Source organism: Kitasatospora sp. NPDC036934 (assembly GCF_055608425.1).
This window is the reverse complement of record NZ_JBVJQR010000013.1, coordinates 110874-221782: the sequence shown is the minus strand read 5'-3', so window position 1 is coordinate 221782 and position 110909 is coordinate 110874. Positions and strand designations below refer to the sequence as shown.

Below are 110909 nucleotides of genomic sequence, written 5' to 3'. Positions count from 1 at the left end.
TGGCCTCGCTGAAGCCCTTCAGGAACACCGCGCCGAGCAGCGCCACCAGGATGAGGGTCAGCATCACCTGCTTGCCGGACAGGGCGCTGTGCAGGTGCGGGTTCTCGATCAGGTGGGCGGTCGCGTCGGCGGCCGACAGGGTGATGGTGATCATGAAGTCGGTGGCGGCGAAGCCGAGCAGGGTCAGCACGAAGAGCTTGCCCTGCCAGAACGACAGCAGCCGCTCCAGCATGGCGATCGAGCCCTGGCCGTGCGGGCTCTCGACGGCCACCCGCCGGTAGACCGGCAGCGCGCCGCACAGGGTGACCAGCACCAGGACGACCGTGGCGATCGGCGACAGCAGGCCGGCCGCGAGGGCGGCGATACCGGGCTGGTAGCCGAGCGTCGAGAAGTAGTCGAGGCCGGTCAGGCACATGACCCGCCACCAGTGCGCGCCCTTCTCGGCGGGCGCCTCGGCGTGCGGGCCGGGGTGCTGCTTCGCCATGTCCGAGAGGCCTTCGAGCAGCCACGCACGGAACCTGGTGCCCCGCGTGGACGGAGCCGAAGGGGCTGCTCCCGGTGCGGCCGAACCCGACGAGACCACGTACACCCCTGTCCACGACTTCGGCCGACCGCCGCACGGTTCCGGACCCCCAAGGCCGCCGGACGGCGGGCCTGGTCAGGTTAGGGGACCGGGCCGGGGCGGTCCGGCAGCCTCGCGGGCCAACACGCCGGGATGCGCCCGTCCGGCCCTCCGGGCTGGCGCCGGCCGCCCGACGGTGGTCGGCGGCCCCGGCGCGGCGGTGCACCAGCCTCACCCGCAAGGGGTATAGATGTCCGCGCGCATTGACTCACCAGGTTGACGCGCCCATGGGATCGGCGGCGGACGGCAGGGAGACAGCGGTGGCGGAACCGAGTCGGCGGGGGATCCTGCGCCTGGGCCTGATGGCGGCCGCCGTCACCTCCTGCGGCGCCCAGCACCCGGGCGCCGCCCCGCACCCCACGCCGGACCCCCAGGGTGCCCCCGGCACGGCCGCACCCACCGCCGCCCGGCACGCCGGACCGGAGGGCGACCCGCCGAACGAGCAGTCCCTGCCCGGCAACCCGGACTGGGAGATCACCGACCCCGGCCGGGCCGGCGCCGTCGAGGGCTTCGCCGACCGGGTCAGCGTGCTGCCCGGCGAGTCCTTCGGCCTGCACGTCTCCACCCCCGCCGCCTCCTTCACCGTCTCCGCCTACCGGATGGGCTGGTACGGCGGCGCCCGGGCCCGGCTGGTCTGGCGCCGCGAGCACGTCCCCGGCGCCAAGCAGGCCGCCCCGCACGTGGACCAGGTCACCCGCACCGTGCTGACCGGCTGGCAGCGCACCCTCGCCGTGGACACCACCGGCTGGCCCGAGGGCGCCTACCTGCTGCGTCTGGACGCCGAGGACGGCTCCGGCCGCAGCTACGTCCCGCTCACCGTCCGCTCCGCGAGCACCGTCGGGAAGACCGTGGTGATGAGCGCCCCGGCGACCTGGCAGGCCTACAACGAGTGGGGCGGCCACAGCCTCTACAACGGCCCGACCGGCGGCCTGGCCACCCGCTCGCTGCGGGTCGTCTTCGACCGGCCGTACGACTACGACCACGGCGCCGGGCTGTTCCTGGTCTACGAGGCACCGCTGATCGCCCTGGCCGAGCGACTCGGGCTGCCGCTCGCCTACACCACCGGGATCGACGTGGCCCGCGAACCGGGGCTGCTGCGCGGCGCGAGCGCCGTCCTCTCGCTCGGCCACGACGAGTACTGGTCCCCCGAGCAGCGCACCAACGTGGTGGCGGCCCGGGACGCCGGGACGAACCTGGCGATCCTCGGCGCCAACTGCTGCTTCCGACGGATCCGCTTCGAGCCCACCGAGCTCGGACCGGACCGCACGGTGGTCTGCTACAAGGCCGCCTGGGCGCAGGACCCCGGCTACCAGGCGGGCTCCCCGGCGACCACCGACTTCCGGGCCGGCCCCGGCGCCGACCCGGAGAGCTCGATGCTCGGCGTGATCTACGACGGCTACCCGGTGGACGCCCCGTACGTGGTCACCTCGCCGGGGCACTGGGCCTTCGAGGGCACCGGCGTGGTGGCCGGGGCGTCCTTCCCGCACCTGGTCGGCGTCGAGTACGACCGGGTCGACACCGGCTTCCCCACCCCGCGCCCGATCGAGGTGATCGCCCACTCCCCGGTGGTCTGCGAGGGCCGGCGCTCCCACTCCGACACCGCGTACTACACCGTGCCCAGCGGCGCCGGGGTCTTCGCCAGCGGGACGATGCGCTGGGTGGAGGCCCTGGACGCGCGCGGCCCCGGCGGCGGCAAGGCCGACCACGGCATCGACTCCCACGCCGGGGACGTGGTCCGCAAGGTCACCGAGAACGTCCTGCGCGCCTTCGCCGCCGGTCCGGCCGCACGCACCCACCCCGCCCAGGACAACCTGGCCGCCGTCTACGGCACGGCGTAGCGGTCCAGCACGGGTCCATCGCGGTCCCGCACGCCCGCACGCCCGCACGCCCGCACGCCCGCACGCCAGCACGCCCGCACGCCAGCACGCCAGCACGCCAGCACGATCCACCGTGGTCCATCGCGGTCGAACCGGCCTTCCCTGCCCCGTCCGAGCCCTGCCCCGTCCGCCCCGGGGCCGGAAGGAGCCGTTGATCCGGCTACACTCGCACGGTCTAACAGCAGCGCAGGTCGTCACAGGACAACCGACCGGTGTGGCCCTGGTGCCGGCCGGCGAGGGCACGAGGGAAACAGAACATGGTCGAGGCCTCCCCGAAGGTCGTTGTCGTCGTCCCCACGTACAACGAGCGGGAGAACCTTCCGGTCCTCGCCGGGCTCCTCGCGGACCTCGCGGTGCCCGAGCTGCACCTGCTGGTGGTCGACGACAACTCCCCCGACGGCACCGGCGAGATCGCCGACAAGCTCGCCGCCGACTCCGGGGGCACCGTCGGCGTGCTGCACCGCACCGAGAAGGACGGCCTCGGCCGCGCCTACCTGGCCGGCATGGCCCGGGCCCTGGACGAGGGCGCCGACGTGGTGATCCAGATGGACGCCGACCTCTCGCACCCGGCCTCGGCGATACCCGCGATGGTCGCCACCCTGCTGGCCGACCAGGGCACCGCCGTGGTGCTCGGCTCCCGCTACGTGCCCGGCGGGTCGACCGCCGAGGAGTGGCCGTGGCACCGCAAGGCGCTCTCCGCCTGGGCCAACTTCTACGTCAACGCGATCCTCGGCCTGGGTGTCCGGGACGCCACCGCGGGCTTCAAGGCCTGGCGGGCGAGCGCCCTGCGGGCCATCGACCTGCCGACCGTGCAGAGCAACGGCTACTCGTTCCAGGTCGAGATGAACTACCGGGTGATCCAGCGCGGGCTGACCATCCGCGAGGTGCCGATCCGCTTCGAGGAGCGGATCGAGGGCGCCTCCAAGATGAGCATCGGGGTGCAGATGGAGTCCGCCCTCGCCCCCTGGAAGCTGCGTTTCAACCGCGAGTAGCCACGCGAGAGCGGGTCTGGACGAGTAGTCCCTGCGGCAACGGGCTGTGTGAGCCGCGGTCGCGGGGAAAGAAGGGCTTCATGGCCCTACTCCGGGAGTCCCTGCCGACGCTGGTCCGCCGCGCGGCCCGAGACCCGTTCGCCGTCCAGACGCTGCGCGCCACCGTGGCCGCCACCCTGTCGTACGCGGTGGCCACCCGGCTGAGCAGCGAGCCCGCACCGCTGACCGCGCCGCTCACCGCGCTGCTGGTGGTGCAGGTCACCGTCTACTCGACGCTCAAGACCAGCGTCCGCCGGGTCGTCTCGGTGGTGGTCGGGGTGCTGATCGCGATCGGCTTCAGCGCCGTGGTCGGGCTCTCCTGGTGGAGCCTGGGGCTGATCATCCTGGCCTCGCTGGTGATCGGGCGGTTCGTCCGGGTCGAGGAGTTCGTCCAGGAGGTCGCGATCAGCGCGATGCTGATCCTGGGCGTCTCCAAACTGACCTCCCAGGCCTGGGACCGGGTGCTGGAGACCCTGATCGGCGCGGCCGTCGGCCTGCTGTTCAACCTGGTCTTCGCCCCGCCGGTCTGGGTGGACACCGCCGGGGAGTCGATCGAGGACCTCGCCCGGCGGGCCCGTCAGCTGCTGCTCGACATCTCCGAACAGCTGGGCCGGCCGACCCCGGTGGCGCGGGCCGCCGAGCGGCTGCACGAGGCCCGCCAGCTGGACCAGGCGATCGCGGACGTGGACGCGGCGCTGCGCCAGGCCGAGGACAGCCTGCGGTTCAACCCCCGGATCAGCGAGGGGCTGCTCTCCCGGCTGGTGCTGCGCACCGGGTTGGACACCCTGGAGATCTGCGTGGTGGTGATCCGGGTGCTGGCCCGCTCCCTGACCGACCTGGCCAAGCGGCGCGGGCCCGAGGAGCGGCTGTTCCCGCCGGAGGTCGCGGTCGTGCTGGAGGAGCTGCTGGCGCACGTCGGCGGGGCGATGGTCAGCTTCGCGGTGCTGGTCACCACCCAGGTGAGCCGCAACGCCGCAGAGGCCGAGGAGCGGCTGACCGCCGAGCTGGCCGCGGCCTGGACCTGCCGGGAGAACGTCGCCGAGGTACTGCTGCGCAAGGTGCAGCAGCATCCGGAGGCCTGGCAGCTGCACGGCTCGATGCTGGCCGAGGTCGACCGGATCCTGGACGAGCTGGACCTCGAGCACCGCAGCCGGCGGCTGATGGAGGAGCTGGACCGGGCCTCGCTGGCGAGCCGGGAGCGGTTCTCCCCGCTGGCCCGGTTGCGCCGCGCGGTGCGGGAGCGGCGGCGGGACGAACGGGAGCGCCCGGCGGCGGGGGCCGGGCGCTGAGCATCGCCGTCAGGAGGTCAGGGCATCAGCCAGGGCTGCTGCGGCAGCGGGTGGCCGGTCTCCAAGTAGGTCTTGAGGTTGGACAGCACCGCCGACCAGCCCCGTTCGGCGTCCGCCCGCTCGGGCTCGTCGGCGAGGTTCTCGTGGGTGACGGTGAGCCGGGTCAGGTCCTGCCAGTGCCGGAGGTCGAAGGTGACCCTTGAGGGCCCGCCGGGGCGCCGCCCCTCCGGCCCCGCCCAGGTGGTGACCAGCCGGTGCGGGCGGTCGGACACCTCGACGGTGCCGATCACGTCGGCGATCCCGGAGTCGTCGGCGCGCTGGTGCTCCCAGGGCGCGCCGGGCAGCCAGGTGGAGACGTTGCGGTGGCCCCAGTAGAGGCCGGACTCGTCGGCGTTGGTGAGCGCGTGCCAGACCCGCTCCGGGGTGGCGCGCAGGTAGACGATGCCGCGGTGGCTGAAGGCGGTCACCGGCTCAGCCCCTGGCCGCGTCGAGCAGCGGCTGGATCTCGATCTTCCCCATCCGCAGCATGACCGCCATCACCCGGTCGGCCTTGGCCCGGTCCTCGTCGCCTACCAGGTCGAGCAGGACCCGCGGGGTGATCTGCCAGGACAGGCCGTAGCGGTCCTTGAGCCAGCCGCACGGGCCCTCCTGGCCGCCGTCGGCGGTGAGCTTGGCCCATAGTTCGTCGACCTCCCGCTGGTCGTCGCACTCGACCTGGAGCGAGATCGCCTCGGTGAAGTGGAACTCGGGGCCGCCGTTGAGCGCCGTGTAGGGCCGGCCGGCGAGTTCGAACTCGACGGTCATCACCGAGCCGGCCTGGACGGGGGCTCCCTCGCCGTAGTGGGTGACCCTGGTGATCCGGGAGTCGGGGAACAGCGAGGTGTAGAAGGCGGCGGCCGCTTCGGCCTGGTCGTCGAACCAGAGGAAGGTGGTGATCTTCTGCATGCGCCCGACGGTAACGGCGGGCCCGCGTGCGGCGGCCGAGCCACGGCCGGGGGTCACCGGATCGGCGCCCCCGGCCGGACGGCCCCGGCCGGTACGGTCGGTGCGGCTCGCCGCCCCGTACGCGTCGGGTCAGTGCACCCAGCCCGCGTAGCGCTGCACGAAGCGTCGGCCGGTGTGGGCGGTGACCACGACGTCGTAGCGGCCCTGCTGGTCCAGCGGCCAGGAGAGGTCGACCTGCTTGCCGGGCTTGACCCAGACGGTCTGGGCGCTGCCCGCGAAGTCGTTGGGCGCGGCGGTGAAGGCCACGTCCGTCAGGCCGTCGTTGGCCACCTGGAGGGTGAGCTTGAGGCTGCCGTGCAGGTCGGCGGTGACGATCGGCACGCCGATGTCGTTCTGGCCGTCCCGTCCGTCCCGGACGACCGTCCCGGCGAAGCGGCGCACGAAGCCGTCCGGGCCGTGGACGGTGAAGTCGTAGCGGCCGTCGGTGGCGGCGGCGTCCCAGACGTAGGTCGCGGTCGCGCCGGGGGCGACGGTGTACGGGGTGCCCGCGAACGGGAGCAGGATGTTCGGGTAGACGGTGTACGGGAAGGCCACCGAGCCGTCGTTGCTCATGGTGCAGGTGACCTTGCCGGTCCGGCGGTCCACCTCGACGTCGGCCCACGGCTGGTACGGCAGCGGGCGGTGCGGGCGGTCGCCGCGCTCCTGGACCGGCATCGCCTGGGCGCCGGTCGCCGGGAGGGCGACGCCGGGCAGCTTGGTGCCCGCGTCGGCCCGGGCCATCAGGGCGTTGGTGTCGGGCAGTCGGGGGATCGAGGTGTCCGGGGCGGCGAAGTCGAAGCAGCTGGTGAGGTCGCCGCAGACGGCCCGGCGCCAGGCGGAGATGTTGGGCTCGGCCACGCCGGTCACCAGCTCCATCAGACGCAGCACCGAAGTGTGGTCGAAGACCTGGGAGTTGACCCAGCCGCCGCGCGACCAGGGGGACGCCACCCAGAGCGGGACGCGGTTGCCGAGGCCGATGGCCCGGCCCTGGGTGAACTCCTCGGGGGTACCGGGCTCGGGGGTGGGCGGGACCATGTGGTCGAAGTAGCCGTCGTTCTCGTCGTACATGACCAGGAAGACGGTGTGCTGCCAGACCTCCGGGTTGGACATCAGCGACTGCAGCGCCTGGTTGACCCAGTGGGCGCCGTAGGCGGGGCCGGCCTCCGGGTGCTCGGAGAACAGGTAGGGCGCGACCAGCCACGAGATGGTCGGCAGGGTGCCGTCCTTGCAGTGGCGGTCGAAGTCGGTGGGGTCGAACTTGGTCATCGCGTTGAGGTAACGCGGGTCGTCCTTCGGGAAGTTGTGGAACTGCTTGAAGTAGGAGAGCGCGTTGTCGTCGTAGTCGCCGGTGCGGTCGTCCTTGCTGGGGTTGTGGTAGACCCGCCAGCTGACGCCGGCCGCCTGGAGGCGCTCGGCGTAGGTGGTCCAGTCGGCGACCGGGTTGTCGGTGACCGGGGTGTTGTCGATCCAGGGGCCGGTGGTGCCGTCCCGGCCGGGGCCGGAGGTACCGGTCCACAGGTAGAGCCGGTTGGGGTCGGTGGGGCCGGCCAGCGAGGTGAAGTAGGCGTCGCAGAGGGTGAACGCGTCGGCCAGGGCGTACTGGTAGGGGATGTCGTCCCGGGTGAAGTAGCCCATGGTGCGCTCGCCCTTGGCGGCGATCCACTTGTTCATCGCACCGTTGTTGATGGCCTGGTGGCCGGTCGCCCAGTCGTGGGCCAGGCCGCCGGCGTTCTGCGCGTTGTACTTCGAGGTGTCCATCCGGTACGGCAGCATCACCCCGCCGTCGCTGCGGCGGGCGTCGGGCTGCCGGAACACGTCGGTGCCGTCCGGGAACCGGAGCGCCTGCTTGTCGCCGAAGCCGCGCACGCCGTTCAGGGTGCCGAAGTAGTGGTCGAAACTGCGGTTCTCCTGCATCAGGACGACGACGTGCTTGACGTCCTTGATGGTGCCGGTGAGGGCGGTGGCGGCCGCGGCGTCGGGGGCGGCGTCCGCCCGGGTGGCGGACAGACCGGTCAGGGCGGTCGCGCCGACGGCCGCGGAGGCGCCGACGAAGGTGCGGCGGGAGAGCTCGGGCATCACGGACTGGCCTCTCAGAGCTGGAAGGTGGCGACGGCGGCGGCGGTGTCGGAGGGCCACTCGTTGGCGGCGGTGTTCGGCTCCGGCTGGGGCCAGTCCGCGACCAGGGTGTGCGCCTCGACCAGCTTCAGCGCTCCGGCGTAGTGGACGGCGTCGATCCGGTCCTGCGGCTCGGGGCGGTCGCCGCGCCGCTTGCGGGTGGGCGACCAGGTGACGCCCGGGGCCTCGGCCGGGTCGCGGTTCTCCTCGCGGAAGGTGTCGGTCAGTCCGGCGGCCTGCAGCTCAGTGGTGACCGGCCAGGCGAGCGGGCCGACGCCCTGGTGGGCGGAGGCGGTGGCGGCCGTCCAGTCCAGGTGGGAGGGCGAGGAGAGCGCACCGGCCAGCACCACCGGGACGCGCCGGGCGAGGTCCGCGCGCACGGCGGCGGCCAGCGCCTTGGCCTGCTTGACGCGCGGTGAGGCGGTCTCGGCGGCCAGCACCCGGGCGGCGGTGTCGCCGTCCTGGACGGCGTACGGGCCGTAGCCCGCCTCGTCGAGGTGCGCGGCCCAGAACCGGACGCTGCGGCCGCCGGGCAGCTGAACGGTCGCCGCGACCGCGGGCAGCTCGGCGGTGGCCCGGGTCGGCTCGGTGAGCGGGTAGCGGCTGAGGATGCCGACGCTGCCCGGGCTCTGGTGGGCGTACCAGCCGAGGGCGTCGGCCAGGGTCTGGGCCCGCTCGCCGGCCGTCTCCTGCAGGGCGAGCACGTCCAGGCCCTGGGCGAGGACGACGCGCAGCTGCTTCTCCAGCGCGTCGGTGTAGCCGGAGCCCGCCTGGTGCAGGTTCCAGCTGGCGGCCTTGAGCCGGGGCGCGGCGGTCGGGGCCGCCACGGGGACGAGCACGGTGACGGTGTCGGTGGCCCCGGCGCTGTCCTTGACGCCGACCACCACCAGCTCGGGGTTGCGGCCGGGGGTGGCGGGGGCCGTACCGGTGAGCATGCCGTCGGCGGCGACCGAGGCCCAGGCCGCGCCGCCGAGCTTGCGGAAGGCAGCCGAGCCGGCAGGGTTTCCGGCCGGGCGGGACCAGAGGCCGCCGAGCTTGATCTTCACGGCGGCGCCGGGGGCGACCGGGGTGGCGGTGAAGGAGTCGACGGCGGCGTGCGGGGGGACGACCGCGGGCTTGGGCCGGAAGCTGAACGGGGCGGTCTGGGCGAGGACGCCGTAGCCGTCCTTGGCGAGCAGGTAGGCGGTGTACGGGCCGCCGGTCAGCGCGGAGGTGTCGAGCTGGACGTCGCCGGAGCTGCCGGGGGTGTACTTCCACACCAGCGAGGAGCCGGTGCCGGGCCGGCGGCTGCCGTCGTAGATGCCGACCCAGTTCTTGGCGTCGGGGGCGTCGGTGGTCCAGTGGAAGGTGAGCCGGTCGCCTTCGGCGGGGCTGCTGGAGGAGGTCAGGGTCAGGGCACTGCCTGCGGCCACGGTTGTCCTGTCCGCCGCCGCGGGCCCGGTCCGCCGGGGGACGGTGCCGGGGCCGCGCGCGGCTGGTCACGGAGGCTGGGAGGGAGAACGCCCACAGTTGGCTGTACAACTGTGGGCTGGCTCATTCATCCGAAGGCCAGCGACCGGAACGTGAACGGCGCGTGACGGAGCATCGGGCGGTTCGGGAACTCCATGGCGGAACCGCCGCCGGACAGGCGCGGAGGGCCGCGACGGACGATCCGTCGCGGCCCTCGGGGGGTGTATCGGGGGGGGTATGGGATGGCAGCGCTCAGGCCAGGGCGAGGAACAGCTTCTCCAGCTCGGCCTCGGTCATCGGTGCCGCGTCCTCGTCGGCGGCGGCCATGCACTGGCGCATCCCGCTCGCGACGATCTTGAATCCGGCCCGGTCCAGGGCGCGCGACACGGCGGCGAGCTGGGTGACCACGTCCTTGCAGTCCCGGCCCGCCTCGATCATCGCGATCACCCCGGCCAACTGGCCCTGGGCCCGGCGCAGCCGGTTCAGGACCGCGCCGACCGACTCCTCGTCCACCTGCATGTCAGGGCCGCCTTTCACATCGACTGTCGATGGACAAGTGTACCCGGAGGGGTATTCATTCCCCGCTGGCGGAGATCGTCGCGGAAGGCCCGCCGACCAGCGGGGGTCGACCGATCAGCGATGGGTCGACCGGTCGGCGGCGGGCGGGGCTGCAAGCGGAGCGCCGGCCGGTCAGCGGCGGGCCAGTCGGTCAGCGGCGGGCCAGTCGGCGCTCGCCCCCGGCGCCGGTCGCGTACGGCAGCTCGTAGTAGGCGAACACCTCGGGCTCGTCGGTGGCGGGCAGGATGTCGTCGGTGCCGATCGCCGGAGCGTCCTTGACCTTGCTCCGCGGGTACGCGACCCGCAGGTACGCCGGACCGGCCACCGCCCCCTCCAGCGGGACGAAGACCAGCCGGCGCTTGGCGATCACGCCGATCGTGACGGTGGCGAAGAAGGGCTCGTCGGTGGACGTCTCGACGTAGACCGACTCCAGCGTGCCGATCCGCTTGCCCTTGTCGTCGACCACGTCCTGGCCCCGCCACTCGCGGATGTCTGCCATAGCGATCTCCATGGCCTCCGACCTCCCGTGTCAACACCCTGCCACTGGTCCCCCGCCCACTTCCGACCCCCGGAGTTCCCATCCTGCGCCGGGACGGGCGCCGGGGCGCGACGAAAGGGACATACGGGGGTGAGCCGGCCAACCACCGCCAGGGCATTGACGTGGGCTTTAGGCTGTCCGCCGACGTTCGGGAACAGCTCGCCCGGGGAGCGCCCCGGCCGGGACGGCCAGAGGGGCGGCAGCCGTGGGGTACGAGAGCATGTGGGAGTCCGGTCATCCGGAGATCGCGGCCGACCTGCGGCCCGAGGTCCCCCACCCGGCCCGGATGTACGACTACTACCTGGGCGGCAAGGACAACTTCCCGGCCGACCGCGCCGCCGCCGAGAAGGCGCTCGCCGCCAACCCCGAGTTCCGCGCCACGGCCCGGGCCAACCGGGACTTCCTGACCCGGGCGGTGCGGTGCGTCGCCGGGCTGGGCGTCGACCAGTACCTCGACATCGGCACCGGGATCCCCAGCGCCGGCAACACCCACGAGATCGCCCGGGCCGTCGCCCCGGCCGCCCGGGTCGTCTACGTCGACAACGACCCGATCGTGCTCAGCCACGCCCGCGCCCTGATGGCCGGCGCGGGGCCGGGGCGGACCACCGTGCTGCAGGCCGACCTGCGGGACCCCTCGGCGGTGCTGGACGCCGTCCGGGCCGAGGGAGTGCTGGACTTCTCCCGGCCGGTCGGGCTGGTGCTGGCGGCCGTGCTGCACTTCCTGCGCGACGAGGACGAGCCGTACCGGGCAGTGGCCACCCTGCTGGCCGCGCTGCCCTCCGGCAGCCACCTGGTGCTCTCCCACGGCACGGCCGACTTCATCCCGGCCGCCGTGCGCGACCGGGTCACCGGTGTCTACGACAAGGCCACCGCGCCGCTGGTGGGCCGGAGCCGGGAGCGGGTGCGGGCGTTCTTCGACGGGCTGGAGCTGCTCCGGCCCGGGGTGGTCACCGTCCCGCTCTGGCGCCCGGAGGTGGCGCCGGAGCCGGGTGCGGAGCGGGTCAGCATGTACGGGGCGGTCGCGCGCAAGCCCTGACGGCGGCACGGTGGGGGTGCCCCGTGGCGGGCGCTCGCGGCAGGCTCTTTCGGCGTCAGGGGTGGTGCTGGCGGGACCTCGGATTGGGGGGTTTTTACCACCGACCCGGGCCCGCGCCCCCGGCTACTGTCGACGGGACGGCTCCGGAGCGGGGCGGTCAACACGGGGTCAGCACGCCATGAACGCGCATGACATGGGGGGAACCACCATGCTCCACCACCGCCGACACGCCCACCGCCGACACACCTACCGCCACTTCGCCGGGGCCGTCGCGGTCGCCGGGCTCGCCGTCGGGGTGCTCAGCGCCTGCGACCCGGTCGGAACGTCCGTCAGCGACGACGCGACCGTCTCGGACAAGGTCACCGCCGTCAAACTCGACAACTCCTCCGGGGACGTCACCGTCCACGGCAAGCCCGGCGCCGGGGGCGCCTCCGTCCACCGGAAGATCACCTATCACAGCGGAAAGCCCGGCACGACCACCCGGGTCGAGGGCGGGGTCCTGGTGCTCGGCGGCTGCGGGCACAACTGCTCGGTGGACTACACCGTCGAGCTGCCCGCCGGACTGCCGATCAGTGGCAGCACCTCGGCCGGCGGGATCCACCTCACCCAGGTCGGCGAGGTGTCGGTGCACACCGACTCCGGTGACATCTCGGTCGACCAGGCCTCCGGATCGGTCGACGTGCGCACCAACAACGGTGAGATCAAGGGCACTTCGCTCAAGGGCGACAAGATCCAGGCCAAGACGGACAACGGCGAGATCAACCTCACCCCGGGCAAGGCCCAGGACATCAAGGCCACCACCTCCAACGGCGAGATCCACGTCACCGTGCCGACCGGCTCCTATCACGTCAACGCCGGGACGGACATCGGCGAGAAGCACATCGGCGTCCAGAACGACCCCAACGGCAAGTTCAAGCTCGACCTGGGGACGGACATCGGCGACATCACCGTCAAGACCGGCTGATCGGGCCCGCTCCGGCGGACCGGCCGCGCGGTCACCCGGCTGCCCGGCCGGGAGACCGGCGCGCGGCGGCTGGCGGCAACTGCCGCTCCGGGCAAGCACCTTGACGGGCGCACCCGGAGCGGGCGGGCCCGGAGGTCAGAGGCCGGTCTGGATCTCGGCGCGGTGGCGGATGTACTCGTCAGGGTGTGACCGGGCGATGGTGACGGCCGCCTCCACCAGGGCGTGCAGCTCCGCCGGGTAGGCGCGCGGCACCAGCGGCAGGCCCGGCAGGATGCAGCGGCGGACGTCCAGGTCCTCGTTGCCGACGAACTCCCGCAGCGCGGCCTCGTTCCAGCTGTCGCGGACGGTCGCGCCCTCGTCGGCAGTCGCGTTCCGGCCGCCGCCGACCGTGAGCGCCGTCCAGTACCACGCCCGGGCCGCGCCGGCCCGCTCCGGATCGGTGCCGGTCCGCAGGTAGCCCAGCAGGGCCAGCCGGACCCGGCGCTGCCCGAAGGCGACCAGGGCGGGCTCGACGAAGCGGCGGTTGAAGCTCGGATTGGGGTCGTGGACCGCCGCCTCCAACAGCGGCTCGAAGTACTCCTCGGGCAGCTCGGACCGTCCGGCGAGCGCCTTGTGGACCTCCCAGCGGGCCGCGCTCGGATAGTCCGCCCCCGACGCGACCTCGATCCCGAGCACCCGGAGCAGACGTGAAAGCCGCAGCTCGAACGCCTGCGATCCGCCCCCGGTGCGCTCGGGCAACGGCTGGAGTATCCGCACCTCGCCGGCCGTGTCCTTGGTTTCCACGAACATCCTCCTCATTCTGAGTCATCGGCAGACTACTCGCTGATACACCCGTTCGGAGTCGGTTTTCGGCCAGGACCGGATCATGAACGACGTCCGGGGAGGCGTTTTGACGCTCCTTCAGTCGCCGTCGGGTCAGCCCGTGCAGTGCGGAACGGTTCACTTCGGTCGTACGGCGCGGGGTGACCACCCGTCAGGAGGGACGACCGGGTGGGACGAGGCCGGACTGGTAGGCGATCGCGACCAGTTGGGCCCGGTCCCGGGCGTCCAGCTTGGACATCGCCCGGTGCACATGGGTGCGGACGGTGAACGGGCTGACGAACATCCGCTCGGCTATCTCCTCGTTGGTGAGCCCGGTGGCGGCCATCGACATCACCTCGCGCTCACGGGCGGTGAGGACGGCGAGCCGCTCGGCGGGCGCGGCGGCGGCCGGACCGGGCTGGGCGAGGAACTGCTCGATCACGGCCCGGGTGGCGGCCGGCGAGAGCAGGGCGTCGCCGGCCGCCACGGTGCGCACGGCGGCGAGGAGTTCCTTGGGGTCGGCGCCCTTGCCGAGGAAGCCCCCGGCGCCCGCGCGCAGCGCCTGGGCCACGTACTCGTCGATCTCGAAGGTGGTGAGGATGAGCACCCGGGTGCCGGACAACTCCTCGTCCGCGCAGATCTCGGCGGTGGCGCCGAGACCGTCCGCGCCGGGCATCCGGATGTCCATCAGCACGATGTCGGGCTTGGTGGCGCGGGCGAGCTCCACCGCCTCCCGGCCGTCGGCGGCCTCGCCGACCACCTCCATGTCCTCCTCGGCGTCGATCAGCATCCGGAAGGCGCCGCGCAGCAGGGCCTGGTCGTCGGCGAGCAGCACGCGGATGGTCATGCGTGGTCCTTGTCCTTTCGGATGGCGCGATCTTGTCGGGTGGCGTCGGGAGAGGTGGCGTCCGGAGAGGTGGCGGAGTCGGCGGGGCGGACCGGCCGGACGGTGCAGTCGCGCCAGAAGGCATGGGCGCGCCGGTCCCTGGCGACGGGCCCGGCCGGGGCGCCCGACTCGTGGGCGTCCTCGGGGCGGGCGGTGTCCTCAGGGCGGGCGGTGTCCTCAGGGCGGGCGGTGTCCTCCGCCCGTGGCGCGACGTCCTCCCGGGCGCCGGTGCGCAGCGGGAGTTCGGCGGTCACCAGGAAGCCGCCGTCGGGCCGCCGGTCGGCGGTGAGGCGGCCGCCGACCGCGCCGGCCCGTTCGCGCATGCCGATCAGCCCGAAGCCGCCCTCGCCCGCGGCGGGCGGGGGCAGCAGGGCGGTGCGGGGGCGGCCGGGGCTGGTCGGGTGGCCGTTGGCGACGCTGATCGCGACCCGGCTGCCGGTGTAGGAGAGGGTGACCTCGGCGTCGGCGCCGTGGGCGTGCTTGGCGACGTTGGTCAGTGACTCCTGGACGATCCGGAAGGCGGTGAGGTCGACGCCGGGCGACAGCGGGCGGGACTCTCCCTCGACGGTGAGCCGGACCGGCAGGCCGGCCCGTTCGAAGGTGTTGATCAACTCGGGCAGCCGGTCCAGCCCGGGGGCGGGTTCCAGCGGAGCCGGCTCCTCCGCGCGGCGCAGCAGGCCGACCGTGGCCCGAAGCTCCTGGAGCGCGGAGCCGGTGGCGTCGGTGATGTGGCTGAGCACCTCGCGGGCCTGCACCGGGTGGTTGTCCATGAGGTGGACGGCGATGCCGGCCTGGGCGTTGGCCAGGGCGATGTGGTGGGCGACCACGTCGTGGAGGTCGCGGGCGATCCGGATCCGCTCGTCGGCGACCCGCCGGCGGGCCTCCTCCTCGCGGGTGCGCTCGGCGCGTTCGGCGCGTTCCTCGATCGCGGCCAGGTGGGCGCGGCGGTTGCGGATGGAGTCGCCGAGGGCGCCGGGCAGCAGGGCCCAGGCCAGGACGCCGATCCGCTCGCCGATCGGGCCGCCGGGGCCGAAGACCAGCGCGATCCCGGTGAGCAGGACGGCGGTGACGATCGAGGCGCGCAGCGCGGTGGAGCGGTCGGTGCGCACCGCGAGGAAGTAGAGGGCGAGCAGCAGCGGGGTGGCCAGCATGGGGGTGAGCCGGGGGCTGGTCCAGGTGAGCAGCATCGTGCAGAGCAGGGTGACGACGACCACGGCACGGGGGTGCCGACGGTGGAAGAACACGACCACGGCGGCGATCAGGGCGAGGACGCCGGTGGCCGGGTCGACCGGAGCGAAGCGGCCCGTGGTCTGGTCGATCATGGCGCCGAGGGCGGTGACGCCGATCAGGGCCGCGCCGCCGGCGACGTCGAGCAACCGGGGGTGCTCGCGGCGCAGGCGTTGCCAGGTGTCGCTCATCGTCCTGTTCTCCGGGTCGGGGTGCCCTGGCCGCGCCCTCGCCGGGTTCTGCCAGTCGGTGTCGCTCCGCGCCCCCGGTGGGGTGCGGAGCGCCGGGTGGGGCCTCCGCGCGGGCGGCGGCCCCGACAGCAACGGTAACGGTTGGGGCTCGAACCGGTGTCCGAGCCGACCGGCGCCGGGCCGGACCGGACCGCCCGGCTGGGAGGCCCGGTCCGGGTGGTTCCAGCCCGGCCCGAGGGGTGCTCGGACCGGGCCGGTCGGTACCGGGGCCGACTAGCCGTCGGGCGGTACCAGGTGGTGCCGTACCTAGACGGTGACCGACTCCTTGACCGGGGCCGGTTCGGGGGCGGCGGTGTGCAGCTTGCTGCCCTCGACGTCGACGTCGGGTATCAGGCGGTCGAGCCGGCCCGGCAGCCACCAGGCGCGGCGGCCGAGCAGGGCGAGGACGGCCGGGACGATCGTCATCCGGACCACGAAGGCGTCGAAGGCGACGGCGGCGGCGAGGCCCAGACCCATCATCTTGATCATCGGCTCGCTCATCCCGATGAAGCCCGCGAAGACGGCGATCATGATGAAGGCGGCCGCGGTGACCACCCGGGCGTTGTGCCGGAAGCCGGTGACGATGGCCTCGCCCGGCTCCTCGCCGTGGACGTAGGCCTCACGGATCCGGGTGACCAGGAACACCTCGTAGTCCATGGCGAGGCCGAAGACCACGCCGATCATGAAGATCGGCATCATGCTCATCACCGGGCCGGTCTGCTCCACGCCGATCAGGTCGGCCAGCCAGCCCCACTGGAACACCGCGACGACCGCGCCCAGCGCGGCGGCCACCGAGAGCAGGAAGCCGAGCGCCGCCTTGACCGGGACGAGGACGGAGCGGAAGACCACCAGCAACAGCAGGACGGCGAGGCCGACGACCACCGCGAGGTAGGGCACCAGCGCGTCGCTGAGCTTCTGCGAGACGTCGATGTTCATCGCCGTCGTACCGCTGACCAGGACCGTCGCCCCGGTGGAGGCCTTGAGCCCGGCCGCCTGGCCGCGGATGGTGTGGACCAGGTCCTTGGTCGCGGCCTCGGCCGGACCCGTCGCCGGGATGGCGTTGACCAGGGCGGTGTCACCCGCCTTGTTGAACATCGGCGGCGTCACGGTGACCACTCCGGGCACGCCGGAGACGGCCTTGGCGACCTCACCGGCGGCGGCCTTCGGGTCCGCGGTGCCCTTGACGTCCACCAGGACGGTCAGCGGGCCGTTGAAGCCGGGGCCGAAGCCCTCGGACAGCAGGTCGTAGGCCCGGCGCTGGGTGGTGGAGGTGGGCTTGGCCTCGTCGCCGGGCAGGCCGAGCCGCAGGTCGAGCGCGGGGGCGGCGAGCACGCCGAGGCCGACCACGCCGAGCAGCAGCACCCCGAGCGGGCGGCGCACGATGAACCGGGCCCAGCGGGCGCCGCCGTTCTCCTTCGCACCCGCCGGCTGCGGCGTGCCCTGGGCCTTGCGGACCTTGCGGGGCAGGGCCCGGCGGCCGATGAAGCCGAGCAGCGCGGGCACCAGGGTGAGCGCGACCAGCACGGCGATGACGACCGTCCCGGCGGCGGCCATGCCCATCTTGGCGAGGATCGGGATGCCGACCACGGAGAGCCCGGCGAGGGCGATCACCACGGTGAGGCCGGCGAAGACCACCGCGGACCCGGCGGTGCCGATGGCCCGGCCGGCTGCCTCCTGCGGGGTACGGCCCTCGGCGAGCTCGGCCCGGTAGCGGGAGACGATGAACAGGGCGTAGTCGATGCCGACCGCGAGGCCGAGCATCATGGCGAGCGTGCCGGTGGTCGAGGAGAGTCCGAGCGTGCTGCCGAACGCGGTGATCAGCGACATGCCGAGGCCGACGCCGATCACGGCGGTGAGCAGCGGCAGGCCGGCGGCGACCAGTGAGCCGAAGGTGATCACCAGGACGACCGCGGACAGCGCCATGCCGATCGCCTCGCTGCTGCCGCCCGCGTCGGGCTTGGCCATCAGCGCGTTGCCGCCGATCTCGACCTTGAGCCCGGCGTCCCGGCCGTGCTGGGCGGCCTGCTGGAGCGCGTCCGTGGCGCCCTTGGAGACCTCGCCCGCCTTCGCGGAGTAGTTGACCGTCGCGTAGGCCGTCGAGCCGTCCTTGGAGACGGCGCCCGGCATCTTGAACGGGTCCACCGCGCCGGTGACCTGCTCACCGTGGGCGAGCTCGGCGACCGTCTTCTCGACGGCCTGCTGGCTCGGCCCGGCGGTGATCTTCTGGCCGGAGGGCGCGACGAACACCAGACGGGCCGAGGCGCCGTCGGCGTGGCCGCCGGGGAAGCGCTCGTTCATCAGGTCGAAGGCCTTCTGCGCCTCCGTGCCGGGCATCGAGAATCCGTCGTCGGGTGCGGCGGGCGCCTTGGCCGCCAGGACTCCGGCGAGCGCCAGCACGGCGACCCACAGCAGGGTCACCAGCCGGCGCCGGACGAAGGCCCATCGGCCCAGGCGGTAGAGGAACGTGGCCACGGGAGAGCGGACTCCTTCGGATTCGGAAGCAGATGCGGGCGGGGACGGGTGCGGTCACGGATGCCCGGAGGCGGTCCGCTCGCAGCATGGCCAATCCTTGATCACCGCCCCCTCCTCCGTCGTCATCTCTCCGCAGGCCGTTTGCGTACTGCGGACGCAGTACGACCCTCCCCCGTACGGCGGAGCGCGCGGCCTCCCGCGGGAGCAGCCGGGGGCGGCCGGTGGCCTGCGGCGGGAGCACTCGCGGGTCACCCGTGCGGGCGGTGACGGCGGGCCGCGGCCGTCCGGTCGAAGTAGCGTGATGGGCCACTGGCCTGACCGTTTCCATCCGGTCCGGGCCGACCCGTCCCGATCGGTGCTGATGCCAGCCCGCCGCCGGAGGTGCCCCATGGGTGTGCCAGCCGCCCGCATCGTGTTCGACGAGAACGACCGCGCGGCCGTCGCCGACGCCGTGAGCGAGATGCTCACCACCGGCGCCTTGACCCTCGGCCCGTGGACCGAGCGCTTCGAGCAGGCCTTCGCGGCCGAGCACGGCGCCTCCCACGCCGTCGCGGTGAGCAGCGGCACGGCGGCGCTGGAGGTCATCCTGCGCACCGTCGACGTCCGCGGCCGCGACGTGGTCGTCCCCGCCCTCACCTTCTACGCCACGGCCGGCGCGGTGGTCCACGCTGGCGGCCGCCCGGTGATCGCCGACGTCGACCCGGCCACCCTCGCGCTCTCCCCCGAGACCCTCGCGGCGGCCCTCACCCCGGATACCGCAGCCGTCGTACTCGTCCACATCGGCGGACTGGTCACCCCGGAGGTGGACGCGCTGCGAGCGCTCTGCGACCGGCACGGCGTCCCGCTCGTCGAGGACGCGGCGCACGCCCACGGCAGCAGCCTGGGCGGCCGCGCCGCCGGGACGTTCGGTCTGGCCGGGGCCTTCTCCTTCTACCCGACCAAGGTGACCACCAGCGGCGAGGGCGGCATGATCCTCACCGAGTCGCCGGAGCTGCGCGACGAGGCGCACATCTTCCGCGACCAGGGCAAGGGCTCCTTCGGTACCAACCACCACGTCCGGCTCGGCTACTCCTGGCGGATGAGCGAACTGCACGCCGCCGTCGGCGCGGTGCACCTGCGCCGGCTCAAGGAGTTCATCGAGACCCGCCGGGCCGTCGCCCGCCGCTACGACGACGCCCTGGCCGGCGTGGACGGGCTTCGGCCGGTGCTCGAACCGCCCGGCAGCCGCGGCAACTACTACAAGTACGTGGCACTGCTGGCGCCCGGCGTCGACCGCGCGGCCTTCAAGCGGGCGGTGGCCGAGGAGTACGGGGTGCGGCTGTCCGGCGAGGTGTACGACCTGCCGCTGCACCTTCAGCCGGTGCTCGCCCCCTACCGGGGCGGGCCGCTGCCGGTGGCCGAGGACGTCTGCGCCCGGCAGGTCTGCCTACCGGTGCACTCCGACATGACCGAGGACGAGACGGAGCTGGTGATCGAGGCCGTCTCGACCGTGCACCGGCGGATGGCCGGGTAGCGGGAGAGAGCCGGGGAGCCGGCGCGAAAGGAGCAAGACCGTGCGGATAGCCGTCACCGGTGGCTGCGGGTTCATCGGCTCACACGTCGTGGACCACCTGATCGCGGCCGGGCACGAAGTCCTCGCCGTGGACACCACCGACAAGTACCTCAACCCCGACGCCGAGCACGCCCGGATCGACGTCCTCGACCTGCCCGCACTGACCTCCGCTCTGGCCGGCCGCGAAGTGGTCTACCACCTCGCCGCGATGGCCGACGTCGAACAGGTCTCCGCGGACCCCGTCCGGGCGGTGCGGACCAACATCGACGGCACCGAGGCGGTACTGGAGGCCGCCCGGCGCAGCGGGCTCAGCCGCACCGTCCTGGCGAGCACCGTGTGGGTCTACGGCGCCGCCCTCACCGACGATCAACTCGACGGCGGGGAACAGGAGTTGGACGAACACGTACCGATCGAGCTGGAGCACAGCGGGCACCTGTACGTGGCCACCAAGCTCGCCGCCGAGATGCTCGTGCACAGCTACCGCGAGCTGTACGGACAGCACTTCACCATCCTGCGCTACGGCATCCCGTACGGTCCGCGGATGCGCGACGAACTGGTCGTCGCCCGGTTCGTCCAGGCAGCCCTGGCCGGACGGCCGATCACCATCGCCGGCGACGGTCGGCAGAGCCGCAACTTCGTCTACGTCGAGGACCTCGCCGACGCCCACGTCCGTGCCCTCTCCCCCAGCGCCGAGGACCAGACCTTCGCCCTGGAGGGGTCCACCGCCGTCTCGGTGCGCGACATCGCCGACACCGTCGACCGGCTGCTCGGCCCGGTCACCATCGAGCACATCGACGGCCGCAAGGCCGACTACACCGGGCGGCGGATCTCCTCCGCCCAGGCCAAGCGGCTGCTCGGCTGGTCGCCGAGGACCAACTTCGCCGACGGCGTGCACCGCTACGCCGACTGGTACCGGGCCACCGCCGCCGCACCCGCCGCCGGCTGACCGGGCCGCCCGATGCCGCACGCCCTGCTGGTCTCCGGCTCGCTCGGCCAGGGCCACGACGTGATGGCCCAGGCCTGCGCGGACACCCTGCGCGACCGCGGCTGGACCACCGGCACCGTGGACGCCATGGCCCTGCTCGGCCAGCGGTCGGGCGCCGCCGGGGAGGCCGTCTTCCGGCGGCTGCTCGACCTGCCCGGGGTCTACGACGCCTTCCACTTCGCCGCGCTGCGCCCGGGCACCCGGCTCGCGCTGCTCGCCGACGCGGCCGCGCGCAGCCGGCTCGTCCCGGCGCTGGGCGAACTGATCGAGGCGCAACGCCCCGAACTGGTGGTCTCGGTGTTCGCCACCGCCAGCTCGGCGGTCAACCGGCTGCCGCGCCGGGACTTCCGGCACTTCGTGTTCTGCACGGACGTCACCCCGCACCGGCTCTGGGTGCAGGAGGGCACCGACCTGTTCCTGGTCACCTCGGAGGTCGCCGCCTGCGCCGTGCGCCGCTACCGGCCCGACGCCCCGGTGTGCGTCGTCCCCGCGCCGCTGCGGCAGCCGTTCTACCGGCCGCCGGGCCGGGCCGCGGCCCGCGCCGAGTTCGGCGTGCCGGCGCACGGCCGGTGCGTGCTGCTGATGTCCGGCTCCTGGGGGCTCGGGCCGATCGCCCGCACCGCCGCCTCGCTGGCCGCCGCCGGACCGCACGTGCTCGCCGTGGCCGGGCGCAACCAGGAGCTCGAACAGCGGCTGCGGGCGGCCGCCCGCAGCCAGCCGGGACTGCACGCCTTCGGCTACACGGACCGGATCCCGGCCCTGATGGCCGCCGCCGACCTGGTCGTCACCAGCTCCGGCGACACCTGCAGCGAGGCCCGGGCGCTCGGGCGCCGGCTGCTGCTGCTCGACGTCGTCCAGGGCCACGGGCGGGACAACCTCCAGCACGAACTGGAGCTCGGCCACGCCGACGTCGCCACCGCCCGGCCGGCCGAGGTGGTCCGCAACGCCCTGGCGGCGCTGGGCCGGCCGGAGCCCGACCCCTCGCCGGGCGCCACCCCGGAGGCCTGGCAGAAGGGGTTCGGGGCGGCGCTGGAGCGGGTCGGGCTGGGGTGAGGCCCCGGGGCCGACCGCCGCGCGTTCGGTCGGCGCGGACGCGGTGGTGGGCGCGGCCCGTCGTTCGCCCCGACTACCGTGCGGCGCGGGCAAGGTGCGGGACGGCGTGGTCGCGGAGCGGGCCGAGGGCGAGGGTGCGGCGGCGGCAGTGGGCGGCGATCAGCGGGAGGGCGGCCAGGGTGGCGCGCCAGGAGTCGGGCGCGGAGGTGCAGTCGGAGTCGTGCAGCAGGAGGGTGGCACCGGTGGTGAGGCCGGGGCGGGCGGTCGCGTAGACGGAGTCGCCGGTGGCCGCGGCCGTCCAGTCCCGGCCCCAGACGGTCCAGAGCACGCTGCGCAGGCCCAGGCTGCGGGCGGCCAGTGCCGGACCGGCCGTCAGCACGCCGTACGGCGGGCGGTACCAGAGCGGGCGGGCGCCGCACAGGTCGGTCACCGCCTCGGTGGCGCGGCGCAGTTCGCGCAGGTCGCGGGCCGGGGCGGGGTACCACTGCGGCCGGTGGTACCAGCCGTGCACGGCCACCTCGTGGCCGCGCAGCACCAGTTCACGGCCGAGCGCGGGGGCGCGTTCCAGCATCGAACCGAGCAGGAAGAAGGTGGCGCGGGCGCCGAGTTCGTCCAGGGCGTCGAGGACGTACGGGGTGCTGCGCGGGTCGGGGCCGTCGTCGAAGGTGAGGGCGAGGTGGCCCGGGGCGGTGCCGTAGCCGGCGGTGCGGCGGGCCAGGGTGCGGCGCACCGGCGGCAGGCGGACCGCCGCCGGAGCGAGGTGCAGCAACTCGACGGCGGCCGCCGCGAACAGCGACCTGGCTCCGGGACTCACCCGAAGCGGGCGGCCATCCGGCGGAACACGCCGGGAGCGACCCCGTGGATCCGGGCCGGGAAGCCGAGCCAGTGCGGGACGAAGAGGCGGTCCCGTTCGGTGGTGATGGTCGCGACCACGGTGGCCGCGACCCGCTCCGCCGAGACCGGGCGGGGGCGTTCGCGCTGGTACGGGGTGCCGCGTCGGTCGAAGAACGGGGTGTCCACCGCGCCGGGCAGGACGAGGCGGACGCCGACACCGGTGCCGCGCAGCTCGTACCAGAGGCTCTCGGCGAACATCGCCAGCCCGCCCTTAGTGGCCGAGTAGCCGGACTCCTCGCGCACGCCGACCTGGCCGGCCATCGAACCCAGCAGCACGATCCGGCCGCGGCGGCGCTCCAACATGCCCGGCAGCAGCAGGCGGACCAGGCGCAGCGGGGCGGCGAGGTTGACCTCGATCATCCGGTCGAGGGTGTCGGAGGGGGTGTCGGCGAACGGGCCGCGCCAGCCGAGGCCGGCGCTGGCGACCAGGGCGTCCACCCGGCCGGCGGTGGCCAGCGCGGCCTCCGCGAGGCGGGCCGGGCCGTCCGGTTTGCTCAGGTCCTCCGGCAGGGCGTGTCCACCGGTGCGCTCGGCGAGGGCGTCGAGGCGGGCGCGGTCGGTGCCGGAGAGCAGGGTCTGCCAGCCGGCGTCGGCCAGCCGGGTGGCGGTAGCCAGGCCGATGCCCGAGGAGGCGCCGGTGATCAGCGCGACGGGGCGGGCGGTCGGGTCCGACCGGCCGGGCCGGGCCTGGGCTTGCTCCGTGGTGGCTTGCTCCGTGGTGGCTTGCTCCGTGGTGGCTCGCTCAGCCATCGCGCACCTGCCGCTCCCTGGACGTCCTGCCGTCCGTTTTGTCCGGCACGTCACCTTCGCACGGCAGAGCCGTCCGGGCTACCGGGGCGGGACGGCGGACGCCGCCTCCATCCGGATGCGGGGCCGGGAGTTCGGCGGACTCGCCCTCCAGTTCACCGAAGCGGGACAGCAGGAACGTTCCGCCGACCGCGATCGCGAAGCCGGTCAGGGCGCACCAGGCGAAACCCTGGCGCGCGGAGTCCCCCAGCGACACCACCCCCACCAGGGCCGGACCGAAGGTCTCGGCGACCGTTCCGGCGGCGGTCGCGGCCGTCACCGTGCCGCGTTGCAGGGCGAGGGCGTACGCCAGGTAGCCGCCCAGGCCGCCGAGCGCCAGGGCGTAGGCGGCCGGGTCGGTGAGCACGGCGGTGAGGCCGGACGCGTCCAGGATGCGCACCGCGAGGCTGGTGACACCGAAGCCGACGCCGGCGAGCAGGCCCAGGCCGGCGGCAGCGACGGTGCCCTCCCGGCGCACCAGCACCAGGGTGGCCAGCAGCATCACGACGGTGGTCGCCAGCAGCGCCCAGTGGAAGGCCGCCGGGGCGTACTCCCGACCCTCCTCGCCGGAGCCCAGCGCCAGCAGACCGAGGCCGACGACCACCGCGAGGATGCCCGCGAGGTCGCCCGGGCGCAGCCGCGCGCCCAGCAGCCAGACGGCGGCCAGGGCGGTGACGGCCAAGCTGGCGTTGGTGACGGCCTGGACGAGGAACAGCGGCAGGCTGCGCAGGGCCACGATGCTCAGCACGAAGCCCAGGATGTCCAGGACCGTCCCGAGGATGAACTGCCAGGACCGCAGCAGCGCGGCCAGCAGCCCCGCCCGCACCCGGTCCGCGCGCGGCGCCGACCGCGCCCCGCGCGCCTGGAACACCGCCCCGAAGCCGAAGCAGGCGGTGGCGACCAGCGCGGTGGTGAGTCCCAGCAGCATGCGTCTCCCTCGCGGGGCGGCAGCGGTTCACCACTCAGTCTGGGGCCGCGGCGGCGCGGGCGCACGGGTGGGCCGCCGCGGCCGTCAGGCCGGCGCTTGCGGGGTTGCCGTGACGGCCCGCGGGCCGGTCAGTACCACCCCGAGTACCCCCAGTTGTTGTCGTACTGGAAGTAGGCCCGGGACTGGATGTCCTTGTCGTTGACCATCCGGGTGTAGATCGTGCCGTTGCCGTTGTACACGGCACTGAAAGAGGCGCCCTTGTTGTTCTCCACCCGGATCGTGATCTGGGTGCCGCCGTAGTTGCCACCGGTCGCGCGCGCCCAGGCGGCACGGCAGGTCGGGCTGTAGCGCAGTTCCGCGTCACCGTCGGGAGCCGTGTAGTCGACGGTCCGCGCGTCGTTCTGGCAGATGGTGTTGGCCGGATCGAGGCCCGTGCAGCTGTCGGCGTAGCAGGAGGTGGCGGCCGAGGCCGAACCCGAGGCGAACAACAGGCCCGAGGCGACGAGCGCCAGGGTGGAGGCCGCGGACACGGCGTTCCGCAGGGAGAGCTTCATGGTGGTCCCCGAGTGGGTGAAGGGTGTGACGTGCGCCCCGTCGGCGCCGCCCGCTCACACCCTGACACCGTTGGAGTCCGTCCCTCTCCGTCCCTCTCCGTCCCCGATCGTCCCGGGCCGATCCCGGGACGGCGGGAAAGACCGGGAAAGACCGGGGCAGGCGGGGCAGGCGGTGGCCGCTCGGACGGTTCGCCGGCGGGGCGGTCAGCCCGTGCTCAGGGCCGGAGTGCCACACCCGCGTAGGCGGAGGCGTCGGAGGCCGAGACGGCCGGATCGTCGGGGCGGGGCCGCCAGTGCGGGGTGGGGACGACGCCGGGCGACAGGAGGGTCCAGCCGTCGAAGAAGCGGGTGAACTCGGCGCGGGTGCGGGCCTGGGCGGCGGTGCCGGCGGCCTGGTAGATGCCGACGATCCGGCGGATCTCCTCGGGGGCGAAGTCGGGCGTGACGTGGGTCATCACCAGGGCGCTGCCGGGCGCGAGCACGGACTTGAGGTTTTCGACCAGTTCGTGGGCGCCGCGGGCGTCGGGGACGAAGTGGAGCAGCGCGTTGAGGGAGAGCGCGACCGGGCGGCTCAGGTCGATGGTCTCGCGCAGGCCCGGTGCGGCGAGCAGCCCGTCCAGGTCGGTGACGTCGGCCTCGACGTAGGCGGTGCGGCCCTCGGGCGTGCCGGTGAGCAGGGCTTGGGCGTGGGTCAGGACGATGGGGTCGTTGTCGGCGTAGACGACCCGGGCGCCGGGCCGGACGCTCTGGGCGACCTCGTGGAGGTTGGGCGAGGTGGGGATGCCGGTGCCGATGTCCAGGAACTGGTCGATGCCGGCCCGAGCGAGGGTGCGGGTGGAGCGGTGCACGAAGGAGCGGTTGGCGCGGGCGGCCTCGCGCAGCCACGGGGCGACGGCGAGGACGTGGCCGGCGGCCTCGCGGTCGGCGGCGAAGTTGGTGAAGCCGCCGAGGTAGTAGTCGTACATCCGGGCCGAGTGCGGCACGTTCAGCCGCAGGTCGACCCCGTCGTAGAGGTTCATCGCGCTCCCCTCGGCATCGCGGTCACGGTCCGATTGCTGCCCACCGTACCGGGGGGCCAATCACCGCCCCGGTGGCCCGATCCCGCCCCCGGATCGGATGGGATGACAATCTGTATTCGCTTTGCAGCATGGAGTGACCGGCCTGGTGGAATGAGGATGGGCGCGGACAGCCCGACCCTCGAGTGGCCCGGTGAGCAGCCGGCGGCCGCGGAAAGCAGGCTCGATGACGATCGACAGGGGTGCCCCGGCGCGCGGGTACCGCGGAGGGACGGCGGTGGAGCAGGCCGCCGCGGCGGAGCGGGCGGCGGTGGCGGTGATGGAGGCGGGCCTGCGCCTGGACCTCACCTATGCCGCGTTCTGCGAGACCCATGAACCCGCCTGGCACGCCCTCGCGTTGACCAGGATAGGCAGCCAGGCCGACGCGATGCTGGTGGTCGAGGCGGTCAAGGCCGATCTGGCCCGCTGCTGGCCGCAGGTGCTGCGGTTCGAGGAACCGGCAGCGTACGCCTGGCGGTTGGCGAACCGGCACGTCGGAGACTGGGTGTCGGCCGAGGAGCCGGTCGAGGTGGAGGCCGTCACCTTCGCGGCCGTGATCGGGGCGTTCAAGCAGGTCGCCGACGGACTGCTGCACAGCGAGGCGGACGAGGTGCGGCTGTACGCGGCGATCCTCGAACTGCCGGACCGGCAGCGGGACGTGGTGATCCTGCGCTACCTGCTGGGCCTGCACGCCAAGGTGATCGCGGCGTACCTGGGCCGGCCGGTGGCGACGGTGCACTCCAACCTCCGGCACGCCCGGGAGCGGTTGGCGCGCCGGCTCGGGGTGGGCGAACTGCCGGACCAGGGCGGCGAAGCGTGACCGCGGACCGGCGGGCCGGGCCGACGGGCGGGGCGGGCGCGGCGAACGGGCCGGGCGGGGCGGGCGCGGCGAACGGCGGGCGCACGGTGTTCCGCGTGCCCCGGCCCCAGCGCGCCCACGCCGAGCGGATCGCGGCCGTGCGCCAGGCCCGGCTGACCGCCGCCCCGGCCCACCTGCCCTCCGAGCACGAGCAGGCCGCCTTCGAACTCGGCCTGGTGGTCGCCCTGGTGCTGGGCGCGCCGTGCGCCTCCCGGGGGCTGGACCTGCTGGTCAACGCGCGCCGGATCCAGCCGGAGGGTGCGGAGGTGTTCGGCGCCCTGCTGTACGCCACCGGCAAGGAGGAGGGCGCCGAGTTCTGGTGGCGCTTCGCGGCCGGCTCCGGCAGCGGAACGGCCGCCTACTGCCTCCATCTGCACCACCTGAAGCTCGGCGAGACGGACGACGCCGACTACTGGCGCGCCTGGTCCGAACAGCTGTCCGCGACCGAACGGCCGCCCGGGCCAAGGACGTTGCGAATGAGTCGGCCGCTGCTCCCGGAGGACGTGCGGCGCGACATCCTGTCCCGGGTCCACCGGGGGCTGGCGCCCCAACTCCCGCCCGCACTGGTCGCGGTGATCGACCGGCTGCCGTTGCAGGACGGGGACGAGGAGGAGGCGCAGGAGGTGCCGAACCCGTGGGGGCTCACCTCCGGGGCCACCGCGGCCTGTTCCTGGGAGCCGCCGTGGGGGTCCGGCGAGGCCGGCCCGGAGGGCGGGGCGGACCCGTTGGGGTGAGAGCGGCCCGGCGACCCCTCCGTCCCACGTTCAGGTGAGTGCGGCCAACCGGGCGACGACCTCCGGATCGCGGCCGCTGCCGGCGTCGAGCCGCTCGCCGTCCGGGCCCCGGTAGCGGATCCGGTAGTGCTGCGGCGCGATCGCGGTGTCCCGGCCGGGCAGAGCGGCGACCACCGCGCGGTGCACCTCGGCGGGGGTCAGCCGGGGGTCGGTGGTGATCAGGTCGACTGTCAACCGGCCTTCCTCGACGGTGACCCGCCGCGCCTCGGCCCGGTCCAGGGCGGCGTCCAGCAGGGCGCGGACGGCCGTCAGGTCGATCCGGGAACCGTCGACGAGCTGCCAGTCGCCCTCCCGGCCGCCATCCTGGCCGCCGTCCCGGCCGGGCGCCGGCGGGCCGGGCGCCCCGGGGAGCGAGGCGAGCGGGACGGGCCCCTCGGCGGCCGCCGCGAGGAGGGCGAGCAGGGCCTGGGCGAAAGCCTCGGTCTCCTCGGGGTCGAGCACCTGGGGGCAGGCGGTCAGGGCGAAGTCCAGGCTGCCGCTGATCCGCAGGATGGTGAACATCAGCCGGACCGGCAGCGGCGGGGCGGGCAGCGCGGTGAGCTCCGGGTCCCTGCTCGGCACCGGCTGGGCGTCGGCGACGGCGGTGGGAATGGTGAGGCTCAGGTCGTTGACCACCACCTGGCGCGCGAAGCGGGAGCCGCGCACGTGGGCGGCGTCCTCCACCAGCTGCCAGATCTGCTCGGCGTCCAGGACGCTGTGCCAGTAGGCACTCAGCGAGGCGGACTTGGCGCGCCCGATCAGCCGGTCGAGGTCCTCGGCACCGGCGTCCAGCAGGATCAGGGCGTCCTGGGCGAGGGTGCCGACGTGGTCGAGCAGGGCGGCGCGCTGCCGGTTGGCGGAGAGCGCCGCGATGGCCAGCTCGGTGCGGTCGGCCCGGTGGGCGACCAGCGCGGAGAAGGCCGCGAGCAGGACGACGGAGGGACTGGCGCCGGTGCGGCGGCAGACCGCGGCGAGGTCCGCGGCCGCGCCGCGGGCGCGGACCAGCAGGGCCCCGTGCTCGCCCGGCGGGCCGGTGATCCGGGAGTCGGCGAAGACCACCTGGGGGCCGGAGCCCAGCACCTTCGCCCAGTGCCGCAGCGCGCCGCCGGCCCGGCGGCGGCCCTGCGGGCTCTGCTCGGCGGCGGCGACCTGGATCGGGGTCGGGGCGGTGACCGGCGGGAGTTCCTTCCCGGCGGCCAGGGCGTACCAGTCCTGGATCAGCAGCGCGGTGGCGGCGCCGTCGGCGCCGGCGTGGCACACCACGGCGATCAGCCGGAGCACTCGCGGCCCCTCGGTCACCAGGGTGAAGCGGATCCTCGGAACGGCGGTCAGCGCCAGCGGGACGGCGACGTCCTCCTGCCCCAACTGCGCCGCCAGGGTATCGAGTTCATGGTCAGCCAGGCCCTCGGTCTCGACCAGGGTGACGGTGAACCGGCCGTCCCCGTGCACCACCTGGCTCTCCGGGAAGGCGTCCGGGCCGGAGCCGGGCGGGAATGACGTCCGCAACGACTCGTGCCGTTCGACCAGCAGCCGCAGGGCGGTCAGCCCGGCGGCCGTCGAAGTGCCGGGCGGGACGGGCCAGACCGACTCCTTGTTGATCTGCTCGGGGGTGTCGCGCCGGATGCACCGGACCATGTTGTCCTGGCCACGGGTGAGCGGGCCCGAGCCGCCGCTGGTCGCGGCGAAGCGGACGGTGACGCGCCGGCCACCCCGGGGCAGATCCGGCAGCGTCGCGGCCAACCGTGTCGGGTCGAGCGGCGCCTCGTCGTGCGGTACCTCGTCGTGCGGCGCCTCGTCGTGCGGCGCCTCGTCGTGCGGCGCCTCGTCGTGCGGTGCCTCGTGGTGCGGTGCATCGTGGTGCGCAGTCACGTCGTACGTGCCTCTCGGCTCGCCGGAAAAGTCTCAGCGGGGGATACGGCCGGACGCTACCAGCGCTCGCCGGTGATCGTCCAGGCGAACTGATTAGTAGTCAATTTGCTTGCCACACAGTTGAGTTGATGTATTCCGGACAGCCACCGACGGTGGCCACGGCGGCCCGGTACGACTCCGGGACGGGCACGTCGCACAGCCCCACCGGGCCGGCCCCGAGCGGGCCCGGATCAGCCAGCAGCAGCGGGGACCGGCCCGCCACCGACACCCCGAACGCCTGCGCCAGTCGCCCGCCGTACGCCTTCACACACGCCTCCCGGCGGCACCACAGCGCGGCGAACCGCGCCGCCCGCTCGGCGGGTTCGGCGGGCTCCGCGACGAAGCGCGCCTCCTCGAAGGGGAACCAGCGGGCGGCCATCCGCTCGGCCGACCGGGCCTCCCCCAGCCGCTCCACGTCGACGCCGACCGCCCGGCCCTCGGTGAGGGCCAGCACGGCCAGGGAGTCCGCGGTCGACCAGTTCACCCGCAACCCGCCCGCGCCCACCGGCTCCGGCTTGCCGTGCGGCCCCCGCCGCCAGGCCACCTCGGCCGGGCGGACGCCCAGCCGTTCGGCGACCAGCTGTCGGACGGCGCCGCGCACCACCGTGAAGCGGCCGCGGCGCAGCGCGTCCGCCCTTACCGCGCGGGCCTGTTCCTCGGCGCCCAGGGTCCGCCACAGCCGGGCGACCACGTCCGGCGGCTGGTCCGTGGGGATCAGCCGGAGTTCGAGCCCGGTCACGGCTGCACCAACACGCTGAGCACACCGAGCCGGCGGTCCAGCCCGGCCAGCAGCAGTGGCCGCTGCTGCTCCCGCCACTCGGGCAGCCGCTCGGCGAGCTGTGCCCAGAGGCCGGTGAAGGGCTGGGCGGGCGGGCCGCACCCGGCCCCGGTCGCGTCCAGTACGGCCGCCTCGGGGCCCAGTTCCGCCGCCCGGGCCCGGACCACGGGTTCCGGCCGGTCGGTGCCGGGCAGTTGCCGCACCACGAACCCGGCGCCCGGCGCCTCCTCGCAGACCAGCACCACCGCGGCGTGCCGCTGCGGCAGCGCCACCGGTTCGGCCGGCTCGTAGTGCAGCGCGGTCTGCTCGGCCAGCACCACCACGGCCCGGCGGCAGGCTCCGGTGCGGTGGTAGTCGGCCGCCAGCCGCAGTGCGGTGAAGGCCGCGGCGCCGCCCTGGTCGCAGACCGCGAAGGCCAGCGGTTCGCCCGGGACGGAGCGGCTGAGCGCGAGCGAGGACGGTGCGCCGGGGCGCACGTCCGGGGTGTCGAAGGCGAGGATCAGCAGGTCCACCGGCTCGTCCTCGGCCACTGCCGCGCCCAGCAGGCCGGCGGCCAGCTCCTCGTAGGAGTGGCCGACGCCCTCGCGCAGCAGGTCCTCGCGCAGCGGCAGGCCGTACGGGCGGACCAGGTCGGCGACGAAGACCCTCAGGTCGGGGTCGAGCGAGGTCTCCGAGCGGCCGTCGAAGCACCGGGCCAGGGCCCGGGTGATCCGCAGACCGGGAGGAGCGGGGGTACCGGCGACCACCCGGTCAGTCCTCGGCGATGAGGTGCCCGGCGACGTACTCGGCCAGCTTGGTGACCGACCGCAGGTCGTCCTCGGTGATCTGCTCGACGTCGACCTGGATGTCGAGCGCCTCCTCGAGTTCCAGGATGAGTTCGATGGTGCCGGCCGAGGTGAGGCCGAGGTCGTCGAACAGGCAGGCGTCTGCCGGGATCTCGGGCAGTTCGCGCTTGAGCACGCGCGGCAGCAGCTCGCCGATGCCGTGCAGGATGCGCTCGCGGAGTTCGGGGTCAGTGGTCTGGACCACGGGTTCTGACATGGGTGTCCCGTCCCGTCGTACGTGGAGGTGTGCTCTGGTGTTCACTACGGGGGAAGCGCGCTCGGGGGTTCGAGTCGCGGGCTGACGGCTCGTCAGTACTGCATCACCATCGCGGAGAAGGTGGCCCCGACGCCGGCGGCGGCGATCAGGTAGTGGTCGCCGCGGCGGATCATCCCCCGCGTGGTGGCGGTGTGGAGATTGATGAGGCTGTCTGCAGCGAAACTGTGCCCGACCGACAGCACGTTGTCCAGCACCACCTTCTCCAGCGGATAGCCGAGACGGCGCGCTATCATCCGCCAGGATGCCTGGTTGACGTTGTGCGGGAGCACCGCGGCCAGCTGGGAGAGGTCCAGACCGGCTTCGCCGAGTGCGGCCTCGATGGCCTCCACCATGACGTTCGGGTACTCGCGCTGGTAGCGGGCGAGCAGCTCGGCGTCCCCGGCCAACCGGCCGTCGAACTCCGGGCGCTGGCGCACCGCGAAGGAGCGCACCCGGTGCCGCGGCCCGTCCGCGCTGACCAGGCAGGCGGCGGCACCCTCGGCGAAGATGCCGGTCTCCGGCACCACCTGGGCGTCCTTGGTGAAGGTCTTCTCCCCCGCCAGCACCAGCGCCAGCGCTTGCGGATCGGGGTCGCCGGCCAGCAGTCGGCCGGCCAGGTCGATGGCCAACAGGCCCACCGCGCAGGCGTGGTGGGTGACGGTGAAGGCGTTCGCGTGCGCCAGTCCGCGCTCGGCGAGCAACTGGTGCAAGGGGTTGAGCGGGTAGGGCACGGCCACCGGCATGCTGCGGGCGTGGATCACGAAGCGGACGTGCCGCTCGCGTCCGCGCAGCTCCGGCAGGGCGTCGAGGGTTGCGTCGAGCAGGTCGGGCAGCCTCCCGGTCGGATCCAGTCGCAGCTGGTCCAGGCCGTGGAAGCGGCGGAAGAGACGGAGTTGACGTGGGGTCAGGCCGATGCGCTCGCCCACCGCCTCGATGGGAACGGCGGTCGGGGGGAGGTGAACGGCCACTGCCTCCAGTGCGGTCACCCGGGCTAGTATTCCGACGCCCGCCTGGTCGCACAAGTGATCTCGGGCCCTTCTCCTTCGCGCCCGCCCCAGCCGTCACGTTCCCGGCCCCCTCGGCCGGGCGCTCGACCGGCCGTCCCCTCCGGGGCGCCGGGGCCACCGCGCCCCACCATCCTGCACCGTCGACCGGACGGGAGAAACTCCCTTGCCAGATCGTGAACCGCCCAGCTCAGCCGCCCCGTTGATTCCGGCGTTGGCCGCCCTGCTGGCCGAGGTGGCCACCGCGCCGCCCGGCTGGGAGCACCAGCTGACCCCGGACGCCCGACTGGACGGCGACCTGCTGCTGGACGAGTGCGAACTCGCCGAGCTGGCCGCCCGGCTGCCCGAGCGCTTCGGCCCGGCCGCCGACCTGGCCGGCCTGCGCTCCCGGCTGGACCTCGCCGCGCTCGAAGCGCTCACCGTGGCCGACCTCCAGGCCCTGCTCCCCGAGGAGGACGGACGATGAGCCGGTTCCTGCTGGTGATGCCCCCGCTCACCGGGCACGTCAACCCGGCGTCGGGCATCGCCGCCGAACTGACCGCGCGCGGCCACCACGTCGCCTGGACCGGCACGGAGTCGGTACTGCGGCCGCTGCTCGGCCCGGACGCGCAGGTGCTCGGCACCGGCACCCGGGCGTTCCGCGCCCAGGGCGGGCACGGCCTGGCGGCGCTGCGCTCGCTCTGGGAGGGATTCATCGTCCCGTACGCGCGGTTCACCGCGAAGCCGCTGGACACCATCGTGCGGGAGTACCGGCCGGACGTCCTGCTGGTCGACCAGCACACCCCGGCGGGCGCGCTGGTGGCCCACCGGCACGGCCTGCCGTGGGCCGGCTTCGCGCCCGGGGCGATGGAACTGGGCCGCCCCTACCGGGCATTGCCGCAGGTCGAGGCGTGGATGACCGGGCTGCTGCGCGGACTGTGGGAGCGGGCCCGGCTGCCCGCCGAGGAGTACCTGGACCCGCGCTTCTCCCCCGCCCTGGTGCTGGCCACCACCGGACCGGCGCTGACCGGGAGCACCCCGCCGCCACAGCACGCGCTGGTCGGCCCGGTGCTCTCGGCGCGCCCGCACGACCCGGACTTCCCCTGGCAGCGGCTGCTGCCCGGGCGGCGACGGGTGCTGGTCACCATGGGCACGCTGGCGGGCGCGTTGGGCGCGGACTTCCTCGCCCGGGCCGCCCGGGCGCTGGAGCTGTGCGGCCCGCAGGTGCAGCCGGTGTTCGCCGCGCCGCGCGAGCTGCTGCCCGAACTGCCGCCGCACTCCGTGGCGGTGGACCGGGCGCCGGTGCTGGAGCTGCTGGCGCGCGGCGAGTTGGACGCGGTGCTCTGCCACGGCGGGATGAACACCGTGGGCGAGGCCCTGGCGTACGGAGTGCCGCTGGTGACCGCGCCGATCCGGCACGACCAGCCGTTCGTCGCCGCGCAGGTGGCGGCGGCCGGGGCGGGCCTGCGGGTGCCGTTCGCCCGGGTGACGCCCGAGCGACTGGCGGCGGCGCTGACCGCCGTACTCGGGGCAACGGACTACCGGGCCAGGGCGGTTCAGGTCGGCCGTGAATTGCTGGCGGGCGGCGGGGCGGCCGTCGCGGCGGACCGGCTGGCGGCGCTGGCGCCGTGAACCCCCTTTGGGTCAAGCCCTTTAGCAGAAGAGCGGACCACACGTCCATTGGTCTAGGCCATTGTCTCCGGGTGGGGTCCGCCCCTAGGGTGTCGCAGCAACACCGCCTGCACAGGCGCCGAGCCGGCCCGGTCCCCGGGTGCCGTGGCAGCCCATCCCCGTACGGGAGTTCCGGTTGATCGAGACCGCGGGACTGCGCAAGTCCTACCGCAAGAAGACCTCCCGCCGCAGCGGCGAGGACCCCACCGTCGACGCCGTCCGCGGCATCGACCTGTCCGTCGCCGCCGGCGAGATCTACGGCTTCCTCGGCCCCAACGGCGCCGGGAAGACCACCACCCTGCGCATGCTGGCCACCCTGATCCGCCCGGACGGCGGCCGGGCCACCGTCGCCGGGGCCGACCTGGTCAAGGACCCGGCCGGGGTCCGCCGCCGGATCGGCTACGTCGCCCAGGGCGGCGGCACCACCGACAACGTCAGCGCCCGCGAGGAACTGGTGCTCCAGGCCCGGCTGTACGGCTCGGCCAAGGCGCCGGCCGTCCAGGCCGCCGCGGACGCCCTCAAGGCCTTCGACCTGGGCGATTTCGGCGACCGCCCGTGCGCCACCTACTCCGGCGGCCAGCGCCGCCGGGTGGACATCGCCCTCGGGGTGATCCACCAGCCGCAGGTGCTGTTCCTGGACGAGCCCACCGTCGGGCTGGACCCGGCCAGCCGGGCCCACCTCTGGGAGGAGATCCGCCGGCTGCGGACCGAGGGCATGACCGTGGTCGTCACCACCCACTACCTGGACGAGGCCGACGCGCTCTGCGACCGGGTCGCCATCGTCGACCACGGCCAGGTGGTGGCCGAGGGCACGCCCACGGCGCTCAAGCGCGAGATCTCCGGCGACGTGGTGCTGCTCGGACTCGGCCCCGGCGAGGACGTCGCCGGGCGCGCGGCCGAGGTGCTGCGCCCCCAGCCGTACCTGCACCGGCTGGAGACCAACGGCGAGGAGGGGCTGCGGCTGTACCTGGAGGACGGCGCGACCGCCATCCCGCGGCTGCTGCGCACCCTGGAGGCGGCGGGGGTCACACCCGGCACCGTCCAGCTCCAACGGCCCAGCCTGGACGACGTGTTCCTGGCCCGCACCGGCCGCTCGCTGCAGCAGTCCTGACCCGGCCCGACCGCCCTGCCGGCCCGACCCCTTGGGGAAACCGTGAAGCTCGCCCGCGACACCTGGCTGGTCCTCCAGCGCCAGCTGCTGCTCATGATCCGCACCCCGATCTGGATCGCCGTCGGCGTCATCCAGCCGGTGTTCTACCTGCTCCTGTTCGCCCCGCTGCTGAAGAAGGTGCTCGCCCCGCAGGGCGCCAGCAGCTACGCCGACGCCTACCAGGTGTACGTGCCGGGCCTGTTGGCGGTGCTCTGCATCTTCGGCGGGCTGTTCACCGGCTTCAGCCTGCTGGGCGAGCTCAAGGCCGGGATCATCGAGCGCTCCCGGGTCACCCCGGTCAGCCGGCTGGCGCTCCTGCTCGGCCGGGCGCTGCGGGAGATGGTGGCGCTGCTGGTGCAGGCCGTCCTGATCACCCTGATCGCGCTGCCGTTCGGCCTGCGGGTCAGCCCGCTGAACCTGCTGCTCGCCTACCTGCTGTTGGGCCTGCTGGCCCTGATGACCTCGGCGATCTCCTTCGGCATCGCGCTGATGGTGCCCACCGACGCCGCGATGTCGCCGGTGGTGAACACCATCGCCCAGCCGATCGCGCTGCTCTCCGGGGTACTGCTGCCGCTCACCCTGGCACCGCAGTGGCTGCAGCAGCTCGCCAGGTGGAACCCCTTCTACTGGGCGGTGGAGGGCATGCGCGCGCTGTTCTCCGGGCACGCCGGAGACGCCGCGGTCTGGCAGGGGCTGCTGGTGGTCGTGCTGATGACCGCGGTGGCGGTGTACTGGTCGGCGCGGCTGTTCTCCACGCGGGTGCGCTGACGGCGCGGGCCCGTCCGTAGCCGCAGGGGCCCGGCTCGTGACGGCGAGCCGGGCCCCTGACGATGCTCTTCATGCCGTCATGAACGACGCCAACTTGCCGACGCCTTCGATGATCTGAGCCTGGGTCAGTGAACTGATGGAGAGCCGCAGCCGGTGCTCCCCGCCGCCCGCCGGGTAGAACGGCGCCATCGGCGTCCACAGCACCCCGTACTCGCGGGCGCAGCGCTCCATCGCCGCGTCGTCGGCCCGGAACGGCACCGTCAGCACCGCGAAGAAGCCGCCCTCCGGCCGGTTCCAGGAGACGCCCAGCCGGCGCTGCTCGGAGGCCGGGAAGTGCCGCTCCAGCTCCCGGAGCAAGGTGTCCATGCCGGCCGCGTAGTGGGCCGTGGCGCGGGCGTTGGCGGACCGCAGGCTGCAGTCGTGGGCGAGCAGCATGCCGCCGATGACGGCCTGGCTGAGCGCCGGGGTGTTGACCGTCGTCATGCTCTTCAGCTTGGCCAGTTCGTCCGCCAGCAGGCTGCGCCGCCCGCCCGGCCCGGCCACCTCCTGGTCCGCGACGACGTAGCCGACCCGGGCGCCGGGGAAGCAGGTCTTGGCGAAGGAGCCGAGGTAGAGGACCTGGCGGCGGCGGTCCAGTGCCTTCAGGGTGGGCCGCGGGCCCGGGGTCCGGGCGAAGAAGCCGTACGGATTGTCCTCGATGACCAGCAGGCCCTCCTCGGCCGCCGCGTCCAGCAGTCGGCCGCGGGCCTCGACCGGCATGCTGGTGCCGGAGGGGTTGGCGAAGTCCGGGACGACGTACAGGGCGCGCGGACGCCTGCCCCCGGCCCGGACGGAACGGGCGGCGGCGCGGACGGCCTCCGGGTCGGGGCCACCGTCGGGGCCCTCCGGGACGGGCAGGGTGGTCAGGTCGAGCAGCCGGGCGGCGCCGGTGACGCCGACGTAGCAGGGCGAGCTGACCAGCAGCACATCCTCGGGGCCGGCGCACAGCGCGCGCAGGGCGAGCAGCATGCCCTCCTGGGCGCCGACGGTGAGCACCAGGGCCTCGGGCGCCACCGTGAGGCCCTCGTCGTTGGCGAGGGTGCGGGCGACCAGGTCGGCGATGATGCCCTTGGTGGGGCCGTACTGGAACAGCGCGGTGCGCACGGCGTCCCGGTCGAGGCCGCGGTCGGCCAGGTGGTCGAGGAAGGCGTCCAGGTAGGCGGGGACGTCCTCGGGTTCGAAGAAGCCCTCGTAGGGGCGGCCGGGGGCGAAGGAGACGGCCTCCGGGTAGCGGGTGGTGACCTCGTTGAGGAAGGTCATCGCGTCCAGCAGCGGGTCGGCGAGCGAGCCGTGCAGGTCTTCCAGTCGCAGGGTCACCGCAGGGCCTCCCGCAGTCGGGCGGCGGCGTGGGCCTGGGCCTCGGAGGCGGCGTCCAGGGTGCCGGTCATGGCGAAGAAGCCGTGCGGCACGCCCGGGTAGCGGCGCAGCTCCACCGGGACGCCGGCCGCGCGCAGCGCCGTGGCGTACTGCTCGCCCTCGTCGCGCAGCGGGTCGTACTCGGCGGTGAGGACCGTCGCGGGCGGCAGGCCGGAGAGGTCGGCGGCGCGCAGCGGGGAGGCGTACGGGGCGGCGCCGTCGGCCGGGTCGGCCAGGTAGTGGCCCCAGTACCAGGCCACCGAGCGGCGGTTGAACAGCAACGGGTCATCGTGTTCGCGCAGCGACGGGGTGTCGGCGGCGTGGTCGGTGTTGGGGTAGACCAGCAGCTGGTGGCGCAGCGCCGGACCGCCCTCGGCGCGCAGCAGCAGGGTGAGGGCGGCGGCGAGGTTGCCGCCGGCGCTGTCCCCGCCGACCGCGATCCGGTCCGGGTCGATGCCGAACTCCGCTGAACGGTCCACGAGTCGGTGGAGCGCGGCACGGCAGTCGTGCAGGGCGGCGGGGAAGGGGTGTTCGGGGGCCAACCGGTAGCCGACGGAGGCGGTGACGCAGCCGACGGCGTTGGTAAGGCGGCGGCAGATCGCGTCGCTGGTGTCGACCGAGCCGAGGGTCCACCCGCCGCCGAACAGGTAGAGCAGGGCGGGCAACGGGCGGCCGGGCGGGTCGGGCCGGTAGAGCCGCAGGGCGAGTTCGCCACCGGGACCTGGGATGCGGTGCTCCTCGACGGCGGCGACCGGTTCGGGGGCGCCGGCCGCGGCCCGGATGTCGGCGAGGTCGGCGGCGCGGGCCTCGGCGAGGGTGAGGGTGTAGAGCGGCGGGGCGCCGCTGCGCGCGCGATGGGTGCGCACGGCCTCGGCCTGGGGGTGCAGGGGCATGGGTGGTGGTCCGTTCGGCGGCGGTTCGGCGGGCTTCGGCGGCGGTCGGGCGGACAGGCCCTACCGGTCGGCCTCAACGTAGACGGTCTCGTCAGTGCGGAAGGCCGTGTCGAGGTCGGCGACGTCCGAACGGAGGCCCTGGCGGTAGGCGCACTGCCGGATCTGCTCGGGGCCGAACCCGGCCAGGGTGAGCACGTGGCGCAGCTCGTCCAGGTCGTAGATCCACTGGTGGCCGTAGTGGCGGAAGATCTGGTTGACCAGGAACGCCGGGCGGGCGGGCATCGGCGGACCGAAGCCGAGGGTGGTGAGGCGGCGGCGGTGCTTGGCGAGGAAGCCGTCCCCGGTGGCGTAGCCGACCAGGTAGCGGGCGAGGTCGGGGGTGGTCAGGCGCAGCACGCCGCCGGGGCGCAGGATCCGGCGGGCCTCGCGCAGCCAGCCGACCGCGACCGGCAGGGTGACGTGCTCGATCAGGTGCTCGGCGTAGACCCAGTCGACGCTGGCGTCGGCGAAGGGCAGCGGCCGGGCGATGTCGAGCTGGGTGAACCAGCGGTCGCCGTCGACCCGGTAGAGGGTGCCGGGTTCGGTGGCGCCGGCGGGCCCGGTGTCGGTGGCGGGGCTGCGCAGGGTTGCCAGGTCGGTGCCGAGCCCTTCCGGGTGTGCGGTCCGGAAGGCGGCGAACTCGATCCCGGTGATGCCGAGTTCGCGCAGCTGGGCGTGGTCGTGGGGCAGGGCGCCGGGGCGGGCTTCGAGCTTCTCGCAGGTGGCGACCTGGGCGCTGAACGCGTCCAGGCGGGTGTCCAGTCCTTCCGGGTCGTCCCAGTCCCAGCCGGGGAAGCGGTCGTTCGGTGCGGTCATCGGTGCTCCTCTGGAAAGAACGTGGCGCGGGTGCGGAGGGGTTCAGTCGGTCGATCGGGGCCAGCGGGCGAGGGCGTCGCGGCCCAGGTCGGCGAGCCGGGGTCGGCCCAACAGGGCCATGGTGTGGTCGAGTTCCTCGTGCAGCAGCCGGAGCACCCGGTGCACCCCGGCCTCGCCGTCGGCGGCCAGACCCCAGAGGGCGGGCCGGCCGATCAGCACGGCCCGGGCGCCGAGGGCGAGGGCGATCGCGATGTCCGTGCCGGTCCGGACCCCGCCGTCGAACAGCACCGGGAGGTCGGCGGGCACCGCGTCGACCACCTCGGGCAGGGCGGACAGCGCCGGTAGCGCGCCGTCCAGTTGGCGACCACCGTGGTTGGACACCAGGAGGGCGTCCACGCCGTGGTCGACGGCCAGCCGGGCGTCCTCGGCGGTGAGGACGCCCTTGAGGACCAGCGGCAGCCGGGTGCGGGCGCGCAGCCAGGCCAGGTCGGCCCAGGTCAGGGTGGGGTCGAACTGCTCGCGGGCGTGTTCGGCGATGCCCGAACTGCCGTCGGCCGCGCGGTGGCTGGCGGACATCAGGCGGTCGTCCAGGTTGACCGCGCGGACGGTGGGCGGGATGGCGAAGCCGTTGCGCCGGTCGCGCAGCCGGCGGCCGATCCTGGGCGCGTCCACGGTCAGCACCAGGGCCCGGAAGCCGGCCGCCTCGGCGCGTTCGACCAGGTCGGCCAGGGCGGCACGGTGGCGCAGCCAGTAGAGCTGGAGCCAGAGCGGGCCGGTGGCGGCCGCGGCGATCTCCTCCAGGGTGCGGCTGGCGAACATGGCGGCGACCAGCAGGGCGCCGGCCCGGCCGGCGGCGCGCGCGGTGGCGGTCTCGCCCTCCGGGTCGACGAGCCGGTGGTAGGCCATCGGGGCGATGCCGAGCGGGAGTCGCAACGGTGCGCCGAGCAGGGTCAGCGCGGGGTCGCAGGCGGAGACGTCGACCAGGGTGCGCGGGCGCAGTGCATGGTGCCCGAACACCTCCCGGTTCGCCGTCAGGGTGCGTTCCGCGTCGGCGCCGCCTTCGATGAAATCCCATATTTCCGAGGGGAGTCGATCGCGTGCCGCGTTCTCGATCCCGGTCAGCGTGAGTGCTCCCACGGGCATCCTCGTTTCCCGGACGGCCTCGCGCGGGCCGGTCCCGGTTCGGCAGCGTAGGAGCAACGACCACATTGGTATAGACCTTGATTTGACCAAACGTCTGTGCCATGGTCTGGCAACGGAATTGACCGTATTGGTTGAGAACGACGCCCATTGCGTCCATGTCAAATCCCCTCACCCGTTGTGGAGCCGTGTTGACCGGCTTTTCCTCCTTTTCACTTCCGCTTTCCGCACCGCCGCACGCCGACGCCCCGCCGGACTGGGTCGAGCGGTCGCTGCTGGCCGGCCCGGGCCGCGAGGAGTGCCTGCGCCTCGGCGCTCCGCTCGACCGGGACGCCCTGCGCGCCCTGGTCGACGAGCAGTCCGAACGGCTGGCCGCCGCCGGGCTCGGCCCGGGCGGCACCGCCGCGCTGCGGCTGCCGCCCTCGGTGGCGTTCGTCGCCGTCCTGCTGGCCTGCTGGCGGCTCGGCGCCCAAGTCACGCTGCTCGACCACCGGTTGACCGACCACGAGGTGGACGCGGCGCTGGCCCGGCTCACCCCGCAGGTGCTGGTAGGCTCCGCTCACCGGCCCGCCGCGGCGCTGCGCGGCTTCTCCGAGGTCGAGCCGGTGGCCGTCCCGCTGGCGGACGGGCTCCCGGCCCGCACCGGGCACGCACTGGTCCAGCTCAGCTCCGGATCCACCGGACCGGCCAAGGTCATCGCCCGCACCGCCTCCGACCTGCTGCGCGAACTCGACTGCTACCGAAGGCTGGTGGAGTTCCCCGGTGAGGGCGAGCGGGTGGTGCTGCTGTCCTCGGTGGTACATGTGCTCGGACTGGTCGGCGGGCTTCTCAACGGCCTGCACGCCCGAGCCGCGCTCACCGTGCCGGAACGGATGACGGCCGCCGGGATACTCGCCGCGGTCGCGGCGGACCAGCGGCCGACCACCGTCATCGGAGTGCCCTTCCACGCCGAACTCCTGGCGGGGACGGTCGCTCCCCCGCCACTGCCGCAGCTGCGGCGGATGATCGTGGCGGGCGAACTCGTCCGCCCGGGACTGCCCGCACTGTTCACCCAGCGGTACGGCGTCCCGCTCGGCACCATGTACGGGATGACCGAGACCGGGGTCATCGCCACCGACCTCGACGGTACGCTGCACCCGGCCAAGCGTCCCGTCCACGGCATGGAGATGCGGCTGGTCGCGGGCGAGTTGCAGCTCGGCGCGGCGGCCTCGCCGTACCCGGGACTGGACGATCCCGCGCGCTGGGCGGACGGCTGGCTGCACACCCGGGACGCCGCCGCGCTGGACGGGGCGACCGGTCTGGTCACCGTGCTCGGTCGGCTCGACTCGCAGGTCTCGATCGGCGGGCTGAAGGTCGACCTCACCGAGGTCGAGCAGACCCTCAGCGCACTGCCCGAGGTCCGCGAGGCCGTCGTGGTCTTCGACGGCGAGGCGGTCGAGGCCTACCTGGCCCTCGAAGCCGGCGCCGACCCGGCCCTCGTCCAGGACGGGCTCGCCCGCCGGCTCGCCGCCTACAAGCGGCCGCGCCGACTGGCCGTGCTGCCCGCCCTCCCCCGCACCGCCACCGGAAAGCTGCTGCGCGACCCGGCCGCCCTGCGCGACACCGCCGCGGCCGCCGTGCGCTGACCGCCCGCACCACCCGCCGGACGACCCCGCCCGCCGGACAACCCCGACAAGGAGCCCACCACCATGCAGGACCGCATCCGCGCGTTCGTTCTGGCCGCCCTCACCGAGATGCAGTACGACGTCTCCGAGGTCACCGGGGACACCGACCTCGGCCCGGCCGGACTGGACCTCGAATCGCTCGCGCTGGCCGAGCTCTCGGTGCAGGTCGAGGACGAGTTCGGGATCAAGTTCGACCTGGACGAGATGGAGACCACCGCGATGATGACGCTGGACGAGTTCACCGCCGACGTCGTCAAGCGGATCGACGCCCTCCCCGCCGCCACCGGCAGCGCGGCATGACCGGCTCCGCCCTGCCCCCGGCACCGCGCCCCGGCGCCCTCCCCGACCGGGCCGAGGTCCTGGCCATGCTGGCGGCGTTCGGGCAGCGCGCCGCCGACACCGTGCCCGAGGACCTCGGCTCACTCGAACTCACTTGGCTGATCGCCGAGTTCGAGCAGCGCTACCACATCCGACTGGACCTCGACGACGAGCACTTCGGCGCGGTGCGGACCGTCGACGACGCCACCGAGCTGCTGCGCTCGGCGGTGCTGGCCGAACGCGCCGGGGCCCGACCGTGACCGGCCCCGGAGCGACCGCTGCTGCTGCCGCCGCTGGCACCACTGACGGCGCCCGGCACGCCGTACCCGCGGTCGTCACCGGCGTCGGCGTGCTCAGCGCCGCCGGACGCGGACTCGCCGCGCTGACCGAGGCCGCCGCCCACGGCAAGACCGCGTTCGGCGAGGTGACCCGCTTCGACGTCAGCGGACGCCGCACCACCCGGGCCGCCCTGCTGCCCGAGGACGTCCCGCTGGCCAGTACCTTCCCGCTCGCCCGGGCCGTGCTCGACGCCGTCGGCCAGGCCTGCCGCCAGGCCGGACTGACCGCCGCCGAGGGCACCGCGATGCCCGTCCTGCTGGCCCTGCACAGCGACGAGCGCACCCGCGCCACCGCCGACGCGGTGGCCGCCGGGGTGCGCGCCCACTGGGGCGCGCCGGGCGTCACCCGGGTGTACACCGGCGCCTGTGTGGCCGCGGCGACGGCCGTCGCCGACGCCGCCGCGCTGGTCGCCGCCGGACGGCACCAGCGCGTCCTGGTCGCGGCCGGCCACCTGGTCGACCCCGGGGTGTTCGCCGTCTTCGACGCCGGACGCGCCCTGGCCCGGGACGGCGAACTGCGCCCGTTCAGCGCCGGACGCACCGGCACCCTGCTCGGCGACGCGACCGCGGCCGTCCTGGTCGAGGCCGCCCCGGCCGCCGAACGGCGCGGCGCCCCCGCACTCGCCCGACTGGCCGGCTGGGGCCGGGCCGGGGACGCCCACCACGTCTGCCGCCCGGAACCGGAGGGCACCGGCGTGGCCCGGGCGATCGAGGCCGCGCTGAACCGGGCCGGCGTCGCCCCCGCCGAGGTCGGCTACATCAACGCCAACGGCACCGGCTCCGACCTCGCCGACCAGGCCGAAGCCACTGCCCTGCACCGGGTGTTCGGCCCGCACACCGCCGAACTCCCGGTCAGCTCCAGCAAGTCCGTGCACGGCCACGCCCTGGAGGCCTCAGCGCTGCTCGAACTCGCCGTCACCATAGGTGCGTTGGACACCGGACTGGTCCCGGTCAACGCCGGCTGGCTCGGCCCCGACCCGGCCGTCCGCCTGGACCTCGTCCTGGACGGCCCGCACACCGCCCGGCCCCGCTACGCGCTCAGCATCAACTCCGCCTTCGGCGGCGCCAACACCGCCCTGCTACTGGCCGCCGCCTGACCCCGCCACCCACACCATGACCTCCCCAGCCACCACCCCGCTCCGCGTCCTCGCCGAGGCCCGCCGCCCCGGCCCGGACCTCCACGGACCCCCGCCGCCGCTGCCCGGCTTCGCCGCCACCGGCCTGGGGCCCCTGATCGCCGACACCGCCGACCAGTGCCTGCGCGCCCACCACGGCCCGCCGCCCGCCCCCGGGCGGACCGCCCTGCTGCTCGTCAGCGCGAGCGGCGACCGCGCCACCGCGCGGGCCATCGACCGCAGCGCCGAGCCCGGGCGTCGCCCGGCCCCCCTGCTGTTCTTCCAGTCCAACCCCAACGCCGTCCTCGGGCACATCGCCGCCCGCTGGGGCCTGACCGGCCCCGTGGTGGCGATCAGCGCCGCCGAGGCCGCACCCGGCACCGTCCCCGATGACGCGTACGAGCTCGCCGGGCTGCTGCTCGCCGACGGCGACGCCGACCGGGTGCTGGCCGTCGCCGCCGAGCAGAGCGCCGACGGCGACCACGCGGTGGCCGTCCTGCTCACCCACCCGGCCGATGAACCCGGGCGGCTCGACACAGGCCACTGGACCCGGGCGACTCAAGCCGGGCCACTGAACCCGGGCGGCTGAACCCGCGCGGCACCGCCGCCCGTAGCCAGCAGCGAGGCCCGCCGTCTGACGCAGCCGCACCCGGCACACCAGCGACCGCCCGGCCCTCCGTCACTCCCACCACCCGCCGCCGTCCGCGCGCCGGGAGCACCCTGCCACCGATCAGCCGCCCGGGCCGCCCCGGCCCCGAGGGAGGGATCCACCCCCGTGACCATCCGCAGTCTCCGCAACCAGCTCGCGGACGACCCCGACGTGGGCGCCGGCAACGTGCTGACCGCCCGGATCGCCCTCGGCCAGGGCCTGGACGAGCCGCTGCTCACCTTCGACACCCCGGTGGACCACCACCCCGCCTGGCAGCCGCTCACCCTGCGCGAGCTGGACCGCGCCGTCCGGGCCCGCGCCGCCGCCCTGCACGGCCTCGGCATCACCCCGCGCGACCCGGTCGTGGTCTACGCGAGCAACGCCGCCGACCACGTGCTCGCCTTCCTCGCCCTGGCCCGGCTCGGCGCCGTCCCCGCACTGGTCAACCCCAACCTGGACGCCGAGCGGGCCGCCCGCTACATCGCCGGGATCCGCGCGGCCGGGGTGCTCGCCGACCCGGCCCACCTGGCCGCCCTGGCCGGCCACGACCCGGGCGCGCCGCTGCTGCCCGAGATCGCCACCCTGGGCGCCGGCGACCCGGACGACGCTCCGGAGCCGTACCGGCACTGGTCCGACGACCCGGTGGCGATCACCCACTCCTCCGGCACCACCGGCCTGCCGAAGGCCGTCGTCCACTCCCACGCCAGCCTGTACGCGGCGATCCGCCACCGGCTGCGGCTGCCCCGCCCGCAGGGCCAGGACCGGATGCTCAGCGCCCTGCCCGCCCCGCACGCCGCGACCCTGATCGCGCTCAACCTCGCGCTCAGCTCGCACACCGAACTCGCCTGCCTCTCCGGCCAGTCCGGCGCCGGGGTGCTGGACGCGATCGAGCGCTGGCGCCCCACCGGGGTGGTCGGCTTCGCCGCCACCTGGGCCGACCTCGCCCACCACGACCTCGCCGCACGGGACTTGAACTCCGTCGCACTCTGGTGGAACACCGGCGACTGCGCCCACGAGGTGCACATCCGCCGGCTGATCGCCACCGGCAGCCGGGCGGGCGTCACCCGCGAGGGCCGCACCCGACTGCCCGGCTCGCTGTTCGTGGACGGCCTGGGCTCCACCGAGATGGGCCACTCCCACTTCTTCATCACCCACGGCCCCGGCACCGAGCGCTACGGGCGCTGCGTCGGCCGCCCGCACGCCTTCGTCGACTGCGTCGTGGTCGGCCCGGACGGCGAGCCGCTCGGCCCCGGCGAGGTCGGCGAACTCGCCACCGCCTCACCGACCCTGGCGCTCGGCTACTGGAACGACTCGGCCACCACCTTCCGCACCCGGCTGCGCGGGCGCTTCCTCACCGGGGACCTGATGTACCGGGACGAGGAGGGCTACTACTACCACGTCGACCGGGCCGTGGACTCGCTCGAACTCGGCGACGGCAAGCGGCTGTTCACCGCGATGTCGGAGGAGCGGGTGCTGGCCGCCCGCCCGGACGTGGCGGACTGCACGGTGGTCGCGGTCCGGGACGGCGAGCAGGTGGTCACCGACGTGCTGCTGCTCCTCACCGAGGACGCCGACCGGGGCGACGGCCCGGACGCCGACCGCGCCAAGGCGGTGGTCGCCGCCCTCGACGAGGCCACCGCAGCGACCGTCCGCAAGGTCCTCGCGGTCACCGGGGACGACCTCCCGCTCGGCCCGACCGGCAAGGTCCGCAAGGTGCTGCTGCGCCGGCGCCACCTGGCGGCGGTGAACGCCCGGTGAGCGAGCGGAACGAGCTCAGCACCAAGTGGCACGCCCGGGCGAACGCCCCTGCTGAGCTCAAGGAGGCGGGACCGTTCGCCCGCGAAGCAGCCGTCATCACCGGCATCGGCCTGGTCTCGCCGCTCGGCCGCAAGCCCGCCGAGGTGTTCGACGCCCTGGCCGCCGGCCGCTCCGGCCTGCGCGCCGTCCCCGAGGACCACCCCGCGCACGGCTGGCTGCCCGCCGCCGGGATCGCCCCCGCGGTGGACGGCCGCGAGGTGCTGCCGCCCACCGAGACCCGCTGCGTGGACCGGTTCGTGCTGCTCGCCCTGGCCGCCGCCGACGACGCGCTCGCCGACGCCGCCCTGGAGGTCGGCCGGGACGCAGACCCGCACCGCACCGCCGTGGTGCTGGCCACCGGGGGCGGCGGCCTGGAGACCTTCGAGCAGCAGTCCCACCGGCGGCTGGACCGCGGCCGCCCCGGCGTCAGCCCGTACCTGCTGCCGGGCATGCTGTCCAACATGGCCGCCGCCCGGATCGCCATCAAGCACGGGATCCGCGGCTACAGTTCGGCCGTCGTGACGGCCTGCGCGGCCGGTGCCCAGGCGATCGCCGAGGGGCTGCGACTGATCCGCGCGGGCGACGCCGACGTGGTGGTGTGCGGCGGCACCGAGTCATCGCTGCACCCGACCATCGCCGCCGCCTTCACCAACGCCCGTGCCCTGGCCCAGGGTTGGGATGACCCGGAACAGTCCAGCCGGCCCTTCGACGCCCGCCGCAACGGGTTCGTGCTCGGCGAGGGCAGCGCCGTCCTCGTCCTGGAGAGCGCCACCCACGCCGCCGCACGCGGGGCCACCGGGTACGCCGACGTGCTCGGCTGGGGCGCCTCCACCGACGCCCACCACCCGACCATGCCCCGCCCGGACGGCACCGGCGCCGCCCACGCGATGCGCGGCGCCCTCGCCAACGCGGGGCTCACCCCGGGCGACATCGACTACGTGAACGCCCACGGCACCGGCACCAGGCTCGGTGACGTGGCGGAGACCGCCGCCCTGCACGCCGTCTTCGGCGGGCACCGGCCGGCGGTCAGCTCCACCAAGGGCGCCACTGGCCATCTCCTGGGCGCCGCAGGCGCGTTGGAGGCAGCGGTGACGGCCCTGGCGGTGGCGAGGGGGACGCTGCCGCCGACGCTCAACCTCACCGACCCCGACCCGGCCTGCGACCTGGACCACGTCCGGGGCGCCGCCCGGTCCGGCCCGGTGCGCGCCGCGCTGAGCAACGCCTTCGCCTTCGGCGGCCACAACCTGAGCCTGATCCTCGGCCCGGCCTCCGTCCGGCCGACCGGCCGGTGACCGGCCACTGCGCCAACCGCACCTCCACGCGCTCGACCCGACATCCCTCCGGGGGGAGAACCCGTTGTCCATCCAGACCATCGCCCGCGTCGAGTTCCACTGCGCGGACGCCGACAAGACCGCCGCCGCCCTGCACGCCGACTACGACTTCACCACCGGCCCCCCGAACGCCTCGGCGGACGGCACCCGCACCATCGACCTGCGCCAGGGTTCGATCCGGCTGCGGCTGACCTCCGCCGCCGACCCCGGCCACCCGGTGTCCGCCTACGTCGCCCGGCACGGGGACGGCGTGGCCGCCCTCGCCCTCGGCTGCGCCGACCCGCGAGCCGCCCTGGAGCGGGCCGAACGGCACGGCGCCCGGGTGCTGGACCGGGAGGCCTGCCTGATCGCCGGCTTCGGCGACACCGCCCTGCGCTTCACCTCGATGCACGACACCGGTGCCGCGGAACCCGCGGAACCCGCCGGACCGGGCCTGCTGGACGACCTCGACCACGTCGCGATCTGCCTGCCCGGTGGTGAACTCGCCGACGCCGTACGGTTCTGCGAGGCCGCGCTCGGCTTCCACGCGATCTTCGAGGAGTACATCGAGGTCGGCGAACAGGCGATGGACTCCACCGTGGTGCAGAGCGCCTCCGGCCTGGTCACCTTCACCCTGATCGAGCCCGACACCGCCCGCCGCCCCGGCCAGATCGACGAGTTCCTGGCCGCCCACGGCGGCGCCGGGGTGCAGCACCTGGCCTTCAGCACCCGGGACATCGCCACCGCCGTCCGGACGATCCGCTCCCGCGGGGTGGAGTTCCTCACCACCCCGGGCACCTACTTCGACGCCCTCACCGAGCGGCTCGGCGGCACGGCCATCCCGGTGGAGACCCTGCGCGACCTGCACGTCCTGGTCGACCAGGACCACGGCGGCCAGCTGTTCCAGATCTTCGCCCGCTCGACCCACCCCCGGCGCACCTCCTTCCTGGAGCTGATCGAGCGCCAGGGCGCGGGCACGTTCGGCACCGCGAACATCAAGGCGCTGTACGAGGCGGTCGAGCGCCAGACCTCCGTCACCGCCGGCTGACCGCCCCAGAAGGGAAGCACCACCGATGACCACCGCCACCGAGTTCCGCCTCACCGCCGCCGAACAGGCCCTGCTGCCCACCCCCGAGGAGGTGGCGCACTACCGCGAGCACGGCTGGTACCTCTCCCGCCGGCTGTTCGGCGACGAGGAGCTGGACGCCCTCCAGGCCGCCACCGAGCTGTACTACGCGGGCCACCGGGACCGCCGGCTGCCCGTCCGCCCGCCCCGGTTGGCCGCCTGGGAGCCCTCGCACGGGCCGGTCCAACGGCACAACGACTACGTCCACCACGAGAGCGACGCGATCGGCGCGATCCTGCGCAAGCCGCTGATCGGGGCGGTGGCCGCGCTGCTGGCCGGGGCGGAGGAGATCCGGATCTTCCAGTCCACCCTGATCTACAAGCCGCCGGTGCCCGGGGAGCCCAGCAACCGGGTGCCGTGGCACTTCGACAAGCACTACTGGCAGACCTCGTCCTCCGAGGAGATGCTCACCGCCTTCATCCCGTTCCACGACTGCCGCGAGGAGAACGGCACCATCACCATGGTCGACGGCAGCCACCGCTGGCGGGAGCTGCCCTCCGGCGAGGACTCCACCCGGCACTTCGCCGACCGCGACAACTCCGAGCTGGACGCCATCCTGGACGCCAACGCCGCGTTCAACGGGCAGCGGGTGCGCAAGGTCCCGATGCTGATCCCGCGCGGCCACATGTCCTTCCACCACTGCCGCACCTACCACGGCAGCGGCCCCAACCTGGCGGCCTTCCCCCGCCGGGCCGTGTCGCTGCACCTCCAGGACGGCGCCAACGAGTACCGCCGGCACGAACGCCCGGACGGCGGCCCGGTGGTGTACAACCACGACGTGCTGGTGCGCCGCACCGCCGACGACCGGCCGGACTACGCCGACCCGGACTACTGCCCGACGGTCTGGCGGGGGACGCTGTGACCACACCGTCCCGCGACGGCACCGCGCCCCTGGCCACCCCCGCCGAGCGCTACCGGATGCTGCGGCTGATCCGCGGCTTCGAGGAGCTGGCGCTCGGCCTGGTGAAGTCCGGCGCGATCCCCGGCGGCGTCCACCCGTACATCGGGCAGGAGGCCGTCGCGGTCGGCGTCTGCTCGGCGCTCGGCCCGGCCGACCGGCTCACCAGCACCCACCGCGGCCACGGCCACGTCCTCGCCCGGGGCGCCGCCCCGCACCGACTGCTCGCCGAACTCATGGGCCGTGTCGACGGGTTGAACGGCGGTCGGGGCGGCTCGATGCACGCCGCCGACCTCTCGCTGGGCATCCTCGGTGCCAACGGCATCGTCGGCGCCGGGGCCCCGATCGCGGTCGGCGCCGCCTGGGCCGCGCAGCATGCCGGGACCGCGGACGGCTCGGTGGCGGTGGCCTTCTTCGGCGACGGCGCGCTCAACCAGGGCGTGCTGCTGGAATCGTTCAACCTGGCGGCGATGTGGCGGCTGCCGGTGGTCTTCGTCTGCGAGAACAACGGCTACGCCACCACCCTGCCCGCCGCCACCGCCGTCGCGGGCAGTGCCACCGGCCGGGCCGCGGCCTTCGGCATCCCCGCCGAGCATGTGGACGGCATGGACACCGAGGCCGTGCGCGCCGCCGCCCTGCGCGCCGTCGAACGGGCCCGCTCGGGCGGCGGCCCGGGCTTCCTGGAATGCCGCACCTACCGCTACGAGGGCCACCACACCATGGAGCGCCGGATGAAGCTGCGCTACCGCACCCCCGAGGAGGTCGCGGCCTGGCGCGAGCGGGACCCACTGCCCCGGGCCGCCGCCCCGCTCGCCGTCGCGACGGTCGCCGAGCTGGACCGCTCGGTGGCCGAACAGCTGGCCGCCGCCGAGGGGTTCGCGCTCGCCTCGGCCCACCCGGACCCGGCCGGCGCCCTGGACCACCTGTACGCCGACGGCCTGCGGCCCCGGGCGGGGGTGTCAACGTGACCAGGCTCTCGTACACCAAGGCGCTCAATCGGGCGCTGGCCGACGAACTCGCCGAGGACCCGGCGGTCTGCGTGTTCGGCGAGGACATCGGGGCGGGCATGGCCGGCCCGACCCTGGGCCTGCTGGACCGCTTCGGACCCGGGCGGATCGTGGACACCCCGCTGTCCGAACAGGCCTTCACCGCGATGGCGATGGGCGCCGCGCTGGCCGGGCGGCGGCCGGTGCTGGAGTTCCAGATCCCCTCTCTGCTGTTCCTGGTCTTCGAGCAACTCGTCAACCAGGCCCACAAGTTCTCGCTGATGACCGGCGGCCAGGCGGCCGTCCCGCTGACCTGTCTGGTGCCCGGCTCGGGCTCCCGGGACGGCTGGGCCGGGCAGCACTCCGACCACCCGTACAGCCTGTTCGCCCATGCCGGGGTGAAGACCGTGGTACCCGCCACCCCGACCGACGCCTACGGGCTGTTGCGCTCCGCGATCCGCGATCCGGACCCGGTGGTGGTGTTCGCCCCGGCCGCGGCCCTGCCGGTGCGCGAGACCGTCACCTGGGAGCTGGCGCCCGTCCCGCTCGGGCGGGCCCGGATCCACCGCCCGGGCACCGATGTCACCGTGGTCGCCCTCGGGCACCTGGTGCACGACGCCCTGGCCGTCGCCGAGGAGCTTGCCCCGGAGCTCTCGGTGGAGGTCCTCGACCCCCGCACCGTCCACCCCTTCGACTGGCCGGCCCTCGCCGAGTCGCTGGAGCGCACCGGCCGGCTGGTCGTCGTGGACGACTCCAACCGCAGCTGCGGCTTCGGCGCCGAGGTACTGGCCACCGCCGCCGAGGAGATGCGCCTGCTCGCCCCACCGCGCCGGATCACCCGCCCGGACGGCGCGGTGCTCCCCTTCGCCCCCGCCCTGGACCGGGCCGTCCAGCCGAGCCGCGAGCAGCTGCGGCACGCGCTGCGGTCCGTCATGAAGCCCAACTGACCTCCGGAACACCCCCGAGACAGGAGCACCGATGACCACCAACCGCTACCACTGGGACCGCTCCCACCCCGGCCTGACCAGCCTCCAGCAGGCCATCGACCCGCTGCGCCGCGAGGTCGTCGAGCACTCGGTGTACCGCTCGCTCACCAGCATCGAGCGGGTCCGCACCTTCCTGGACAGCCACGTCTTCGCCGTCTGGGACTTCATGTCGCTGCTCAAGAGCCTGCAGCGCGACCTCACCTGCGTGGACGTGCCGTGGGTCCCGAGCGGCCCGACCGCCAGCCGCCGGCTGATCAACGAGATCGTCCTGGTGGAGGAGAGCGACGAGCTCGGCGAGGGCTTCACCAGCCACTTCGAACTGTACGTCGAGGGCATGCGGCAGGCCGGCGCCGACCACCGCCCGGTGACGGACTTCCTGGCCCTGCTGGGCTCCGGCCGGTCCGTGCCGGAGGCCCTCAAGGCGGCCGGAGTGCCGGGGCCCGCTGTCGAGTTCACCTCCGTCACCTGGTCGATCGTGGAGAACGCGCCGGTGCACTGCCGGGCCGCCGCCTTCGCCTTCGGCCGCGAGGACCTCATCCCGGACATGTTCACCCAGGTGGTTGGCATCGACGACCCCGAGGGCGTGCTCACCGTGTTCAAGGACTACCTGGCCCGCCACATCGAGGTGGACGGTGAGCAGCACACCCCGATGGCGATGCAGATGCTGATCGACCTGTGCGGCGACGACCAGGCCGTCTGGGACTCCTGCGCCGAGACCGTACGGGCCGCGCTGGAGGCCCGGCTGCGGCTGTGGACCGCGATCGAGCAGTCCTTCTGAGCGGACCCGCGCGGGCCGTGCTGTCACAGCACCTTCGGCAGCACCGCCGCCGAGGCGGGCGGCTGGTCGGCCGCCGACCGGAACCGGTGCAGCACCGCCCGGCCGTCCGCCCCGCGCAGCCGGGCGGCGAGCCGGGCGGGCAGCACCACGGTGCTCAGCCAGCCCTCGCCGCGGTACCCCTCGATCGTCCAACTCACCCAGGGTAGCGGGTAGTTGGCGGCCGGACTGAAGAACACCGGCGGACCGCCCCCGAAGCTCAGCCGATAGGCGCCGAAGCGGCTCCAGTTGGAGAAGCTGAACCGGCGCTCCTTCGGGTCGAATCCCAGCGGCACGCACTCGCCCAGCCGGGAACGGCCCAGCCCGGCCAGGAAGTCCAGGTTGGCACGGAGGTTGAGGTGGGCGGCCGGGAACTCCTCGACCGCTGCCCGCAGTTGACCCGCCAGAGCCGCCGGTCCGTCCTTCGGCCGGTACGGCACGTGCACCTCGCTCAGCAGGTTGCCCACCAGGGCGGGCGAGAGCCCCAGCCAGCGGCGGGCGTTGACCGGCACGGTGAGCATCCGCTCGGCCTGGTCGCCGTCCACCTCCCGCAGAGTGGCGAGGACATGGGCGCAGAGCACGTCCCCGGTGGACAGCCGGCGCCCGGCTGCCGCGCCGAACTCCTCGCGCATCCGGGCGACTTCGGCATCCGTGAAGGCGATCTGGACGGTCCGGTTGGCGCGCGGGCCGGCCGCCACCTCGCGGGCCAGCTGCTCCGCCTCAGCCGCCGACGGCACCCGGAATCCGGGGCGTCCGCAGTCCTCGGCCGGCAGCACCGCGTCCAGCAACGCGTCCTGGTCGGCGACGAGTTCGGCCTCCGGCAGCGGTTCGCCCTCGACCGCCGCCGACCAGATCCGCAGCAGCAGCATGAAGCTGTGGAGGTCCCCGATCGCGTGGTGCCAGGAGCAGCCGAGCACCGTGCCGCCGTCGGCCGTGCGGGTGATCCGTACGGTGAGCAGCGGGGCGTCGCCGGTGCGTGCGGCCACCGCGTCCACCGGGTCGACCAGTCCGGAGCCGGCCGCCGGCACCCGGCCCATCGCCTCGGCGAGGGTGCCGTCCACGGTGCAGGCCTCCAGCGGTACGCCGGAGTCGTCGCAGACCGCCCGCAGGGCGCCGCCGTCGGTGCTCAGCCGCCCGGCGAACACCGGCACCCGGTCCAGGGCGAGGGCGAGCCCGGCGGCGAGCCGGTCCTCGTCCAACGGCCGGTCGAAGCAGAGCACCACCGAGACGGCGAGGTCCGCGAGCATGGTGTCCATCAGGCCCAGTCGCAGTACCCGGCCGTCGGCCCGGCCGGCTCGGACGGTCCGGGAGCTGCACGGCTGCGGCCAGATCGTCATGGTTCCCATCCGGTGGTTCGGCCTGCGGGCACGCCGAACGATAGTGCTGCGCCGAGGCAGTGGTCCAGTCCAATGTCAGGATCCGGAAAGGCCGTTCACGGGCGCCGACGATAGAATGCCCAGCATGGGACAGCGCCCCGGCGCGCCCACCGCGCCGCCCCTCGTCCTGGTCACCGACCACGAGTCCCGGCTGATCGACCCGACCCGGGCCTACCACCTGGGCCGCGACCCGACCAGCGAGATCGTGCTGGACGACCCCCGGGTCTCCTGGCACCACGCGGTGCTGCACGCCGACGACGGCCACTGGCTGCTGGAGGACGTCGGCAGCACCAACGGCACCTTCGACCAGGGCCGCCGGGTCGACCACGAGGACGTCGGCCCGGGCACCCGGCTGCGCTTCGGCGACCCGGCCACCGGCCTGGCCGCGACCTTCGCCGGCCTTCCGGCCCCCGCGCCCGGCGAACGCACCGCCCTGGCCGCGCCACAGAGCTCCGGCACCTTCCGCAGCCCGAGCGCCGTACTGGAGCTGCCCGGCCGCACCGTGCGGATCGGCCGGTCGCCGGACAACGACCTCGTCCTGGACGACCTGGTGGTCTCCCGGCACCACGCCGAGCTGCGCGAACTGCCGGGCGGCGGGCACGAGATCGTCGACCTGGACAGCCACAACGGCAGCTACCTCAACGGCCGCCCTGTCCGGCGCGCCCCGGTCGGCCCGGCCGACATCGTCGGCATCGGCCACTTCGCGCTCTGCCTGGCCGACGGCCGGCTGGTCGAGTACACCGACACCGGCGAGATCTCCCTGGACGTCCAGCACCTGGTCGTCCAGGTCGGTCCGGACCACCGGGTGCTGCTGGACGACGTCGGCTTCCCGCTCGCCGAGAAGACCCTGCTGGCGGTGGCCGGCCCGAGCGGCGCCGGCAAGTCCACCCTGCTGAACGCGCTCACCGGGCTGCGCCCCGCCGACCAGGGCACCGTGCTGTACGACGGGCGCGACCTGTACCGCGACTACGCCGAGCTGCGGCGCCGGATCGGTCTCGTCCCCCAGGACGACATCCTGCACACCCAGCTCACCGTCCGCCGCGCGCTGTCCTTCGCCGCCGAGTTGCGCTTCCCCGGGGACACCGCCCGGCACGAGCGGGAGACCAGGGTCTCCGAGGTGATCCGCGAACTGGGCCTGGACGGCCGGGAGCAGCAGGTGATCGCCAGCCTCTCCGGCGGCCAGCGCAAGCGGGTCAGCATCGCGCTGGAGCTGCTCACCAAGCCCTCGCTGCTGTTCCTCGACGAGCCGACCTCCGGTCTGGACCCGGGCATGGAGCGCTCGGTGATGCGCCTGCTGCGCGAACTGGCCGACGACGGACGGACGGTGGTCGTGGTGACGCACAGCGTGCTGAGCCTCAACGTCTGCGACCGGCTACTGGTGCTCGCCCCCGGCGGCCGGACCGCCTACTACGGCCCGCCCACCGAGGCGCTGGCGTACTTCGGGCAGGACGAGTGGCCGGAGGCCTTCGAGGAGTTCGAGAACGACACCGAGGGCCGCAGCCGGCAGCGCTACCTGGCCTCGCCGGAGTACCGGCGGTACGTGACGGCCGAGGCGGCGCACCCGCTGCCCGCCCCGGCCGCGTCCGCCGCGGCGCCGCCGCCCGCCATCGGCCGGGAGAAGCCGCAGGGCTGGTTCGCCCAGCTGAGCACCCTGGTGCGCCGGTACGCCGCGGTGCTCGCCGCCGACCGGCTGTTCCTCACCGTCATGCTGGTGCTGCCGTTCGTCATCGGCGTGATGTGCCGGGCGATGGCCGGCTCGCGGCTCACCGACGAGAACGCCATCAACTGCCTGCTCACGCTCTGCCTCGGCGGGGTGCTCACCGGCTCGGCCAACGCGGTGCGCGAGGTGGTCAAGGAGCGCGCGATCTACCGGCGGGAGCGGGTGGTCGGGCTGTCCAGGTCTGCCTACCTGGTGTCCAAGGTGGTGGTGCTCGGCGCGGTCACGGTGGTCCAGGCCGCGCTGCTGACCGTGGTCGGCCTGGCCGGGGTGACGCTCTCCGCGCCGGCCCGGCCGAACGCCCCGCCGCCGGTGACGACGGGCGTGCTGCTGCCGCAGCTGCCGGAGCTGATCATCGCGGTCGCGCTGCTCGCGTTCACCTCGATGGTGCTCGGCCTGGTGGTCTCCGCCGCCGTCGGCAAGGAGGAGACCACGATGCCGCTGCTGGTGCTGCTGGCGATCGTCCAGGTGGTGTTCAGCGGTCTGATGCTCAAGCTGCACGGCGTGCCGGGGCTGGAGCAGTTCGCCTGGTTCGTCCCGTCCCGGTGGGGCCTGTCGGCCATGGCCCGCACCGTCGACCTGGGCCGGCTCACGGTGCCGTCCCCGATCACCGCGGACCCGGCGTTCCGCCCCGAACGGACCGGCTGGGTGATCAGCATGGCCGCGCTGGCCGCCCTCGCGGCGGCGTACGGGCTGGCGGTGCTCGCCCTGCTGCGGCGGCACGAACCGGTGGTCATGCGCAGGTAGCCGCCCCGGCGCCCGCCGGTAGAGTGGAATCGAACTGCGGTTCCGATGCCGCGCGCCGCCCCTGCCGTCGGCTCCGGCTCGCGCGCAGGAGGGAAGCCGGCCGCCGATGGACGAGTTCGCGTTCCGCCCCACCCACGTCGCCCCGCCGGACGGCATGGCGACCTGGACGGCCCCGGACCCGGCACGGCCCGCCGCCCGGCTGGATCCGCTCCTCCCGGTCCGGCTGATCGCCCGGCAGGGCGACTGGGCCCAGGTGCTCTGCTCCAACGGCTGGACCGCCTGGGTGGACGCCCGGCTGCTGGTCGTCCTCCCCCAGCCGCCACCGGGCGCGGACGCCCCGCCCACCCGCACCGCCGACCCGCGCCCCGCGCTCGCCGAGGCCGAGGCCGCGCTCTCCCGCCACCGCGCCCTGCTGGAGGACCTCGCCGCGGGCACCCTGGACTTGGAGGCCTTCCGGGAGCGGACCCGCGGCCTGCGGATCGGCCTGGTGGCGGACGGCGAGACGCTCTGGCTGTTCGACCCGGTGCACGACCGCTGGTGCTACTGCGACGGGCTGCAGCTACAGGCGTACGCGGCCACCGACCGGCCGCCGGAACAGCTTCCCGCGCCGACAGCCGCACCGGAGGCCGACCCGGAGGCCGACCCGGAGGCCGACCCGCCGGTGCACGAGCCGCGGCAGTCCGACCCGCAGCAACCCGACCCTCGGCGACCCGACCCGTACTCGCCGACCCGGACCGGCGCGCCGTGATCCCCGCCGATCCGACGCCGACACCGGCGTCCGCCCCCGGCCTGCCGGCCGGCCTGGTCGGGCGGCAGGTGGCCGACTACCGCCTGGAGCAGGAGATCGGGCGCGGCGGGATGGCCGTGGTCTACCGGGCCAAGGACCTGCGGCTCGGCCGGACCGTCGCGGTCAAGCTGCTGGCCCCGGAACTGGCCCGCAACGAGGTGTTCCGCCTGCGCTTCATGCACGAGTCCGAGGCCGCCGCCGGGATCGACCACCCGCACATCGTCCCGGTGTTCGGGGCCGGCGAGCACGACGGCATCCTCTACCTGGCGATGCGCTACGTCGAGGGCGGCGACCTGCGCGCCCTGATCAACCGGGACGCCCCGCTCCCGGTCGAGCGCACCGCCCGCCTGGCCCTGCAGGTCGCCTCCGCGCTGGACGCCGCCCACCGCCGCGGGCTGGTGCACCGGGACGTCAAGCCGGGCAACGTCCTGGTCGCCGCCGGCACCGACAGCGAGCACCCCGAGCACCTCTACCTGGCGGACTTCGGCCTCACCAAGAAGTCACTGTCGCTGAGCGGGCTGACCAGCGTCGGCCAGATCGTCGGAACGCTCGACTACGCCGCGCCCGAGCAGATCTCCGGCCAGCCGCTGGACGGGCGCTGCGACCAGTACGGCCTCGGCTGCGTGGTCTTCGAGATGCTCGCGGGCACCCCGCCGTTCCGCCGGGAGAGCGACCTCGCGCTGCTCTGGGCCCACCTCAACGACCCGCCGCCCGACCTGCACCGGCACCGGCCGGACCTCCCGGAGGCGGTCGGGGAGGTGGTCGCCCGGGCGCTCGCCAAGGCCCCCGAGGACCGCTTCCCGGACTGTCTGCGGTTCGTCGCCGAGCTGCGGGCGGCCGGCGCCCCCACCCCGTGGTCGGGGTGGACCGGGAACGGGCCGCCCACCCGGGTCGTCCCGGCGGTCGCCCGGGCCCCCGGCCCCGCCCAGGTCCCGGAGCCGCCCGCCTGGGCCGCCCCGGTCGTCCACCCTCCGCCCCGGGAGCATTAGGAAGTCTTCGACCATGAACGCCGTCAGCCAGCTCTTCGCCATGCTCGCCGCCGCGATCCACCTGGTGGTGTGGCCGCTGGAGAGCTACCTGTACGGGCACCCGCGGGTGCGCTACCTGCTCACCGGCAGCACCGCGGATGCCCCGGAGGTCCGGCTGTGGCGGTTCAACGTCGGCTTCTACAACCTGTTCCTGGCCCTCGGCCTGGTCACCGGCCTGGTCCTGCTGCACACCGGGCACTCCGGGTCGGGGAGGCCCCTGATCCTCTACGTCGCCGCCTTCATGGTGGCCGGCGGGACGACCCTGTTCGTCTCCGAGCCGAAATTGTGGCGCGGAGCCCTCGGCCAGGCCGTCCCGGCGGCGGTGGTCCTGATCGCCGAGCTGGTCTGAACCCGGGACGGACGGCTCCGAACCCGGGACGGACAGCCACGCACCCGGAACGGACAGCCACGCACCCGGGCCGGACGGCTCCGAACCCTGGACGGGCTGCCCGCAGCAGGGCTCAGCCGCCCGTCGTCCCCTCTGTGGCCTCCGGCCCCTCCGGCACAGCCGTCCCCTCGGTGACCTCCCCGCGCCGCCGCACCCGCGAGGCGAGCAGCGCCCCGAGCACCCCGGTCAGCAGTCCCCAGCCCGCCGCCAGCGGCACTGCCGTCCACAGGGCCGGGCGCAGCGTCAGGCTGCCGCTGCCCAGCGCCGCCACCGGATCGCTGCCGCCGAGGACGGAGCCGAGCAGGTCTCCCAAGCCGCCCTGTCCCAGGCCGACGCCCAGCACGGACAGCCCGTAGTCGGCGTCCATCCGGGTCCACAGGCCCACCAGCAGCATGGTGACGGCGGTGGCCAGGGCGAAGCGGACGGCGTGCTGCCACAGCCGCACGGTGCGCGGGGAGCGGCGGGCGGCGAGGAAGGCCGCGGCGACAAGCAGCACGGCGGCCAGTGGCAGCAGCCACCAGCTGCGCGCGTCGTACTCCGCCAGGGTGCCGAGGTCGATGGTCGCCTCCTGCCCGCCGGGGGCGCGCAGCACCGCGCTGAGCGGCTTGGGGACGGGCAGGCCCAGCGCGCCGACCAGCCGGCCGTGCCAGGCCGCGCCGAGGCCGAGACCGAAGGCGAGCCAGACCAGGTCGGGCAGGGCGAGCAGGAGCACGGCCATCGTCCGCCGGGCGTCGCCGTGCACGATCGCGGTGACGATCCCGGCCGCCGCGCCGATCGCCACGTATCCCAGCAGCACCATCCAGAGGGCGAACGCGGCCGGGCGGACGGCGAGTTGGTAGCGCAGCAGACCGCGCGGCAGCGGCGCCCGGCGGGACACCGCGAAGACCGCCGCGAGCACCAGCAGCAGCCAGGCCAGCCCGATGCCGATCGTGGTGACGCCCTCCGCGTGGAAGCCGACCTCCGGGGTGAGCCCGAGCACGCCGCCGATGGTCTGCACCAGACTGCCGCCGAGTTCGATCACGAAGGTGTGCTTGGCGGTGATGGTGATCAGCACCAGGGCGAGCAGCCAGAGCACCACCGTCCGGGCGACCCGGCCGAGCAGTTCACCGCCCCCGGCCACCGCTCGGAAGCGCAGTTGGCGCAGGAACACCTCGGCCATCACGACCGCGCCGACCAGCGAGACGCTCAGCGGCATCGCGCTCACCCCGGCGTCCACCGCGGCGAAGCTGCCCGCGCCGCCGTCGAGCTGGACCGAACCGCCGACGGCCAGCGCCAGCGTCGCGGCCAGCACGGGCGGGAAGCCGCCCTCCGGGAGGTCGCCGGCGCCGGCCAGCCAGAGGCCCAACGCGGCCACCGCCGCCATCGCGACGAGCCCGGCCAGCACCACGGCCAGCGCGTCCAGCCAGCCGCGGACGGCTCCGGGCGGGCCGGCGACCCCGGTGGTGGGCTGCTGCATGCCGCCTCCCTCTGCTCGAACGGTGCTGGTCCGTTCCCAGGGTGACCGACTGCCGCGGGGCACGCTCGGCGACGACAGGGCCACCTGCTGTTGCGGCGAGCGGGGGACCGGGGGAGAAAGGAAACTCCAGTGGCAGGAGCTTCCTGTGCCGGCCGTTCCCGCCGGCCGCCTGCGAAACGGAGCCTCGATGAGTTCCCAACCGCCTCCCTCCGGCCCGCCCAGCGAGCCGCCCACCGGTCCCCCGTCCGGCCCGCTGGCCGGACCGCCGTCGGGTGGCGGTACGGGCGGACCGCCGTCCGTACCACCACCGCCCTCCGGGCCGGGCGGGTCGTCCGCCGCCGGTGCGGGCGGCGGTGGTTCGGGCGGCGGGCGCGGACCGCGCACACCGTGGTGGCGCTCCGGGAAGGGCCTGTCGGTGGCGGCGGGCGTGCTGGTGGCGGCCGTGGTGGCCACCGTGCTGGTCGTCACCAACCAGGGCGGCAAGCACGAGGCCATCCCGACCGCCAACGAGGTCGCCCTCCAGACCCCGGCCGACCCCGGACCGGCGCCGTTCACCCCATCGGTGGAAACCCAGGGCGTGAGCGCCCCGGCTCCCGCGCCCACCAGCGCGGCGGCGCAACCGGGCGGCACCCCCAAGACCAGCTCCCCGGCCGTCCTGCACAGCGTGCAGGGCAGCTCGGCCGGGCTGTACGGCGGGACGATGGGCCGTCCCAGCTGCGACACCGAGCGACTGATCGGCATGGTGTCCAGTGGTGACGGCGGACGGGCCTGGGCCTCGGCGGCGGGCATCGAACAGTCTGCGATCCCGTCCTACCTGCGCTCGCTGACCTCGGCGTACCTGCGGGTGGACACCCGGGTGACCAATCACAGCTACAAGAGCGGCGCGGTGGTCGAGTACCAGTCCGTGCTGCAGGCGGGCACGGCCGTCCTGGTGGACTCCCAGGGCGTGCCCCGGGTGCGCTGTGCCTGCGGCAACCCGTTGAAGCCGGCGGTCCTGGTGAGCAACGCCACGTACACGGGGAAGGCCTGGACGGGCTTCGAGCCGACCACGCTGATCGTGGTGGTGCCGGCTCCGAAGCCGGTGACCGAGATCATCCTGGTGAACATCGAGACCGGCGGCTGGTTCTCCCGGCTGACCGGGCGGATCGACATCGTGGACAAGCACGTCGGGCCTCCGCAGGGGCCGCTGGTGCCGGGCATCCCGCCGCCGGCGCCGTGGAAGCCGACCACTCCGACGGCGACGGCCTCGACGTCCGGGGCGACGTCCTCGGGGGCCACGTCCTCCGGCGCCACCTCGTCGGGCGCTACCTCGTCGGGCGCCACCTCGTCGGGCGCCACCTCGTCGGGCGCCACCTCGTCGGGCGCCACCTCGTCCGGGGCGACCTCGTCCTCCGGCACGCCGTCCGGCACCTCATCGGCGACGGGTACCTCCGGTCCCTCCACCCAGACCGGGACCGCGGCCCCGACCACCAAGGGCCCCAGCGAAACGGCCACGACGATCCCCAAGAGCCCCACCGGAACGACCTCAACGACCTCAACGACGACGACCGGAACGACGACGACCGGCGCGGGGACCACCGGCACGGGGACCACCGGCGCGGGCATCAGTTCGGCCAGGACGACCGGCACCACGAGGCCGCTGCCCACCTGCAAGCCGCCCGGCGAGGCCGACCCGGTGCCGCCCTGCCCGCCGGCCACGAGCTCGACTCCCTGATCGCCCCCGCTCCCCCGCCGCCACCGGCCGTCCCGACGCCGGTGGCGGCGGCGCTTCTCAGGGCAGTAGCACCTTCGCGTCGTCCGGCCCGAGCAGCCGCCCGTCCGCCGAGCGCACCTCCACCGGGGCGACCGGTGCGCCCGAGACGCGGTCGACCAGCCGGGCCCGGGGCTCGCCCTCGGCGAAGAACCACTGGTCGCCCCACTGCCGCAGTGCGGTGATCACCGGGAACAGCGCACGGCCCTTCTCGGTGAGCAGGTACTCCTGGTAGGGGCTGCCATCGGCGGCGGGGGCGAGTTCGAAGACTCCGGTGGCGACGAGGTTGGCGAGCCGGGCCGAGAGGATGTTCTTGGCAAGCCCCAGGTTCTTCTGGAACTGCCCGAAGCGGCGCAGCCCATCGAAGGCGTCACGGACGATCAGCAGGGTCCAGCCGTCGCCGACCACGTCGAGCGGACGGGCGACCGGGCAGGCCGACTCCTCGTGCGTGGTGCGCTTCGGCACTTCTCCCACCTCTCAGCCGGTCGGCGCCCAGCGTACCGCCGGACTAGTGGTTGCTTATTGAAACCAGGATATGCCAGGGTGATGCGGTAGCACTTTGAAACCACCACTGCCCTTCGAGGGGACCCGCCCATGACCTCTCCCGCCGCCGCCCGTGCGGGCACTCCGACGCGCGGCCTGTCACCGGCCGTCACCTGGCTGCTCTCCGTCACCAGCGGCCTGGCCGTCGCCAACGTCTACTACTCCCAGCCACTGCTGGACCTGATCGCCCGTGACTTCGGCATCGACCCGGCCGCCATCGGCCTGGTCGGCACTCTCACCCAGACGGGGTACGCGATCGGCCTGCTGCTGATCGTCCCGCTCGGCGACCGCGTCGACCGCCGCGCCCTGACCACCGTCCAGCTCGGGCTCTCCGTCCTCGCCCTCGCCGCCGTCGCCCTCGCTCCCTCCGCTTCGCTGCTGCTCGCCGCGATGGCCGCCGTGGGCGCGCTCGCGGTCCTCGCCCAGGTCGTCGTCGCCCACGCCGCCTCGCTCGCCGCCCCCGGCGACCAGGGCCAGGTGGTCGGCACCGTCACCGGCGGCATCGTGGTCGGCATCCTGCTCGCCCGCACCGTCGCCGGCACGATCGGCGACCTGGCCGGCTGGCGCGCCGTCTACCTGGTCTCCGCCGTCGCGACCGGAGCCATGGCCTTCGCCGTTGCCACCGCCCTGCCCGCCGAGCCGCCCCGCACCGCCGGACGGACCAGCGGCCGAACCGGCTACCTGCGGCTGGTCGGCTCGGTGTTCACACTCTTCGCCGAGGAGCGCGTGCTACGCGTCCGCGCCGTGCTCGCCCTGCTCGCCTTCACCTCCGTCACCGTGCTGCTCACCCCGATGGTGCTGCCGCTCGCCGCACCGCCCTTCGAACTCAGCCACACCCAGATCGGCCTGTTCGGGCTGGCCGGCGCCGCCGGGGCGCTCGGCGCCGGGCACGCCGGCCGCCAGGCCGACCGCGGCCGCGCCGAACGCACCGCCGGCATCGGCCTGACGGCCATGCTCGTCGGCTGGCTGCCCGCCGCGCTGCTGCCGCACTCGGTGTGGTGGCTGGTGCTCGCCGTGGTGGTGATCGACTACGGCCTGCAGTCCGTGCACGTGGTCAACCAGCACCTCCTCTACCAAGTCCGCCCCGAGGCCCGGAGCCGACTGACGGCCGGCTACATGCTGCTCTACTCCGCCGGCTGCGGAGCGGGCGCGATCGCCTCCACCCTCGTGTACGACCGGGGCGGCTGGACGGCCGTCTGCCTGCTCGGGGCCGCCACCAGCCTTGCCGCGCTGCTCTACTGGCTCACCGCGGAAAACCACTGGCCAACGGGGCGGCGGGCGCGGCAGAGTGCCGCCATGATCGGCAGCGGACTGGACGAGGACGGGTACATCGCGCGGGAGGGTTCGCTGGAGCGCGTCCCGCCGGAGTTCGGGCCGCTGGTCGACGCCGCCCGGGAGCGGATCGCCGCCACCTTCGGTCCCGGTCGGCTGCACAGCGCCTACCTGTACGGGAGCATCCCGCGCGGCACGGCGATCCCCGGCGTCTCCGACCTGGACCTGCTGCTCGCCCTGCGCCACGAGCCCACCCCGGAGGACCGCGCCGACGCCCGCGCCGTGGGGGCCGCCCTCGATGCGGACTTCCCGCAGGTCGACGGCGCCGGCGTGCTGCTGTTCGGTGTGGACACCCTGCTCAGCGAGTTGGAGCGGCACGACCTGGGCTGGTTCGTCGCCTGTCTGTGCACCCCGCTGCTCGGCGAGGACCTCGGCGGGCGGCTGCCCCGTTACCGCCCGACCTCCCTGCTCGCCCGCGAGACCAACGGCGACCTCGCGCTCGCGCTCCCCGGCTGGCGCGAACGACTGGCCACCGACCCGGACTCCCGGCTCACGGCGCTCAGCCGCGCGGTCTCCCGGCGACTGGTCCGGACCGGCTTCACCCTGGTGATGCCCCGTTGGAACGGTTGGACGAGCGACCTCACCGCCTCCGCCGAGGCCTTCGCCGCCCATTACCCCGGCCGCGCCGAGCAGATGCGCCTCGCCGCGGCCGTCGCCCGCGACCCCACCACCGACCGGGCCACCCTGGCCGTCCTCATCGACGGCCTGGGCCCCTGGCTCGCCGCCGAGTACACCGCCGTGCACGGCGAGAAGGCCCCGCGCCCCTGACCGGCCCCCGTAACCATGCGCGGGGCCGAACCAGCCTTCCCCGCACGGGTGTTCACCCTGCCGTGCCATTCCGTGCCGTGCCGTGCCGTGCTGCCGCCAGGATCAGTCCACGCAGGGGATCCCGCCCGCCTTCACCGCGGGCCCCTGCATCGGCAGCCCGGCAGCCGGATCGGCGGAGGCGCCGGCCGGAGCCGGTGCGCCCGACGCGGTCGCGGCCGGGGTGGGGGTCGGGGTCCTGCCGGCGGCGAGGGTGACCAGCACGTGGCCCGACGCGACCGCCGCGGACGGCACGGCCGTGACGCCGTACCGGGCCGCCACCGCCTGGGCGTCGGCCTTGGCGCCGCTGCCGTAGCTCACGGTGGTGGTGCGGGTCCGCGCGGGGGCGTCGCCGATCCGGCCCGCCTGGTAGCCGAGGTCGACCAGTGCCTTGGACTCGCTGGCGGCCGCGCCCGCGCCCGCCACCGCGTTGACGTCGACCACGGACTTGGGCGCGGCACTCGGCGAGGGCGTGGGCGGGGCCGTCTCCCCCGGAGCGTCGCCGGGGGCGGCTCCCGGGGCGGCGGGCTCCTGTTCGTGGTTGAACAGCTGTCGGACGATCTTCTTGATCAGGTCCGGGTTGACGGTGTTGACCTCCTGCCCGCCGATGGTCTTGAACCCGGTGATCGGCAGGGTGTTGAACTCGACGTTGCCGCCGGTGAGGTTGGGCGCCTGCTGGGCGAAGTCGAGGATGTTCCACTCGTTGTCGATCACGACGTCCTTCTTCACCACCCCGAACAGCTTCTGCATCTGCCCGAAGTCGTTGAGGATGCCCTGCTGCTTGAGCTTGTACTCGACGGAGGAGATGAACGCCTGCTGCCGGTGGGTGCGGTCGAGGTCGCCGTTGGTGAGGTGGTGCCGCTGGCGGACGAAGGAGAGCGCCTGGGCGGCGTCCAACGAGCTGATCCCGGCGGGCAGTTTGAGGCCGGTGCCGCCGCCCTCGTGGGTGGCGGTCCGGGCGATGATCGGATCGTCGACCGGGTGGTTGAGGCAGACCTGGATCGGCTCGACCGCCTTGGCGATGTCGTAGAAGCCGATCAGGTTGACCTCGGCGAAGTGGTCGATCGGGACGTCCAGGAAACTCTGCACGGTCTGGATCGTGGCCGAGCGGCCCGCCTCCCGGCTCTGCCGCTCCAACTCCGCCTTGGACAGGCCCTTTCCGGCCAGCTTGGCCTCGGCGGCCTCCTTGGCGATGCCGTAGGCCTCCTTGATCTTGTGCATCTTGCCGTCGGCGCCGGCGGTCTGCACGTAGTCGTCGCGCGGGACGGACAGCGCGGTGACCTTCCCGCCGTTGGCCGGGATGTGCAGCACGATCAGGGCGTTGGTGTTGTAGCCGCCGATCTCGCTGGAGCCGGCGTGCAGTTCGTCCTCGACGAACTGCTTGGGCAGGTCGTTGCCGTCCATGTCCTTGCGGCTGTCCAGGCCGATCAGCAGCAGGTTGACCGACTTGTCCAGGTGCGCCGGGGCGTTCTTCTTGGCCTCGCTCAGCGCGCTGGACTTGATCATGCCGTCGTCCAGGCTGCGGTACTCGTACCAGGTGAAGCCGCTGGCGCCGAGCACGGCGACCGAGACGGTGCAGGCCAGGGTGCGGCCGGCCACGGTCAGCGGCGCGGGCCCGCGGCGCGGGGCGCGCCCGCGCGGTCGGCCGGCGTGCCCGGCCTGCTCGGCCAGACGGCTGCCCCGCCCGGCGGAGCGGTTGGTGCGCTCAGCCACGGCGGCCCCTTCCCTTCGGCGCGGCCGACCGGGCGGGCCGACGACGGTCCAGCACCGCCCCTACCACGATGACCAGCACCGCGAGGGCCACCGCCGCCGCCATCACCGGGAACGCCTCGACCACCCAGCGCACCGCGCCGGTGCCCAGGCCCTTGCCCTGGTACTTGTCGGGGTCGGCCGCGTACTCGACGCCCGAGGCGGTGAGCAGCACCACCACCGGGGCGGCGGTCAGCACCCACCAGCGGCCGGGCCGACTGCACAGCAACGCGGCGGTTCCGGTGCCGAGCACCGCGCCGACCGCGAACAGGATGCCGACCCCGGGCCCGCCCAGTTCGTCGGCGATCCCGCCGAGCAGCGGCAACCCGACCGCGGCGAGCGCGGCGACCAGTCCGCCGCGCCGGCGGGCCTGCTGCCGGCGGCGCGAGGCCCCGGCGCGCTGGGGCCGGGCGTCGCGCACCTGGTCGGCGCCGCCGTCCGCGCCGTGGGAGCGCTGGGCGGGCACGGCGGGGTCCTCGGCGCGAGGTCCCGCGTCCTGGTACGGCGTTCTCGCCCGCTGGCCGGCCATGCGCACTTCCCTCGATCGTTTCGGCTGCGGCGCCGCGACCACGCCACCGCGTGTGCCGGGACGCCATCCGTCCTGTGGCGGTCCCCACCGTCTACAGACCTGTAGAGGCTGATGAGGAGCATACAAACCCATTTCAGCAAAGTCACCCGCCGCCGATCCGCGGCAACGGACCGACCGGCGGGCCCTCGTTAGGATGACCATGATCCCCGCCACGTCGGCACACCAACAGGAACGCACCAGAGGAGTAGAGCGTCACCATGTTTGAAAGTCTTAAGAACCTCGCGGACAAGGCCACCGACCTCGCCCGTGAGCACAGCGACGTGCTCGGGCAGGGCCTGGAGAAGGTCGGCGACGCGATCGACGACCGTACGGACGGCAAGTACAGCGGGCAGATCGACACCGGCGTCGAGAAGGCGAAGGACTTCCTGCGCAACCTCGACGGGGACCGGAAGGCCGCCGAATAGCGTCGGACCGGCCCCCCGCGGGACACGGTCGACCGTACGGTGATCGAAACGACGATCGAACTGGATGACGGGCTAGCGGGGAGGGACCGGCAGCGGTGAGCGAGGAGCAGAAAGGGTCCCGCTGGGGGCGCTGGATCGTGATCGGCGTCCTGGCGGCGGCCGGGTGGGGCATCGTCCGCGGGGGCGGCCACGACACCGCGGCCACCTCGGCGGCGCCCTCCACGGCACCGTCCGCCGCCTCCCCGTCGTCCGGCTCCGCGCCGGGCGCACCGTCGGCGGCGCCCGCCAAGCCCTCCGCCCCCGCCGGCCCCTACGACCCCGCCGACTACGCCGCCCCGGTGCGCCAGTACGCCGCCGAGGCCGGGGTCAACCCCCAGTTGCTGATGGCGATCCTCTACAACGAGGCGTACAAACCGCACGACCCCGACTTCGAACGGGCCTGGCAGCGCGGCAAACCGGACTCCGCCTTCGGCATCGCCAACATGCACCGGGCCGCCTTCGACGACACCAAACCGGGCCGCCCGTTCGCCTCCCGCCAGTGGGAGGAGCTGCCGGACGACCGCAACCTGGCCGTCCAAGCGGCCGCCTGGCACCTCCACGACCTCGCCGCACAGCTCCCCGCCAAGGTGGGCGTCCCGCTGAGCAGGGACGAGCTGACCGCCCTCGGCTACAACGCCGGCGCGGGCAACATGCTCGCCTTCGCCCGGGGCGTCAAGATCGGCCCGCAGGCGCAGTCCTACCTGGACCGGCTGCGGGACAACTGGGCGAAGTCCGGCGAGGCCGTGAAGTAGCGCCGCTACTCGGCGCCGAGCTGGGCGGCCCATTTGGCGCGCCAGGCGAGCGCGTCGGCGACGCCATCGGCGAGGGCGCGCTCGGGCGTCCAGCCGAGCAGCTCACGGGCGGCGTCGACGGAGGCGTGGCCGCCGATCACGTCGCCGGGACGCGGGCCGGCCTCCCGGGCCTCCAGCTTGCCGCCGACGACCTGTTCGAAGACGGCGACCAGCTCGCGGACGGCGGTGCACTCCCCCGTACCCGCGTTGACCGCGCGGTAGCGGTCGGCGGCGTCGGGGGCGATCACCTCGTCGAACCGGAGCAGCGCCGCGACACCGGCCTCCGCGAGGTCCTGCACACGGACGTGGTCGCGGATGCCGGAGCCCCCTTGGTCGGCCGGTCAACGCCGGTGACGGTGCACGGAAGGGGCCGTCGATGTGGGCCTCGATCAGCGCGCGCGTACGGGCTGTTCGCCTCGAACACGGAGTCCTCGGCGACCCTACCGTCCGGGGTGGCCGCGTAGATCGAGGCGGAACTCACCGGGGCACCGGTCACCGTCGCACCGCACGGGCGTTCGCCGGTGCGCCGGTTCGCCGAACGGGCCTTCCGGTGCGTCAGCGGCGGGCGCGGCCCCGCAGCCAGAAGCCGGTGGCGACCAGGAGGACGGCCGCGGTGGCGGTACCGATGGCGGCCCAGGTGGTGGCGTCGTCGGTGGTCTCGTGGACGGGCGCGGCGGTGGTGGCCGGGCCGGCGGCCACCGGCGGCGCGGAGGCCGGCGGCGCGGAGGCCGTGGCGGGCGCGGGGGTCGCGGCGGGGGTCGGGGTCCCGGAGGTGGCGGCGGCGTCCACCGGCGCCGGGTCACTGATCGCGGCCGCCTCGACGTCCAGTTCGCGCTCGCCGTGGCCCAGCGAGGGGAAGGCGCAGTCGACTGCGATCTTCCAGTGTCCGGCGGGCAGCAGCTCCCGGGTGGAGTACGTCCCCGGCCGGCCCGGCAGGGCGACCAGCAGCCAGGGGCCGACGGTCCGGCCGTCGGAGGCGGTCGCGGAGAGCGTGCCGGCGAAGTCCTCGGTGACCGGGTCGTGGTCGTTCTCCCAGGTGGCCACGGCGCTGACCCGGCCGTCCTGTTGGCCGGTCACGTCCAGGTGGACGGCGTCGCCGTGGGCGGCGGCGGGTGCGGCGACGGGCAGGACGGCCGCGGTGGCGACGGCGAGGGAGGCGAGCAGCAGGCGGGTGCGGGTTCGCATGTCGGGCGTTCCTCGGGCGGTGGGGTGAGGGTGTCGGCCAGGGCCTGTCCGGCGGTGGCGCGGGTGCGGCCGACCTCGGGTGGGTGGCGGCCGCACCCGTGGTGCGGAGTGGAGCGGGCTTCCGGGCCCGCTCCGGGCCTACGAGGTCTTCAGCAGCGACCAGTTCTGGTACGGCCGGCCGTTCGGCTGCTGAAGCTCCAGCAGCCAACCACCGTAGTACCAACGGTCACTGAGCCCGAGCACCAGGTCCGAACCGTCCGCCTTGAGGGTGAAACCGCCGTCTCCGGAGGCGAGTTGCCACTTCTGCGCGGCGGTGTCGGCGCACGGCTGCTGGGCCACGTACTGCCCGGCGACCGGGCTGCCGCCGAGCTGCAGGCACTTGCCGGAGCGCGCGGACTTGATCCGCACCGCGCCGCTGCCGGCGTCCTCGAACTGCCACTTCTGGTTGGCGTAGCCGGTGCGCTGGTAGCCGATCGCCACGGTGCCGTCGTTCATCGAGCTGCCCCACAGGTCGGCGGCCTGGCCGGTGAGGCCGTTGACCATGGTGTAGTGGGTGCCGGGCTGCGGGCGGCCGGTGTCGGCGAGGGTGCGGAAGCTCGCCGCGTGGCCGGGCTCGGCCACCCTTCCGGCAGTATCCCGGACGGCGACCGCCACGGTGTAGCCGGTGCCGGGGGCGAGCCGGACCAGGCCGACCACGGTCGAGCGGACGGTGCCGATGGTCTGGCCGTTGAGCTGGACGTCGTAGCCGGCCGCGGACGCGACCGGGCTCCAGCTCAGCATCACCGAGTTCTGGGTGATCTGACTGACCGCCACCTCGGGCCGACTTCCGTCCGTGGTCGGGGTCGCGGTCGGCGACGGGGACCGGGTCGGCGTGGCGGTGGGACCGCCGGTGGGCGTCGGGGACGGCGAGGGCGTGCGGGTGGGCGTGCCCGTAGCCGTGGGACCGGTGCTCGGGGTCGGGGTGGGCGTGGGGTTCGGGCCGGTGCCGCTGCCGTCGCCGCTGCCCGGGATGAGGAAGCGGTTGTTGGCGACGTTCCAGTGGGTGGCCAGGTAACTGCCGGGCGATGGCGCGGTGTTGTAGTAGTCGTCGTGGCCGCAGTCCAGCCGGTCGTCATGCGCGCGATCCGGGCAGACGACCCGCATTTTCGGGTAGTAGGGGGCGTCCGAGTAGCACATCAGGTCCCAGGTGTCCGTGCAGTGCCCGGCCTTGCTGGAGTTGGGCGCACTGTTGTTCACCGCGCCCAGGTTGTGCCCGAGTTCGTGCGCGGCGGTGTGTCCGCCCCAGCAGCCGGAGTCCGTCCGGCCGTACGATGGGCCGAAGTTGCTCAGATTGTCCTGCCCGGCGCGCTCGTCGCCGGCGAAGGTGCCGATCCCGCAGTACACCTTGGCGTCGGTGAACATCATGTACTTGCGGTCCTTGCGGTTGAACCCCTGAGCGGCCAGGGCCCGGTTGCTCGCGTTGAAGTCCTGGATCTCGGCGTCGGAGATCTGCACGTTCAGCACCGAGGCGGTGCAGTCCGGTTCGGTGACGAAGCGGACGTGCCGCACCCCGCCGGTCTCGGCCGCGCTGGCGTTGTAGATGACGTCGACGTCGGCGGCCCACTTCTTGAACGAGGGCAGGTACTGGGCGAAGCGGTCGTTGCCCGGGGTGTGCACGTACACCACCTGGACCCGGTTGCCACTGCTGCCGTCACCCTCGCAGACCAGGCCCGAACCGGCGGCCGGGGCGGCGGCGTCCTGCGGGGCGGAGGCACTGCCGGCATCACCGAGCAGCGCCTTCTGGGCGGCGTCGAGGACGGGCGCACCGCCCTTCAACAGGTCGGCGGCGGAGGGCGGTTGGGCGCTAGCGGGCGGGGTGAGCGCGGGCGCCTGGGCGGCCGGGGCGGCGACCGGCGGGACGTCCTTGTGGATGTCCACCTCCTTGGGCGGCGCGTCCGGACCGTGGCTGCACTGGCTGCTGCCGGCGACCTCCAGCATGTTGCCGCAGCGGTCGCTGGTCGGCAGGGTCAACCCCGCGTAGACCAGGCCGCGTTCGGGCTGGTCCTTGGGTATGGACTTGGGCGCGGCGGCCTTCTCGTCCCGCTTGGGGGCGGGCGCCTTGGTGGCTCCCTCGGCGGTGCCGGTCTCCCCCGGTCCGCCGTCGTCCGCGACCGCGTCGACCGGCGCGTCCGCCACCGTCACTGCGCTGTGGCCCGTCCCCGCGTCCATGGCGGTGCGCAGGCCCAGGGTGCCCGCCACCAGTCCGGCTGCCACCGCCACCGCGACCAGGGCGCTCCTGCGGGTGAGCCTTCGGCGCCTGCGGCGACGGAGTTCGCTGCTCCGGTGTCCCATCGCGTTCCTTTCCTCGTGCGACGGTCCGTGCCCGGTGGTGCGGGGCGCGGACCTTCCGACACGAGGGAGAGCGGCGGGGACCGCCGGGAATAACAGAAACCTCTTGCGGAATTCCCGGGCGCGTTCGAGGCGGAGGCGGGAAGGCGAGGACGACGGGGGCGACGAGGACGACGGGGCGCGGCAATGCCGGGGAGGCGGCGGAATGGGTGCGGAGAGGCGGCGGAGTGGTCGCGGGCCGGTCGGCCGGGTGGAGCCTCAGGCCGCGGCCCCGATCCGGGCCGGCCCGCCCGCCGCCGCGCCCGCGAGCCGTCCCGCACCACGGCTGCCGTGCAGCCGGGCCAGCCCGGCTGCGAGCACCGCGCGGTCCCCGGCGAGCCACAGCCGCAGCGCGGCGGAGAGCGCGGCACTGGCCGGTCCGACCGACGGCCCGCCGGTGCGCACCAGCCGCTCGCCCAGCAACGGCAGCAGGTCCGCGACCGGCGCGGGCAGCCAGAGGGTCACCGCGCAGGGCCCCGGCCGGGCCAGCACCCGCAGCAGCGACAGCACCGAGCCGTCGTCGTGCAGCGCCGGGATGACCTCCAGCAGCCCGTCGACCGCGACTCCGGAGACATCTCCGCCCTGGCCGCGCGCGAGGTCACGGAGCAGCGCCCGCTCGGCGGCGGTGATCCGGACGGTCAGCATGACCTCGTCGTCGCAGTCCATGGTCCCGGTCCCCTGTCGTGGAGTTGGTGGCAGCTGGAGGTGGTGGAGCCTGGGGGTGGAGCGTTCTTCGGCGCGGTCGCGAGCGGATCACTCCCGTGCCGAGGGGAGTCCTGCCCGCAACGGCCGTTCACTACCGGCGCTATCAGGCCGTAGTGGCCGTCGGAACGGCGGTAGAGCACCCGGAGGCGGCCGTCCTCGGGGCCCGTCCTGCAGACGTACGGGCGCCCGGTGGGCCAGAGCCTGCGGGCCGCTCGGCGAGGTCGAAGTCGGGCGCGGGCCCCGGGCGCGGTCGCGGGCGAGAGTGAGCCGCAGCGCGTGGGTGTCGGGGCCCCAGCGACGGCGCGGTGTCCTGCGCCCGGGCCCGGGCGCACTCGGCACCCTCGCGCGGCAGCTCGCCGCGGATCTCCAGCCGGACGTCGAGGGCGGGCCGGGGAGGCAGACGGGTCATCAGGTTCCTCCTTCTCCGCCCACCATGCTGGCCCTCGCACGGCTGTGCGGCGAGGGTCCAAAGACCCTGCCGCACGGGCTGGGCGAGGGCCGCCAGGCCTGGGGGCATCGGCGCAGGTCAGGCCGCAGGTACGGACCGCTCGCGGGGCCGGTGCCGCGGACCCCTCGGACGGGCCCCGGAGTGATCGGCCGTTGGAGTGATCCGAGCGCGTTCGGCGCAACGCCCACCGGACCGGCGCGTTTCCTAGGGCGTGCGCCCTCTGTCCCTGGCGCACGCGGGGTCCGCGCTCCTCGGCCCCCGCCTCCCGGCCGTCCGCCGGTGCCTTCCCCGGTACCGCCGCACCGGCCCGTCTGGTGAAAGGAAGTGTCATGGCCCTGCCGACCCACACCCTGCTGGCAGAGACACGGAAACGGATCGCCACCCCGAGAACCACGCCACCCCCCGTACCCACCACCCGCGCGGCCGTCCCCCTGCTCGCCCCCGGCGCACTGCCCGGCATCGGCCACGCCGCCGCTCTGCTGCGCGACCCGCTCGGTTTCCTCGGCTCACTGGCCCGGCACGGCGGCGTGGTCCGGATCCGGCTCGGCCGGCGCACCGTCTGCGTGGTGACCGACGCCCGGCTCGTCCACACCCTGCTCGTCGCGCTCGCCCACGACTGTCCGCGCGGCGCGGTCCAGGACACCCTGAAGACCGCCTTCGGCGACGGCTTGCTGATGTCCGAGGGCCAGGCCCACCGCGACCGCCGCCGGATCGTCCAGCCCGCCTTCGGCCCGGACCGGATGGCCGGCTACCTGACCGTGATGCACCAGGTCACCGAGGAGCGCGCCGGACGCTGGCGGCCCGGCCAAGTCCTCGACGTGGCGAAGGAGATGAACCACCTGGCCCTGGAGATCGTCACCCGCTCGCTGTTCGGCGCCCGGCTCAGCGAGGACGCCACCTTCGCCTTCCACCGGGCCCTGCCGGACCTGGTGAAGGGCCAGATCGTCCAGTCCCTCTACCCCCACCCGGCCTTCGCCCGACTGCCGCTGCCCGTAAACCGGCGCTTCGACGCCGCCGTCCGGGTGCTCAACCGGGTGGTCGACCAGGCCGTCAACGGCCCGGCCGGCACGGCCCGCGCGGAGCGGCGCGGGGGCACCCTGCCCGCCCTGCTGCGCGCCGCCACCGACCCGGCGACCGGCCGCCCGCTCTCCGAGGCCGACGTCCGCTCCGAGGCCATCACCATGTTCGGCGCCGGCACCGAGACCGTCTCCACCACCCTCACCTGGCTGCTGGACGAACTCCTGCGCCACCCCGAGGTGGAGGCCAAGGTCCTCGCCGAACTGGACGAGCACCTGCCGGCCGGCACCACCCCCACCCCGGAGGCGCTGGCCCGGCTCACCTACACCCGCAGCGTCACCCAGGAGGTGGTGCGGCTGCACGCGCCCAACGCCTTCCTGATGCGCACCGCCCGGGTGCCGGTGGACCTCGGCCCGTACCGGATCCCGGCCGGCACCGAGCTGCTGTACAGCCTCACCGCGCTGCACCGCGACCCGGTGCGCTACGACGAGCCGCTGAGCTTCCGGCCCGAGCGCTGGCAGGACGGCGGCGGGCTCGGCCGGCCGTCCTTCCTGCCGTTCGGAGCGGGCAAGCACAAGTGCATCGGGGAGGCCTTCGCCTGGGCCGAACTGACCGTCGCGGCGGCCGCGATCCTGCGCCGCTGGCGGCCGGTGGCGGTGCCGGGGGCCCGGGCCCGGGAGGTGGTGTGGACGACCGTCCAGGCCCACGGGCTGCGGGTCCGGCTCGCGCCCCGGACGGACGGCGTCCCGGCGGCACCGGACGCTGCGGCGGCACCGGACGCTGCGGCGGCACCCGACACCGCATCCGCCAAGGGCGCCGCGGGCGCCATGTCCATCGCCTCCGCAAGGCGAACCACGTCCATCGCGCACGCCACGTCCGCCACACCGGAGCTGCCGCGCCCGGCGGGCTGTCCGTTCACCGGCACCGCGGCCAGCCCGGACACCCCCGCCGCCGTACCGCGCGCACGACCGACCACCGCACCGCCCGCACGGCCGACCACCGAACTGCGCGCCGCCGCCGACCGGCACGCCGACTGGGCGGTCCGCCACGGCCTGCTCGCCCCGACCGAGCTGCCCGGCTACCGGGCCTACGCCCTGCACGAGTTGATCGGCCACGCCTTCCCCCGCGCGCGGGGCGCCGAACTGGACCTACTGGTGGACCTGCTGGGCTGGTTCACCGTCCTGGACGACCGCTTCGACGGCCCGCCCGGGCGCCGCCCCGCGGAGGCCCACGCACTGGTCGCCCCGCTGATCTCCACCCTCGACGGCGACGCCCGGCCGAGCCCGCTGGAAGGCCAACTCCTCACCGCCTGGCGGGAACTGTGGGACCGGCAGCGCGACTCGGCCTCCCCCGCCTGGCGCGCCCGGGCGGCCCGCGAGTGGCGCGCCTGCCTGGCCACCTTCCCCGCCGAGGCCGAGCACCGGGCCCGCGGCACCGTCCCCGCCCTGGCCCTCGGCCTGGCGGACACCATGCGACTGCGCCGCCACGGCAGCTGCCTCTACCCGTTCATGAACATACTGGAACGGGTCCACGGCGCCGACGCCCCCGCCGCCCTGCACGCGGAGCCCGCGCTGCACCGCCTGCGCGCCAACACCGCCGACGCCGCGACGCTGATCAACGACCTCTACTCGCTGGAGCGGGAGGAACGGCAGAGCGCCGCCGCCTTCAACACCGTCCTCACCCTGCAACGGGTCCGCGGCTGCACCCGCAGCCGCGCCGTCCGCACGGTGCGCGCCCGGGTCGTCCGGCTGCGCCGGGAGAACGAGGAGCTGCGCCGCGAGCTGGTCCGCCGCCACCCGGCGGGGCGCTGGTACCTGGACGGCACCCGGGAGCTGATCGCCGGGGTCCAGGCGTGGACCAGCACCAGCGACCGCTACCTGGTGCCGGACGGCCGGAGCCGGTGACGCCCGCCGCGGACGGCCGGGCCCGCTACTTGCGGTCGCCGAGGGCGAACAGCAGCAGCACGAAGCCCGCGAACAGGTGCGTGGCGAAGATGTAGATGCCCGCCCGGATCAGCATCGCCTTGCGGCGGCGCTTCTCGTCGCTCGCGCTGTCGCCCTTCAGCGGACCGCCGGTGCCGCCGGTGCTGCCGCCGTCGGCGCTGTCGGTGTGGTCGCTCATGGTGGTGATGCTCTCCTCGGGTCGGGCGCTGCGGGCTGCGGGCTCAGCGGGGCGACCGGCCGCCGGAGGTGCGCAGTTCGGTGAGCAGCGCGCCCTGGTCGGTGATCAACTCGGTCAGGATCCGGCGCGCCGCGCGCAGCAGTTCGGCGACGTCCGGGGTGCTGAGCGCGTACATCACCGTGTTGCCCTCGCGGGTGGCCGTGACCAGCTGGGTGCGGCGCAGCACCGCGAGCTGCTGGGAGAGGTTGGACGGCTCGACCTCGATCTCCGCCAGCAGCTCGCGCACCGGCCGGGGGCCGTCCTGGAGCAGCTCCAGGACCCGGATCCGAACCGGGTGGCCGAGGGTGCGGAAGAACTCCGCCTTGGCCTGGTACAGCGGGACCGGCATCGCCCGTCGCCTCCCTCGGATTCGCTCGGTGGTCGTACGGCCGGGCGGGGGTCCGTACCGCGGCCGGTACGCATCATCGCGACAGATGAAGATTTCTTCAAGTCGTCACAGTGGAAGGTGACCGCGCCCACATCGCCGCCGGGACCGGGACGACGGAAGGCCGAGCCCGGGGGACTCTGCCAACTCCCGGGCCCGGCGGTCTGCATGACGAACCATCAGCAGTTTACGGGCACATCCACGGTGACCGGGGCCGGTCCACGCAAGCTGCCCTCCACCGAGAAGGAGGCGTGCACCACCGACCCGCACGGCGCCACGGTGCTGATCCCGTTCACCCGGACCGTACTGACCCGGAACTCGGCGTGCCCGGACACCGCGGCGAGCGGGCCGACCCCGACCACGTCGGCCGACAGCCGGGTGATCAGGTCCTGCGGCGCCGGCGGCCACGGCGTCCCCGGCGAGGGCGGACCGGCCAGCCCGATCTGCCCGTACAGGACGACCCCGTCACCGGTGACGTCCGCGCAGACCCTGGTGGACAGCCCGGCCTGCAGGCCGGACCGACCGCAGGTGGTGACGGTGGCGGTCGCCTGACCGGCGGCGAGCGCCGGCACCGGCGCGCCCAGCAGCGCGACGGCACCGACCGCGCCCGCGGCGATTCGAGCGATGCGGTTCATGGCTCCTCCTTCGGAGGGTGTGAGGATTCGGACCACGGCAATGCGTTATGGCACATATGACATTTCATAGGTGCCATGGCCACAACTCTGCCATGTGATTCCAACCCCGAAGTGCCATTTCCCCTTCGAATCAACGCCTCCGACTGAAAGCACGCCTACGATGGCGCGTTCCCACCCGGCCAGGCGAACCCCCGCACCTTGTCCGGCGTCGCCCCGTTGAACCCGGGGTGAACCTGGAGCCGGTCGAACCACCATCCGGCGACCGGAGTCGGGGGCCGGGGTCAGCCCAGGCTCTCCCGGAGCGCGTCGACCCGGTCGACGGCGGCCGTGAAGGCGGCGCGGTCGAGGGTGCCGGAATCGAGGGCGGCCGCCAGCGCGGTGGTGGCCTCCTCGCCCTGCTGGGCGTCGCGGGCGGAGCAGAGGATGAGGTCCATGCCGGCCCCGGCGGCGGCGACGGCGCGGGGGCCGGCGGGACCGTACGGGGTGAGGGCGTCGGCCTCCAGGGCATCGGTGACGGTGACACCGTCGAAGCCGAGGCGCTCGCGGAGTTCGCCCTGGATCACGGTGGGTGACATCCCCGCCGGATGGTCCGGGTCCAGGGCCGGGTAGACCGCCCAGGAGGCCATCACCAGGCGCACGCCCGCCGCGATGGCGGCCCGGTACGGGGCCTCGTCGCGGGCGCGCAGCCGGTCCAGCGGGACGGGCAGGGTGACGGGGCGGGCGTCGGTGTTCTCGTCCCGGGCGGCGGCGCCGAGACCGGGGAAGTGCTTGGCGGTCGCCGCCACCCCCAGACTCTGCTGGGCGGCGAGGAAGGCGCTGCCCAACTCGCCCACCCGGCCGGGGTCCTGGCCGTAGGAGCGCTCGGAACGGTCGATGAAGTTCCCCGGGGTGTCGTAGACGTCGAGCACCGGGGCGAGGTTGAGGTTCAGCCCCGCGTCGGCGAGGGTGCCGGCGGCGCCGGTGCCGGAGTCCACGGCGGCGGCCAGCGGGTTCGGGGCCGTTCCGGTGCGGCGGGCGGAGAGTTCGGGCGCACCGGGCAGACGGCGGACCTTCCCGCCCTCCTGGTCGGTCATCAGCAGCAGCGGGCGCGGGTGCGTGGCCTCGGCGGCTGCCCGCTTCAACTGAGCTACGGATTCGGCGAGTTGCTCCGGACTGGTGACATTCTCGCCGAACAGGATCACCCCCGCGGCCCGGCCCTCCCGGATCGCCTGCAGCACCTCGGGCGCCGGCGTCGGACCCGGGTAGGAGAGCACGATGCGGCGCCCCGCGAGCTGCCGGGAGTCCTGCTGCTCGCCGGACATCCGCTTGCCGGCCGGCCGCTCGCCAGTCCGCTCGCCGGTCATCACCGCGCCCCTCTCGCCAGGAAGTTCAGCACCGCGCGTCACCGATCCGGCCGGAGCCGGACCGAGTGCGGCCGCCAGCACCACCAGCACCGTGGTGAGCTGGGCTACGCGCCGTAACGGGGCCATCGATGCCTCCAGGGTCGGCAACGGCGTACGGTTCGCCAGCGTACCCAGTTACCCGCCATCCGGCAGCCCGTGAACCCCAGGACCGCACCGGCTCCGAGCACTTAGGGTGCCCACATGTTCGATCACCTGGACGTCGTGCTGCCCGAACCGGGGGATCACTGGCCGCTGGTGCGGTTCCTGGTCAACGGCGAGGACGTCATCGGGGGCTCGGTCGGCCCCGACGGCCGCGGCCGGCCGCCCATGGCCCGGTTCCCCGCCGTGGGCGCGAGCGGGTCGGGGGCGACGGACGAGCCGCGCCGGGTGAATCCGGGCGAGCCCGAGTGCGACGGCGGCTGCTGCGGCTACCTCTCCGCGGTCGTCCGGCGGACCGGCGAGGTGGTGCTCTGGACGGACTGGGAGCTGCCCGTCGGAGCGACCCGCCCGCTGGAGTACGCCTTCGAGGCCGCCCGGTACGAGGCCGAACTCGACCGGGCCGAGGCCGACCCGCGGTGGCGGTCGGAGCACTGACCCGTGGAGGCGGCCGGAGGTCTGACCCGCCGCGCGCCGGGAGTTCCGGGCCTCGGCGTCACCTCCCCCCGACCGGACCGGCGCCACGCCGAGCGCGGCGACCGACACCGGCCCGCCGCACCAACTCCCCCAGAACGGCGACCCCTTCGGCGATCAAGCCGGGCGAGCCCGCGGCGTAGCCGAGCACCAGCCCGGGTGGGTACGGCAGCCGGGCGTGCCAGGACAGCGGCTGGACCTTCACCCCGCGGTCCAGTGCGGCGGTGGCCAACTCGGTGTCACTACAGCCGAGTCCATCCGGGAGGGTGAGCATCAGGTGCAACCCGGCGGCCGCGCCGTGCACCGTGGCGGTGGGCAGCTGGGTGCGGATGGCGGCGATCATGGCGTCCCGCCGGCGGCGGTGCCGACCGCGCAACAGCCGCAGGTGGCGGTCGAGTTCGCCGGACTCCATCAGCCGGGCCAGCACCAGCTGGGGCAGGACCGGGTTGCCGAGGTCGGCGAACCGCTTGGCGTCGAGGACGGCGCCGCGCAGCCGCGGGGGCACCAGCAGCCAGCCGGTGCGCAGGGCGGGCGCGAGCAGCTTGGAGATGCTGCCCGCGTAGCAGACCCGGTCCGGCAGTTCGGCCCGCAGCGCGGGGACGGGCGGGCGGTCGTATCGGTGTTCGGCGTCGTAGTCGTCCTCGAGCACCAGCCCGCCTTCGCCCGCCCAGCGCAGGAGTTCGCGGCGCCGCTCGCCGCCGAGGACGACGCCGGTCGGGTACTGGTGGGCGGGGGTGAGCAGCACGGCGGGGGCGCCGGTGGCGCGCAGCGCGTCCACCCGGATGCCCTCGGCGTCGACCGGGACGGGCGGGGTGGCGGCGAGCCAGTGGGCGAGGTGCTGGCGGGCGCCGAGCGAACCCGGGTCCTCGACGGCGACCTCGGTGATGCCCTCCCGCCCGAGGGCCCGGCCGAGCAGCGCCAGCGCCTGGGCCGTCCCGGCGACGACCAGCACCTCCTCGGGATCGGCGCGGATGCCCCGGTTGCGGGCCAGCCAGTGGGCGACGGCCTGCCGCAGCGCGGGGGTGCCGCGGACGTCGCCGTAGCCGAGGTCGGGGGCGGCGAGGCCGTCCAGGACGGCCCGTTCGGCCCGGAGCCACGCGGCGCGCGGGAAGGCGGCGAGGTCGGGCAGGCCGGGGGTGAGGTCGATCCGGGCGGGGGTGGCGCGCAGGTGGTCGAACACCTCGGCGTCGGGGTCGCCCCGGAACAGTGCGGACGACCGTTCCTCCGATCCCGGCACGGCCTGCGGCGCCGACGGTACCGGCGGCACGGGTGGCACTGGTGGCATTGGTGGCACGGCCGGCATCAGGGCGACGACGACCGTGCCGCCCCGACCGCGCCCGGCGAGCTGGCCCGACTCGGTGAGCCGCCGGTAGGCGTCGGTCACCACCCCCCGGGAGACGCCGAGTTCGGCGGCGAGCACCCGGCTGGCGGGCAACCGGCTGCCCGTCGGCAGCCGTCCGTCGGCGACTGCCTCGCGCAGCCGGCCGGTCAGCCAGTCGGTGAGCCCGCCGGGCGGGGCCTCGGCGGCGTCGAGTTGGAGGAAGTCGGCGCCGACTTCCCCGGCCCGCCCGACTCCCCCAGCCCGCCCGGCCTCCTCGTCCCGTCCGGCCTCCGCATCCCGGCGCACCGTTTTGGACCTGTCGTTCCCGGCGTCTTTGGACCTGTCCACCGGTCCATACTGGCGCGAGGGTGGAGCCATGACCACCGAAACCGGCCCGTTCCCCGCCGCCCCCTACGTCCACGGCTACTCGGACACCGAGGCCCAGCGCCTCGGCGACCAGGCCGACACCCTCGCCGAGTTGCTGCACACCGACACCGCCTACCCGGCGGGCAGCCGGGTGCTGGAGGCGGGCTGCGGGGTGGGTGCGCAGACCGCGCACCTGCTGGCCGCCAGTCCGGGCGTACTGCTGACGGCGGCCGACGTCTCGGCCGAGTCGCTGGCCGAGGCCCGGGCCCGGATCACCGCGCTGGCGCCGACCGCCCAGGTCACCTGGCACCACGGTGACCTGCACCGACTGCCGTTCGCGGACGGCGCGTTCGACCACGTCTTCCTGTGCTTCGTGCTGGAGCACCTGCCCGACCCGGCCGCCGGACTGGCCGCCCTGCGCAGGCTGCTGCGGCCGGGCGGCACGATCACCGTGATCGAGGGCGACCACGGCTCGGCCTTCTTCCACCCGGAGACCCCGGCGGCCCGGCGCACCATCGACCACCTGGTCCGCCTCCAGGCCGGGGCGGGCGGCGACGCCCTGCTCGGCCGCCGGCTCCACCCGCTGCTGACGGCGGCCGGCTTCGCGGAGGTGACCGTCCGCCCCCGCACGGTCTACGCCGACGACGGCCGGCCGGCCCTGGTGGACGGCTTCACCCGGCGGACCTTCGTCGCCATGGTCGAGGCCGTCCGCCCGGAGGCCCTGGCCGCCGGGCTGACCACCCCGGAGGCCTTCGACCGCGGCATCGCCGAGCTGCGCCGCGCGGCCGAGCCGGGCGGGACGTTCCACTACACCTTCTTCAAGGCGGTGGCCGTCAACCCCTGACCCGTGCGGCGCCGGCGCCTACGATTCACGATCGCGGCCCGCAGCTCGGCGGGGCCGCGGACCGGGACCGCCCCGGGGCGCCCGTCAGGCGTCGGCCACCGCCGGGGCGGAGCGCCCGGCCGGCGGGGGCGGGCCGCTCGACAGCAGGCCGAGCTCCGCCATCCGGTCCGCGATCACGTCGACGCAGGCCTGGATGCCGGGCGCCGGTTCCGGCGACGCGTCGCGGATCGCCTTGATCGCGTGGACGTGGCGCCCGACGGTCAGGTGCTCGTCCACCGCACGCCGGACGCCGACGGGGAGCGCGTGCCGGATCGGATCGTCCATGGCCGCCATCCAAGGCGAGGACGGCCGGGCTCGGCAAACGGTTCGTCCGGGTCGGTCAGCCGGAGGTGTCGTCGCCGAGGTCGGCGAGCAGGACGCGCATGCCGTCGATCAGGGCGGCCGTCCGGGCCTCGTCGAGGCCGGCCAGCATCCGGTGCTCGTTGGCGATGTGGTCGGGCAGGGCGCGGTCGATCAGGGCGTGGCCCTCGGGGGTGAGTTCGACGTCGCGGCTGCGGCGGTCCTGGTCGCTGCGGGTGCGGGTGACCAGGCCGCGGGCCTCCAGGCGGTCGAGGCGCTGGGTGATCGCGCCGGAGGTGACCATGGCGGACTGCATCAGGCCGGTGGGGGTGAGGCGGTAGGGAGGGCCGCTGCGCTTGAGGGTGGCCAGGACGTCGAAGGAGGGGGCGTCCAGGCCGTGCTCGGCGAAGGTGCGGTTGAGTTCGGCGTCCACCAGGCGGTAGAGGCGCTTGAGTCGGCCGAACACCTCCATCGGGGAGACGTCCAGGTCGGGGCGCTCGGCGCCCCATTGCGCGACGACGCGGTCGAGGTGATCTGCCACGGGTCCAGGGTAGGCGACGCAGCAGAATTCCTTAGCGATGAGGTAACTGTGAGCCACGTCACCAACGACATTCGCCGAAAACTACCTTAGCGCCGAGATACATTGGCTTAGTGCTAAGCAATCGACTCACCGTCGTGCTGGTGACAGCCCTCGCCCCCGCCATCTGGGGGACGACCTACCTCGCCACCACCGAGCTGCTCCCGCCCCACCGTCCGCTCCTCGCCGCCGTCATCCGCTGCCTGCCCGCCGGGCTGCTGCTGATCGCCCTCACCCGCACCCTGCCCAAGGGCGGCTGGTGGTGGCGCGCACTCGTCCTCGGCGCGCTCAACATCGGCGCCTTCCAGGCCCTGCTGTTCACCGCCGCCTACCGCCTCCCCGGCGGCATCGCGGCCACCGTGGGCGCCGTCCAGCCCCTGATCACCGCCGGACTCTCGGCCGGGCTGCTCGGCGACCGGCTCACCCTGCGCACCGTGCTCTCCGGCATCGCCGGCGTGGCGGGCGTCAGCCTGCTGGTGCTGCGCTCCGACGCCCGGCTGGACGCGATCGGGGTGGCCGCCGCGCTCGGCGGCGCGGTGGTGATGGCCTTCGGCGTCGTGCTCTCCAAGCGCTGGGTCTCCCCCGCGCCGCTGCTCGCCACCACCGGTTGGCAACTCACCGCCGGCGGGCTGCTGCTGGTGCCGGTGACCCTGCTGAGCGAGGGTGCCCCACCCACCCACTACACGGCCGACAACGTGCTCGGCTACGCCTACCTCTGCCTGATCGGCGCGGCGCTCACCTACGCCATCTGGTTCCGCGGGCTGCGCGCGCTGCCGCCCACCTCGCTGTCCTTCCTCTCCCTGCTCAGCCCGGTGGTCGCCACCCTGGTCGGCTGGCTGGCGCTCGGCCAGGACCTCAGCCCGCTGCAGGCGGTCGGCGCGGTGGTGGTGCTCGGCTCGCTGATCGTCGCCCAGACCCGACGGCTCGGCCCCGCCGCCGCGAAGGCGACCGCGACCGCGACAGCGCCGGAGCCCGCCGACCCGGCACCGGACGTCCGGCCGAGCACGGTGTGCGGGAACGCCTGAGCCCGCCCCGCAGTCCCGCAGTCCCCGCACCACCGCACCACCGCACCACCGCAGTCCCGTTCAAGGAATCCAAGGAGAAACCTTCATGCGCATCACCGTGTTCGGCGCCACCGGCAACGTCGGCCGACGGGTCGTGACCGAGGCGCTCACCCGCGGCCACGAGGTCACCGCCGTCGTCCGGGACCCGGCCAAGCCGCACGACCTGCCGCCGGCCGTCACCCTCGCCGTCGGTGACGCCGGCGCCCCCGGGGACGTCGCCCGGATCGCCACCGGGCAGGACCTGGTGATCACCGCCACCCGGCCGGCGCCCGGCCGCGAGCACGAACTGGCCGCCGTCACCCGGGGTCTGCTGGCCGGCCTGGCCGGCACCGGCGTGCGGCTGCTCGCCGTCGGCGGCGCGGGCAGCCTGACCGTCCCGGGCACCGACGGCACGATCCTGGTGGAATCGCCCGGGTTCCCCGCGGAGATCCGGCCGATCGCGCTGGCCTGCGGCGAGCAGCTGGACCTCTACCGCGCGGACCGGGACGTCGACTGGACGTACCTGAGCCCGGCCGCCCTGCTGGAGCCCGGGGTGCGCACCGGCGTCTTCCGGCTCGGCCGGGACGAGCTGCTGGTCGACGCCGGGGGCAACTCGGCGATCTCGATGGAGGACCTCGCCGTGGTGCTGCTCGACGAGGCCGAGCGGCCGGTGCACCGGCGGGCCCGCTTCACCGCCGCCTACTGAGCGCGCCGAGGCGCCCGGGGTGCTGGATACCCCCGGCTCCGGGGTGCATCCAGCACCACCACGAAGACGGTGTCCTGCCCCATCGCGCGTCAGGTGCGGGCCGGACAGGATCGTTCCCGTGAACACCACCGCATCCCGCACCCGCCGCGCGGCCGCCGTCCTCGCCACCGCGGTCCTCGCCGGCCTCGCCCTGCCCGCCACGGCGAACGCCGACGCGGGCCGTGACCCGGGCGACGCCGAGCGCGCGCCGGCCCGCTACACCCACCAGACGCTCGACTGGCAGCCCTGCACGGGGCAGCCGACGCTCGACTGCGCCACCATGGCCGTCCCTCGCGACTGGCACCATCCCGGCTCCGGGGCCGACCTCTCCATCGCCGTCTCCCGGCACCGCGCCACCGACCAGGCGCACCGCAAGGGCACGCTGATGGAGACCGCGGGCGGCCCGGGCGGGCAGGGCCTGCTGCGACCGGTGGACCTCGTCCAGGGCGCCCCCGCGGTGGCCGCCGTGTACGACATCGCCGGATTCGACCAGCGCGGCGTCGGCCGCAGCACCAAGGTCCAGTGCCAGAGCCAGGAGGACTTCCAGGAGTTCCTGGCCGGGGACTACCGGGACCAGTCCCCCGCGGCCGTCGACCGGGTCATCGCCGACTCCCGCAAGCTGGTGGCCGACTGCCAGGAGCACAGCGGCGACCTCCTGCCGTACCTGACCACCGAGCAGACCGTCCACGACATGGACCTCTTCCGCTCACTGCTCGGCGAGAAGAAGATCAGCTACTACGGCGCCTCCTACGCCACCATGATCGGCGCATACTACGGGACGCTCTTCCCGCACCGGGTCGAGCGGATGGTGCTGGACAGCAACATCGGCTTCGAGGGCACCTGGGAGCAGTACGAGCTGGGCCAGCCGATGAGCTTCCAGCGCCGGTTCGAGGAGGACTTCCTGCCCTGGATGGCCGCCCGGGACACCACCTACCACTGGGGCTCGACCCCGGAGGAGGTCAAGGCGCACTGGGAGCAGCGGCGCGCCGACCTGCACGACCGGCCCATCACCGACGGCTCGTTGACGCTCGGCCCGAACCAACTGGACAACGGCACCATCAACGCGATCTACAGCGAGAAGGCCTTCCCCCTGCTGGCGAGCGCGCTGACCGCCCTGGACGACTGGCCGGGCGCCGACCCGACGGCCAAGCAGACGGCCAGCCGACTGTTCGGCCAGTACCTCAGCCCGGAGTTCCTCGCCGAGTACTTCTCGGTGACGTGCGGCGACACCCCGTGGACCAAGTCCATGGACACCTGGATCGAGCGCGGCGCGGAGAACACCGCCCGCTACCCGCTGATCGGCGCCCGCACGCTGGCCTTCAGCGCGGTCTGCGCGGCCTGGCCGACGGACCCGGCCCCCAAGGTGAAGGTCACCGGCGCCCACCTGCCGCCGGTGCTGATGCTCAACTCGCTGCACGACCCGGCGACGTACTACGAGGCGGCGCTCGGAGCGCACCGCGCGCTGCGCGGCTCGAAGCTGGTGACCGTCACCAGCAACGGCAACCACGGCCAGTACCCGGGGTCGGACGCCTGCGTCACGGACACCGTCGAGCGCTATCTGCTGGACGACCAGGCGCCGGAGCAGGACCTCACCTGCCCGGCCCCACCGGCCGGTTGAGCTACGGACCGGTCAACTGCCGTTCTTGGGGCGGAACTTGCCGCGCAGGTAGTCAGCGGCGACGGCCAGTACCGCGAAGCCGCCCACGGACAGCTTGATCCCGGCCTTGGCGACGATCCAGCCGATACCCGGGACGGTCCAGCCCAGCCAGTGGAGCACGGCCAGCATCGCCGCGCAGCCGCTGACGATGCACACCACCGTGGCACCGACGGCCGCGGCCCGCGACAGCTCGCGCGGGCCGCCGCTGCCGTCCTCACCCTCCGGAGCCGAAACGGCTTCTGCCGAAGCCTCGTTGACACTGGCGTCGGCGACTGCGCCGGACGTCTCGTTCGTACCCCGATCACCCATGGAGGCGATCATACGATGTCAGCGGCACGAATGATGAGTGTCCCCGAGGTACTCGCCGGTCTCGTCGTCGGGGAAGCTGACGGCCATGGTGACGCGGTACTCGAAGACGTCGAGCCGGTGCCCCGGCACCCGTGCCCAGGCGAGCGAGTGCACCTCGGCGTCGGAGGCCTGCCGGCACCAGGCCGCGGCCTCCTCCAGGGCGCGGGCGGCTGAACGCCCGGTGCACACCACGGCGGTGTAGGCGGCGACGGAGACGTCCCCGCCGGTGGTGCGGCCGCTGCGCGACACCGCCCGGACGGCGGCGGCGGCCTGGGTCAGGTCACGGGCCAGGTCGTCCACCACTCTGGGGGGTGCCGGCAGGACCACCGCCCCCTCGGCGACGCTCTCCGGCAGGTTCGCGCTCACGGTTTCGGCCTCCATCCGCATGGTCACGCGGCACAGCATGCCGGACCGGGATTCCTGGCATGCCCACTTTCACCTGAACGTCATCCGTCCAGGGCCGAGTTGGGGACGCCCCCTGGCGCCGGGCCGTCCGCCCTGCTAGTGCAAGCCCGACTCCCGGTGGACATCCCGGCAGGTCAGAGGGGAGTGCCACGGGCGCCGCCGGGGAGCCCGAAACGACGCCCACGCACCACCCCCGCGCTTCGACCCGCCCGTCCGACCGCCGGAGCGCCCGACTGCCCGGAGTTGAGCCTCGTCCAACTCCGTTCCGCCGCACCGGAGATGACACCGCCGACGACCCCGGGGCGGGGCTCCGGGCCGGCCGCACCCCGGCTGAGGTGCGGCGCCAACGCCTCGATGGGCCCCGGGACGCCTCCCGCCCATCCTGTCCCTGTCAGATCGTCGTGATACTAATCGTCACCGGTGGCAGGTGCCGCCGATCGACGGGCGGGCACGATGACGACGGCTCAACCGTTCCGGGAGGGTCCGGACGGCGACGGGGAGGGGCATCAGATGGCGGCGAGGTTCGGCAGTGCCAACGACGGGCGGAAGGTGCGGCTCGGCAAGCGGGTCACGGGGACGGCGGCGGCACTCGCCGCGCTGGCCGCGCTGACCGGCTCTCAGGTCTCGGGCCTCGGACTCGCCCAGGTCGCCGCCGCCGATGCCGGACCGGCCCAGGACGGCGCCGGCCAGACCCAGGGCAGCCCCTCCGCCCCGTTCGGCGGCCCCGCCGTCGGCCTCCCCGACACCGCGGCCGACGGCGGCAGCGCCGTCCAGCTCCCGCAGCCGCCCGGCACCCAGCCCGGCCTGCCCTCGGCCGGCCCCTTCGGCGCCACCGGCGCCTCGCTGCCCGCCACCGTCTTCGCCGCCTACCGCCAGGCCGAGACCTCGCTGGCCCAGCGCTCGCCGGGCTGCCACCTGCCCTGGCAGTTGCTCGCCGCGATCGGCCAGGTCGAGTCCGGCCAGGCCAACGGCGGCCAGGTGGACGCCGCCGGAAAGACGCTCACCCCGATCCTCGGCCCGGCGCTGGACGGCAACGGCTTCGCCGCGATACCCGACACCGACGGCGGCCGCTACGACGGCGACTCCCGCTGGGACCGCGCGGTCGGCCCGATGCAGTTCATCCCGTCCACCTGGGCCTCCTGGGGCGTGGACGCCACCGGCAAGGGCAACGCCGACCCGAACAACGTCTTCGACGCCGCCGAGACAGCGGGCCGCTACCTGTGCGCGGGCGGCCGGGACCTCTCCGACCCGGCCCAACTGGACCGGGCGGTCCTCAGCTACAACAACTCCGCCGAGTACCTGCGCACCGTCCGCAACTGGATGGCCCACTTCGGCAGCGGCACGGTCACCACCGTCGCGGACCGCCCCGGCGCCCCGACCCTGCCCGGCTCCTCGCCCTCGCCGTTCCTCCGGCCGTCCGGCGGCACGGGCACCTCGGGCGACACCCCGACCGGTACACCGTCCGGCAGCCCGTCCCCGACGGCGACCCCGACCGGCACGCCGAGCCCGACGCCGTCCACGGAGCCGACCACCACGCCGAGCCCCAGCGGTTCGCCCTCGCCCTCCGCGAGCCCGACGGCCACTCCGACCACCACGCCCACCACCACCCCGACCGGCTCGCCGTCCGGCAGCCCGTCCGCGACGGCCACCCCGACCACCACTCCGTCCGGCACCCCCACGGGCACGCCGACGTCCTGCCCGAGCCCGGCGGCGACGCCCACCGGCACCGCGACGCCCACCGGCTCGCCCTCCCCGACGGCCACGCCGTCCGGCAGCCCGTCCGCGACGGCCACGCCCAGCGGCACCCCGACCGGCTGCCCGACGCCCACGCCGAGCGGCAGCCCGAGCGGCAGCCCGAGCGCCGCTGCCGCCTCCGGCACCACCGCGCCGACCGGCACGCCCAGCGCCGCACTGTCGCCCTCGCCCTCGGCGACCGTGAAGAAGTGACCGTGCAGAAGTAGCCACAGACAGCTCCGCGAACAGCACCGCCGACGGCGGCAGACCGGCCCGAAGGGACCCGCTCTGCCGCCGTCGGCGCGTTCACCGGGAGCGGGCCCCGGCGGAGAGCCCCGGCGGGGGCCTACTCCCCCGCTCTCATCGCCGCCCGGTGCTCGCGCCAGCGGCCGAGCATCCCGTGCAGCTCGTCGATCATGAACTCGAAGAAGGCCGCGCTCTCCGCCAGCCGCTCCGCCGCCACCGTGCCCACGCCGACGGCCAGTTCGCCGTCCTTGAGCACCCGGACCCAGCGCAGCAGCAGTTCGTCGCGTCGGGTCAGCGACTCGAACCAGACGTCGTTGAGCACCCGGTAGCGGTCGCGCCGCGAGCCGGGCTCACGCTCCTTCGCGACCAGGCCGACCTGGATCAGGTAGCGCATCCCGCCGGAGACCGCGGCCGGGCTGATCTGCAGCCGTTCGGAGAGCTCGGCGGAGGTCAGCACACCGCTCTCCTCGGCCATCAGGCAGGAGAAGATCCGGGACGGCATCCGGCCCATGCCCGCGACCACCAACTCGGCCGCGAACCGCTCGACGAAGTCCGACACGGCCCGCTCACGCCCGTGCCACGGCGCCTTCTCCGTCTGCTCCGGCGCCCTCTCCGGCGTCTGCTCCACCCCTCGCCCCTCTCCGGGGATCATCCATCCCCTGATCGAACTTTAACGCTTCCCAATCTTCACGTTTTTCTGAACCTACGATACCTTCAGAAGCATGACCAAGGCCATCATCCTGTCCGGCCTGCGCAAGACCTTCGGCCGGACCACCGCGCTGGACGGCCTGGACCTCACCGTCGAGACCGGCGAGGTCCACGGCTTCCTCGGCCCCAACGGAGCCGGGAAGTCCACCACCCTCCGTGTCCTGCTCGGTCTGCTGCGCGCGGACGGCGGCAGCGCCCGGCTGCTCGGCAAGGACCCGTGGAAAAACGCCGTCGAGCTGCACCGCCGCCTCGCCTACGTCCCCGGCGACGTCGAACTGTGGCCCAACCTCACCGGCGGCGAGGCCATCGACCTGCTTTCCCGACTGCGCGGCCGGCTCGACCGGCGCCGCCGGGACGAACTGGTCGAGCGCTTCGACCTCGACCCGACCAAGAAGGGCCGCAGCTACTCCAAGGGCAACCGGCAGAAGGTCGCCATCGTCGCCGCCCTCGCCTCCGACGCCGAGCTCCTGCTGCTGGACGAGCCGACCTCCGGCCTGGACCCGCTGATGGAGGTGGTCTTCCAGGACGTCGTCCGGCAGGCCAAGACACAGGGCCGCACCGTCCTGCTCTCCAGCCACATCCTGGACGAGGTCGAGAAGCTGGGCGACCGGGTCAGCATCATCCGGCAGGGCCGGGTGGTGCAGAGCGGCACCCTGGCCGAACTGCGCCACCTCACCCGCACCACCGTCGAAGCGGAGACCGACCGCCCGGTCACCGGGCTGGACGTGCTGACGGGCGTGCACACCCTGCGCACCGACGGCCGGCGGGTCCACTTCGCCGTCGACGGCGACCAACTCGACGCCGCGGTACGGAAGCTGAGTGAGGCCGGGCTGCGCACCCTGGTCAGCCACCCGCCCACGCTGGAGGAGCTGATGCTTCGCCACTACGGCGACGAGCTGGCCGCCAACGGGCACACATCCGACCCGGATGCCGTCCGATGACCGCCGCCGCACCCGCCACCCGGCGCACCGGCCCGGCCCGCACCGACGGGCCCCGCGCTTTCACCGGCACCGTCACCCTGCTGCGCTTCGCCCTGCGCCGCGACCGGATCCGGCTGTCCACCTGGGTGCTCGGCCTCGCCCTGCTCACCCTGGCCACCGCCGACAGCGTCCACACCGTCTACCCGACCGCCGCCGACCGCGCCGCGATCGCCCACGGCTCGGGCAGTCCTGCCGTGCTCGCCATGACCGGTCCGGCGCACTACCTGGCCGACTACACCTGGGGCGCGATGCTCGGCCACCGGCTGCTCGGCCTGCTGGTCGTCCTGGCCGGCCTGCTGAGCGTGCTGACCGTCACCCGGCACACCCGGGCCGAGGAGGAGAGCGGCCGCGCCGAACTGGTCCGCTCGGCCGCCGTCGGCCGGCACGCCCAGCTGGCCGCCGCGCTGGCCACCGCCGCCGTCGCCGACCTCGCCCTCGGCCTGCTGCTGGCCGCCGGCCTGCCCGGCCTCGGCGTCCCCGGGCTGACCGGCGCCGGCGCGCTGCTGTTCGGCGCCGCCACCGCCGTCGGCGGGCTGCTGTTCGGCGCGGTGGCCGCCGTCGCCGTGCAGATCACCGCGCACACCCGGACGGCCTCCGGGCTGGCCCTCGCCGTGCTCGGCGCCGGCTACGCGCTGCGCGCCGCCGGGGACGCCGGCGGGTCGGCGCTCTCCTGGGCCTCCCCGATCGGCTGGCTGCAGCGCGGCTACCCCTTCGTCGACGACCGCTGGTGGCCGCTGCTGCCCGCACTGGCCCTGACCGCCGGCACCGCCACGGCCGGGTTCGCACTGAGCACCCGCCGGGACTTCGGCGCCGGGCTGCGCGCCACCCGTCCCGGCCCGGCCACCGGCAGCCCCGCCCTGGGCACCCCGCTCGGTCTGGCGCTGCGGCTGCACCGCGGTCTGATCGGCGGCTTCGCGGTCGCCCTGCTGCTGCTCGGTGCGATGTACGGCTCGCTGCTCGGCCAGGCCGACTCGATGCTCAAGGACGTCGACCAGATCAAGGAGGCGCTGGCCCGGCTCGGCGGTCACACCCTCGCCGACTCCTTCGCCGCGCTGACCATGCTGGTGGTCGCGGTGGTCGGCGGCGTCTACGCGGTGCTGGCGACGCTGCGCCCGCGCGGCGAGGAGAGCGCCGGGCGGGCGGTGCCGGTGCTGGCCGCCGGGGTGTCGCGGTCCCGCTGGCTGGGCGCGCACCTGGCGGCAGCGCTCCTGGGCTCGACCGCCGTGATGCTGGCGGCGGGCGTGGGCTTCGGTCTGGCCGGGGCGCTGTCCACCGGCGACGGGGGCGTGTTCCTGCGGCTGACCGGCGCGGCGCTGGCCTTCGCGCCCGCCCTCTGGGTGACGGTGGGCTTCGCCGCCGCGGTCTACGGCTGGCTGCCCCGGGCCCTGCCGCTGGCCTGGGCCGTGCCCGGCTACGCGTTCGTGATCGGCTACCTGGGCCCGCTGCTGAAGCTCCCGGCGGGCCTGGACCGGCTCTCCCCGTTCGGCCGGGTGCCCCGGCTCCCGGCGGCGCCGATGGACTGGACGCCGCTGGCCTTGCTCACCCTGGTCGCGGCCGCGCTGATCGCGCTGGCGCTGGCCGGATTCCGGCGCCGGGACGTCGAGTAGCGTCCACAGCGCCGGACCCGGGGGCGACCCGGGGGCGACCCGGGGCGACCCAGGGCGAGGAGAGCCGAACCGAGAACCGGTCAGAGGTGCTTGACCAGCTCCGGCATCAAGTCCTGGAAGGTGCGCCCGGCGGCCGGCTGGCCGATCGCGGCCATCTGCCAACCGCCCGGCGTGCGCTGCACCTTGGCCATGATCTGGGCGGTGTACGCTCCGCCGCCGGTCAGGGTGTAGCGGGCCAGCTCGGTGCCGGTGGTCTCGTCCACCAGCCGGCAGAAGGCGGCCTCGACCTCCTGGAAGGTCTGTCCGGTGAAGGAGTTGACCGTGAACAGGATCTGGTCGACCTCGGCGGCCACCTTGGTCAGGTCGACGGTGATCGACTCGTCGTCGGTCGCGTCGCCCGCGCCGCCGACCAGGTTGTCCCCGCTGTGCCGCACCGAGCCGTCGTTGCTGGTGAGGTGCTGGAAGAAGACCACGTCCACCGCCTTGCCGCCGGCGAACAGCACCGCCGAGGCGTCCAGGTCGACCTCCTGCCCGGCGGACAGCAGCTTGGCCAGGAAACCCTTGCGCTGCACGGCCCGCCAGCCCAGGCCCATCCGGACCACGGTCAACTGTCCACCGCCCGGCTTCTCCAGGCTGATCTTCTGCCCCTTGGCCAGCGAAACGGTCATCGTGTTCTCCTCGTTCCTACCGCCGTCCGTGCTGCGAACCTATCGCACGCGAAGAAATCTATGATCATCGGACGCCAGCTCGGGAGACCCTTACCCAGCAGTCCCCCGGGCCTCACTTCCGGCGGCGCTCCGCACACTGAGGGATTCGCCGGTCGGACGTCCGCCGTAGCCGGGGGCCGAACGGGTGGGCGGTGCACCGTCCAGGGTCGCCACGGAGCCGCTCCGACGGCCTGGCCCGACCGGGCCCGCTACGCCCGGATCGCCGACGGCACCTTCAACGAGCCCGCCGACGTGCAGAGTTGCCTCGACACCCTCAAGCCGGCTGATTCCCGCCCTGTCAGGCGTCGCCGTCCAGCAGGTGCTGGCGCACCTCCTGGAAGGTCCAGGCCCCGCCGGCCGGGCGGGAGAAGACCCAGACCAGGTCGAACCGGTCCGGCCAGGCGGCGGGTGCCCCGCTGTCGGCGGCGCCGAGCGCCTCGACGATCCGCGGGATCCTGGAGTGCTCCCAGCAGATCATCACCGGCTGGGCCCCGGTGAGGGCGGCGCCGGCCAGTTCGGACTCCTGGGACTCGGCGTAGGTGGTGTCCACGGTCAGCCCGAGCTTGGCGCCGAGCGGCGTGACGGTCTGCCGCATCCGGTGGGCGCCGGCCATCGGGCCCTGGTCGGTGGCGGCGTAGATCCGGGCCGGCGTGCGCAGCCCGGTCGCGGGCGGGGCGAACAGGGTGGGCAGGGCCTTGGCACGGTCCCAGCCGCGCTGGGTGAGGGACTTGCCGTCCTGCTTGCCGTTCTCGTCCAGGCCGGGCCGGCTGCCGTCGGGCTTCTCGCCGTGCCGGATGATCATCACGAAGGCGGCCCCGCCCGGGTCGCTGGCCTTCGCCACCGGGCCGGTCTTGCCGGCCTTGTCCTTCTTCCCGGCGGAGCAGCCCGCCAGCGCCAGCGGAGCGGCGGCCACGAGGCCGGTGAGCAGCAGGCGCCGGGTGGGGCGGGCGGTCATTCGGCACCCCGCTGGAGCCGCACCAGCGCATCGATCGCGGTGCCCGGGCCGGCGCCCCGGTGTCCGGGATCGGCGCCGACCTCGCGGTGGACGCGCTCGGCCCGTACGGTGCGCAGGCCGTGCCCGGCGAGGTCGGCGAGGACGTCCTCGGGGGTGAACAGCACCGCCGGGTCCTGCGGGCCGCCGACGCCCTCGGTGAGGTTGCTCAGGTCGTGCCCGATCACCAGCAGGGTGCCGCCGGGGGCGAGCGCCTCGGCGGCACGGTGCAGCGCGGCCCGGCGGTCGTCGGCGGGCAGTTGGAGGTAGGCGACCAGGACGAGGTCGTAGCCGGCCCCGGGGGCTTCGTAGCCGAGGGCGTCGCCGTGCCGCCAGGTGAGGCGGTCGGCGACCTCGTCGGGGAGTTCGGAGGTGAGCCGTTCGGCGCGTTCGAGGGCGACGGCGGAGAAGTCCAGGCCGGTGACCTCCCAGCCCTGGGCGGCCAGCCAGATGGCGTTGCGGCCCTCCCCGGTGGCCAGGTCGAGGGCGTGGCCGGGGGTGTGTCCGGTCAGTTCGCGGACCACCCACCGGTTGGGCGCGGTACCCCACACCAGTTCACTCGCGGCGTAGCGGTCGTCCCAGCCCTGACTGTCCATGCGCTCCTCCGTTCGGCGGGTCTGCTCCGTCCCGGTCAACCTACCGTTGCACCGCCCTTCCCGGCCCGGGGCCGTCCAGCGGGTGGACACCCTTGACGGCGAATATTGGTCCAGTCCAATCTGTTCTGTCGTGACGCGTCCGGACCACGGGCTCCGCCATGGCCACGCACCGCACGCCTTGAGCACCCGCCCAGCCCGCGTCACCGGTCCAGCCCGCGCCACCCGCCCAGCCCGCGCCACCCGCCCGTGCGCCCCCACCGCGCCCGGGCCGGCTCCCCACGGCCCGTCCGGGCCACGCACCGCCGGAACCCCCACACATCCGGAGGACACCGCCCATGTACGACCGCGTCCTGCCCGCACGGCCCAAGCCGCCCGCCCGGGGGCGTACCGCCCGCCGGGCCGCCCGGCGCAGACGGGCCACCGCCCTGGCCCTGGCCGCCACGCTCACCACCAGCGGCGCCGCCCTCGCCCTCACCTTCGGCTCCGCCGCCGCCACCCCGGTCAACCTGCTGGCCAACGGAGACTTCGAGACCGGCACCCTGGCCGGCTGGAGCTGCTCCAACGGCTCGGTCGTCACCACCCCGGTGCACGGTGGGAGTCACGCGCTCAGCGGGGCCGCCTCCGGCTCCGACACCGCGCAGTGCCAGCAGACCGTCGCCGTCCAGCCCAACACCTCGTACACCCTGGCCGGCTGGGTGCAGGGCAGCTACGTCTACCTCGGCGCCACCGGGGCCGGCGTCAACGCCTCCAGCTGGACGCCCGGCGGCACCGGCTGGAACCAACTGAGCAGCACCTTCACCACCGGCGCCACCACCACCTCCGTCACCGTCTTCACCCACGGCTGGTACGGCACCGGCGGCTACTACGCGGACGACCTCACCCTGGCCGGCCCGGGCGGGCCGACCTCCTCGACCAGCCCGACCGCGAGCGGCAGCCCCACGGCCTCCGCCAGCCCGACGGCCACCGGCTCCCCCACCGGCTCGCCCACCGGCAGCCCGACCGCCACCGGCTCGCCGACCGGCAGCCCGACCGGAAGTCCCACCGGCTCCCCCACCGCGACCGCCACCGCGAGCGGCCCGGCCGGGGACGGCAAGGTCACCACCCCGACCGGCGTCACGATCAGCAAGGTCACCTCCGGCGCCGTCGTGCTCACCTGGCAGCCCTCGACCCTGAGCACCGGCGACGGCCCGGTCTCCTACAAGGTGTGGTCCAACGGCCAGTTGGTCGCCACCTCGATGGGCACCTCGGTGGCCGTCAGCTCCCTGCTGCCCGGCCGGGGCTACACCTTCAGCGTCCAGGGCTACTCGGGCGGCCACGCCTCCGCCCAGTCCGCCCCGGTGAGCACCACGACCGCCGCCGCGCCCGCCCAACCACCCGTCCGCTCGGCCTACTTCGACCAGTGGGGCATCTACGAGAACGCGTATTACCCGAAGAACGTCGACACCAGCGGCGCCGCGAACAAGCTGGACGTCATCCACTACGCCTTCGCCAACATCGACCCCAGCAAGTTCACCTGCTTCCAGGCGGTGAAGGCCTCCGACTCGGCCAACGACTCCGACCCCAACGCCGGTGACGGCGCGGGCGACGCCTACGCCGACTACCAGTCCGACTACAACTCCGGCACCAGCGTGGACGGCGGCAGCGACACCTGGGAGCAGCCGCTCAAGGGCAACTTCAACCAGCTGCGCCAGCTCAAGGCCAAGTACCCGAACCTGCGCTTCACCATCTCGATCGGCGGCTGGACGTACTCCAAGTACTTCTCCGACGCGGCCGCCACCGACGCCTCCCGGAAGACCTTCGTCTCCTCCTGCCTCGACATGTTCCTCAAGGGGAACCTCCCGACCGGCGTCGCCGGTGACGCCTCCGGCGGGCAGGCCTCGGCGGCCGGCATCTTCGACGGCGTCGACATCGACTGGGAGTACCCGGGCTCGGCCGGCGGCCACACCGGGAACCACTACTCCCCCGCCGACAAGCAGAACTACACCCTGCTGCTCAAGGAGTTCCGCACCCAGCTGGACGCCCTCGGCGCCGCCCAGGGCAAGCGGTACCTGCTGAGCGCCGCGCTCCCCAGCGGCCAGGACAAGATCGCCCAGCTGGAGACCGACAAGATCGGCGCCTACCTGGACTACGCCGACGTGATGTCCTACGACATGCACGGCTCCTGGGACGCCAAGGGCCCGACCAACCACCAGGACCCGCTGCACGACAGCCCGGCCGACCCGACCACGCCGATCACCCCCGGCACCCGCAAGTACAACGTGGACACCACGCTCGCCGCGTACACCACCGGCCTGCCCGAGTACGGCATCCCCGGCGGCTTCCCGGCGAACAAGGTCGTGCTCGGCATCCCGTTCTACTGGCGCGGCTGGACGGGCGTCCCGGCCGGCTCCGACTACGGCCTGTACCAGAGCGCGACCGGACCGACGGCCGCCAAGCCGCTCAGCCAGGAGGCCGGACTGGCAGCCTGGAAGGAGCTCAACCCGACTGCCGCGCAGACCCATTGGGATCCGGTGACGGAGAGCAGCTGGGTCTACGACGGCACCAACTTCTGGACCGGCGACACCCCGCAGGCCGTCCAGGCGCGCGGGGCCTACGCCAAGGCCAAGGGCCTGGGCGGCCTGTTCGCCTTCTCCCTGGAGAACGACGACGCTTCCGGCACCATGCTCAACTCGATGGACAGCAGCCTGCGCTGACGTCACCTCACCTGTGTGCGCCGGTGGCCCCGCCCGGGACCACCGGCGCACGCTCCCGGGCCGCTCAGCTCGTGAGGTTGAGCGAGGGGAACAGGTCCGTGAACGGCTGGGTGGTGACCGAGACGCTCCGGGCGAACGGATCGTCGAAGTCCCAGATCATGAACAGCAGGAAGGCGATCAGCACGCTGAAGCACGCCGCCAGGATCAACTCCCGCGGTGTGCGCCTGATCTGGAGCGCGAACAGCATCCCGACGGTCACCACCGCCCCGCCGATCAGCCCGAACCAGACCACGCCCGGCATGGTCGGCCCGGCGTTCTGGCCTCGCTGGTTGCGGGCGTCCAAGGCCTGGCTGATCCGGTCCGTCATCGGCTGGTAGGCCTGGGACTCCAGGTCGGAGGCCGGCGGCCGACTGACCACCTCGTTCTGGAGCTTGTCCAGCAACTGGGTGCCCTTGTCGGTGATCTCGCCGTTCTTGCCCATGTAGTCCCACTCGACGGTCACCACGTACGTGACGTAGGCGTCGACATCGGCCCGGACCTGGTCACGGAACTCGACCGGGTAGACCACGGCCCGGTCGCTCACCTCCCGCAGCGACTGCGCCTCGCGGAACGCGTCGTCCTGGGCGGCGCCGCGCGCCTCCCAGACTCCCGCGATGGCGAGACCGAGGACGATCGCGTAGACCACGCCGATCATCATCGTGATGTACTCGATGACGTCGGGCGTCTCGTCGGCGTCCTCGATGACACCCTGCTGACGGCGCCTCAGCACCACCACCGCCAAGACAACGGCACAGGCCGCTGCCAAGGCGATGATCAGCGCCACCCACTCGGACATGGGAACTCCCTTCTCTGGCTTGGCTTGTGACGTGAACGGGGAAGTCCGGGGCCCGACCGGCCGGCCGAGCCCGGGAAACCGCCCGGCGGGGCCCGGAGCTCCTCCGGGCGGACCGGAAGCCGTCGGGCTCCGGGGTCATGAGGGACGCCGGGGCCGTCAGGACCCGGAGCGACCGCGGCCCCGGCCACGGCCACCCGGGCGCAGCGCCGCCGCCGCCAGCACCGCGGGGACGGTGATCAGCAGCATCGTGGTGGTCGTCGAGGCACCGTGGTGGTGCTGCGCGACGGGCACCGGCCTGGAGGGCCACACCTTGAACGCCGGGTGCGCCGACGGGGTCGGCCACAGCGGACCGGGTCGGTCCGGGCTCGGCAGCACGGGGCTGGGCACCACGGCGGGCGGCGGCGCCTGCGGGGCGGGTGCGGCGGGCGCCGGGGCCGCAGGCACGGCGCCCGCCGCCAGGGGCGACGGCGGCAGGGTGGGCACCGGGGTCGGGGCGGGGGGCGCCACCGTCGGGGACGGCGTCGGTGTCGGCGCGTGGGTCGGCGTCGGTGTGGGGCTGGGGGCGTGCGTAGGCGTCGGTGTCGGCGTGTGCGTCGGAGTGGGGGTGGGAGTCGGCGTAGGCGTCGGGGTGGGGCTCGGGCACGGGTGCGGATGGTGGTGATGGTGGTGCCACCGGCCCCCGTCGTGGTCGCCGTCCCCGTCGTGGTCGCCGCCCCCGCCGTGGTCGCCGCCCCCGCCGTGATCGTGGTCGTGCGGCGGCTGCGGCCTGTGGTGCCGGCCGACGTCCGGGGCGACGCTGACATCGACCTGGACGTCCACGTCCACCCCGACGTCCACGCGGCCGCCCGGACCGACCGACGTCGACAGGTCCGTTTCGGTGCACACCCAGGTGTCCACGGCCTGACCGTTCGGGTGCCCGGCGGAATGTTCGGCCCCCGAGGCGCTGGCCCCGCCGACCAGCGCGCACATCGCCACCGCGCCGACCGCCGCACCGATCAGCCGCATCCGTCGCCCGGGGCCCGCGGCCCCGCCGCCGTGCCGCGGTATCCGTCGGGACTGTCGGCGCTGCGCCATGGGCTCCACACACCTCTCGGGTCGACTGGGGAGGACGGAAGGACTCGGTCTGACAGCCGACGAGAGCGGGCGGCAACGGCCTGGACCGGTCAGAACCGATCGGGCACGACCAAGTGCATTCAAACGCGATCAGGCGGACGGCCCGCCTACGGAGCGGGCCGTCCGCCATCAGGTGAAACGATCTTCGCGCCGACCGGTTACGGCCCGCGCTCGCTGTTCCGGGTTCCGGGTGCTCAGTGGCGGCGGTGCGCGATCTCGACGTTCTCCAGCACACCGACCGCGTCCGGCACCAGGATCGCGCACGAGTAGTAGGCGCTGACCAGGTACGAGATGATCGCCTTCTCGTCGATCCCCATGAAGCGGACCGACAGCGAGGGCTGGTACTCGTCCGGCAGGCCGGTCTGGTGCAGGCCGATGACGCCCTGGTTGTCCTCGCCGGTACGGATCACCAGGATCGAGCTGGTGTTCTCCTTGGTGATCGGGATCTTGCTGCACGGCAGGATCGGTACCCCGCGCCAGGCCGGCACCTGCTGCCCGCCGAGGTCGACGTGGTGCGGGTAGATGCCCCGGGCGTTGAACTCCCGGCCGATCGCGGCGATGGCCTTGGGGTGGGCCAGCAGGTAGTCGGGGTCGCGGCGGCGGTTGAGCAGCTCGTCCAGGTCGTCCGGGGTGGGCGGGCCGGAGTGGGTCTGGATGCGCTGGTCGAAGTCGGCGTTGTTGAGCAGGCCGAACTCCGGGTTGTTGATCATCTCGTGCTCCTGGCGCTCGCGCAGGGCCTCGATGGTCAGCCGGAGCTGGTGCTCGATCTGGTTCATCGGCTGGTTGTACAGGTCCGCGACCCGGGTGTGGACCTTGAGGATGGTCTGCGCGACGCTCAGCTCGTACTCGCGCGGCTTGAGCTCGTAGTCCACGAAGGCGCCGGGGAGTTCGTACTCGCCGTGGTGGCCGGCCGACATCGCGATCTCGGCCTCGCCGCGCTCGTTCTGGGCCTGCAGCGGCAGGGACAGGAACGACTCCAGGTGCTCCTGGAGGGAGGGCGCGTTGTCCCGGATGCGAGCGAAGTCCTCCCGGCTCAGGGTGAGGGCGACACCGGAGGTGGCGGTCTTCGCGGTGAAGTCCCAGACCGCGTCCGGGTTCAGCAGCGAGTCGTCGCCGAAGCGGTCGCCGTCACCGGCCACGCCCACCACGGTCTCGTCGCCGTACTTGCCGGTGCCGATCTTGTTGATCTTGCCGTGGGCGATCAGGAAGATCCGGTCGGCGGCCTCGCCCATGGTGGTGAGCACCTCGCCGGGGCCGAAGTCCCGCTGCTGGCAGCGGTCGGCGAGGGCGGTGAGCACCTCCTCGTCCTCGTAGCCGCGCAGCAGGGCCAGCTCGCCCAGCTCCTGCGGGATCACGCGGACCTGGGAGCCGGTCTTGATGAACTCCACCACGCCGTTGCCGACGGTGTAGGTGAGCCGTCGGTTCACCCGGTACGCGCCACCGTGGGCCTCGACCCACGGGAGCACCTTGAGCAGCCAGCGGGAGGTGATCTCCTGCATCTGCGGGGCGGACTTGGTCGTGGTGGCAAGGTTTCGGGCAGCTGCCGTCGCGAGGCTCTGCTGCCGGTCCTGCTGTGTCTCCGGGCTCGTGTCCACGGGCATCGGCAGGGGTCTCCATTCGTGTGGGTCGGACCACGCGACCAGGGCCGTACCGCTCCGACCTGGGCGCACGCGTCCGCAACGGATCATCAGATCCGCTTACTGGTGGGGAAGTTGGCGAGTTTCGGGAGCGGGACCGCCATCGCCCGGCGGCCCATCCGGAACCCTAGATCACCAGAACCCGACCGAGCCCGTACGGCGGCCGACTACCCCCCGATAGGGTGAATCTCGCGCGATCCGCCCCCGCGCCCCAGCCGCCACCGGAACACCCGTTCGCGCCCGGACCCCGGCTCCCCCGGCCTCGCTCCCACCTCCGCCACACCGTCCCCGGCCGTCAACCCGGCACACCGTCCCGGCCCGCTCCGGCCCCGGCCCGCTCCAACTCTGCGGCCGGAGAACCGGCCGGAGAAGCTGCCGGAGAACGCGAAAGGCCCGTCAGGTGCCGGTACGGGGGTGGCCGGCACCTGACGGGTGCAAGGGGGTGCGGCCGCACGGCCCGCGCCAGGGAGAGGAGGGGAGAGGAGAGGTCGGATCAGCAGGTGACCTGGGTGCCGGCGATGCCGAGGATGCCTGAGTTGTTGGCCAGGCCGCCCTGGTACTCGTAGTAGAGGTACGAGTAGAAGTCGATCCGGACGCCGTCTCCGCACGCCGAGTCGGGGGCCACGGTGTAGGTGACCGTGAAGGTGCTGCTGGCGCCGGGCGCGAGCGGGACGTCGTAGCGGGCGATGCCGCCGTGCACGTTGTCGCTGCAGCCGTTGGTCTGCGGGCCGCAGGCCGTGGCGGTGAACTTGAGCCCCTTCTGCAGACTGGTGTCGTAGGTCTGCTGGACGCTCTGGTAGACGAACTGGATCGGGGTGTCGTACGGGTTGGTGAGCGTCAGGGTCAGCGTGAACTCACCTCCCCGGGCGGTCGTCTGGCGGTCGGAGACGGCCGTGAGCGGCAGCGGACTGTCCGCCTGGGCGGGTGCCGCGGACAACAGCAGACCGGCGGCGACGGCCGGGCCCATGGCGAGCGCGGCACGGCTCAGATGTGTTCTGCGCATGTCCATGGAGCGTAGGGGGCGACGCCGCCGAGGCCATCCCCCTCGGCCCGAAGCCGTACCGACGCACGAGCGGCGGGCGGACGCCCCGGACCGACCGAACGCGTTCCGGCCCGGCGGATCCCCCGGTGGCCTATCCTTCGCCGGCCACCCCGCCAGGGCCTGCCCCAGGCCCCGGCACCCCCGCTTCCGGACCGGTCAGCACGGTGGCGGCAGGATGTCGCACAGTGCCTGGAGCGCCGCCGCGTAGGCGTGGTCGGGCGGCGTGGCGTAGCCCACCACCAGGCCGTCGACGGCGGGCACCGCCTCCAGATCGGCCGCCGGATGGCGGTAGTCGGCGAGCCCCTCGACGGCCAGGCCCCGGTAGGCGGCGGCCTTGAGGACGGACCGCTCGGTGCCGGGGGCCAGCCGCAGGACGGCGTGCAGGCCGGCCGCGATGCCGGACACCTCGATGTGCGGGGCGTGCGCGGCCAGTGCGGCCACCAGCTGGTCCCGGCGGTCCCGGTAGCGGCGCCGCATCCGGCGCAGGTGCCGGTCGTAGCCGCCGGATTCGATGAACTCGGCGAGGGTCAGCTGGTCCAACGCGCTGACCCAGGCCTCGCGTTCGCCCTTGGCGGCGAGCGCCCGGTCCACCAGGTGGTCCGGCAGGACCATCCAGCCGAGGCGCAGCGCGGGGCTGAGGCTCTTGCTGGTGCTGCCCAGGTACAGGACCCGGTCGGGGTCGAGCCCCTGGAGGGCGCCGACCGGCTGGCGGTCGTAGCGGAACTCCCCGTCGTAGTCGTCCTCCAGGACGAGCCCGCCGTGCCCACGCGCCCAGTCGATGACGGCGGCGCGGCGCCCGGCGTGCAGCGGGCCGCCGGTCGGGAACTGGTGGGCGGGGGTGAGCAGGGCGGTGCGGATCTCCGGTCGGGTGGCCAACTTCCCGACCCGGGCGCCCTGTTCGTCGATCGGCAGCGGCACGGTGGTGACCCCGGCGGCGCCCAGCAGTCCGCGGTGGAAGCCCAGTCCGTAGGCCTCCACGGCCAGCGGCCCCTGTTCGTCGGACGGCAGGACGGGCGCGGCGCCGTCGAAGAGCAGCCGCAGCGCGTGGGCGAAGCCGGCGCAGACCACGATCCGGTCGGGGTCGGTGCGCACCCCGCGGGCGCGGGCGAGGTAGTCGGCGAGGACGGTGCGCAGTTCACGGCGGCCGTGCGGGTCGCCGGGCCCGAAGGCCTCGTTGGGTGCGGCGGTGAGGGCCCGGCGGCCGGCGGCCAGCCAGGCGGTGCGGGGGAAGGAGGCGGCGTCGGGCTGGCCCTGGCGCAGGTCGTGCACGGGCCCGGGCCGGCGCACGGGGCGGCGGGCGTGGCGGGAGGGTACGGGCGCGGCGCGTTCGGCGACGGTGGTGCCGGAGCCCTGGCGGGCGACGAGCCAGCCCTCGGCGACCAGTTCGGTGTAGGCCTCGGCGGCGGTGTTGCGGGCCAGGCCGAGGTCGGTGGCGAGGGCCCGGTAGGGCGGCAGCCGGGTGCCGGGGGCCAGCCGGCCGCTGCGGATCGCCTCGCGCAGAGCGGCCATCAGCGCGGAGCGGCGGCCGCCGGTGGCGGGGAGGTCCAGGTGGAGGTCGTTGCCGGTCAGGTGGGCCGGCTCGGTGGGGTGCGCGCCCGGCGGTTCCGTCATGGAAACGCACCCTACCGGCCACGCCGGAGCCGCCCGGCGGGCGGTCGGCCCCGGCGCTCGTCCGGCCTCGGGGCCGGGTCGTGGCCAGGACCTCTGTCATCCGCCGGACGGACGCCAGCCATGGGCTGCGATCAGGGGACGACGGTGACCGGCCAGCGGCCCGCCTTGACCAGCCGGACCGCGACCGAGCCGATCACCTTGTGCCCTGCCTGTTCGGACACCCCGACCACCACGGCGTCGGCGCGCAGTTCGTCGGCGAGCTTGGCCAGTCCGGTGTACGGGTCGCCACGCATGGTGAGGAAGCGCCAGTCGACCCGCCAGACCTCGCGCATCCGCTGCTCGGCCTCCCGCAGCGCGGCGAGGAGTTCGTCGGCGATCTCCTGGGTGGTCTCCTCCACCGCGGCCCCGGCCAGGGCGGTCGCGGCGCCGAGTATCGGCTGGATGTAGGCGACGGCCAGGGCGGCGCCCTGCCGGCGGGCCAGTCCCGCGGCATAGGCGGTGGCGCGCCAGGAGGAGTCGGAGCCGTCCAGGCCCGCGAGGATCACCTTGGGTCCGTCGGTGCCCAGCTCGAAGCCGCTGGGGGCGGCGGCCGCCTCGTGCTCCCCGTACCCGTCACCGGCCGGGCGGCCCGCGTCGTCGACGGCCCCTGCGTCCGCCGCATCGCTGTCATTGCTCATGGGCCGAAGGCTATGCCCCGCACCGGGAGTGGATGGCGGGGGCACTCCGGGTGAGGGCTGTGGCGCGGGCCACCCGGGCGGGCGGGCGGGGCAGCGGTTCCGGCACGGGGGGCGGGGTGGACCGTCACGCGCTGTCGACGATGTGCGCGGCCTCACAGCGCCTCCGGGGTGACGGGGGCCACTTCCGGCGGCAGTTTGATCTTGAAAATAGGTGGAAATTGGGCGAAATCATCTGATTTTCGTGATCGCTACCTGCGGTAACAGGCCTCTGACGTGCCCGAACCTGCGAATCCTTGAAACCGCCACAACCGCCCCCGTACCTTCGAACTCGTTGCACCGAGCGATTCCGCTCCGGCCGGGCCTCACCGCCCCCGAGCAGGAACGGTGCCGGACCACGCGAGTGACGCGACCCCGAACCGACGGCCTCCCGAAGGCCTGGTTCCGCACGCTCGCAGACCCCCTCCGAAAGGAACCGCATGACCTTCCGTAACGAGACTGCCGCTGCCACCACCACTGCCACCCCGAAGCGCCGCAACCGCGTCCGGATGGCTCTGATGGCCGGGGCGCTCACCGCCCTTCCGGTGGCCGGCCTCGTCACGGCCAACAGCGCCTCCGCCGCCCCGGCGACCGTCTGGGACAAGGTCGCCCAGTGCGAGGCCACCGGCAACTGGGCCGTCAACTCCGGCAACGGCTTCTACGGCGGCCTCCAGTTCACCTCCAGCACCTGGGCCGCCTTCGGCGGCACCGCGTACGCCCCGCAGGCCCACCAGGCCACCAAGGACCAGCAGATCGCGATCGGCGAGAAGGTCCTCGCCGCCCAGGGCCCCGGCGCCTGGCCGATCTGCTCCGTCAAGGCCGGCCTGGGCAAGTAAGCCCGCAGGCGAGCCCCACCCGCACGACGAAGCCGCCGCACCCCTCCCCTGGGGTGCGGCGGCTCCGTCGTGCGCCGACCTCGTCGGCCGTACGCGCTGAAGCGGCTGCCGCTCTCCGCCCTGGACGCCCACGAGGTGTACCCGAAGGCTGGGTTCGTGCTGCACCCCGGCCCGGGAGCGGCCGATGCTCCTCGTCGGGCGCGAGCCCGACCGAGGGAGCGGCCGCCCGGGCCCTTTCAGACCGGCCGGGCCGGCAGCGGCAGCGGCAGGGCGGGCAGACCGTCGATGCTGGTGCCGACGTGCGGCTTGCGCGCGCAGTAGTCGCCGAACTCCTCCTCGCCCTTGCGGTCGAAGAACTGGGCGTGCAGATCCCGGTCGGCCCGGTAGTCCATGAACGGCACCGCGTACCCGCAGGAGTCGGAGACCCGCTCGGCCCGAACCAGCACGATCGCCCGCAGCCCGGAGCCGTCCGCGCCGGGTCCGAAGCGGCCGAGCAGTCCGGCGAAGCGCGGGTCGTCGCGGAAGACCGGTTCGCCGTGGCCGTGCACCCGCACGACGGTGGGCGGGCCGTCGAAGGCGCACCACATCAGGGTGATCCGGCCGTTCTCCCGCAGATGGGCGATGGTTTCGGCCTGTGAGCCGCCGAAGTCCAGGTAGGCGAGGGTGAGTTCGTCGATGATCGTGAGGGTTCCGGAGCGGCCCTTGGGTGAGAGGTTGACGTGTCCGTCGGCGGCGAGCGGCGCCGTCGCGACGAAGTAGACGGGCTGGCGTTCGATGAACTGCCGCAGCCGGCCGTCGATGCTTTCGTACTGCTTTCCCATGTCCGCCAGTCTGCCCCCATCTCGATAAGTGAGAACCAGGATTCCGTAGTATGAGACGCGCGGCGTCGGCCCGGCCGGCCCGGAACGATCCGGCCGGAAGATCCGTACACCGCCGTTGACCGCTGTGAGAACGGGAGTTGCGATGGTCCAGGACACCCTCCCGACCGCCGGGCCGGTGACCGTGCTCGGCCGGCCCGCCGCACCGCTGCGCCGGTACGTCCTCGACTACCACGGCTACCGGATGCTCCTGGGCCGCCCGCGCCGGCGCCTGGAGCTGCCCACCGACGTGGTCACGGTGGCGCTGGCCTTCGAGGGCCGGATGCGCCTCACCGACGCCGTGTCGCCCGCCCCCGCCGTCTCCCTCGGCTCGATCGCGGCCGGGCTGCGCCGCACCGCGACGATCGCCGAACACACCGGCGCCCTGCACGGGTTGGCCGTCTCGCTCACCCCACAGGGCGCGTTCCGGGCGTTCGGCCCGGTGGCCGGGGAGCTCGGCGGCCAGTGGACCGAGGCCGGCGAGGTGCTGGGCCCCCGACTGGGCCGACTGGCCGCCCGGCTGGCCGACGCCCCGAGCTGGCGGGCCCGGTTCGCCCTGCTGGACGGCTACTTCACCGCACTGCTCGCCGACGGCCCGGTCTGGGAGCCGGACGTCACCTGGGCCTGGCAGCAACTGCGGCGCTCGCACGGGCGGGTGCCGGTGCGGACGCTGGTCGACGGCACAGGCTGGAGCCGCCGCCGACTGGAGCTGCGGTTCCGCGAACAGCTGGGGCTGGCTCCCAAGCAGGCCGCCGGCATACTGCGGCTGCAGCGCACGCTCCGGCTACTGACAGCCCCGGACGGCCGCTTCGCCCGCGCCGACCTGGCCGCGCTCTGCGGCTACTACGACCAGTCCCACCTGGACCGCACCTTCCGTGCCACGGTGGGCTGTTCGCCGCGCGAGTTCCTGGCCTCCCGCCGCTCCACCGCCGCGCCGGAGCCGGCCGACCGGGTCGTCGGGCGGGTCACCAGCGCCGTGCTCGACGCCGGCTGACCGCGCCGGCCCGGCCAGGCCGACCAGGCCGACCAGGCCGCCCCGGTCGGCGCCGCGCGCCCGCTGCACCTGCTGGCACCGCTGGAAGTGCTGGAAGTGCGCATTTTTACAAGACGCGCGCCAACCCCGTCCGCCACCCTCGGAAGGCCCGGCCGGTACGGGGGGACCGGCCGGTCACGGGGCGCACGGGCGGGGCCGCCGCCGAAGCGGGGCCGCAGGGCGGCCCCGCGCGGCGGTCACCGCTTCATGTAGACGCCGTCCATGAACTCGATGATCTGCTGGTCCGTCAGCCGGTGGCCGTCGCGGTGGCCCATCGCCAGGTCGGCCTCGCTGATCATGCCGACCAGCCGCTCGCCGTCGATCACCGGGATGCGCCGGATCTGGTGCTGCTCCATCTTCTTCAGCACCGTGTCCATGCTGTCGTCGGCCCGCACGCAGTGCAGGTGACCGGCCAGTTCGATGGCCGTCATGGTGGCCGGGTCCTTGCCCTCGGCGAGACAGCGCACCACGATGTCACGGTCGGTGATGATGCCGTGCAGTTTCTGGTCGTCGCCGCAGATCGGCAGCGCGCCCACGTTCTTCTCGCGCATCATCCGCGCGGCCTCGTCCAGGGTCTGGTGGGCGCCGATGCACTGGGCGCCGGTGTGCATGATGTCTCGGGCAGTGGTCACGGGGACTCCTTCGTCGCTGTTACCCCCCGACGGTCCTCCCCCGCGCGGCGCACCGCGCGCCTCGCGGAGTGACCGTGCCCTCACCATAGGCAACCCCGCTCCCGCCCGCGACCCCGGACGCCGATACTGGGCCCGTGACGACGCAAGCCACCGGGGCGGTCGACGAGGCCGTCCGTGCCCGGCCCGCGACGGCCCTGCGACCGTACGTGGCCTGGTACTCCGGCTACCGCCAGCGCGGCCTGGCCCCGGCCGTGCACCGCGGTCTGCCCTCCCCGTACCTGACCTTCATCCTCACCCTGGACGAGCCGCTGGTGATCGCCGGCCACCCGGATCCGGCGCAACCGCCCGGCAGCTACCCGACGCTGCTCGGCGGCCTGCACACCTCCCCCGCGCTGATCACCCACAAGGGCGCCCAGTCCGGGGTGCAGATCGCCGTGCACCCACTCGCCGCCAGGGCGCTGTTCGGGCTGCCCGCCGGGGAGTTGGCCGGGATCGACCTCCCGGCGGAGGAGGTGCTGGGGCGGCTCGGCGCGCAGCTGCGGGAGCGGCTGCGGGCGGCCGACGACTGGGCGGAGCGGTTCGCGGTACTGGACGGGGCGCTGCTGCGGGCCGCCCGGCCGTCCGGGCTCGTGCCGCCGGAGGTGGCCTGGGCGTGGCGGGCCCTGCGGCGCAGCGGCGGCGCGCTGCCGGTGGCCGAACTGGCCCGGGAGACCGGCTGGAGCGCCCGGTACCTCCAGGACCGGTTCCGCCGGGAGACCGGACTGAGCCCGAAGTCCGCCGCCCGGGTGATCCGCTTCGACCGGGCCCGGCACCTGCTCGCGGCCGGTTCGCCGCCGCCCCGGCTGGCGGAACTGGCTGTCCGCTGCGGCTACTTCGACCAGGCGCACCTGGCCCGGGAGTTCCGCGCGCTGGCCGGGGCCGCGCCGAGCGCCTGGCTGGCGGCGGAGGGGCCGGAGGCGGGGAAGTTCCGAAACGTCCAAGGCGGGGAGGGCGGGGCGGTCGCAGAGTGGGAGGCGTAACCACCCCACCCGAGGAGTGAACGCCATGGACACCGAGACCCCCGCCCCGCAGATCTGGCCCACCCTGCGCGCGAACGACGCCCGGGCCCTGATCCGCTTCCTGTCGGACGCCTTCGGCTTCGTGGAGGTGGTCAGTTACGGGGAGGGCGACTTCGTCTCCCACGCCGAGCTGGCCTGGCCGGAGGGCGGCGGCGTGATGCTCGGCTCGGCGCGCGAGACGGCCCCGGGCGACTGGAAGGGCGAGCCGGGCACCTTCAGCGCCTACGTGGTCACCGCCGACCCGGACGGCGTGCACGCCCGGGCCGTCGCCGCCGGGGCCAGGATCACCACCGGGCTGACCGAGACCGACTACGGCTCGCGCGACTTCGCCGCCGCCGACCCGGAGGGCAACCACTGGTTCTTCGGCACCTACCCGGGCGCGCCCCGGCCCGTCCCGTCCTCGTGACGCCCACGCCCTGGTCGGCCCCGGGCGGTATCGGCCGCGCCGGGGCAGACTGGCTGCGGGGGCCACCCGCAGGAGCCTTCGGAGACCGACCGTGCCGCAGATGACGGTGGACGGGCACACCCTCGCGCTGTCCCACCTCGACAAGGTGTACTACCCGAGCATCGGCACCCCCAAGGGTGAGGTGCTGCGCTACTACGCCGCCGTGCACACCGCCCTGCTCCCCCACCTGCGCGACCGCCCGGTGTCCTTCCTGCGCTGCCCGGACGGCGTCGAGGCGGAGGTGTTCGTCGCCAAGAACCCGCCGCCCGGCACCCCGGACTGGGTGCGTACGGTGGACGTGCCCACCAGCGGCGAGCGGCTGCGCCAGGTGGTGCTGGAGAACGGCGCGGCCCTACTGGCAGTGGCCAACCTGGGCTGCCTGGAGCTGCACGTCCCGCAGTGGCACGCCGCCGCGCCCGGCCTGGCCGACCGGCTGGTCCTGGACCTCGACCCGGGCGAGGGCGCCGACGTGCTCACCTGCCGGGCGGTCGCACTGCTGCTGCGCGAACGGCTGGCCGCGGACGGCCTCTCCGCCTGGGTGAAGACCTCCGGCTCCAAGGGCCTGCACCTGTTGGTGCCGATCGAGCCCACCCCCAGCAGCGAGGTCTCCGGGTACGCGAAGGCGCTGGCCGCCGCGCTGGAGGCCGAGCACCCGGAGCTGGCGGTGCACACCATGGCCAAGGCCCGGCGCCGCGGCCGGGTGCTGGTCGACTGGTCGCAGAACAACGCCAAGAAGACCACCGCCGCCCCCTACACCCTGCGCGCCCGGCCGCTGCCGACCGTCTCCACCCCACTCAGCTGGGCCGAGCTGGAGCGGGCCCGCGGGGAGGCGGAGCTGGTGTTCACCCTGGCCGAGCTGCCGGGACGGCTGGCCGCGCACGGCGACCTGTTCGCGCCGCTGCTGGACCCGGAGCAGGCCCGGCCGCTGCCGGCCGCCCCCTCGACCGGGGCGACCTCGCCGCCCGCGCCCACCGCACCCCCCGCCGCCGCCCAGCCCCGGCAGGTGCTGCACCCGCCCGTCGAGGTGATGCGCCCCGTCGCCGTCGGCGCAGTACCGCCCGCCGACGGGCTGGGCGGCGGCGGCGTCCAGTACGAGCTGAAACTGGACGGCTTCCGCTGCGTCGCCTTCGCCCGCGGCGAGCGCCCGGCATTCCTGCAGTCCCGCAGCGGCCGCGACCTCGCTCCCGAGTTCCCGCCGATCGCCGCCGCCGTCGCCCGACTGCCGGAGGGGCTGGTGCTGGACGCCGAGCTGGTCGCCTGGCGGGGCGGCCGGTTCGCCTTCGAGGAACTGCTGCACACCCGCCGGGCCCGGGCCGCGGCCCCGGACGTCGCACTCGGACTGATTGTCTTCGACCTGCTCGCCCTGCCCGGCCGCGACGTCCGACGCCTCCCGCTCACCGACCGGCGCCGGCTGCTGCTCGCCGCCCTGGCCGACGTCCCGCCGCCGATCCAGCCGGTCCTGGCCACCACCGACCGGGCGGAGGCCCTGGAGTGGATGGCGCAGCTGGCCGACACCGGCGTGGAGGGCCTGGTCTGCAAGGCCGCGGCCGCCCCGTACCGCGCGCGCGGCGCGGGCCACGTCTGGGTCAAGTACCGGCACTCCGACACCCTGGACGCCACCGTCACTGCCCTCACCGGCCCGGCGGCCCGGCCGCACGCGCTGGTGCTGCGGCTGGACGACGGCCGGGTGGTGCTGACCAGCCCCCGGCTGACCCCCGTCCAGGCCCGCGAGGTCTCCCGGGCGGCCGGCCCGCTGCTCGGCCCGCCCGCCACCGACCCCGAGCACGGCGAGGTGCACCCGCTCACCGCCCCGCTGCGCGCCGAACTCACCCTCACCGGCCGCCCGCCCACCGCCACCTTCGTCCGGCTGCGCGGGGACTGACCCGCGCGGGGCCTCCGGCTCCGGCGGCGGCCCTCCCGGCTGCCGACTCCGCACCGGGCCTCAACGGCCCCTGCGGACGGCTCACTTGCGCCGCACGGCCGCCGCGCGGGTGGAGAACAGCCGGGGGAGGCCGCCGGACTCGACCACCGCAGGCCGGGGCGAGGCCGGTTCCTGCTGTTTTGCGCCGTAGGGGGCGACCAGGTAGGCGATCGTCCGGCCGGTCAGGGTGGTGGACGGCCAGCCCGTGGCTCAGTGTCGGCGGCGGGCGGTGAGGTTCTCGGCCGGCGGCGGGACGGCGGCGAGCCGGGCCCGCGGGCAGTCGAGGTGGACGGCGCGGTCCAGGTGGTCGATCCGGGCGACCAGGCCGACCGGGACGAGCACCCGGGTGCCCGACACCCAGGGGCCGGCGTCGACCGTCAGGTGGTCTCCGGCGTCCTGTTCGACCCGGCCGAGCGGGCCGTCGGTGGCCTGGACCTCGTACCCGACCAGGGTGGGGTCGGCGGCGGGGTGGGAGCCCGGGCGGTACTCCCACAGGTCAGTACTCATGCGCACCTCTCGGTGGTTCGGTCCCTCGTCACGTCACGCCTCCGGGCGGTCCCAGGGCCGGCGTTCCCGTCCTTCCACGCCGTCACCGCGCTCACGGCGCTCGCGCCGTTCCCTCCGGGCCGTACGGTCCGAGCGGTCCGTACGGAACGGGTCGGCGCTGTCGGCCCGGCCCGCTCCCCGGCGCCGCCGCAGCAGTGCCGTGGCGGCC

Annotated in this window: 105 protein-coding genes and 3 pseudogenes (2 of these 108 cut by a window edge); 51 read left to right on the top strand and 57 right to left on the bottom strand. The window is 74.3% G+C overall.

What is annotated here, in order from left to right; genetic code table 11:
• A protein-coding gene (locus ACZ7BZ_RS21730; protein ID WP_470359701.1) for an APC family permease crosses the window boundary here: on the bottom strand, positions 1–484 show its start. It extends 1397 nt beyond the left edge of the window; only the first 484 of its 1881 coding nucleotides appear in the window; it begins with the start codon at positions 482–484; its stop codon lies beyond the left edge, outside the window.
• Positions 485–882: 398 nt separating this feature from the next.
• Here ACZ7BZ_RS21730 and ACZ7BZ_RS21725 point away from each other — a divergent pair, with 398 nt between their 5' ends.
• The 3 genes from ACZ7BZ_RS21725 (at position 883) to ACZ7BZ_RS21715 (ending at position 4819) form a co-directional block, all read left to right on the top strand.
• Positions 883–2460, top strand: coding sequence for a N,N-dimethylformamidase beta subunit family domain-containing protein (locus ACZ7BZ_RS21725; protein ID WP_470359700.1), 1578 nt, complete (start codon positions 883–885; stop codon positions 2458–2460).
• A 296-nt stretch (positions 2461–2756) separates the two neighbouring features.
• Entirely contained in the window at positions 2757–3491 is a 735-nt protein-coding gene (locus tag ACZ7BZ_RS21720; RefSeq protein ID WP_470359699.1) for a polyprenol monophosphomannose synthase, read from the top strand.
• Positions 3492–3571: 80 nt separating this feature from the next.
• Positions 3572–4819 (top strand): FUSC family protein, encoded by a 1248-nt coding sequence (locus tag ACZ7BZ_RS21715; RefSeq protein WP_380452365.1) that lies wholly within the window; start codon positions 3572–3574, stop codon positions 4817–4819.
• 17 nt (positions 4820–4836) lie between these two features.
• Here ACZ7BZ_RS21715 and ACZ7BZ_RS21710 read toward each other — a convergent pair whose 3' ends face one another.
• The 6 genes from ACZ7BZ_RS21710 to ACZ7BZ_RS21685 all read right to left on the bottom strand — a co-directional run bounded on the left by ACZ7BZ_RS21710 (position 4837) and on the right by ACZ7BZ_RS21685 (position 10424).
• Positions 4837–5286 carry an SRPBCC family protein gene (locus ACZ7BZ_RS21710; RefSeq protein WP_470359698.1) on the bottom strand — a complete coding sequence of 150 codons (450 nt, stop codon included), beginning with the start codon at positions 5284–5286 and terminating at the stop codon, positions 4837–4839.
• Positions 5287–5290: 4 nt separating this feature from the next.
• The gene (locus tag ACZ7BZ_RS21705; protein WP_380452361.1) at positions 5291–5764 is read right to left on the bottom strand and encodes a VOC family protein; all 474 of its coding nucleotides are present in this window, start codon (positions 5762–5764) and stop codon (positions 5291–5293) included.
• Between the two features lie 129 nt (positions 5765–5893).
• Entirely contained in the window at positions 5894–7879 is a 1986-nt protein-coding gene (locus ACZ7BZ_RS21700) for a phosphocholine-specific phospholipase C (RefSeq protein ID WP_470359697.1), read from the bottom strand.
• Positions 7880–7893: 14 nt separating this feature from the next.
• The gene (locus ACZ7BZ_RS21695; RefSeq protein ID WP_470359696.1) at positions 7894–9330 is read right to left on the bottom strand and encodes an endonuclease/exonuclease/phosphatase family protein; all 1437 of its coding nucleotides are present in this window, start codon (positions 9328–9330) and stop codon (positions 7894–7896) included.
• 289 nt (positions 9331–9619) lie between these two features.
• The gene (locus ACZ7BZ_RS21690) at positions 9620–9886 is read right to left on the bottom strand and encodes a metal-sensitive transcriptional regulator (protein WP_380452355.1); all 267 of its coding nucleotides are present in this window, start codon (positions 9884–9886) and stop codon (positions 9620–9622) included.
• A gap of 190 nt (positions 9887–10076) precedes the next feature.
• A complete protein-coding gene (locus ACZ7BZ_RS21685; protein WP_465742751.1) occupies positions 10077–10424 on the bottom strand; it encodes a PRC-barrel domain-containing protein in 348 nt (115 codons plus the stop codon).
• A 259-nt stretch (positions 10425–10683) separates the two neighbouring features.
• On the opposite strand from ACZ7BZ_RS21685, the gene ACZ7BZ_RS21680 reads away from it, so the two are divergent.
• Positions 10684–11499 carry an SAM-dependent methyltransferase gene (locus ACZ7BZ_RS21680; protein ID WP_470359754.1) on the top strand — a complete coding sequence of 272 codons (816 nt, stop codon included), beginning with the start codon at positions 10684–10686 and terminating at the stop codon, positions 11497–11499.
• A gap of 193 nt (positions 11500–11692) precedes the next feature.
• Positions 11693–12463: a DUF4097 family beta strand repeat-containing protein gene (locus ACZ7BZ_RS21675; RefSeq protein ID WP_470359695.1), complete on the top strand. Its 771-nt coding sequence runs from the start codon at positions 11693–11695 to the stop codon at positions 12461–12463.
• 135 nt (positions 12464–12598) lie between these two features.
• On the opposite strand, the gene ACZ7BZ_RS21670 is transcribed toward ACZ7BZ_RS21675, so the two are convergent.
• The 4 genes from ACZ7BZ_RS21670 to ACZ7BZ_RS21655 form a co-directional block, all read right to left on the bottom strand.
• The gene (locus ACZ7BZ_RS21670) at positions 12599–13252 is read right to left on the bottom strand and encodes a hypothetical protein (RefSeq protein ID WP_470359694.1); all 654 of its coding nucleotides are present in this window, start codon (positions 13250–13252) and stop codon (positions 12599–12601) included.
• 184 nt (positions 13253–13436) lie between these two features.
• Positions 13437–14111 (bottom strand): response regulator transcription factor, encoded by a 675-nt coding sequence (locus ACZ7BZ_RS21665; protein WP_380452347.1) that lies wholly within the window; start codon positions 14109–14111, stop codon positions 13437–13439.
• Complete coding sequence (locus tag ACZ7BZ_RS21660; RefSeq protein WP_470359693.1) at positions 14108–15568, bottom strand: sensor histidine kinase; 1461 nt, start codon at positions 15566–15568, stop codon at positions 14108–14110. Before ACZ7BZ_RS21660 ends, ACZ7BZ_RS21665 begins: the two co-directional genes overlap by 4 nt.
• A 306-nt stretch (positions 15569–15874) precedes the next feature.
• Positions 15875–18079 carry an MMPL family transporter gene (locus ACZ7BZ_RS21655; RefSeq protein ID WP_470359692.1) on the bottom strand — a complete coding sequence of 735 codons (2205 nt, stop codon included), beginning with the start codon at positions 18077–18079 and terminating at the stop codon, positions 15875–15877.
• 388 nt (positions 18080–18467) lie between these two features.
• Here ACZ7BZ_RS21655 and ACZ7BZ_RS21650 point away from each other — a divergent pair, with 388 nt between their 5' ends.
• Genes ACZ7BZ_RS21650 through ACZ7BZ_RS21640 form a run of 3 tightly spaced genes read left to right on the top strand, consistent with a single transcriptional unit; the run spans position 18468 to position 21669 of the window.
• Positions 18468–19592 carry a DegT/DnrJ/EryC1/StrS family aminotransferase gene (locus ACZ7BZ_RS21650; RefSeq protein WP_470359691.1) on the top strand — a complete coding sequence of 375 codons (1125 nt, stop codon included), beginning with the start codon at positions 18468–18470 and terminating at the stop codon, positions 19590–19592.
• A 40-nt stretch (positions 19593–19632) separates the two neighbouring features.
• Positions 19633–20577 (top strand): NAD-dependent epimerase/dehydratase family protein, encoded by a 945-nt coding sequence (locus tag ACZ7BZ_RS21645; protein WP_470359690.1) that lies wholly within the window; start codon positions 19633–19635, stop codon positions 20575–20577.
• Positions 20578–20589: 12 nt separating this feature from the next.
• Positions 20590–21669, top strand: coding sequence for an MGDG synthase family glycosyltransferase (locus ACZ7BZ_RS21640; RefSeq protein ID WP_470359689.1), 1080 nt, complete (start codon positions 20590–20592; stop codon positions 21667–21669).
• A gap of 73 nt (positions 21670–21742) precedes the next feature.
• On the opposite strand, the gene ACZ7BZ_RS21635 is transcribed toward ACZ7BZ_RS21640, so the two are convergent.
• The 5 genes from ACZ7BZ_RS21635 to ACZ7BZ_RS21615 form a co-directional block, all read right to left on the bottom strand.
• Positions 21743–22483, bottom strand: a complete 741-nt coding sequence (locus tag ACZ7BZ_RS21635; RefSeq protein ID WP_470359688.1) for a polysaccharide deacetylase family protein — start codon at positions 22481–22483, stop codon at positions 21743–21745.
• Complete coding sequence (locus ACZ7BZ_RS21630; RefSeq protein WP_470359687.1) at positions 22480–23313, bottom strand: SDR family NAD(P)-dependent oxidoreductase; 834 nt, start codon at positions 23311–23313, stop codon at positions 22480–22482. The genes ACZ7BZ_RS21635 and ACZ7BZ_RS21630 overlap by 4 nt, the downstream gene beginning before the upstream one ends.
• Positions 23306–24277: a hypothetical protein gene (locus ACZ7BZ_RS21625; RefSeq protein ID WP_470359686.1), complete on the bottom strand. Its 972-nt coding sequence runs from the start codon at positions 24275–24277 to the stop codon at positions 23306–23308. The genes ACZ7BZ_RS21630 and ACZ7BZ_RS21625 overlap by 8 nt, the downstream gene beginning before the upstream one ends.
• A gap of 128 nt (positions 24278–24405) precedes the next feature.
• The gene (locus tag ACZ7BZ_RS21620; RefSeq protein ID WP_470359685.1) at positions 24406–24831 is read right to left on the bottom strand and encodes a DUF2690 domain-containing protein; all 426 of its coding nucleotides are present in this window, start codon (positions 24829–24831) and stop codon (positions 24406–24408) included.
• A 215-nt stretch (positions 24832–25046) separates the two neighbouring features.
• On the bottom strand, positions 25047–25850 hold the full coding sequence (locus tag ACZ7BZ_RS21615; RefSeq protein ID WP_470359684.1) for an SAM-dependent methyltransferase: 804 nt from the start codon (positions 25848–25850) through the stop codon (positions 25047–25049).
• A gap of 223 nt (positions 25851–26073) precedes the next feature.
• Here ACZ7BZ_RS21615 and ACZ7BZ_RS21610 point away from each other — a divergent pair, with 223 nt between their 5' ends.
• On the top strand, positions 26074–26706 hold the full coding sequence (locus ACZ7BZ_RS21610) for an RNA polymerase sigma factor (RefSeq protein WP_470359683.1): 633 nt from the start codon (positions 26074–26076) through the stop codon (positions 26704–26706).
• A gap of 95 nt (positions 26707–26801) precedes the next feature.
• Complete coding sequence (locus ACZ7BZ_RS21605; RefSeq protein ID WP_470359682.1) at positions 26802–27479, top strand: hypothetical protein; 678 nt, start codon at positions 26802–26804, stop codon at positions 27477–27479.
• 30 nt (positions 27480–27509) lie between these two features.
• On the opposite strand, the gene ACZ7BZ_RS21600 is transcribed toward ACZ7BZ_RS21605, so the two are convergent.
• From ACZ7BZ_RS21600 to ACZ7BZ_RS21580, 5 genes are all read right to left on the bottom strand, one after another.
• Entirely contained in the window at positions 27510–29387 is a 1878-nt protein-coding gene (locus ACZ7BZ_RS21600; protein ID WP_470359681.1) for a condensation domain-containing protein, read from the bottom strand.
• A 100-nt stretch (positions 29388–29487) separates the two neighbouring features.
• A complete protein-coding gene (locus ACZ7BZ_RS21595) occupies positions 29488–30165 on the bottom strand; it encodes a 4'-phosphopantetheinyl transferase family protein (protein ID WP_470359680.1) in 678 nt (225 codons plus the stop codon).
• The gene (locus ACZ7BZ_RS21590; RefSeq protein WP_470359679.1) at positions 30162–30950 is read right to left on the bottom strand and encodes a hypothetical protein; all 789 of its coding nucleotides are present in this window, start codon (positions 30948–30950) and stop codon (positions 30162–30164) included. Before ACZ7BZ_RS21590 ends, ACZ7BZ_RS21595 begins: the two co-directional genes overlap by 4 nt.
• 4 nt (positions 30951–30954) lie before the next feature.
• On the bottom strand, positions 30955–31245 hold the full coding sequence (locus ACZ7BZ_RS21585) for a phosphopantetheine-binding protein (RefSeq protein WP_470359678.1): 291 nt from the start codon (positions 31243–31245) through the stop codon (positions 30955–30957).
• A gap of 92 nt (positions 31246–31337) precedes the next feature.
• Complete coding sequence (locus ACZ7BZ_RS21580) at positions 31338–32270, bottom strand: 3-oxoacyl-[acyl-carrier-protein] synthase III C-terminal domain-containing protein (RefSeq protein WP_470359677.1); 933 nt, start codon at positions 32268–32270, stop codon at positions 31338–31340.
• A gap of 184 nt (positions 32271–32454) precedes the next feature.
• Between ACZ7BZ_RS21580 and ACZ7BZ_RS21575 the strand changes: the two genes are divergently transcribed.
• The 4 genes from ACZ7BZ_RS21575 (at position 32455) to ACZ7BZ_RS21560 (ending at position 35856) form a co-directional block, all read left to right on the top strand.
• On the top strand, positions 32455–32754 hold the full coding sequence (locus ACZ7BZ_RS21575) for a hypothetical protein (RefSeq protein ID WP_470359676.1): 300 nt from the start codon (positions 32455–32457) through the stop codon (positions 32752–32754).
• Positions 32751–33899, top strand: a complete 1149-nt coding sequence (locus tag ACZ7BZ_RS21570; protein WP_470359675.1) for a glycosyltransferase — start codon at positions 32751–32753, stop codon at positions 33897–33899. The genes ACZ7BZ_RS21575 and ACZ7BZ_RS21570 overlap by 4 nt, the downstream gene beginning before the upstream one ends.
• Before the next feature lie 175 nt (positions 33900–34074).
• Entirely contained in the window at positions 34075–35049 is a 975-nt protein-coding gene (locus ACZ7BZ_RS21565) for an ATP-binding cassette domain-containing protein (protein ID WP_470359674.1), read from the top strand.
• 42 nt (positions 35050–35091) lie between these two features.
• Positions 35092–35856: an ABC transporter permease gene (locus tag ACZ7BZ_RS21560; RefSeq protein WP_470359673.1), complete on the top strand. Its 765-nt coding sequence runs from the start codon at positions 35092–35094 to the stop codon at positions 35854–35856.
• Positions 35857–35925: 69 nt separating this feature from the next.
• Here the strand turns inward: ACZ7BZ_RS21560 and ACZ7BZ_RS21555 are convergent, their stop codons facing one another.
• From ACZ7BZ_RS21555 to ACZ7BZ_RS21540, 4 genes are read right to left on the bottom strand one after another with little or no spacing between them, the layout of a single operon-like run.
• A complete protein-coding gene (locus ACZ7BZ_RS21555; RefSeq protein WP_470359672.1) occupies positions 35926–37212 on the bottom strand; it encodes an aminotransferase-like domain-containing protein in 1287 nt (428 codons plus the stop codon).
• The gene (locus ACZ7BZ_RS21550) at positions 37209–38144 is read right to left on the bottom strand and encodes an alpha/beta hydrolase (protein ID WP_470359671.1); all 936 of its coding nucleotides are present in this window, start codon (positions 38142–38144) and stop codon (positions 37209–37211) included. Before ACZ7BZ_RS21550 ends, ACZ7BZ_RS21555 begins: the two co-directional genes overlap by 4 nt.
• A 60-nt stretch (positions 38145–38204) precedes the next feature.
• Positions 38205–38999: a methyltransferase domain-containing protein gene (locus ACZ7BZ_RS21545; protein ID WP_470359670.1), complete on the bottom strand. Its 795-nt coding sequence runs from the start codon at positions 38997–38999 to the stop codon at positions 38205–38207.
• 42 nt (positions 39000–39041) lie between these two features.
• Entirely contained in the window at positions 39042–40142 is a 1101-nt protein-coding gene (locus tag ACZ7BZ_RS21540; protein WP_470359669.1) for an alpha-hydroxy acid oxidase, read from the bottom strand.
• 185 nt (positions 40143–40327) lie between these two features.
• On the opposite strand from ACZ7BZ_RS21540, the gene ACZ7BZ_RS21535 reads away from it, so the two are divergent.
• From ACZ7BZ_RS21535 to ACZ7BZ_RS21480, 12 genes are all read left to right on the top strand, one after another.
• Positions 40328–41764 (top strand): class I adenylate-forming enzyme family protein, encoded by a 1437-nt coding sequence (locus ACZ7BZ_RS21535; RefSeq protein ID WP_470359668.1) that lies wholly within the window; start codon positions 40328–40330, stop codon positions 41762–41764.
• A gap of 63 nt (positions 41765–41827) precedes the next feature.
• On the top strand, positions 41828–42103 hold the full coding sequence (locus tag ACZ7BZ_RS21530; protein ID WP_360243150.1) for an acyl carrier protein: 276 nt from the start codon (positions 41828–41830) through the stop codon (positions 42101–42103).
• Positions 42100–42381: an acyl carrier protein gene (locus ACZ7BZ_RS21525; RefSeq protein ID WP_470359667.1), complete on the top strand. Its 282-nt coding sequence runs from the start codon at positions 42100–42102 to the stop codon at positions 42379–42381. The genes ACZ7BZ_RS21530 and ACZ7BZ_RS21525 overlap by 4 nt, the downstream gene beginning before the upstream one ends.
• The gene (locus tag ACZ7BZ_RS21520) at positions 42378–43556 is read left to right on the top strand and encodes a beta-ketoacyl synthase N-terminal-like domain-containing protein (protein WP_470359666.1); all 1179 of its coding nucleotides are present in this window, start codon (positions 42378–42380) and stop codon (positions 43554–43556) included. The genes ACZ7BZ_RS21525 and ACZ7BZ_RS21520 overlap by 4 nt, the downstream gene beginning before the upstream one ends.
• A 16-nt stretch (positions 43557–43572) precedes the next feature.
• A complete protein-coding gene (locus ACZ7BZ_RS21515; RefSeq protein ID WP_470359665.1) occupies positions 43573–44163 on the top strand; it encodes a beta-ketoacyl synthase N-terminal-like domain-containing protein in 591 nt (196 codons plus the stop codon).
• A 186-nt stretch (positions 44164–44349) separates the two neighbouring features.
• Positions 44350–45981 (top strand): class I adenylate-forming enzyme family protein, encoded by a 1632-nt coding sequence (locus tag ACZ7BZ_RS21510; RefSeq protein ID WP_470359664.1) that lies wholly within the window; start codon positions 44350–44352, stop codon positions 45979–45981.
• Positions 45978–47312: a beta-ketoacyl-[acyl-carrier-protein] synthase family protein gene (locus ACZ7BZ_RS21505; protein ID WP_470359663.1), complete on the top strand. Its 1335-nt coding sequence runs from the start codon at positions 45978–45980 to the stop codon at positions 47310–47312. The genes ACZ7BZ_RS21510 and ACZ7BZ_RS21505 overlap by 4 nt, the downstream gene beginning before the upstream one ends.
• Before the next feature lie 64 nt (positions 47313–47376).
• Entirely contained in the window at positions 47377–48378 is a 1002-nt protein-coding gene (gene hppD, locus ACZ7BZ_RS21500) for a 4-hydroxyphenylpyruvate dioxygenase (RefSeq protein WP_470359662.1), read from the top strand.
• A gap of 25 nt (positions 48379–48403) precedes the next feature.
• Positions 48404–49318: a phytanoyl-CoA dioxygenase family protein gene (locus ACZ7BZ_RS21495; protein WP_470359661.1), complete on the top strand. Its 915-nt coding sequence runs from the start codon at positions 48404–48406 to the stop codon at positions 49316–49318.
• Complete coding sequence (locus tag ACZ7BZ_RS21490) at positions 49315–50322, top strand: thiamine pyrophosphate-dependent dehydrogenase E1 component subunit alpha (RefSeq protein ID WP_470359660.1); 1008 nt, start codon at positions 49315–49317, stop codon at positions 50320–50322. Before ACZ7BZ_RS21495 ends, ACZ7BZ_RS21490 begins: the two co-directional genes overlap by 4 nt.
• A complete protein-coding gene (locus ACZ7BZ_RS21485; RefSeq protein ID WP_470359659.1) occupies positions 50319–51287 on the top strand; it encodes an alpha-ketoacid dehydrogenase subunit beta in 969 nt (322 codons plus the stop codon). Before ACZ7BZ_RS21490 ends, ACZ7BZ_RS21485 begins: the two co-directional genes overlap by 4 nt.
• Positions 51288–51318: 31 nt before the next feature.
• The gene (locus ACZ7BZ_RS21480; RefSeq protein ID WP_470359658.1) at positions 51319–52104 is read left to right on the top strand and encodes a DUF3050 domain-containing protein; all 786 of its coding nucleotides are present in this window, start codon (positions 51319–51321) and stop codon (positions 52102–52104) included.
• A gap of 23 nt (positions 52105–52127) precedes the next feature.
• Here ACZ7BZ_RS21480 and ACZ7BZ_RS21475 read toward each other — a convergent pair whose 3' ends face one another.
• On the bottom strand, positions 52128–53477 hold the full coding sequence (locus ACZ7BZ_RS21475; RefSeq protein ID WP_470359657.1) for an acyltransferase: 1350 nt from the start codon (positions 53475–53477) through the stop codon (positions 52128–52130).
• Between the two features lie 124 nt (positions 53478–53601).
• Here ACZ7BZ_RS21475 and ACZ7BZ_RS21470 point away from each other — a divergent pair, with 124 nt between their 5' ends.
• The 4 genes from ACZ7BZ_RS21470 (at position 53602) to ACZ7BZ_RS21455 (ending at position 58144) form a co-directional block, all read left to right on the top strand.
• Positions 53602–55980 (top strand): ABC transporter ATP-binding protein/permease, encoded by a 2379-nt coding sequence (locus ACZ7BZ_RS21470; protein WP_470359656.1) that lies wholly within the window; start codon positions 53602–53604, stop codon positions 55978–55980.
• A gap of 106 nt (positions 55981–56086) precedes the next feature.
• A complete protein-coding gene (locus ACZ7BZ_RS21465) occupies positions 56087–56728 on the top strand; it encodes a hypothetical protein (RefSeq protein WP_470359655.1) in 642 nt (213 codons plus the stop codon).
• Entirely contained in the window at positions 56728–57756 is a 1029-nt protein-coding gene (locus ACZ7BZ_RS21460) for a serine/threonine-protein kinase (protein ID WP_470359753.1), read from the top strand. Before ACZ7BZ_RS21465 ends, ACZ7BZ_RS21460 begins: the two co-directional genes overlap by 1 nt.
• Before the next feature lie 13 nt (positions 57757–57769).
• Entirely contained in the window at positions 57770–58144 is a 375-nt protein-coding gene (locus ACZ7BZ_RS21455) for a DUF1304 domain-containing protein (RefSeq protein WP_470359654.1), read from the top strand.
• A 112-nt stretch (positions 58145–58256) separates the two neighbouring features.
• On the opposite strand, the gene ACZ7BZ_RS21450 is transcribed toward ACZ7BZ_RS21455, so the two are convergent.
• A complete protein-coding gene (locus tag ACZ7BZ_RS21450; protein ID WP_470359653.1) occupies positions 58257–59639 on the bottom strand; it encodes a streptophobe family protein in 1383 nt (460 codons plus the stop codon).
• A 187-nt stretch (positions 59640–59826) separates the two neighbouring features.
• Here ACZ7BZ_RS21450 and ACZ7BZ_RS21445 point away from each other — a divergent pair, with 187 nt between their 5' ends.
• Positions 59827–61353: a DUF6777 domain-containing protein gene (locus ACZ7BZ_RS21445; RefSeq protein WP_470359652.1), complete on the top strand. Its 1527-nt coding sequence runs from the start codon at positions 59827–59829 to the stop codon at positions 61351–61353.
• A gap of 57 nt (positions 61354–61410) precedes the next feature.
• On the opposite strand, the gene ACZ7BZ_RS21440 is transcribed toward ACZ7BZ_RS21445, so the two are convergent.
• Positions 61411–61854 carry a winged helix-turn-helix transcriptional regulator gene (locus tag ACZ7BZ_RS21440; protein WP_470359651.1) on the bottom strand — a complete coding sequence of 148 codons (444 nt, stop codon included), beginning with the start codon at positions 61852–61854 and terminating at the stop codon, positions 61411–61413.
• Between the two features lie 129 nt (positions 61855–61983).
• Here ACZ7BZ_RS21440 and ACZ7BZ_RS21435 point away from each other — a divergent pair.
• Both ACZ7BZ_RS21435 and ACZ7BZ_RS21430 read left to right on the top strand, forming a co-directional pair.
• Positions 61984–63210 (top strand): annotated as a pseudogene (locus ACZ7BZ_RS21435) (MFS transporter); the annotation flags it as partial.
• 18 nt (positions 63211–63228) lie between these two features.
• The gene (locus tag ACZ7BZ_RS21430; protein ID WP_470359752.1) at positions 63229–64032 is read left to right on the top strand and encodes a nucleotidyltransferase; all 804 of its coding nucleotides are present in this window, start codon (positions 63229–63231) and stop codon (positions 64030–64032) included.
• A 102-nt stretch (positions 64033–64134) separates the two neighbouring features.
• Here the strand turns inward: ACZ7BZ_RS21430 and ACZ7BZ_RS21425 are convergent, their stop codons facing one another.
• Together ACZ7BZ_RS21425 and ACZ7BZ_RS21420 are read right to left on the bottom strand one after the other, a co-directional pair.
• Entirely contained in the window at positions 64135–65781 is a 1647-nt protein-coding gene (locus tag ACZ7BZ_RS21425) for an LCP family protein (protein ID WP_470359650.1), read from the bottom strand.
• Complete coding sequence (locus tag ACZ7BZ_RS21420) at positions 65774–66346, bottom strand: DUF6542 domain-containing protein (protein WP_470359649.1); 573 nt, start codon at positions 66344–66346, stop codon at positions 65774–65776. Before ACZ7BZ_RS21420 ends, ACZ7BZ_RS21425 begins: the two co-directional genes overlap by 8 nt.
• A gap of 257 nt (positions 66347–66603) precedes the next feature.
• Between ACZ7BZ_RS21420 and ACZ7BZ_RS21415 the strand changes: the two genes are divergently transcribed.
• Together ACZ7BZ_RS21415 and ACZ7BZ_RS21410 are read left to right on the top strand one after the other, a co-directional pair.
• The gene (locus ACZ7BZ_RS21415; RefSeq protein WP_470359648.1) at positions 66604–66810 is read left to right on the top strand and encodes an antitoxin; all 207 of its coding nucleotides are present in this window, start codon (positions 66604–66606) and stop codon (positions 66808–66810) included.
• A gap of 95 nt (positions 66811–66905) precedes the next feature.
• The gene (locus ACZ7BZ_RS21410; RefSeq protein WP_470359647.1) at positions 66906–67601 is read left to right on the top strand and encodes a lytic transglycosylase domain-containing protein; all 696 of its coding nucleotides are present in this window, start codon (positions 66906–66908) and stop codon (positions 67599–67601) included.
• 5 nt (positions 67602–67606) lie between these two features.
• On the opposite strand, the gene ACZ7BZ_RS21405 is transcribed toward ACZ7BZ_RS21410, so the two are convergent.
• From ACZ7BZ_RS21405 to ACZ7BZ_RS21390, 4 genes are all read right to left on the bottom strand, one after another.
• Positions 67607–67939: a hypothetical protein gene (locus tag ACZ7BZ_RS21405; protein WP_470359646.1), complete on the bottom strand. Its 333-nt coding sequence runs from the start codon at positions 67937–67939 to the stop codon at positions 67607–67609.
• A 256-nt stretch (positions 67940–68195) separates the two neighbouring features.
• Positions 68196–68825, bottom strand: a complete 630-nt coding sequence (locus tag ACZ7BZ_RS21400; RefSeq protein ID WP_470359645.1) for a hypothetical protein — start codon at positions 68823–68825, stop codon at positions 68196–68198.
• 138 nt (positions 68826–68963) lie between these two features.
• Positions 68964–71156: an RICIN domain-containing protein gene (locus ACZ7BZ_RS21395; RefSeq protein WP_470359644.1), complete on the bottom strand. Its 2193-nt coding sequence runs from the start codon at positions 71154–71156 to the stop codon at positions 68964–68966.
• A 255-nt stretch (positions 71157–71411) separates the two neighbouring features.
• A complete protein-coding gene (locus ACZ7BZ_RS21390) occupies positions 71412–71858 on the bottom strand; it encodes a hypothetical protein (protein WP_470359643.1) in 447 nt (148 codons plus the stop codon).
• Between the two features lie 816 nt (positions 71859–72674).
• Between ACZ7BZ_RS21390 and ACZ7BZ_RS21385 the strand changes: the two genes are divergently transcribed.
• Complete coding sequence (locus tag ACZ7BZ_RS21385) at positions 72675–75266, top strand: cytochrome P450 (protein ID WP_470359642.1); 2592 nt, start codon at positions 72675–72677, stop codon at positions 75264–75266.
• A 25-nt stretch (positions 75267–75291) separates the two neighbouring features.
• Here the strand turns inward: ACZ7BZ_RS21385 and ACZ7BZ_RS21380 are convergent, their stop codons facing one another.
• The 4 genes from ACZ7BZ_RS21380 to ACZ7BZ_RS21365 all read right to left on the bottom strand — a co-directional run bounded on the left by ACZ7BZ_RS21380 (position 75292) and on the right by ACZ7BZ_RS21365 (position 78011).
• Positions 75292–75483: a DUF6126 family protein gene (locus tag ACZ7BZ_RS21380; RefSeq protein ID WP_470359641.1), complete on the bottom strand. Its 192-nt coding sequence runs from the start codon at positions 75481–75483 to the stop codon at positions 75292–75294.
• A gap of 43 nt (positions 75484–75526) precedes the next feature.
• Positions 75527–75871 (bottom strand): ArsR/SmtB family transcription factor, encoded by a 345-nt coding sequence (locus ACZ7BZ_RS21375; protein WP_380452215.1) that lies wholly within the window; start codon positions 75869–75871, stop codon positions 75527–75529.
• A 215-nt stretch (positions 75872–76086) separates the two neighbouring features.
• A complete protein-coding gene (locus ACZ7BZ_RS21370; RefSeq protein ID WP_470359640.1) occupies positions 76087–76542 on the bottom strand; it encodes a hypothetical protein in 456 nt (151 codons plus the stop codon).
• Between the two features lie 281 nt (positions 76543–76823).
• Complete coding sequence (locus tag ACZ7BZ_RS21365; protein WP_470359639.1) at positions 76824–78011, bottom strand: glycoside hydrolase family 3 N-terminal domain-containing protein; 1188 nt, start codon at positions 78009–78011, stop codon at positions 76824–76826.
• Between the two features lie 114 nt (positions 78012–78125).
• Here ACZ7BZ_RS21365 and ACZ7BZ_RS21360 point away from each other — a divergent pair, with 114 nt between their 5' ends.
• Entirely contained in the window at positions 78126–78518 is a 393-nt protein-coding gene (locus ACZ7BZ_RS21360) for a hypothetical protein (RefSeq protein WP_470359638.1), read from the top strand.
• A 58-nt stretch (positions 78519–78576) separates the two neighbouring features.
• Here ACZ7BZ_RS21360 and pdxR (ACZ7BZ_RS21355) read toward each other — a convergent pair whose 3' ends face one another.
• Positions 78577–80181: a MocR-like pyridoxine biosynthesis transcription factor PdxR gene (pdxR, locus tag ACZ7BZ_RS21355; RefSeq protein ID WP_470359637.1), complete on the bottom strand. Its 1605-nt coding sequence runs from the start codon at positions 80179–80181 to the stop codon at positions 78577–78579.
• Between the two features lie 70 nt (positions 80182–80251).
• Between pdxR (ACZ7BZ_RS21355) and ACZ7BZ_RS21350 the strand changes: the two genes are divergently transcribed.
• Positions 80252–81085: a methyltransferase domain-containing protein gene (locus ACZ7BZ_RS21350; RefSeq protein ID WP_470359636.1), complete on the top strand. Its 834-nt coding sequence runs from the start codon at positions 80252–80254 to the stop codon at positions 81083–81085.
• 84 nt (positions 81086–81169) lie between these two features.
• Here ACZ7BZ_RS21350 and ACZ7BZ_RS21345 read toward each other — a convergent pair whose 3' ends face one another.
• Together ACZ7BZ_RS21345 and ACZ7BZ_RS21340 are read right to left on the bottom strand one after the other, a co-directional pair.
• A complete protein-coding gene (locus tag ACZ7BZ_RS21345; RefSeq protein ID WP_470359635.1) occupies positions 81170–81409 on the bottom strand; it encodes a hypothetical protein in 240 nt (79 codons plus the stop codon).
• Positions 81410–81464: 55 nt separating this feature from the next.
• On the bottom strand, positions 81465–81965 hold the full coding sequence (locus tag ACZ7BZ_RS21340; RefSeq protein ID WP_470359634.1) for a MarR family winged helix-turn-helix transcriptional regulator: 501 nt from the start codon (positions 81963–81965) through the stop codon (positions 81465–81467).
• A 110-nt stretch (positions 81966–82075) separates the two neighbouring features.
• Between ACZ7BZ_RS21340 and ACZ7BZ_RS21335 the strand changes: the two genes are divergently transcribed.
• The 3 genes from ACZ7BZ_RS21335 to ACZ7BZ_RS21325 all read left to right on the top strand — a co-directional run bounded on the left by ACZ7BZ_RS21335 (position 82076) and on the right by ACZ7BZ_RS21325 (position 85407).
• Positions 82076–83026 carry an EamA family transporter gene (locus ACZ7BZ_RS21335; RefSeq protein ID WP_470359633.1) on the top strand — a complete coding sequence of 317 codons (951 nt, stop codon included), beginning with the start codon at positions 82076–82078 and terminating at the stop codon, positions 83024–83026.
• 85 nt (positions 83027–83111) lie between these two features.
• A complete protein-coding gene (locus tag ACZ7BZ_RS21330) occupies positions 83112–83750 on the top strand; it encodes an NAD(P)-dependent oxidoreductase (protein WP_465748853.1) in 639 nt (212 codons plus the stop codon).
• A gap of 118 nt (positions 83751–83868) precedes the next feature.
• Complete coding sequence (locus tag ACZ7BZ_RS21325; protein WP_470359632.1) at positions 83869–85407, top strand: alpha/beta hydrolase; 1539 nt, start codon at positions 83869–83871, stop codon at positions 85405–85407.
• Positions 85408–85419: 12 nt separating this feature from the next.
• On the opposite strand, the gene ACZ7BZ_RS21320 is transcribed toward ACZ7BZ_RS21325, so the two are convergent.
• Together ACZ7BZ_RS21320 and ACZ7BZ_RS21315 are read right to left on the bottom strand one after the other, a co-directional pair.
• A complete protein-coding gene (locus ACZ7BZ_RS21320; protein ID WP_470359631.1) occupies positions 85420–85755 on the bottom strand; it encodes a hypothetical protein in 336 nt (111 codons plus the stop codon).
• Positions 85756–85773: 18 nt separating this feature from the next.
• Positions 85774–86160 carry a hypothetical protein gene (locus tag ACZ7BZ_RS21315; protein WP_380452193.1) on the bottom strand — a complete coding sequence of 129 codons (387 nt, stop codon included), beginning with the start codon at positions 86158–86160 and terminating at the stop codon, positions 85774–85776.
• Between the two features lie 549 nt (positions 86161–86709).
• On the opposite strand from ACZ7BZ_RS21315, the gene ACZ7BZ_RS21310 reads away from it, so the two are divergent.
• The gene (locus ACZ7BZ_RS21310; RefSeq protein ID WP_470359630.1) at positions 86710–88146 is read left to right on the top strand and encodes a lytic transglycosylase domain-containing protein; all 1437 of its coding nucleotides are present in this window, start codon (positions 86710–86712) and stop codon (positions 88144–88146) included.
• Between the two features lie 133 nt (positions 88147–88279).
• Here the strand turns inward: ACZ7BZ_RS21310 and ACZ7BZ_RS21305 are convergent, their stop codons facing one another.
• On the bottom strand, positions 88280–88807 hold the full coding sequence (locus tag ACZ7BZ_RS21305) for a GbsR/MarR family transcriptional regulator (RefSeq protein ID WP_380461570.1): 528 nt from the start codon (positions 88805–88807) through the stop codon (positions 88280–88282).
• A gap of 94 nt (positions 88808–88901) precedes the next feature.
• Between ACZ7BZ_RS21305 and ACZ7BZ_RS21300 the strand changes: the two genes are divergently transcribed.
• Both ACZ7BZ_RS21300 and ACZ7BZ_RS21295 read left to right on the top strand, forming a co-directional pair.
• Positions 88902–89828 carry an ABC transporter ATP-binding protein gene (locus ACZ7BZ_RS21300; RefSeq protein WP_470359629.1) on the top strand — a complete coding sequence of 309 codons (927 nt, stop codon included), beginning with the start codon at positions 88902–88904 and terminating at the stop codon, positions 89826–89828.
• Entirely contained in the window at positions 89825–91474 is a 1650-nt protein-coding gene (locus ACZ7BZ_RS21295) for an ABC transporter permease (RefSeq protein WP_470359628.1), read from the top strand. Before ACZ7BZ_RS21300 ends, ACZ7BZ_RS21295 begins: the two co-directional genes overlap by 4 nt.
• Before the next feature lie 80 nt (positions 91475–91554).
• On the opposite strand, the gene ACZ7BZ_RS21290 is transcribed toward ACZ7BZ_RS21295, so the two are convergent.
• The 3 genes from ACZ7BZ_RS21290 to ACZ7BZ_RS21280 all read right to left on the bottom strand — a co-directional run bounded on the left by ACZ7BZ_RS21290 (position 91555) and on the right by ACZ7BZ_RS21280 (position 93768).
• Positions 91555–92142, bottom strand: a complete 588-nt coding sequence (locus tag ACZ7BZ_RS21290) for a TerD family protein (protein WP_470359627.1) — start codon at positions 92140–92142, stop codon at positions 91555–91557.
• Positions 92143–92479: 337 nt separating this feature from the next.
• Positions 92480–93136: a hypothetical protein gene (locus ACZ7BZ_RS21285; RefSeq protein WP_470359626.1), complete on the bottom strand. Its 657-nt coding sequence runs from the start codon at positions 93134–93136 to the stop codon at positions 92480–92482.
• A complete protein-coding gene (locus tag ACZ7BZ_RS21280) occupies positions 93133–93768 on the bottom strand; it encodes a class I SAM-dependent methyltransferase (protein WP_470359625.1) in 636 nt (211 codons plus the stop codon). Before ACZ7BZ_RS21280 ends, ACZ7BZ_RS21285 begins: the two co-directional genes overlap by 4 nt.
• A gap of 335 nt (positions 93769–94103) precedes the next feature.
• On the opposite strand from ACZ7BZ_RS21280, the gene ACZ7BZ_RS21275 reads away from it, so the two are divergent.
• Entirely contained in the window at positions 94104–96461 is a 2358-nt protein-coding gene (locus ACZ7BZ_RS21275) for a glycosyl hydrolase family 18 protein (protein ID WP_470359624.1), read from the top strand.
• 64 nt (positions 96462–96525) lie between these two features.
• Here ACZ7BZ_RS21275 and ACZ7BZ_RS21270 read toward each other — a convergent pair whose 3' ends face one another.
• The 6 genes from ACZ7BZ_RS21270 to ACZ7BZ_RS21245 all read right to left on the bottom strand — a co-directional run bounded on the left by ACZ7BZ_RS21270 (position 96526) and on the right by ACZ7BZ_RS21245 (position 103376).
• Positions 96526–97296 (bottom strand): bestrophin-like domain, encoded by a 771-nt coding sequence (locus ACZ7BZ_RS21270; protein ID WP_470359623.1) that lies wholly within the window; start codon positions 97294–97296, stop codon positions 96526–96528.
• Positions 97297–97452: 156 nt separating this feature from the next.
• Complete coding sequence (locus tag ACZ7BZ_RS21265; RefSeq protein WP_470359622.1) at positions 97453–98370, bottom strand: hypothetical protein; 918 nt, start codon at positions 98368–98370, stop codon at positions 97453–97455.
• A gap of 233 nt (positions 98371–98603) precedes the next feature.
• Positions 98604–100010, bottom strand: a complete 1407-nt coding sequence (locus ACZ7BZ_RS21260; RefSeq protein WP_470359621.1) for a family 2B encapsulin nanocompartment shell protein — start codon at positions 100008–100010, stop codon at positions 98604–98606.
• A gap of 529 nt (positions 100011–100539) precedes the next feature.
• Positions 100540–101049: a hypothetical protein gene (locus ACZ7BZ_RS21255; protein ID WP_470359620.1), complete on the bottom strand. Its 510-nt coding sequence runs from the start codon at positions 101047–101049 to the stop codon at positions 100540–100542.
• Positions 101050–101244: 195 nt separating this feature from the next.
• Positions 101245–102699 carry a MocR-like pyridoxine biosynthesis transcription factor PdxR gene (gene pdxR, locus ACZ7BZ_RS21250; RefSeq protein ID WP_470359619.1) on the bottom strand — a complete coding sequence of 485 codons (1455 nt, stop codon included), beginning with the start codon at positions 102697–102699 and terminating at the stop codon, positions 101245–101247.
• A 131-nt stretch (positions 102700–102830) separates the two neighbouring features.
• On the bottom strand, positions 102831–103376 hold the full coding sequence (locus ACZ7BZ_RS21245; protein ID WP_470359618.1) for a universal stress protein: 546 nt from the start codon (positions 103374–103376) through the stop codon (positions 102831–102833).
• Positions 103377–103852: 476 nt separating this feature from the next.
• Between ACZ7BZ_RS21245 and ACZ7BZ_RS21240 the strand changes: the two are divergent.
• Positions 103853–104239, top strand: a pseudogene (locus ACZ7BZ_RS21240) (transglycosylase family protein); the annotation flags it as partial.
• Between the two features lie 245 nt (positions 104240–104484).
• Here ACZ7BZ_RS21240 and ACZ7BZ_RS21235 read toward each other — a convergent pair.
• Complete coding sequence (locus tag ACZ7BZ_RS21235; RefSeq protein ID WP_470359617.1) at positions 104485–105069, bottom strand: pyridoxamine 5'-phosphate oxidase family protein; 585 nt, start codon at positions 105067–105069, stop codon at positions 104485–104487.
• Between the two features lie 142 nt (positions 105070–105211).
• Between ACZ7BZ_RS21235 and ACZ7BZ_RS21230 the strand changes: the two genes are divergently transcribed.
• Positions 105212–106099, top strand: a complete 888-nt coding sequence (locus ACZ7BZ_RS21230) for a helix-turn-helix domain-containing protein (protein WP_470359616.1) — start codon at positions 105212–105214, stop codon at positions 106097–106099.
• A 236-nt stretch (positions 106100–106335) separates the two neighbouring features.
• On the opposite strand, the gene ACZ7BZ_RS21225 is transcribed toward ACZ7BZ_RS21230, so the two are convergent.
• Positions 106336–106770, bottom strand: a complete 435-nt coding sequence (locus ACZ7BZ_RS21225; RefSeq protein WP_470359615.1) for a CBS domain-containing protein — start codon at positions 106768–106770, stop codon at positions 106336–106338.
• 134 nt (positions 106771–106904) lie between these two features.
• Here ACZ7BZ_RS21225 and ACZ7BZ_RS21220 point away from each other — a divergent pair, with 134 nt between their 5' ends.
• The 4 genes and pseudogenes from ACZ7BZ_RS21220 to ACZ7BZ_RS21205 all read left to right on the top strand — a co-directional run bounded on the left by ACZ7BZ_RS21220 (position 106905) and on the right by ACZ7BZ_RS21205 (position 110155).
• Positions 106905–107789, top strand: a complete 885-nt coding sequence (locus tag ACZ7BZ_RS21220; protein WP_470359614.1) for a helix-turn-helix domain-containing protein — start codon at positions 106905–106907, stop codon at positions 107787–107789.
• Between the two features lie 25 nt (positions 107790–107814).
• Positions 107815–108234: a VOC family protein gene (locus tag ACZ7BZ_RS21215; protein ID WP_470359613.1), complete on the top strand. Its 420-nt coding sequence runs from the start codon at positions 107815–107817 to the stop codon at positions 108232–108234.
• A 100-nt stretch (positions 108235–108334) separates the two neighbouring features.
• Positions 108335–109204: pseudogene (gene ligD / locus ACZ7BZ_RS21210) on the top strand (non-homologous end-joining DNA ligase); the annotation flags it as partial.
• Between the two features lie 96 nt (positions 109205–109300).
• Positions 109301–110155, top strand: a complete 855-nt coding sequence (locus ACZ7BZ_RS21205) for an ATP-dependent DNA ligase (RefSeq protein WP_470359751.1) — start codon at positions 109301–109303, stop codon at positions 110153–110155.
• 249 nt (positions 110156–110404) lie between these two features.
• Here the strand turns inward: ACZ7BZ_RS21205 and ACZ7BZ_RS21200 are convergent, their stop codons facing one another.
• Together ACZ7BZ_RS21200 and ACZ7BZ_RS21195 are read right to left on the bottom strand one after the other, a co-directional pair.
• A complete protein-coding gene (locus ACZ7BZ_RS21200; protein ID WP_470359612.1) occupies positions 110405–110701 on the bottom strand; it encodes a PRC-barrel domain containing protein in 297 nt (98 codons plus the stop codon).
• Between the two features lie 33 nt (positions 110702–110734).
• Positions 110735–110909, bottom strand: partial view of a hypothetical protein gene (locus ACZ7BZ_RS21195; RefSeq protein ID WP_470359611.1) — the 3' end only. Its footprint extends 287 nt past the window's final position; only the last 175 of its 462 coding nucleotides appear in the window; its start codon lies off the right edge, out of view — the gene reads right to left on this strand; the stop codon is at positions 110735–110737.

Excerpts from the sequence above, each read along its gene's own strand:
- ACZ7BZ_RS21415 (WP_470359648.1), top strand. The coding sequence starts at position 66,604 with ATGTTTGAAAGTCTTAAGAACCTCGCGGACAAGGCCACCGACCTCGCC.
- ACZ7BZ_RS21400 (WP_470359645.1), bottom strand. The coding sequence starts at position 68,825 with ATGCGAACCCGCACCCGCCTGCTGCTCGCCTCCCTCGCCGTCGCCACC.
- ACZ7BZ_RS21670 (WP_470359694.1), bottom strand. The coding sequence starts at position 13,252 with ATGTTCGTGGAAACCAAGGACACGGCCGGCGAGGTGCGGATACTCCAG.
- ACZ7BZ_RS21300 (WP_470359629.1), top strand. The coding sequence starts at position 88,902 with ATGACCAAGGCCATCATCCTGTCCGGCCTGCGCAAGACCTTCGGCCGG.
- ACZ7BZ_RS21715 (WP_380452365.1), top strand. The coding sequence starts at position 3,572 with ATGGCCCTACTCCGGGAGTCCCTGCCGACGCTGGTCCGCCGCGCGGCC.
- ACZ7BZ_RS21530 (WP_360243150.1), top strand. The coding sequence starts at position 41,828 with ATGCAGGACCGCATCCGCGCGTTCGTTCTGGCCGCCCTCACCGAGATG.
- pdxR (WP_470359619.1), bottom strand. The coding sequence starts at position 102,699 with ATGACGGAACCGCCGGGCGCGCACCCCACCGAGCCGGCCCACCTGACC.
- ACZ7BZ_RS21345 (WP_470359635.1), bottom strand. The coding sequence starts at position 81,409 with ATGGACGATCCGATCCGGCACGCGCTCCCCGTCGGCGTCCGGCGTGCG.
- ACZ7BZ_RS21685 (WP_465742751.1), bottom strand. The coding sequence starts at position 10,424 with ATGGCAGACATCCGCGAGTGGCGGGGCCAGGACGTGGTCGACGACAAG.
- ACZ7BZ_RS21375 (WP_380452215.1), bottom strand. The coding sequence starts at position 75,871 with ATGCCGGTCCCGCTGTACCAGGCCAAGGCGGAGTTCTTCCGCACCCTC.
- ACZ7BZ_RS21380 (WP_470359641.1), bottom strand. The coding sequence starts at position 75,483 with ATGAGCGACCACACCGACAGCGCCGACGGCGGCAGCACCGGCGGCACC.
- ACZ7BZ_RS21280 (WP_470359625.1), bottom strand. The coding sequence starts at position 93,768 with ATGGACAGTCAGGGCTGGGACGACCGCTACGCCGCGAGTGAACTGGTG.
- ACZ7BZ_RS21540 (WP_470359669.1), bottom strand. The coding sequence starts at position 40,142 with ATGCCCGTGGGAGCACTCACGCTGACCGGGATCGAGAACGCGGCACGC.
- ACZ7BZ_RS21690 (WP_380452355.1), bottom strand. The coding sequence starts at position 9,886 with ATGCAGGTGGACGAGGAGTCGGTCGGCGCGGTCCTGAACCGGCTGCGC.
- ACZ7BZ_RS21625 (WP_470359686.1), bottom strand. The coding sequence starts at position 24,277 with ATGCTGCTGGGACTCACCACCGCGCTGGTCGCCACCGCCTGCTTCGGC.
- ACZ7BZ_RS21295 (WP_470359628.1), top strand. The coding sequence starts at position 89,825 with ATGACCGCCGCCGCACCCGCCACCCGGCGCACCGGCCCGGCCCGCACC.
- ACZ7BZ_RS21475 (WP_470359657.1), bottom strand. The coding sequence starts at position 53,477 with ATGACGATCTGGCCGCAGCCGTGCAGCTCCCGGACCGTCCGAGCCGGC.
- ACZ7BZ_RS21470 (WP_470359656.1), top strand. The coding sequence starts at position 53,602 with ATGGGACAGCGCCCCGGCGCGCCCACCGCGCCGCCCCTCGTCCTGGTC.
- ACZ7BZ_RS21245 (WP_470359618.1), bottom strand. The coding sequence starts at position 103,376 with ATGAGCAATGACAGCGATGCGGCGGACGCAGGGGCCGTCGACGACGCG.
- ACZ7BZ_RS21420 (WP_470359649.1), bottom strand. The coding sequence starts at position 66,346 with ATGGCCGGCCAGCGGGCGAGAACGCCGTACCAGGACGCGGGACCTCGC.
- ACZ7BZ_RS21550 (WP_470359671.1), bottom strand. The coding sequence starts at position 38,144 with ATGCCCCTGCACCCCCAGGCCGAGGCCGTGCGCACCCATCGCGCGCGC.
- ACZ7BZ_RS21455 (WP_470359654.1), top strand. The coding sequence starts at position 57,770 with ATGAACGCCGTCAGCCAGCTCTTCGCCATGCTCGCCGCCGCGATCCAC.
- ACZ7BZ_RS21200 (WP_470359612.1), bottom strand. The coding sequence starts at position 110,701 with ATGAGTACTGACCTGTGGGAGTACCGCCCGGGCTCCCACCCCGCCGCC.
- ACZ7BZ_RS21320 (WP_470359631.1), bottom strand. The coding sequence starts at position 85,755 with ATGGGTGATCGGGGTACGAACGAGACGTCCGGCGCAGTCGCCGACGCC.
- ACZ7BZ_RS21515 (WP_470359665.1), top strand. The coding sequence starts at position 43,573 with ATGACCTCCCCAGCCACCACCCCGCTCCGCGTCCTCGCCGAGGCCCGC.
- ACZ7BZ_RS21370 (WP_470359640.1), bottom strand. The coding sequence starts at position 76,542 with ATGAACCGCATCGCTCGAATCGCCGCGGGCGCGGTCGGTGCCGTCGCG.
- ACZ7BZ_RS21615 (WP_470359684.1), bottom strand. The coding sequence starts at position 25,850 with ATGAACCTCTACGACGGGGTCGACCTGCGGCTGAACGTGCCGCACTCG.
- ACZ7BZ_RS21720 (WP_470359699.1), top strand. The coding sequence starts at position 2,757 with ATGGTCGAGGCCTCCCCGAAGGTCGTTGTCGTCGTCCCCACGTACAAC.
- ACZ7BZ_RS21385 (WP_470359642.1), top strand. The coding sequence starts at position 72,675 with ATGGCCCTGCCGACCCACACCCTGCTGGCAGAGACACGGAAACGGATC.
- ACZ7BZ_RS21430 (WP_470359752.1), top strand. The coding sequence starts at position 63,229 with ATGATCGGCAGCGGACTGGACGAGGACGGGTACATCGCGCGGGAGGGT.
- ACZ7BZ_RS21395 (WP_470359644.1), bottom strand. The coding sequence starts at position 71,156 with ATGGGACACCGGAGCAGCGAACTCCGTCGCCGCAGGCGCCGAAGGCTC.
- ACZ7BZ_RS21650 (WP_470359691.1), top strand. The coding sequence starts at position 18,468 with ATGGGTGTGCCAGCCGCCCGCATCGTGTTCGACGAGAACGACCGCGCG.
- ACZ7BZ_RS21265 (WP_470359622.1), bottom strand. The coding sequence starts at position 98,370 with ATGGCGCAGCGCCGACAGTCCCGACGGATACCGCGGCACGGCGGCGGG.
- ACZ7BZ_RS21270 (WP_470359623.1), bottom strand. The coding sequence starts at position 97,296 with ATGTCCGAGTGGGTGGCGCTGATCATCGCCTTGGCAGCGGCCTGTGCC.
- ACZ7BZ_RS21235 (WP_470359617.1), bottom strand. The coding sequence starts at position 105,069 with ATGGGAAAGCAGTACGAAAGCATCGACGGCCGGCTGCGGCAGTTCATC.
- ACZ7BZ_RS21660 (WP_470359693.1), bottom strand. The coding sequence starts at position 15,568 with ATGAGCGACACCTGGCAACGCCTGCGCCGCGAGCACCCCCGGTTGCTC.
- ACZ7BZ_RS21290 (WP_470359627.1), bottom strand. The coding sequence starts at position 92,142 with ATGACCGTTTCGCTGGCCAAGGGGCAGAAGATCAGCCTGGAGAAGCCG.
- ACZ7BZ_RS21620 (WP_470359685.1), bottom strand. The coding sequence starts at position 24,831 with ATGAAGCTCTCCCTGCGGAACGCCGTGTCCGCGGCCTCCACCCTGGCG.
- ACZ7BZ_RS21545 (WP_470359670.1), bottom strand. The coding sequence starts at position 38,999 with ATGACCGCACCGAACGACCGCTTCCCCGGCTGGGACTGGGACGACCCG.
- ACZ7BZ_RS21260 (WP_470359621.1), bottom strand. The coding sequence starts at position 100,010 with ATGCCCGTGGACACGAGCCCGGAGACACAGCAGGACCGGCAGCAGAGC.
- ACZ7BZ_RS21365 (WP_470359639.1), bottom strand. The coding sequence starts at position 78,011 with ATGGCCCCGTTACGGCGCGTAGCCCAGCTCACCACGGTGCTGGTGGTG.
- ACZ7BZ_RS21630 (WP_470359687.1), bottom strand. The coding sequence starts at position 23,313 with ATGGCTGAGCGAGCCACCACGGAGCAAGCCACCACGGAGCAAGCCACC.
- ACZ7BZ_RS21525 (WP_470359667.1), top strand. The coding sequence starts at position 42,100 with ATGACCGGCTCCGCCCTGCCCCCGGCACCGCGCCCCGGCGCCCTCCCC.
- ACZ7BZ_RS21450 (WP_470359653.1), bottom strand. The coding sequence starts at position 59,639 with ATGCAGCAGCCCACCACCGGGGTCGCCGGCCCGCCCGGAGCCGTCCGC.
- ACZ7BZ_RS21275 (WP_470359624.1), top strand. The coding sequence starts at position 94,104 with ATGTACGACCGCGTCCTGCCCGCACGGCCCAAGCCGCCCGCCCGGGGG.
- ACZ7BZ_RS21610 (WP_470359683.1), top strand. The coding sequence starts at position 26,074 with ATGACGATCGACAGGGGTGCCCCGGCGCGCGGGTACCGCGGAGGGACG.
- ACZ7BZ_RS21330 (WP_465748853.1), top strand. The coding sequence starts at position 83,112 with ATGCGCATCACCGTGTTCGGCGCCACCGGCAACGTCGGCCGACGGGTC.
- ACZ7BZ_RS21390 (WP_470359643.1), bottom strand. The coding sequence starts at position 71,858 with ATGGACTGCGACGACGAGGTCATGCTGACCGTCCGGATCACCGCCGCC.
- ACZ7BZ_RS21570 (WP_470359675.1), top strand. The coding sequence starts at position 32,751 with ATGAGCCGGTTCCTGCTGGTGATGCCCCCGCTCACCGGGCACGTCAAC.
- ACZ7BZ_RS21360 (WP_470359638.1), top strand. The coding sequence starts at position 78,126 with ATGTTCGATCACCTGGACGTCGTGCTGCCCGAACCGGGGGATCACTGG.
- ACZ7BZ_RS21230 (WP_470359616.1), top strand. The coding sequence starts at position 105,212 with ATGGTCCAGGACACCCTCCCGACCGCCGGGCCGGTGACCGTGCTCGGC.
- ACZ7BZ_RS21705 (WP_380452361.1), bottom strand. The coding sequence starts at position 5,764 with ATGCAGAAGATCACCACCTTCCTCTGGTTCGACGACCAGGCCGAAGCG.
- ACZ7BZ_RS21480 (WP_470359658.1), top strand. The coding sequence starts at position 51,319 with ATGACCACCAACCGCTACCACTGGGACCGCTCCCACCCCGGCCTGACC.
- ACZ7BZ_RS21495 (WP_470359661.1), top strand. The coding sequence starts at position 48,404 with ATGACCACCGCCACCGAGTTCCGCCTCACCGCCGCCGAACAGGCCCTG.
- ACZ7BZ_RS21310 (WP_470359630.1), top strand. The coding sequence starts at position 86,710 with ATGGCGGCGAGGTTCGGCAGTGCCAACGACGGGCGGAAGGTGCGGCTC.
- ACZ7BZ_RS21285 (WP_470359626.1), bottom strand. The coding sequence starts at position 93,136 with ATGACCGCCCGCCCCACCCGGCGCCTGCTGCTCACCGGCCTCGTGGCC.
- ACZ7BZ_RS21640 (WP_470359689.1), top strand. The coding sequence starts at position 20,590 with ATGCCGCACGCCCTGCTGGTCTCCGGCTCGCTCGGCCAGGGCCACGAC.
- ACZ7BZ_RS21675 (WP_470359695.1), top strand. The coding sequence starts at position 11,693 with ATGGGGGGAACCACCATGCTCCACCACCGCCGACACGCCCACCGCCGA.
- ACZ7BZ_RS21665 (WP_380452347.1), bottom strand. The coding sequence starts at position 14,111 with ATGACCATCCGCGTGCTGCTCGCCGACGACCAGGCCCTGCTGCGCGGC.
- ACZ7BZ_RS21680 (WP_470359754.1), top strand. The coding sequence starts at position 10,684 with ATGTGGGAGTCCGGTCATCCGGAGATCGCGGCCGACCTGCGGCCCGAG.
- ACZ7BZ_RS21465 (WP_470359655.1), top strand. The coding sequence starts at position 56,087 with ATGGACGAGTTCGCGTTCCGCCCCACCCACGTCGCCCCGCCGGACGGC.
- ACZ7BZ_RS21205 (WP_470359751.1), top strand. The coding sequence starts at position 109,301 with ATGCGCCCCGTCGCCGTCGGCGCAGTACCGCCCGCCGACGGGCTGGGC.
- ACZ7BZ_RS21215 (WP_470359613.1), top strand. The coding sequence starts at position 107,815 with ATGGACACCGAGACCCCCGCCCCGCAGATCTGGCCCACCCTGCGCGCG.
- ACZ7BZ_RS21445 (WP_470359652.1), top strand. The coding sequence starts at position 59,827 with ATGAGTTCCCAACCGCCTCCCTCCGGCCCGCCCAGCGAGCCGCCCACC.
- ACZ7BZ_RS21350 (WP_470359636.1), top strand. The coding sequence starts at position 80,252 with ATGACCACCGAAACCGGCCCGTTCCCCGCCGCCCCCTACGTCCACGGC.
- ACZ7BZ_RS21700 (WP_470359697.1), bottom strand. The coding sequence starts at position 7,879 with ATGCCCGAGCTCTCCCGCCGCACCTTCGTCGGCGCCTCCGCGGCCGTC.
- ACZ7BZ_RS21255 (WP_470359620.1), bottom strand. The coding sequence starts at position 101,049 with ATGCGCAGAACACATCTGAGCCGTGCCGCGCTCGCCATGGGCCCGGCC.
- ACZ7BZ_RS21585 (WP_470359678.1), bottom strand. The coding sequence starts at position 31,245 with ATGTCAGAACCCGTGGTCCAGACCACTGACCCCGAACTCCGCGAGCGC.